General features: G+C 54.1%; 104 protein-coding genes and 13 pseudogenes (1 of these 117 only partly in view). 62 read left to right on the top strand and 55 right to left on the bottom strand.

The annotated features are described in order from the left end of the window. The 4 genes and pseudogenes from J3P96_RS16590 to J3P96_RS16575 all read right to left on the bottom strand — a co-directional run. Positions 1-446 (bottom strand): annotated as a pseudogene (locus J3P96_RS16590) (transposase); its annotated part reaches 171 nt to the left of the window's first position; the annotation flags it as partial. A gap of 45 nt (positions 447-491) precedes the next feature. Continuing rightward, positions 492-1,070 (bottom strand): nuclear transport factor 2 family protein, encoded by a 579-nt coding sequence (locus tag J3P96_RS16585; RefSeq protein ID WP_434652429.1) that lies wholly within the window; start codon positions 1,068-1,070, stop codon positions 492-494. Positions 1,071-1,219: 149 nt separating this feature from the next. Next, a complete protein-coding gene (locus J3P96_RS16580) occupies positions 1,220-2,968 on the bottom strand; it encodes a monovalent cation:proton antiporter-2 (CPA2) family protein (RefSeq protein ID WP_434652427.1) in 1,749 nt (582 codons plus the stop codon). A 201-nt stretch (positions 2,969-3,169) separates the two neighbouring features. Then, positions 3,170-3,811, bottom strand: coding sequence for a hydrolase (locus J3P96_RS16575; RefSeq protein ID WP_434652425.1), 642 nt, complete (start codon positions 3,809-3,811; stop codon positions 3,170-3,172). A 950-nt stretch (positions 3,812-4,761) separates the two neighbouring features. Here J3P96_RS16575 and J3P96_RS16570 point away from each other — a divergent pair. Next, positions 4,762-5,697 carry a LysR family transcriptional regulator gene (locus J3P96_RS16570; RefSeq protein ID WP_434652423.1) on the top strand — a complete coding sequence of 312 codons (936 nt, stop codon included), beginning with the start codon at positions 4,762-4,764 and terminating at the stop codon, positions 5,695-5,697. A 1,109-nt stretch (positions 5,698-6,806) separates the two neighbouring features. Here J3P96_RS16570 and J3P96_RS16565 read toward each other — a convergent pair. Both J3P96_RS16565 and J3P96_RS16560 read right to left on the bottom strand, forming a co-directional pair. Continuing rightward, a complete protein-coding gene (locus J3P96_RS16565) occupies positions 6,807-7,268 on the bottom strand; it encodes a hypothetical protein (protein ID WP_434652421.1) in 462 nt (153 codons plus the stop codon). A 1,118-nt stretch (positions 7,269-8,386) separates the two neighbouring features. Beyond that, entirely contained in the window at positions 8,387-9,355 is a 969-nt protein-coding gene (locus J3P96_RS16560) for a hypothetical protein (protein WP_434652419.1), read from the bottom strand. Between the two features lie 303 nt (positions 9,356-9,658). Between J3P96_RS16560 and J3P96_RS16555 the strand changes: the two genes are divergently transcribed. The 3 genes and pseudogenes from J3P96_RS16555 to J3P96_RS16545 all read left to right on the top strand — a co-directional run. Next, positions 9,659-10,225 (top strand): hypothetical protein, encoded by a 567-nt coding sequence (locus J3P96_RS16555; RefSeq protein ID WP_434652417.1) that lies wholly within the window; start codon positions 9,659-9,661, stop codon positions 10,223-10,225. An 8-nt stretch (positions 10,226-10,233) separates the two neighbouring features. Next, positions 10,234-10,824 (top strand): annotated as a pseudogene (locus tag J3P96_RS16550) (polysaccharide lyase family 7 protein); the annotation flags it as partial. A gap of 69 nt (positions 10,825-10,893) precedes the next feature. Further along, positions 10,894-11,232, top strand: a pseudogene (locus tag J3P96_RS16545) (transposase); the annotation flags it as partial. A 159-nt stretch (positions 11,233-11,391) separates the two neighbouring features. Here the strand turns inward: J3P96_RS16545 and J3P96_RS16540 are convergent. From J3P96_RS16540 to J3P96_RS16480, 13 genes and pseudogenes are all read right to left on the bottom strand, one after another. Continuing rightward, complete coding sequence (locus J3P96_RS16540) at positions 11,392-12,219, bottom strand: ParA family protein (protein ID WP_434652415.1); 828 nt, start codon at positions 12,217-12,219, stop codon at positions 11,392-11,394. Then, on the bottom strand, positions 12,216-12,377 hold the full coding sequence (locus J3P96_RS16535) for a hypothetical protein (RefSeq protein ID WP_434652413.1): 162 nt from the start codon (positions 12,375-12,377) through the stop codon (positions 12,216-12,218). The genes J3P96_RS16540 and J3P96_RS16535 overlap by 4 nt, the downstream gene beginning before the upstream one ends. A gap of 167 nt (positions 12,378-12,544) precedes the next feature. Beyond that, positions 12,545-13,348 (bottom strand): LysR substrate-binding domain-containing protein, encoded by an 804-nt coding sequence (locus tag J3P96_RS16530; RefSeq protein ID WP_434658218.1) that lies wholly within the window; start codon positions 13,346-13,348, stop codon positions 12,545-12,547. Continuing rightward, positions 13,349-13,423 (bottom strand): annotated as a pseudogene (locus J3P96_RS16525) (hypothetical protein); the annotation flags it as partial. A 434-nt stretch (positions 13,424-13,857) separates the two neighbouring features. Next, positions 13,858-15,651 (bottom strand): FAD/NAD(P)-binding protein, encoded by a 1,794-nt coding sequence (locus J3P96_RS16520; RefSeq protein WP_434652411.1) that lies wholly within the window; start codon positions 15,649-15,651, stop codon positions 13,858-13,860. Positions 15,652-15,654: 3 nt separating this feature from the next. Next, positions 15,655-16,671 carry a 2,3-diaminopropionate biosynthesis protein SbnB gene (sbnB, locus tag J3P96_RS16515; RefSeq protein ID WP_434652409.1) on the bottom strand — a complete coding sequence of 339 codons (1,017 nt, stop codon included), beginning with the start codon at positions 16,669-16,671 and terminating at the stop codon, positions 15,655-15,657. Positions 16,672-16,681: 10 nt separating this feature from the next. Continuing rightward, a complete protein-coding gene (sbnA, locus tag J3P96_RS16510) occupies positions 16,682-17,674 on the bottom strand; it encodes a 2,3-diaminopropionate biosynthesis protein SbnA (RefSeq protein WP_434652407.1) in 993 nt (330 codons plus the stop codon). An 18-nt stretch (positions 17,675-17,692) separates the two neighbouring features. After that, entirely contained in the window at positions 17,693-18,952 is a 1,260-nt protein-coding gene (locus tag J3P96_RS16505; protein WP_434652405.1) for a SidA/IucD/PvdA family monooxygenase, read from the bottom strand. A 13-nt stretch (positions 18,953-18,965) separates the two neighbouring features. Further along, complete coding sequence (locus tag J3P96_RS16500) at positions 18,966-19,868, bottom strand: ABC transporter substrate-binding protein (RefSeq protein ID WP_434652403.1); 903 nt, start codon at positions 19,866-19,868, stop codon at positions 18,966-18,968. Between the two features lie 46 nt (positions 19,869-19,914). Continuing rightward, positions 19,915-20,934: an FAD-dependent oxidoreductase gene (locus tag J3P96_RS16495; protein ID WP_434652401.1), complete on the bottom strand. Its 1,020-nt coding sequence runs from the start codon at positions 20,932-20,934 to the stop codon at positions 19,915-19,917. Positions 20,935-20,944: 10 nt separating this feature from the next. Then, positions 20,945-22,453 carry a methionine--tRNA ligase gene (locus J3P96_RS16490; RefSeq protein WP_434652399.1) on the bottom strand — a complete coding sequence of 503 codons (1,509 nt, stop codon included), beginning with the start codon at positions 22,451-22,453 and terminating at the stop codon, positions 20,945-20,947. Continuing rightward, positions 22,446-22,835, bottom strand: coding sequence for a cupin domain-containing protein (locus tag J3P96_RS16485; protein ID WP_434652397.1), 390 nt, complete (start codon positions 22,833-22,835; stop codon positions 22,446-22,448). Before J3P96_RS16485 ends, J3P96_RS16490 begins: the two co-directional genes overlap by 8 nt. A 143-nt stretch (positions 22,836-22,978) precedes the next feature. Beyond that, positions 22,979-24,229: an MFS transporter gene (locus J3P96_RS16480; RefSeq protein ID WP_434652395.1), complete on the bottom strand. Its 1,251-nt coding sequence runs from the start codon at positions 24,227-24,229 to the stop codon at positions 22,979-22,981. Between the two features lie 183 nt (positions 24,230-24,412). Between J3P96_RS16480 and J3P96_RS16475 the strand changes: the two genes are divergently transcribed. Together J3P96_RS16475 and cysE are read left to right on the top strand one after the other, a co-directional pair. After that, positions 24,413-25,630, top strand: coding sequence for an amidohydrolase (locus J3P96_RS16475; RefSeq protein ID WP_434652393.1), 1,218 nt, complete (start codon positions 24,413-24,415; stop codon positions 25,628-25,630). A gap of 49 nt (positions 25,631-25,679) precedes the next feature. After that, on the top strand, positions 25,680-26,441 hold the full coding sequence (cysE, locus tag J3P96_RS16470; protein ID WP_434658216.1) for a serine O-acetyltransferase: 762 nt from the start codon (positions 25,680-25,682) through the stop codon (positions 26,439-26,441). Positions 26,442-26,503: 62 nt separating this feature from the next. Here the strand turns inward: cysE and J3P96_RS16465 are convergent, their stop codons facing one another. From J3P96_RS16465 to J3P96_RS16450, 4 genes are read right to left on the bottom strand one after another with little or no spacing between them, the layout of a single operon-like run. Further along, positions 26,504-27,178, bottom strand: coding sequence for a glutathione S-transferase family protein (locus J3P96_RS16465; RefSeq protein WP_434652391.1), 675 nt, complete (start codon positions 27,176-27,178; stop codon positions 26,504-26,506). After that, positions 27,175-27,699 (bottom strand): GNAT family N-acetyltransferase, encoded by a 525-nt coding sequence (locus J3P96_RS16460; protein WP_434652389.1) that lies wholly within the window; start codon positions 27,697-27,699, stop codon positions 27,175-27,177. Before J3P96_RS16460 ends, J3P96_RS16465 begins: the two co-directional genes overlap by 4 nt. Positions 27,700-27,724: 25 nt before the next feature. Continuing rightward, entirely contained in the window at positions 27,725-29,164 is a 1,440-nt protein-coding gene (locus J3P96_RS16455) for an NAD-dependent succinate-semialdehyde dehydrogenase (RefSeq protein ID WP_434652387.1), read from the bottom strand. A 22-nt stretch (positions 29,165-29,186) separates the two neighbouring features. Then, a complete protein-coding gene (locus tag J3P96_RS16450) occupies positions 29,187-30,371 on the bottom strand; it encodes an iron-containing alcohol dehydrogenase (RefSeq protein WP_434652386.1) in 1,185 nt (394 codons plus the stop codon). A gap of 148 nt (positions 30,372-30,519) precedes the next feature. On the opposite strand from J3P96_RS16450, the gene J3P96_RS16445 reads away from it, so the two are divergent. From J3P96_RS16445 to J3P96_RS16425, 5 genes and pseudogenes are all read left to right on the top strand, one after another. Continuing rightward, a complete protein-coding gene (locus J3P96_RS16445) occupies positions 30,520-31,302 on the top strand; it encodes an alpha/beta fold hydrolase (protein WP_434652385.1) in 783 nt (260 codons plus the stop codon). Positions 31,303-31,853: 551 nt separating this feature from the next. Next, a pseudogene (locus tag J3P96_RS16440) lies at positions 31,854-32,120 on the top strand (Arm DNA-binding domain-containing protein); the annotation flags it as partial. Between the two features lie 335 nt (positions 32,121-32,455). Next, entirely contained in the window at positions 32,456-33,127 is a 672-nt protein-coding gene (locus J3P96_RS16435; RefSeq protein WP_434652384.1) for a hypothetical protein, read from the top strand. Continuing rightward, positions 33,120-33,827, top strand: coding sequence for an RES family NAD+ phosphorylase (locus tag J3P96_RS16430; protein ID WP_434652383.1), 708 nt, complete (start codon positions 33,120-33,122; stop codon positions 33,825-33,827). Before J3P96_RS16435 ends, J3P96_RS16430 begins: the two co-directional genes overlap by 8 nt. A 253-nt stretch (positions 33,828-34,080) precedes the next feature. Beyond that, positions 34,081-34,329, top strand: a complete 249-nt coding sequence (locus J3P96_RS16425; protein ID WP_434652382.1) for a hypothetical protein — start codon at positions 34,081-34,083, stop codon at positions 34,327-34,329. Positions 34,330-34,459: 130 nt separating this feature from the next. Here the strand turns inward: J3P96_RS16425 and J3P96_RS16420 are convergent, their stop codons facing one another. Together J3P96_RS16420 and J3P96_RS16415 are read right to left on the bottom strand one after the other, a co-directional pair. After that, on the bottom strand, positions 34,460-34,672 hold the full coding sequence (locus J3P96_RS16420) for a hypothetical protein (protein ID WP_434652381.1): 213 nt from the start codon (positions 34,670-34,672) through the stop codon (positions 34,460-34,462). A 338-nt stretch (positions 34,673-35,010) separates the two neighbouring features. Next, positions 35,011-35,279: pseudogene (locus J3P96_RS16415) on the bottom strand (type ISP restriction/modification enzyme); the annotation flags it as partial. 272 nt (positions 35,280-35,551) lie between these two features. Between J3P96_RS16415 and J3P96_RS16410 the strand changes: the two are divergent. From J3P96_RS16410 to J3P96_RS16380, 7 genes and pseudogenes are all read left to right on the top strand, one after another. Next, a complete protein-coding gene (locus J3P96_RS16410; protein ID WP_434652380.1) occupies positions 35,552-37,957 on the top strand; it encodes an AAA family ATPase in 2,406 nt (801 codons plus the stop codon). Next, entirely contained in the window at positions 37,954-39,885 is a 1,932-nt protein-coding gene (locus tag J3P96_RS16405) for a UvrD-helicase domain-containing protein (RefSeq protein ID WP_434652379.1), read from the top strand. The genes J3P96_RS16410 and J3P96_RS16405 overlap by 4 nt, the downstream gene beginning before the upstream one ends. Positions 39,886-40,089: 204 nt before the next feature. Then, a pseudogene (locus J3P96_RS16400) lies at positions 40,090-40,711 on the top strand (tyrosine-type recombinase/integrase). Positions 40,712-40,972: 261 nt separating this feature from the next. Further along, positions 40,973-41,935: a hypothetical protein gene (locus tag J3P96_RS16395; protein WP_434652377.1), complete on the top strand. Its 963-nt coding sequence runs from the start codon at positions 40,973-40,975 to the stop codon at positions 41,933-41,935. Between the two features lie 245 nt (positions 41,936-42,180). Continuing rightward, the gene (locus J3P96_RS16390) at positions 42,181-42,681 is read left to right on the top strand and encodes a KilA-N domain-containing protein (RefSeq protein ID WP_434652376.1); all 501 of its coding nucleotides are present in this window, start codon (positions 42,181-42,183) and stop codon (positions 42,679-42,681) included. 272 nt (positions 42,682-42,953) lie between these two features. Then, complete coding sequence (locus J3P96_RS16385) at positions 42,954-43,412, top strand: hypothetical protein (RefSeq protein ID WP_434652374.1); 459 nt, start codon at positions 42,954-42,956, stop codon at positions 43,410-43,412. Between the two features lie 490 nt (positions 43,413-43,902). Further along, a complete protein-coding gene (locus J3P96_RS16380; protein WP_434652372.1) occupies positions 43,903-44,040 on the top strand; it encodes a hypothetical protein in 138 nt (45 codons plus the stop codon). A gap of 230 nt (positions 44,041-44,270) precedes the next feature. On the opposite strand, the gene J3P96_RS16375 is transcribed toward J3P96_RS16380, so the two are convergent. Further along, entirely contained in the window at positions 44,271-44,720 is a 450-nt protein-coding gene (locus J3P96_RS16375; protein WP_434652370.1) for a hypothetical protein, read from the bottom strand. A gap of 76 nt (positions 44,721-44,796) precedes the next feature. Here J3P96_RS16375 and J3P96_RS16370 point away from each other — a divergent pair. From J3P96_RS16370 to J3P96_RS16320, 11 genes and pseudogenes are all read left to right on the top strand, one after another. Beyond that, positions 44,797-45,009 (top strand): annotated as a pseudogene (locus J3P96_RS16370) (hypothetical protein); the annotation flags it as partial. A 770-nt stretch (positions 45,010-45,779) separates the two neighbouring features. After that, entirely contained in the window at positions 45,780-47,540 is a 1,761-nt protein-coding gene (locus tag J3P96_RS16365) for a fatty acyl-AMP ligase (RefSeq protein WP_434652368.1), read from the top strand. After that, positions 47,537-49,336 carry an acyl-CoA dehydrogenase family protein gene (locus J3P96_RS16360; RefSeq protein WP_434652367.1) on the top strand — a complete coding sequence of 600 codons (1,800 nt, stop codon included), beginning with the start codon at positions 47,537-47,539 and terminating at the stop codon, positions 49,334-49,336. Before J3P96_RS16365 ends, J3P96_RS16360 begins: the two co-directional genes overlap by 4 nt. Continuing rightward, positions 49,317-49,592, top strand: a complete 276-nt coding sequence (locus J3P96_RS16355; RefSeq protein ID WP_434652365.1) for an acyl carrier protein — start codon at positions 49,317-49,319, stop codon at positions 49,590-49,592. Before J3P96_RS16360 ends, J3P96_RS16355 begins: the two co-directional genes overlap by 20 nt. Then, positions 49,589-53,542 carry a non-ribosomal peptide synthetase gene (locus J3P96_RS16350; RefSeq protein WP_434652363.1) on the top strand — a complete coding sequence of 1,318 codons (3,954 nt, stop codon included), beginning with the start codon at positions 49,589-49,591 and terminating at the stop codon, positions 53,540-53,542. Before J3P96_RS16355 ends, J3P96_RS16350 begins: the two co-directional genes overlap by 4 nt. Beyond that, positions 53,539-54,006: an SRPBCC family protein gene (locus J3P96_RS16345; RefSeq protein ID WP_434652361.1), complete on the top strand. Its 468-nt coding sequence runs from the start codon at positions 53,539-53,541 to the stop codon at positions 54,004-54,006. Before J3P96_RS16350 ends, J3P96_RS16345 begins: the two co-directional genes overlap by 4 nt. Further along, positions 53,999-57,142, top strand: a complete 3,144-nt coding sequence (locus tag J3P96_RS16340; RefSeq protein ID WP_434652359.1) for an outer membrane lipoprotein-sorting protein — start codon at positions 53,999-54,001, stop codon at positions 57,140-57,142. The genes J3P96_RS16345 and J3P96_RS16340 overlap by 8 nt, the downstream gene beginning before the upstream one ends. Continuing rightward, on the top strand, positions 57,139-58,359 hold the full coding sequence (locus J3P96_RS16335; protein ID WP_434652358.1) for a hypothetical protein: 1,221 nt from the start codon (positions 57,139-57,141) through the stop codon (positions 58,357-58,359). The genes J3P96_RS16340 and J3P96_RS16335 overlap by 4 nt, the downstream gene beginning before the upstream one ends. Before the next feature lie 266 nt (positions 58,360-58,625). Further along, positions 58,626-58,970 carry a transposase gene (locus tag J3P96_RS16330; RefSeq protein WP_434652356.1) on the top strand — a complete coding sequence of 115 codons (345 nt, stop codon included), beginning with the start codon at positions 58,626-58,628 and terminating at the stop codon, positions 58,968-58,970. Continuing rightward, positions 58,904-59,167: pseudogene (locus J3P96_RS16325) on the top strand (IS66 family transposase); the annotation flags it as partial. The gene J3P96_RS16330 and the pseudogene J3P96_RS16325, both read left to right, overlap by 67 nt. Position 59,168: 1 nt before the next feature. Then, positions 59,169-59,732, top strand: coding sequence for an AAA family ATPase (locus J3P96_RS16320; RefSeq protein WP_434652354.1), 564 nt, complete (start codon positions 59,169-59,171; stop codon positions 59,730-59,732). An 11-nt stretch (positions 59,733-59,743) separates the two neighbouring features. Here J3P96_RS16320 and J3P96_RS16315 read toward each other — a convergent pair whose 3' ends face one another. Then, complete coding sequence (locus J3P96_RS16315; protein WP_434652352.1) at positions 59,744-60,136, bottom strand: MerR family transcriptional regulator; 393 nt, start codon at positions 60,134-60,136, stop codon at positions 59,744-59,746. Between the two features lie 77 nt (positions 60,137-60,213). Between J3P96_RS16315 and J3P96_RS16310 the strand changes: the two genes are divergently transcribed. From J3P96_RS16310 to J3P96_RS16295, 4 genes are all read left to right on the top strand, one after another. Continuing rightward, positions 60,214-61,305, top strand: a complete 1,092-nt coding sequence (locus J3P96_RS16310; protein ID WP_434652351.1) for an SDR family oxidoreductase — start codon at positions 60,214-60,216, stop codon at positions 61,303-61,305. 90 nt (positions 61,306-61,395) lie between these two features. Further along, positions 61,396-61,980, top strand: a complete 585-nt coding sequence (locus J3P96_RS16305; protein ID WP_434652349.1) for a TetR/AcrR family transcriptional regulator — start codon at positions 61,396-61,398, stop codon at positions 61,978-61,980. 317 nt (positions 61,981-62,297) lie between these two features. After that, positions 62,298-62,708, top strand: a complete 411-nt coding sequence (locus tag J3P96_RS16300) for an NUDIX domain-containing protein (RefSeq protein WP_434652347.1) — start codon at positions 62,298-62,300, stop codon at positions 62,706-62,708. 296 nt (positions 62,709-63,004) lie between these two features. Beyond that, a complete protein-coding gene (locus tag J3P96_RS16295; protein ID WP_434652345.1) occupies positions 63,005-65,533 on the top strand; it encodes a TIR domain-containing protein in 2,529 nt (842 codons plus the stop codon). Between the two features lie 977 nt (positions 65,534-66,510). Here J3P96_RS16295 and J3P96_RS16290 read toward each other — a convergent pair. The 4 genes and pseudogenes from J3P96_RS16290 to J3P96_RS16275 form a co-directional block, all read right to left on the bottom strand. Then, positions 66,511-67,098 carry a DUF2182 domain-containing protein gene (locus J3P96_RS16290; protein ID WP_434652343.1) on the bottom strand — a complete coding sequence of 196 codons (588 nt, stop codon included), beginning with the start codon at positions 67,096-67,098 and terminating at the stop codon, positions 66,511-66,513. A gap of 396 nt (positions 67,099-67,494) precedes the next feature. Continuing rightward, positions 67,495-67,740, bottom strand: a complete 246-nt coding sequence (locus tag J3P96_RS16285; protein ID WP_434652341.1) for a hypothetical protein — start codon at positions 67,738-67,740, stop codon at positions 67,495-67,497. Positions 67,741-68,039: 299 nt separating this feature from the next. Next, positions 68,040-68,401: pseudogene (locus J3P96_RS16280) on the bottom strand (GABA permease); the annotation flags it as partial. Between the two features lie 4 nt (positions 68,402-68,405). After that, positions 68,406-68,601 (bottom strand): annotated as a pseudogene (locus J3P96_RS16275) (IS5/IS1182 family transposase); the annotation flags it as partial. Positions 68,602-68,840: 239 nt separating this feature from the next. Between J3P96_RS16275 and J3P96_RS16270 the strand changes: the two are divergent. Then, positions 68,841-70,814, top strand: a complete 1,974-nt coding sequence (locus J3P96_RS16270; RefSeq protein WP_434652339.1) for an ATP-binding protein — start codon at positions 68,841-68,843, stop codon at positions 70,812-70,814. A gap of 148 nt (positions 70,815-70,962) precedes the next feature. Here J3P96_RS16270 and J3P96_RS16265 read toward each other — a convergent pair whose 3' ends face one another. After that, positions 70,963-71,451, bottom strand: coding sequence for a WYL domain-containing protein (locus J3P96_RS16265; protein WP_434658214.1), 489 nt, complete (start codon positions 71,449-71,451; stop codon positions 70,963-70,965). Positions 71,452-71,920: 469 nt separating this feature from the next. Here J3P96_RS16265 and J3P96_RS16260 point away from each other — a divergent pair, with 469 nt between their 5' ends. The 5 genes from J3P96_RS16260 (at position 71,921) to J3P96_RS16240 (ending at position 79,051) form a co-directional block, all read left to right on the top strand. After that, positions 71,921-73,327 carry a Wadjet anti-phage system protein JetA family protein gene (locus J3P96_RS16260; RefSeq protein ID WP_434652337.1) on the top strand — a complete coding sequence of 469 codons (1,407 nt, stop codon included), beginning with the start codon at positions 71,921-71,923 and terminating at the stop codon, positions 73,325-73,327. 2 nt (positions 73,328-73,329) lie between these two features. Continuing rightward, positions 73,330-73,929 (top strand): DUF4194 domain-containing protein, encoded by a 600-nt coding sequence (locus J3P96_RS16255; RefSeq protein WP_434652336.1) that lies wholly within the window; start codon positions 73,330-73,332, stop codon positions 73,927-73,929. Further along, positions 73,913-77,332 carry an SbcC/MukB-like Walker B domain-containing protein gene (locus J3P96_RS16250; protein WP_434652334.1) on the top strand — a complete coding sequence of 1,140 codons (3,420 nt, stop codon included), beginning with the start codon at positions 73,913-73,915 and terminating at the stop codon, positions 77,330-77,332. The genes J3P96_RS16255 and J3P96_RS16250 overlap by 17 nt, the downstream gene beginning before the upstream one ends. Then, a complete protein-coding gene (locus tag J3P96_RS16245; protein WP_434652332.1) occupies positions 77,322-78,539 on the top strand; it encodes a Wadjet anti-phage system protein JetD domain-containing protein in 1,218 nt (405 codons plus the stop codon). The genes J3P96_RS16250 and J3P96_RS16245 overlap by 11 nt, the downstream gene beginning before the upstream one ends. Positions 78,540-78,667: 128 nt before the next feature. Then, positions 78,668-79,051, top strand: a complete 384-nt coding sequence (locus J3P96_RS16240) for a hypothetical protein (protein WP_434652331.1) — start codon at positions 78,668-78,670, stop codon at positions 79,049-79,051. 35 nt (positions 79,052-79,086) lie between these two features. On the opposite strand, the gene J3P96_RS16235 is transcribed toward J3P96_RS16240, so the two are convergent. Beyond that, the gene (locus J3P96_RS16235; RefSeq protein WP_434652330.1) at positions 79,087-80,304 is read right to left on the bottom strand and encodes an MFS transporter; all 1,218 of its coding nucleotides are present in this window, start codon (positions 80,302-80,304) and stop codon (positions 79,087-79,089) included. A gap of 123 nt (positions 80,305-80,427) precedes the next feature. Here J3P96_RS16235 and J3P96_RS16230 point away from each other — a divergent pair, with 123 nt between their 5' ends. The 4 genes from J3P96_RS16230 to J3P96_RS16215 all read left to right on the top strand — a co-directional run bounded on the left by J3P96_RS16230 (position 80,428) and on the right by J3P96_RS16215 (position 82,855). Further along, entirely contained in the window at positions 80,428-80,922 is a 495-nt protein-coding gene (locus tag J3P96_RS16230) for a MarR family winged helix-turn-helix transcriptional regulator (protein ID WP_434652329.1), read from the top strand. 63 nt (positions 80,923-80,985) lie between these two features. Then, on the top strand, positions 80,986-81,489 hold the full coding sequence (locus tag J3P96_RS16225; protein ID WP_434652328.1) for an arsinothricin resistance N-acetyltransferase ArsN1 family A: 504 nt from the start codon (positions 80,986-80,988) through the stop codon (positions 81,487-81,489). Between the two features lie 14 nt (positions 81,490-81,503). Continuing rightward, positions 81,504-82,274, top strand: coding sequence for an FAD-dependent oxidoreductase (locus J3P96_RS16220; RefSeq protein WP_434652327.1), 771 nt, complete (start codon positions 81,504-81,506; stop codon positions 82,272-82,274). A 26-nt stretch (positions 82,275-82,300) separates the two neighbouring features. Next, on the top strand, positions 82,301-82,855 hold the full coding sequence (locus tag J3P96_RS16215) for a hypothetical protein (RefSeq protein ID WP_434652326.1): 555 nt from the start codon (positions 82,301-82,303) through the stop codon (positions 82,853-82,855). Between the two features lie 52 nt (positions 82,856-82,907). Here J3P96_RS16215 and J3P96_RS16210 read toward each other — a convergent pair whose 3' ends face one another. Continuing rightward, complete coding sequence (locus J3P96_RS16210) at positions 82,908-83,180, bottom strand: hypothetical protein (RefSeq protein ID WP_053183713.1); 273 nt, start codon at positions 83,178-83,180, stop codon at positions 82,908-82,910. Positions 83,181-83,445: 265 nt separating this feature from the next. Between J3P96_RS16210 and J3P96_RS16205 the strand changes: the two genes are divergently transcribed. The 5 genes from J3P96_RS16205 to arsH are packed head-to-tail and all read left to right on the top strand — an operon-like array spanning position 83,446 to position 86,537. Then, positions 83,446-83,859, top strand: a complete 414-nt coding sequence (locus J3P96_RS16205) for an arsenate reductase ArsC (RefSeq protein ID WP_434652325.1) — start codon at positions 83,446-83,448, stop codon at positions 83,857-83,859. An 8-nt stretch (positions 83,860-83,867) separates the two neighbouring features. Beyond that, positions 83,868-84,239 carry a metalloregulator ArsR/SmtB family transcription factor gene (locus J3P96_RS16200; protein WP_082112043.1) on the top strand — a complete coding sequence of 124 codons (372 nt, stop codon included), beginning with the start codon at positions 83,868-83,870 and terminating at the stop codon, positions 84,237-84,239. 27 nt (positions 84,240-84,266) lie between these two features. Continuing rightward, positions 84,267-84,737 carry an arsenate reductase ArsC gene (locus tag J3P96_RS16195; protein WP_434652324.1) on the top strand — a complete coding sequence of 157 codons (471 nt, stop codon included), beginning with the start codon at positions 84,267-84,269 and terminating at the stop codon, positions 84,735-84,737. A 17-nt stretch (positions 84,738-84,754) separates the two neighbouring features. Next, a complete protein-coding gene (arsB, locus tag J3P96_RS16190; RefSeq protein WP_434652323.1) occupies positions 84,755-85,828 on the top strand; it encodes an ACR3 family arsenite efflux transporter in 1,074 nt (357 codons plus the stop codon). Then, positions 85,821-86,537, top strand: a complete 717-nt coding sequence (gene arsH, locus J3P96_RS16185) for an arsenical resistance protein ArsH (protein ID WP_053183718.1) — start codon at positions 85,821-85,823, stop codon at positions 86,535-86,537. Before arsB ends, arsH begins: the two co-directional genes overlap by 8 nt. Positions 86,538-86,558: 21 nt before the next feature. Here the strand turns inward: arsH and J3P96_RS16180 are convergent, their stop codons facing one another. Then, the gene (locus J3P96_RS16180; RefSeq protein WP_235433055.1) at positions 86,559-86,705 is read right to left on the bottom strand and encodes a DUF4880 domain-containing protein; all 147 of its coding nucleotides are present in this window, start codon (positions 86,703-86,705) and stop codon (positions 86,559-86,561) included. Positions 86,706-87,252: 547 nt separating this feature from the next. Between J3P96_RS16180 and J3P96_RS16175 the strand changes: the two genes are divergently transcribed. From J3P96_RS16175 to arsJ, 3 genes are read left to right on the top strand one after another with little or no spacing between them, the layout of a single operon-like run. Continuing rightward, positions 87,253-87,765, top strand: coding sequence for a cyclin-dependent kinase inhibitor 3 family protein (locus J3P96_RS16175; RefSeq protein WP_434652322.1), 513 nt, complete (start codon positions 87,253-87,255; stop codon positions 87,763-87,765). A gap of 23 nt (positions 87,766-87,788) precedes the next feature. Continuing rightward, positions 87,789-88,793, top strand: a complete 1,005-nt coding sequence (locus tag J3P96_RS16170) for an ArsJ-associated glyceraldehyde-3-phosphate dehydrogenase (protein ID WP_434652321.1) — start codon at positions 87,789-87,791, stop codon at positions 88,791-88,793. Positions 88,794-88,802: 9 nt separating this feature from the next. Continuing rightward, a complete protein-coding gene (gene arsJ / locus J3P96_RS16165) occupies positions 88,803-90,023 on the top strand; it encodes an organoarsenical effux MFS transporter ArsJ (RefSeq protein WP_434652320.1) in 1,221 nt (406 codons plus the stop codon). 377 nt (positions 90,024-90,400) lie between these two features. Here the strand turns inward: arsJ and J3P96_RS16160 are convergent, their stop codons facing one another. The 4 genes from J3P96_RS16160 to J3P96_RS16145 form a co-directional block, all read right to left on the bottom strand. After that, positions 90,401-90,586 (bottom strand): hypothetical protein, encoded by a 186-nt coding sequence (locus tag J3P96_RS16160; RefSeq protein WP_434652319.1) that lies wholly within the window; start codon positions 90,584-90,586, stop codon positions 90,401-90,403. Positions 90,587-90,827: 241 nt separating this feature from the next. Beyond that, positions 90,828-91,277 carry a hypothetical protein gene (locus tag J3P96_RS16155; RefSeq protein WP_434652318.1) on the bottom strand — a complete coding sequence of 150 codons (450 nt, stop codon included), beginning with the start codon at positions 91,275-91,277 and terminating at the stop codon, positions 90,828-90,830. Positions 91,278-91,387: 110 nt separating this feature from the next. After that, positions 91,388-91,783: a DUF6678 family protein gene (locus tag J3P96_RS16150; protein ID WP_434652317.1), complete on the bottom strand. Its 396-nt coding sequence runs from the start codon at positions 91,781-91,783 to the stop codon at positions 91,388-91,390. Further along, positions 91,780-92,247, bottom strand: coding sequence for a hypothetical protein (locus J3P96_RS16145; RefSeq protein ID WP_434652316.1), 468 nt, complete (start codon positions 92,245-92,247; stop codon positions 91,780-91,782). Before J3P96_RS16145 ends, J3P96_RS16150 begins: the two co-directional genes overlap by 4 nt. Before the next feature lie 499 nt (positions 92,248-92,746). Between J3P96_RS16145 and J3P96_RS16140 the strand changes: the two genes are divergently transcribed. Continuing rightward, positions 92,747-93,781, top strand: a complete 1,035-nt coding sequence (locus tag J3P96_RS16140) for an aldo/keto reductase (RefSeq protein WP_434652315.1) — start codon at positions 92,747-92,749, stop codon at positions 93,779-93,781. On the opposite strand, the gene J3P96_RS16135 is transcribed toward J3P96_RS16140, so the two are convergent. Beyond that, entirely contained in the window at positions 93,750-94,055 is a 306-nt protein-coding gene (locus J3P96_RS16135; protein WP_434652314.1) for a winged helix-turn-helix transcriptional regulator, read from the bottom strand. The two genes, J3P96_RS16140 and J3P96_RS16135, sit on opposite strands and share 32 nt — an antisense overlap. On the opposite strand from J3P96_RS16135, the gene J3P96_RS16130 reads away from it, so the two are divergent. From J3P96_RS16130 to J3P96_RS16120, 3 genes are all read left to right on the top strand, one after another. Beyond that, entirely contained in the window at positions 94,054-94,752 is a 699-nt protein-coding gene (locus tag J3P96_RS16130) for a carboxymuconolactone decarboxylase family protein (protein ID WP_434652313.1), read from the top strand. The two genes, J3P96_RS16135 and J3P96_RS16130, sit on opposite strands and share 2 nt — an antisense overlap. A 161-nt stretch (positions 94,753-94,913) precedes the next feature. Next, positions 94,914-95,393, top strand: a complete 480-nt coding sequence (locus tag J3P96_RS16125) for a MerR family transcriptional regulator (RefSeq protein ID WP_434604312.1) — start codon at positions 94,914-94,916, stop codon at positions 95,391-95,393. Positions 95,394-95,501: 108 nt separating this feature from the next. Beyond that, a complete protein-coding gene (locus J3P96_RS16120) occupies positions 95,502-96,734 on the top strand; it encodes an NADH:flavin oxidoreductase/NADH oxidase family protein (protein ID WP_434652312.1) in 1,233 nt (410 codons plus the stop codon). A 143-nt stretch (positions 96,735-96,877) separates the two neighbouring features. Here J3P96_RS16120 and J3P96_RS16115 read toward each other — a convergent pair whose 3' ends face one another. Next, positions 96,878-97,678, bottom strand: coding sequence for a GNAT family N-acetyltransferase (locus tag J3P96_RS16115; RefSeq protein WP_434652310.1), 801 nt, complete (start codon positions 97,676-97,678; stop codon positions 96,878-96,880). Between the two features lie 228 nt (positions 97,679-97,906). Between J3P96_RS16115 and J3P96_RS16110 the strand changes: the two genes are divergently transcribed. The 4 genes from J3P96_RS16110 (at position 97,907) to J3P96_RS16095 (ending at position 100,379) form a co-directional block, all read left to right on the top strand. Next, positions 97,907-98,176: a hypothetical protein gene (locus J3P96_RS16110; RefSeq protein WP_164444941.1), complete on the top strand. Its 270-nt coding sequence runs from the start codon at positions 97,907-97,909 to the stop codon at positions 98,174-98,176. Between the two features lie 167 nt (positions 98,177-98,343). Beyond that, the gene (locus J3P96_RS16105) at positions 98,344-98,790 is read left to right on the top strand and encodes a GNAT family N-acetyltransferase (protein ID WP_434652308.1); all 447 of its coding nucleotides are present in this window, start codon (positions 98,344-98,346) and stop codon (positions 98,788-98,790) included. A 249-nt stretch (positions 98,791-99,039) separates the two neighbouring features. After that, positions 99,040-99,477, top strand: coding sequence for a GNAT family N-acetyltransferase (locus J3P96_RS16100; RefSeq protein ID WP_434652306.1), 438 nt, complete (start codon positions 99,040-99,042; stop codon positions 99,475-99,477). Positions 99,478-99,656: 179 nt separating this feature from the next. After that, the gene (locus J3P96_RS16095) at positions 99,657-100,379 is read left to right on the top strand and encodes a hypothetical protein (protein ID WP_434652305.1); all 723 of its coding nucleotides are present in this window, start codon (positions 99,657-99,659) and stop codon (positions 100,377-100,379) included. A 181-nt stretch (positions 100,380-100,560) separates the two neighbouring features. Here the strand turns inward: J3P96_RS16095 and J3P96_RS16090 are convergent, their stop codons facing one another. The 3 genes and pseudogenes from J3P96_RS16090 to J3P96_RS16080 form a co-directional block, all read right to left on the bottom strand. Next, positions 100,561-100,839 carry a hypothetical protein gene (locus J3P96_RS16090; RefSeq protein WP_434652303.1) on the bottom strand — a complete coding sequence of 93 codons (279 nt, stop codon included), beginning with the start codon at positions 100,837-100,839 and terminating at the stop codon, positions 100,561-100,563. Between the two features lie 197 nt (positions 100,840-101,036). Next, positions 101,037-101,214 (bottom strand): annotated as a pseudogene (locus tag J3P96_RS16085) (glyoxalase superfamily protein); the annotation flags it as partial. A 59-nt stretch (positions 101,215-101,273) separates the two neighbouring features. Continuing rightward, the gene (locus J3P96_RS16080) at positions 101,274-102,080 is read right to left on the bottom strand and encodes a hypothetical protein (RefSeq protein ID WP_434652301.1); all 807 of its coding nucleotides are present in this window, start codon (positions 102,078-102,080) and stop codon (positions 101,274-101,276) included. Positions 102,081-102,781: 701 nt separating this feature from the next. On the opposite strand from J3P96_RS16080, the gene J3P96_RS16075 reads away from it, so the two are divergent. Both J3P96_RS16075 and J3P96_RS16070 read left to right on the top strand, forming a co-directional pair. Next, positions 102,782-102,994 carry a hypothetical protein gene (locus J3P96_RS16075; protein ID WP_434652299.1) on the top strand — a complete coding sequence of 71 codons (213 nt, stop codon included), beginning with the start codon at positions 102,782-102,784 and terminating at the stop codon, positions 102,992-102,994. A gap of 595 nt (positions 102,995-103,589) precedes the next feature. Then, complete coding sequence (locus J3P96_RS16070; RefSeq protein WP_434652297.1) at positions 103,590-103,955, top strand: histone-like nucleoid-structuring protein, MvaT/MvaU family; 366 nt, start codon at positions 103,590-103,592, stop codon at positions 103,953-103,955. A gap of 227 nt (positions 103,956-104,182) precedes the next feature. Here J3P96_RS16070 and J3P96_RS16065 read toward each other — a convergent pair whose 3' ends face one another. The 9 genes from J3P96_RS16065 to J3P96_RS16025 form a co-directional block, all read right to left on the bottom strand. Further along, positions 104,183-104,986, bottom strand: coding sequence for an aspartyl/asparaginyl beta-hydroxylase domain-containing protein (locus J3P96_RS16065; protein WP_434652295.1), 804 nt, complete (start codon positions 104,984-104,986; stop codon positions 104,183-104,185). Between the two features lie 11 nt (positions 104,987-104,997). Then, a complete protein-coding gene (scpA, locus tag J3P96_RS16060; protein ID WP_434652293.1) occupies positions 104,998-107,214 on the bottom strand; it encodes a methylmalonyl-CoA mutase in 2,217 nt (738 codons plus the stop codon). Between the two features lie 60 nt (positions 107,215-107,274). Beyond that, positions 107,275-108,228 carry a 3-oxoacyl-ACP synthase III family protein gene (locus tag J3P96_RS16055; protein WP_434652292.1) on the bottom strand — a complete coding sequence of 318 codons (954 nt, stop codon included), beginning with the start codon at positions 108,226-108,228 and terminating at the stop codon, positions 107,275-107,277. A 41-nt stretch (positions 108,229-108,269) separates the two neighbouring features. Beyond that, complete coding sequence (locus J3P96_RS16050) at positions 108,270-108,521, bottom strand: peptide ligase PGM1-related protein (RefSeq protein ID WP_434658211.1); 252 nt, start codon at positions 108,519-108,521, stop codon at positions 108,270-108,272. Continuing rightward, entirely contained in the window at positions 108,511-109,629 is a 1,119-nt protein-coding gene (locus J3P96_RS16045; protein ID WP_434652290.1) for a hypothetical protein, read from the bottom strand. Before J3P96_RS16045 ends, J3P96_RS16050 begins: the two co-directional genes overlap by 11 nt. Before the next feature lie 35 nt (positions 109,630-109,664). Then, positions 109,665-110,054, bottom strand: a complete 390-nt coding sequence (locus J3P96_RS16040; protein WP_434652288.1) for a thioesterase family protein — start codon at positions 110,052-110,054, stop codon at positions 109,665-109,667. 7 nt (positions 110,055-110,061) lie between these two features. Next, positions 110,062-111,213 (bottom strand): acyl-CoA dehydrogenase family protein, encoded by a 1,152-nt coding sequence (locus J3P96_RS16035; RefSeq protein ID WP_434652286.1) that lies wholly within the window; start codon positions 111,211-111,213, stop codon positions 110,062-110,064. 12 nt (positions 111,214-111,225) lie between these two features. After that, a complete protein-coding gene (locus J3P96_RS16030) occupies positions 111,226-112,554 on the bottom strand; it encodes an aminotransferase class III-fold pyridoxal phosphate-dependent enzyme (RefSeq protein WP_434652285.1) in 1,329 nt (442 codons plus the stop codon). 62 nt (positions 112,555-112,616) lie between these two features. After that, positions 112,617-113,768, bottom strand: a complete 1,152-nt coding sequence (locus J3P96_RS16025) for an MFS transporter (protein ID WP_434652283.1) — start codon at positions 113,766-113,768, stop codon at positions 112,617-112,619. Between the two features lie 187 nt (positions 113,769-113,955). Between J3P96_RS16025 and J3P96_RS16020 the strand changes: the two genes are divergently transcribed. After that, a complete protein-coding gene (locus J3P96_RS16020) occupies positions 113,956-114,510 on the top strand; it encodes a CGNR zinc finger domain-containing protein (protein ID WP_434652281.1) in 555 nt (184 codons plus the stop codon). 322 nt (positions 114,511-114,832) lie between these two features. Here the strand turns inward: J3P96_RS16020 and J3P96_RS16015 are convergent. Continuing rightward, positions 114,833-115,041 (bottom strand): annotated as a pseudogene (locus tag J3P96_RS16015) (hypothetical protein). A gap of 21 nt (positions 115,042-115,062) precedes the next feature. Beyond that, positions 115,063-115,254 carry an antitoxin Xre/MbcA/ParS toxin-binding domain-containing protein gene (locus J3P96_RS16010; RefSeq protein WP_434652279.1) on the bottom strand — a complete coding sequence of 64 codons (192 nt, stop codon included), beginning with the start codon at positions 115,252-115,254 and terminating at the stop codon, positions 115,063-115,065. Positions 115,255-115,343: the final 89 nt, after the last annotated feature.

Here is a 115,343-nt window from a genome sequence, read left to right as displayed (position 1 = left end):
CGTACGCTTGCGGACTCGCATCATCTCCGGCGCGTTGCTCAGCCTGTTCTCCATTTCCTCCAATACGGCTTCATGCTCCCATCGCCGAACTCGCCGTTGCTTGCTAGGTGTGCACTCCGATTCAGCACGCATCCCTGGCAATTAGAACTCCAGTAACGGTGCAACTTCAGGCCTTTTTCAACGCTGGAAAAGCGCCAGATCAACGCCTCCCCAGCGGGACAAATGTATTCGTTTTTTACCGTGTCATAGATGAAGGCATCGTTATTGAAACGCCCGTCTGCCTTGGCTCCAGAGGTCATCGGCTTGGGCACATAGGCGGTGATGCCTGCATCGTGACAAGCTAGGATTTGTTCGCTTTTGAAGTAACCTCGGTCAGCCACTACCGACAACGTATCTGATGCCATCGCCTCGCGGGCCTGCTTGGCCATCGAGCTGAGTAGATCTCTCTGCCAATCCTGCCGGCACGGGCTCAATCCTCGCGATAGGGGTTGTCAATTTGCCCCGACCGTAGCGGAGGCTGCACGCGTTGATGTCTTCACGGTCCACGAACCAGTCTGGCGGAACGAACTGGCAGACGCATAGGTATCTTCCATGAACTGAAAATAAGTCATCTTCCCGTCACGAACCTTGGCGTGGACGGAAAACGGTGATGTAAACACCTTGCCGACCGCCACAGATCGGTAGGTGAACTTACCGAAAATTGCAACATCCTCGCCGGAGGCAATTTTGGTAGAGATTGTGAAGTCTTCGATCTTCCAGTAGTCCGAGACTTGCATGAATAACGAACTAAAGGCATTTGGACCTTTATTTGTGCCGGTCCAAGGCAGGATTTCTTTAAGTTCCGGATTGTCGAAGTTGAGCGAAACATAGGTTGCGTCTGGAGCCGCCAGCCTCTGCGCTGCGGCTTCGACTTTATCGGGCGCAGTATTGGCCAGGAATTCCATGACAACTGAGAGTGAAGCAGCAGACTGCGCTTCGCTAATCGACTGTGCTGCCACAGGGTTAGCAGTCAAAATGCATGCGGCTAGCGTAGTTGCTGCAGATACCAACTTGGATTTGGACATGGTCATGCGCTTTCTCCATTTAACTATCGTTTGAATGCGTTGAGTCGAGCCCCGGCCAACATATGGTGGCGAGCGGATAAAAGAAAAATTGAGAATTAAAGGCAATTTACACCGGTATTATTCTATTTCTGATAGCTCATGTAGCACGAACTAGTTCAGCCTCCGACTTGGATTTTGAGGAGGTCTGCGCCCGCGTAAACTCCTTCCACAAGCTGGCGCTCGAAGCGCTCCTCGTCGCGTTGACGGAAATCAATTATCAAATCTTCAACAGCGAGGTCGGACGTACCCAGTGCCGCTAGCGCACGCTCGCCTAGCTTCACGGCGGACTCAAAGGTTTCGCGAATTTGATAATCCACATCGCGCCCTGCCAGAACGAGGCTGTGGCCGCGGTCGACCGAACGAACCATTAACTTGGCCATTGGAAAATGCTCGCGACAGAAATCGACTATTTTTAACGTCGCTTCGGTGTCATCAACGCAGACGCAAATGAGCTCAGTCCGGCTTGCGCCTGCGGCTTTCAAAATGTCGAGCCTGGTGCCGTCACCGTAATAGATCTTCATGCCATAGCGTTCAGCAGCATTAATGGCTTCGACACGATAATCAATCATCGTTAGGTGTACGCCCCGGATCATAAGGATCTGGGATACGACCTGCCCGAACCGGCCAAAACCGATGACCAAAGCATTACCGGTAGCGGCGGGAAAGTTCGTCGTTTGGCTCGCGGTGGCGGAGGGCTTCGTAAAACGGTTAGCAAGTCCGAACACCAAGGGCGTGAGCGCCAATGAGAAGGTAACTACTGCTATCAGGATCGCTGCAATGTCCGACGGGATGATGAGACTCGCGGCGGCGGCTGCGAAAAGTACGAAGGCGAATTCACCGCCCTGCGACAAGACGGAGCCTATCTTTAGGGCATCTCGCCAGTCCGACCCAGTCAATCGTGCCAGTCCGACTATCAGAACGGTCTTTACAATCATGAGCGTCAGTACTGCGCTCGCAATGACAGCTGTATTAGCGGTCACCAACCTAAGATCGATCCCCATGCCAACGGCTATAAAGAAGAGACCAAGAAGAAGCCCACGGAAAGGCTCGATGTTGGCTTCGAGTTCGTGTCGAAAGCGAGACTCCGCAAGCAAGACGCCAGCAAGGAACGCGCCCATTGCCATCGAGAGTCCCGCAATTTGCATTATTGCCGCGGCACCAAGGACCACTAGCAAGGCGGAGGCGGTCATGATCTCGCCCGACCCCGTTTTCGCCAGCATTTTGAATACTGGATTTAGGGCGTACTTGCCCACTACAACTACTGCCGCTACTGCGGCTACCATGGTGACGCCTGCGAGCCACTCGGACGTGACGCCAGCCTCGGCGGTTACAGGCGAGAGCACAGTGACTAAAGCGAGCAGTGGAACGATCGCCAGATCTTGCAAAAGTAGAATGGAAAACGCACGCTGCCCATAGGATGAAGCCAGTTCGTTGCGATCCTCCATTAGCGGAACCGCAAACGCCGTCGAAGACAAACCCATGCCCGCCCCAGCGATAAGAGCTGCCTGCCAGCTAAGGCCAGCGAGCATGGCGAGCCCGGCCAATACAGCACCACATAAAAGCACCTGGCACAGCCCAAGGCCGGCGATGTCTCGACGCATCGCCCATAACCGGCTGGGCTTCAGTTCGAGGCCGATTATGAAGAGGAGCAGCACGACACCTAATTCGGCCAGCGTCAACACGGAAGCGGGATCTTCGATCAGACCGAGTCCTGATGGCCCTACCGCTATACCGGCCGCCAGGTACCCAATTACGGCTCCCAGATTGAACAAGCGGGAGATCGGAACGGCGAGAACCGCCGCACCCAAGAAAACAAGCGGAGTAGCTAGGCTAAGACCGTGATGCGCGGCTTCCGATTCCATCATTGGTTTTCTCCTCGCCAAACTTAATTCAGGCCATTTGCGCGACAGTCGAAGGCGTCGACCTGTCTCGGCAAATTTCGTCATCCAGGCCCGCGTTGGGGTGGGCCCCAACGTGATGGAAAAAACGTGCCCAGATATCCTCGTCGCTAGGTAGCGGCGGCGGCTCGTGCCGCCGCTACTGTCCATCCGAGCGTAAGACCGTGCTTAGTTGGCGACCTCAGCGGCGGCCTTCTCCGGGTTGAAACCGTCATAGCTTTGGAAAACTTCCATGAAGCCCGGGACGGTTTCCTTACGAGCCCAATCGCGTTGGAATTCGCAGTACAACTGAACGCGGCTGGTCATCTTGCCGCCAGCTTGCTCAATGCGTCGGAGACCAGCCTCGTGGGCCGCGACCGAGGTACCGCCGACTGCGTCCACGGGGACGTATACCTCATAGCCTTCCAGCAGCGCGTCAAGCGCAGGGAACGCTAAGCACACTTCCGTCCACAGGGCGGTAACGATCAGTTTGCGGCGCCCGAGCGCTTTGACCGCCTGTTTGAATTCGACATCTTCCCAGGCATTAACTGTAGTGCGGTCGTAGGTCGGCAGGTGACCGAGGACGTCCTGCAATTGCTGGATCGGTGGCTTGTTAAGGCCGGACGAGACGTTCACCGTCGTATGAATGACCGGAACGCCATAGTTCATTGCAGCCTTTGCAAGGCTTGTGATGTTGAAGACCAGCTCTTCGCGCGGCATCGAGCGAATTGAGGAGACCTGAATCGGCTGATAATCAATTATAAGAAGAGCTGAGTTCTCGGGAGTGATGAGATGGTCGGTATGTGGGTTACGGATCGTTTCGCTTGTCATGGATGCTATCCTGGTTGGTTGAAATGGAAAAACAGCTCGTGCCGAATTTCTTCAGGCGAATTCGGTCCAGATCGACATACACATATCGAACGGCTTAAAGCATATTTGCTCTTTAATCGTCGGGCCGTGTTCGGGCCCGAGCGGCTAAGATGTCGCGATTAGGTAAAATGAGGCATCACACGGCGCCCACTGCTCGGCGTAGCCCCAGGCTCGACAGTGTGAGCCCCAGAGTCCAGAACAGTGGGCCCGCTAGGCCGGGCCACATTGGAACGTAGCCTGGAATTAGCACGTAAAAGATGAAGCCCAAGTCGACCACACTAATGACCACAAGGTTTATCCACCACCCGCGAATGTCGTTACGCCAATTCAGAAAGACTGCGACGATGAGCGCGATGATTGAAAGCCACAGAAGATTCCAAGCGTCCTGCAGTACGCGACCTCTTGGCATTCCTTCAGCCATCGACTGGCCTAGCTGGTAGACAGACCAAGCGGCATGGAGGTGAAGCAGCGCCCAAATAACGTAAGCCACAGCCCCAGCTTGGGCGAGTCGAGAGGCGACGCTCACGGCGACACTTGAATTTGGCATGACATTTCCCTTGAATGAGGCTTGCTTCTCTAGAGGCGACGCTGACTGCGCACTGACGAGCAACCGCTGAATCCTGGCTGTCGTATTTTTCTCCGCGGTCAGCCTCCCCAAAACTGCCGCCAAACTACGTCAGTTTTGGTTCTCGAGACACTACCATCGCGAGCACTCACTGTTCTCTCTTGGAGCACATACCTTATTCGGCGAAGGGCCCGGAAATGAGCTCGAACTGACAGCCGCCGGACTGCTCTTCAAGGGAGCCTCCCTTACGAGCTGCCGTCTGACCCCGCGGCACATGTCACCAGTTATCGGCATCCACACTTACTGTTAGCTTGATTAACGATCAACCGGCCTTCAGAATTCATAAATGGCCGACCGATTTGAAGATATGCGAGCGTTTGTTGCCGTCGTCTCTGCCGGCGGATTTGCTGCGGGCGCGGACCGCCTAGGAGTGGTCAAGTCAGCGGTAAGTCGTCGAGTTCGAGATCTCGAGGACAGACTTGGTGCGAGGCTTTTTGACCGAACGACTCGCCGAGTCGAGCTCACAGAAGCAGGACGTGAGTTCCATGATCGGGCCGTCGAGCTTTTGGCGGGACTCGAAGAAGCAGAGGAAGCGGCATCGAGCGCAAGTAAGGATTTGCGGGGGCGCATTCGCATTGCAGCCCCGGTCTCGTTCACCTCGCATTGCCTAGCCCCAGCAGTAGGTCGATTCCTGGAACGCCATCCTGCCGTCTCGCTCTCTATCGACACCGATGATCGGACGGTCGACCTCATACGCAATGGTTTCGATCTCGCCATCCGCATCGCGCATCTTCCAGACTCCTCGCTTGTGGCGCGGCGGCTCGTTACTGTCCGGCATGTTTGCGTCGCCAGTCCGGCGCTACTTGAGCGTCTCGGCACCCCACAACGGCCTGAAGAGCTTTCTCGCTTTCCAGGGGTAACCTACTCGAACGTCGAGGAAGCTCATTATTGGAAGTTCACCGGCGACGTTGTGCCTTCAGTTACCAGTCGGCTTGATTTCGCTAACGGCGATGCCATTCGGGAAGCGGCCGTCGCAGGCCTCGGTGTGGCGGTACTTCCCACCTTCATTGCCCACGAGGCGGTTCGGCGTGGAGAGCTTTCGGTCGTTCTCGCTCAGCATATGAGACCACCGATGGCAATGTATGCAGTGCATCCATCGAGGCGTAACCAAAGCGCGCGGGCTCGGGCATTCATCGACTTTCTCGTCGAGACGTTTGGAGGTGAGCCGTTTTGGGATCGAGGCCTGATTGGCACTAAAAACGCTGGTCAGACATTTAGATAGCCGCAGCGCCGTCAATGCGACGATCAAGATGGCCGTAGCGCTTCTTCACTCAGATTTAAGTAATAAAGAAACGGTTTCTCATAGTGGCACGACCAGATACGCATCAGTGATGGATATCTTCTCCCGATATCTGCTGTTGTTCCCACCCTCATCGGCACGCGCCGGTTTTTTTAAGGGAATATTCCAGCCATCCATTGATTCCCGTAGCCTAGACGCCTGAAATTATGCTCACGATCCAACGCGACGCGTGAGTCCTGAGCACGCTGAGCGCGAGCAAATGGTTTGCGCGGTGGCCGCGGCTACTTCAGTCTAAATTAACTCTTCATCGCGCATCGCTCGTTGGGCCCCGACATCTGCGAGCATTCGATCATGATGGGCCTTCACCGCGAGCCAGTCGGCCAAACCGCCTGGCCGCACGGTCGATGCCCAGCGAATCATCGGTACCGAACAAGCGTCGATATAGGTTCGGCTGTTTCCAACGATGCACGTTCACCCGAGGAGATGCGCTTCGAGTGAATCGAGACGCTTTCGCACAAGCATGGAACCAGCTGCTCGCACTTATGCGAGTGAGCTCTCATCGTTCGCTTTTTGTAGCGCTGGGGCATGAAAATGGGGAAAAAAGCGGGATGGACATCACCCGTGAGGAACGACGACCAGCGCCCTAGATGGGCCTGTGCGAGCGGCGTCTCGTCGTCAGCCAGTGCCATTAGGTGTGTGCCAAATACGCGAGGATTGCTGAGCATTGCGTCAGCAACGTGCCGTCACCGGCGTCCAAAGCTGGCACTTATCCGGCGGGATTAATCTTTTGGTACTCGCGGGAGCCGTAGTCCACACGAACAGCTCGATAAGGTTCCTTGAGCCATTCAAGCATCATGTGTACCGACAGCGAGCAAGCGCCGGGCGAATAATAGAGCGTTTTCATTGAAGATCTCTGGTTGGCCATAACGGCAGCCAACCTACTAAGCCGAGCTCGTCGCGTCGCCTGGGTTGATGCGAACACATGGTCCTCAGTAGGAGAACATTTCAGCCTGTATAGGGCCTACACCGAGGAATGCACATTAGCCTCCCGGATTCGACTAGGAAGCACCTGAGACTTTCAAAAGAGCCATCTACGGTGATGCTGAGGTGGGGTACTTCGCACCAGATTCACCTAGCCCAGAACTTGGTTTTAGGCAGATCCGAAGTCCACTTTTTTCCGATTGATGACTATCGTGAACGTCACGTTGGGTCGTTTTCTGTCCTTTGCCACAGGCAGAAATCGGCCAGAAGCGGTCATCCAGGTTGGGCGTCATCCGGGTTGATTTTGTCTTCGACGTCAAATCTGCCAACAATGCTGCTCCATCCGAAACACCAAGAATCTGATCAATTGCGGCTATTTTCCGAGTCGCACAGTCGAGTTGAAAGTCAGCATTGCTGTATGTAGCCTCCGCCTCATTGTGGAGTGCACAGGCCATATGGGCCGCAACACGGACGCTCATTGGAGCATCTACATCACTGCCCAGATAATCTGCAAGCAACGTCCTGATCTCTATCAGTGCAAGCGCGAGTAGCCTGGTTTGAGCAGTCTGCATAAAGGTATCCCGGGTATTACAACGAATTTGCGAACGGATTTCGCGAGATTACATAAACTTTCAGACTGTCAAAAGCGAAAGACCGTTTAGGGGTCGAAAGACGTCTTTCGCTAAAGACATCGGAACGTCGCTACGCCCCGTGCGGACCGGGTAGCAGCGTGGAGATGGGAATCGCCTGAGTCGTTGCGCGTTTGATAGGGCATCGTCATTCTGGAAGCGACGATTTTTGAGGAGATTGAAGTGGACATTGACCGTCTTTTAAAAAAGCGGCAACTGAACGTGCAAGAGCAAAATGCTCTTGTGGCCCCACAGACTCATGGTAACCGCCAAAGCTTGGTTGGCAAGAGGGATTCCCCTCGCCTTAAAAAACTATGGCGAGTCGAAAGGCATTAGATGGTCAGAAACCGTCGTAATCGACCTTGAAGTCGACTTTCTCGGAATGCCAAGCCTTTATGGTCTTTTGCTCACTCACACAGAGCGGTTCATAGAGTTTGAAATTGAAACCGATAGCGCTCATAGGTACGTGGAGTCGGTGATTCAATGGGAGGATGTTTCTGCTAATCAAGACTATGCGCCCCGCAAGCGTGGCACTGGAAAGGGCTTCGCAGCAATTGCTCTCCAGATGAGACGCGAAATTCTATGCGGCTTGTAGGTGAGAATCACAGAAGCTGAGATCCCATTGTTGATCTGAAGCCGCTTTGCGCCGACTGCTTCCAGCAACTGGTGTCGGCTTTGGGTCGATTGCACCCTTTCGTACAGGCAGCATTTAGACGGCTGGTCATCGGCTTGGTCGCCTACACCTTTGCACCCATTCGAGCGACACACCATCCTGGCTCCGTTGCTTGAGAGACGATATCTCGCCCTGATCTGACACCATTATCTCTATAACTTGGATCGAACTAGTGACTTGCTGGATGCTTACATCTCACTGACTATCTGAGTAAGGCGATTGAGTCTGTTAACTCAATAATCGAATGAGATCGGGCAGTTACTACTGCCCGATACGTGCAGGACATGTTGCCGCACGCCTACAGGTTTGAGGCGTCAGGCGTTTGCGGTTCATCGCCAAGCATTCGGTTAAGACCCATTAGCCAGGTAAACGTCTGCAAGACTCAATTCTACCGACACATTGCGCCCTCGCAACGCAGCGAATTGAAATCATAGACTGCGGAATGGCCCGGTTGGCCGCTCGGTAGGGGGACGCCCTTGGGTACGTAAAACGTGACCGCGTTGCCGCCGTACAATCCGGCCGGGAAGGTGAAGGCTTTCAATATCACGTAGACCTTGTAAACGCTCGGCGACGGGCGTGTAGCAACTGCTCCGGCTACGGGAGGAACATCGCGCCTGGGGCTACTCGCTACCTTGGCATCAATCCAAGCCTGAGCATCAGCACTTGTGGCAGCCCGTAGCGAGCCGTTTTTCACTGCTACGTCGATGCCCGCCTGGCCGGCCAACGGCGCCTGTTTATCGCGCAGGGACTCGGGGCTCACCGTTGAAGACGTGACGAGCCTCGCGTCCGCGCCTAACGGCAAACCAACCGAAATCTTGCCTGATGGGTCGCCGGGATAAACCATTGTCACGGGCTGACCGAACAATTTTCGGGATAAGGGATTCAGGTATTCGTTAGCTTCTGCGGTCACGTAGGAAGAACCGCATGCTCCTTTGTTGTCGTGGCTGCTGTTGAGAATGGGTATCTTGGAATCGAGTCCGGCCACTGCCTGGCGGTGATAGCCAGACACGTAGACAGCGACGATGTTAGTGCCCTGAGTCCAGCCGATATTCCACACCGTCGGCTCATAGGCGCCGAGTATTAACGCCACAGGTTTGTCAGGGCTGTTGACAGCAATGTCGAACTGGGTGGCCTGATGGCCGCTCTGGTCAATCTGAAAGGGCACCTCACGCCCGGAATAGCCGCCCGCCGCATAGACTGTTAGTCCTGCTGGGGCCTTGAAGCTTTCAAAGCCGCAGCTCGGCTGAGCACTTGCCTGAACAGCCGTTGGTGCGGTGTCGAACTTGAACGACTTCAAATCGTCTGCGTAGACAGCGATCGTGGCACTCATCAATGCCGCAGCAATCCCTACTCTCATATCCTTTCCTTCAGCGAGTGAAAATCCCGCTCACAGTACCCTTGTGAAGACGTAAAACACCATCTGGTCAGCGGAATCGGAGAGTTTTTTTGAGTCACGCGCGGAAGCAGGCCTACATGTTAATTTGGGCCTGGCCGTTCTGGGTGAATCTGTAATGCAGCCCTCACGGCAGGCGGAAAAACGTATATCCGCTCCTGGCCGATTGTAGCCCTTCACGATGGGCCGAAAATCGTTGAGAAACGGCGACAGAGAAACGGGAGCGAAACGAGGACAGACCACGATTATGAGACAGTACGATGACAGGTGAGCCCAAATCGTGATCTGTTCCTGGTTTCCTTCCAGGAGATAAATCCCTTTTTTGTCATCGCTGATCCTCAAAGGAAATATATGACAACCGAACTGCATACCGGGGCGCACGCCGGCTACAGCACTCTCGACTGGAACGATGGATACGACGTTAACCTGGGCGACCTCATCCGCGAGCTTCCTCAGCTCGTACGTGGGCGTTATGTCGCAATTGCTGCATCGGACAGCGGACCCTATTACCTTAGCGCCGTTGAGATCGCTAGCGGGTGGCAACGTGTAGGTGACCTGGCGATCAGTCCTATCATTAGGGATATCACCCAGTTGCCCACGCCGGGCTTTGATGAGTGGTATGTTTTTGAGCGCTTGCCTGATCGGGCGAGGCTCTCCAAATTCAGCAGCGCTATAGCATTTCAACCGTTCGGAGAGAGCGATAAGGTCGACGAGTTCTGGGCACAAATTGAGAATTTACAACCAGTGCATGCTCTGCTTGGCGCCTGTCGCCTCTTACTGATAACTCAAGACGCAGCAATACATGAGGGCGTACTTACACTCTATTCAACCTAAGGGTTGAGGTGTTGTCTGGGGAGGTACGCGACGCCGAGACCTGCGGCCGCGGCAGCCAGGATGGAAATCGCGCAGGCGTGCCCGACTATTTCAAGACCCAGCGCGCGAGCGCTCAACTGTTCAGCACGCAATCTCATTTATCAGGGAGCCCATGCCATGATCGATCTAAGCACTTGGAACCTGACCATCCCGGTCGGCACGCCTGCTCGAGTCATCGAGACGCCGCGCCTGTGGACGGTTACTCGGATGCGTATTTCCGCTCCGGCAATACGCTGTTTTTCTGCGCGCCGGTGACGGGCGGGACTACCTCCAAATCCGAGTTTCCACGTAGCGAACTTCGCGAGACGTACAAGGACGGGGAACTGCGCAATTGGACGTACCCGGAAGCGGATCACCGGATGACGGCCAGCCTGTCCGTCAACCAGGTGCCGTCGGAAGGCAGGGTGGTGATCGGGCAGATTCATACCTACCAGGGCAAGGGCCCGCTGTTGAAGGTCGAGTATGTCTACGACAGGGCCAGGAAGACCGGTAGCGTGATTGCCAACTATCGCCTCAAGCCGGGCAGTACGGACACCAAGGTGGTGATTGTCGAGAATGTCGAGTTGAACAAGCGGTTCACCTACGAGGTTCGTTTGAGCTCGGCGGGCTACCTGCACGTGATATGCCGCATCCCAGTTGAACGGCGCGCTCAGGAGCGGCTGTTTTACTCGTTCAACCTTGAAGATCACATCCCAGCCAATCACCTTCTGCGCAGCATTGATCAGTGCCTCGATCTGAGCGACTTGCGCCATTACCTCGCCGACTTTTACAGCCCGATTGGGCGTCCGTCGATTGATCCCGAACTGATGATTCGCATGCTGATCGTGGGTTATTGCTACGGCATTCGCTCAGAGCGGCGGTTGTGCGAAGAGGCCCATTTGAACCTGGCGTATCGCTGGTTCTGCCGGTTGAGTCTTGAAGATGAAGTCCCTAATCACTCAACCTTTTCCAAGAATCGACACGGACGAAGATTGCTACCGTTCGGCCAAGTATCCTCAAGATTGCCAAAGCTATGTAGATGATCTACCCATATACCGGTGGACAGCAGGGGTCCTATGGTTTTTTATGGGGCGATGTTTTGCCAGGACGGATACCGTCACGGGACTAACTACCGAGACGTCGGCCCGTCAGTAAACACCTTCTGCGAGATCGAGTAGCTTGTTCAATGGGGCGGTTTTTACGCTCTGCATGACATCGAAGCTGTCCATGATCCCGCCACCCAGCAATTTGAGCAGGTGCTCAAACAGCTTGTAGTGGTGGTGCTTCTGATCAAGGTTTTGCCAATCGCTAAGGGCGTCTTGGGGAAGTACGGCACTTGCTGATACAGATTGGGGGATGAAGAAGGGGCAGAACATGTCTGAGGTTACGTCAAAGCCATCAGCGCGCGCCGTACTGGCGAAATCCATGCTCATGAGGGAAGGGCGGTGCAGAAGCTGCACGGGCGCATGAAAAACGTCGCTGTCGACGAAGGCCTTAAGAGACCAGTTGTCCATGCTGCTGCTGAACTCGCCAGGTACTACGTAGATGTCGGGCCGGAACTGCCCCAGAAAACCTGTAGGATTCACCTGAAGCCGATCTTCCGGTTTTTCCGGGGGAAAAAATGAATCGCGGGCGACGCCGTTGCTCACGTCCACGATTACCACCTCGCCAGGAGCTGGCGTGTAGGCCAAAATCTCATCCAGACTGAGTTCCGGGCAACCAATGCGGAGTGCTTCCAGTCGATTTTTAATCGTTCTGCCGGCTCGAACAGATTGAGGATAATCCGCATAGATGTAAGTGCTCTTCAAGCGTAGGAACTTCGCGATGGCGGCGAGGTTTCTAGACACTGTGGTCTTGCCTACGCCGCCTTTCAAGTTGCTCACCGCAATGACTAAGCCGTCGCTGGGGAGCCGCACCCTGACATCATCCCGAGTCATCAGCCTTGAGCGTACCAACTCGGCGATCCACCCCATCAAGAAAGGGTCAACCGGCCTCGTTCCACTGAGCCAGCGACTGATCGTTTCGGGGCCGTGCGTTTGCCGTCTTCCCGAAGCCCGCTGACCTTCTCGGCCAACGCAACGCCGCTGAGATCGAGATATTTCATGGCTCGCTTGAGCAACACCGCATTCATCATGATTGATCCTTGGTCATTTTTATAATTTTAAGAAATGACCATAGATCAGCATTTCGGAAGCTGCCAGTCGGCTATGGCTCCGTCTGCGGATTTCAGGTACAAGAATGCCGGCGATGGGCAGAGGAGAGCGGCTGCGTGTTTAGAGCGGATTTGGGGAAGCTCGCTCCTCAGTCGCACGCGTATTCGGGTTGTCGGGACTGTACGGATTGTTCGTTGACGTCTAGAAACAGGCGGACTTCCGTTTTTATCCAATTGATGAAAATGTCTATTTTCCAATCATCCGTCTGCCCCATAGTGCTGATCAAGTAATAGGCCATCTCGGTGTGGGGTATGGCCGGTAGGACGGGGACGACATGCCCGGCCTCTATGGCGGGCCGTGCGTAGACGTCGCTGACCAGTGCCAGACCTTGACCTGCGGCAGCCGCGTCGATCATCAGATGCTCATCGGTAAAACTGCAACCGCGACGCGAGCGACTGTCTTCGATTCCATGGGTTTTGAGCCAAAGCTTCCAGGTTGAACGGCTCGCGTCCTGGAGTAAGGGATAGTGGAGGCAATCAACGGGCAGTTCTATTGTGCGGCCCTTTTTCAGGAGGGCGGGGTGGCCGATCGGCAGGATTTTTGGCGTCCACAGTTTTTCACTGTGATGCCCAGGGTATACCCCCACTCCCTGTCGGATCGTGATGTTTATCCCATCGCGGCGCAAATCTGGCGGGTAGTGGGAGGTCGACAGATTGATTTCGATGTCGGGCCAGCATTGCTGAAACCGGCTGAGTCGCGGAATCAACCAGGAACTGGCGAATGACGCGGTGGTATTGATCGACAATCTGGCGGATCGGCTCCTGAACGATTCGAAGTCCTCCCAGACGGCTTCGATGTTGTTGAAAGAGACTGCCAATTGGTCCATCAGAATCTTTCCTGCGTTGGTCAGACTGATTTCCCGGTGAGAACGCTCAAACAGCTTGACGGACATTCGGTCTTCAAGGCTTTTTATCTGTTGGCTTATAGCGCCGGGCGTTACGCAGAGTGTGTCAGCCGTCTTTTTCATGCTGTTGTGTTTGCAAACCTCAACAAATATATAGAGCGATGATAATGGCATTGATCGGCTCATCGTTCAGTCCTTGTTGTAATATAGCCCCGGTGTAATTCGTGCTGCTAATCGGTAATGCCGTTATCTCGAGACATGACTTCTCCCTCCGCTTTTCGAACAAGGGATGGGCGAGGTGAATAAGATGGGAAAGGACGATTCTTGCGATCAGGAACTATTGAGTAAATGCAGCATTGATATCTCCTTTTTACACTGCGCATTGCTCTGTTATGGTGCGTCGGCAGCCCGGCAGCAATGATTATCCAATGCGAAACTTCATGATGGGTTCAGCAACGTCGGGTAGCGGTGTTCACCTACGCTAATCGCAAATTGATATCGGCCGCAAGCGCGCAGAAAAAAGTCAGTTGGGCTGGCTGTATGGCCAATACCGTCGTTTAGAATGTTTCGCTGAAGCGGTAGTTGTAATGGTTGACTGCTTTGCTCAGGCACTCGTCAAGAGCCTTCGAGATGCGCGAGGGGGTGTTTGAGGGAACATAGTGATTGTAATAGCTTGAACCTTCCAGCACCGGACCGAATATATAAATTCGTTCGCGCAAATGAGTGTGCACAAATTCCGGATGGTGGGCGCGGCTGAAGTCTCGATAAGCCATCACGGATAATGCGGTTGGATCACTGATGGCGCTTAGCAAGGTCCGCAACCCAAGGTGGCTCTCCTGGACACTGAGATTAGCCTTGATCAGATGATCGAAAATGAATGTCTGGCATTCGGGTTTTTGCAACGTGACTGTAAATCTATGCGTGCCCGGGTCGTAACAGTCGACGCTGCTATAACCCGGCAGAAGGCGGACAGTCCCACTTTGAATCAAGGCGACCAATTCCGCGTGCCGTTCTTTTTGCGGACCGGCGACGAGCCGATTTATGAGCGGGCAGTACTTCGTAAAGAAGGTGCGATGGGCCTCCTCGGTCAGGCCTTGGTGGTCGATGGCGTAACACAACTGATCACGCAGGTCGCGCCAGACCTCTAATGATTTTTTCAGCGGGCTGCGCCGGCAACCTTGGGCACTTTCGCGGACGTCCTCTTGGAGCTGAGTGACGAACCATTGCGGGTAAGTGCCCGTTGTGAGGTGGTCGGGCGGGTCGCATGCCAAGGCATCCTGGGGGCAGTAGGGCCCATATACGTTGGCCAGGTGATCGAGCGTAGCCGGCAACGTCCCGCTGGCCTCGGCCCGTTGAAGTTGGGCCCGGACTTGTTGGTAATGCTCTTGGTAGCGATACGCATCGCTTTCATCCTGAGCGGCGCTGGCACAGTAGTACGCGGCTGCCATCTCCTGATGAAGCAGCGGTAGCAGGTCTTTTTCGAAATCGATTTTTCCTTCCGGTACCCCACGCCTGATCTGTTCAATGACCGCATGCGTCATGACCAAGGGTTGGTGGCGAATGACCGCGTCGTCTACCTCTGGTCTGGTCCGATACGGCATGCCTGAGTTGCTATACAGGCTGATGTTCGGTTCCTGACCTGAGGGTTGGTACTTCAACCCCTTGGCGTCTGGCTCGAAAATCCCGCCGCGCCCCGTGGTCAGTGCTGCCACGACGTCCATCGCGGTCAGCCCAAGACCTTGGATTGCCACGGCAGAACCCCTGGAGATGTGCTCCACGGTAGCGGGGAGCGGGTAGGGCCTGATGATTGGCGCGGCGGGCGTCCCGTTGGCCAGCACCCCGTGTCCGGTACACAGGAGCAATGTGTCGTAGGCACCGTTCACGGCTGGCGAGGCGAGCAGCCTGAAACGTTCATCCGCCTCTTGCTCGATAGAGCGAATCAAACGACATGAAGTCTCGAAGCGCACGTTGATCGGGATATGTTCAAGCAGTTGTGTGAAGTACCACTGCAGGTACAAACCCAGGTACTTTCTTGGCAGGAAGGCGAAGCGGTCCTGTTCTCCGCGGATGGCTTGCGGGTGGAAACGGACGATCCACTCGAAGAGCGTGGGGCGGAACGCTTGGCGGGAGAACAGCGAAAAATCACCGTCCTCGAACAGCGAAAGCTGTCCGGCTACAGTGTTGAGGCGCAAGTAGCTTGCCTGGTCGCAGCGGTGAACGCCCTGGCCCGGGGCCTGGGCATCAAAGGCATGAACGATTACAGACATCGTGGGATGGCGCTTGGCCATGGAGAAAGTCTTGGCCAAGGCTAGCAGGCCTGTGGCGCCCATACCGATAATTGCTATGCGCATGGTTCAGCTCCAGCGAACGGTCGATTCAAAAAAATCAGTCACAGGCACGCTTTTTTGTTGTGCACGGGCGATGTCGAGGATTCTTTTGCCCAGTGCCACGTCGAGGACTCCCAAGCCAAAAGGGGAAAAAATTATCGGTCGCGATGGGTCTACGGTGTGCTCGCCGAGCAGCACTTGCGCGAGGGTGCAGTGGATGAAGTCACGGTGACCTACCTGTTGCTCCGTTACATGCAACGAAGTGTTGGCCTTGAGGCAGTGCTCGGTGTCGTCGGTGACGTTGAATGCACCGAGGATCTGGCTGGGAGCCAGGTCGCGGAGCGAAATGTTGAGCAGTACTGTCCCGGCCTTGAAAATGTAACGCTCATCGATATAAGGCTGTGCAGCATTGGTGGCGAGCACCACAACGTTGCTCTCCACGGTTTGCTCAAGATTGACGACAACACTGCAATCGAACCCAAGTGCCAGGGCATAGGCGCTGAAAGCCTGTGCGGAATCAGCATCGGTGTCGTGGATAAGCACTTTGTCGATGGACCATTGGTTGATCTGGAATTGCTCCAGGATGGTTCGTGAAATCACCCCGGCGCCGACGAACGCCAAGCTTGAAATCTCGCGGCGCTGCTCTAGCAGATATCGGGTTGCCAACACCGCCGAAGCGGCCGTTCGCACGGCACTGATGATCGAAGCTTCGAGCAACGCCATGGGGTAGCCGGTAGACAAGTCATTGAGAATCAACGTGGCTGAGGCACGCTGCAGATTGTGTTGCGTATTGCCTGGAAAACTGGCGATCCATTTTATTCCTGCGACATTGTCCTCACCGTCAACGCAGGCAGCCGGGAGGGCGATGATCCGGTTCGCGGGGTTGTCCTTGAACCGCAGGAAATAACTGTCCGGGTTTTCGGTACGTCCGCGATAGTGCTGCAAATAGGTGTCCCGGACCACGTCCAGAGCGAGAGTCGGAAATTGGCTGAGGATTTCGCGAACGGTGCTGCCGCGAACGATGTGCAGCTCGCGATTGTTCACTGCAAGGGCGTTAGGCATGAGCGTATTCCTTATCTGCGGCGAGGGCTTCGGGGCAGGCGCGGGTGAAGTCATAGTCCGGGAAACGGGCGCGCACCCAGTCGTCGTTATAGATCGTGTCCAGGTAACGTTCGCCGGCATCCGGAGAGATGGCGACCACGGTTGCGTCGGGATGAATCCGGTCTTTCCAGGCCATCACACCCGCCAGGACGGTACCGGTGGAGCCTCCGAACAACAGGCCATTCTCCCGGGCCATGTAGCGGCACATCTGGATGGTGTCGGCTTCTTTGATGCTCTCCATGGCATGCAGGCCGTCGGCGCGGAACAGAGGTGGCATCTGGCTCGAACCCAGTCCCGGAATGTGCCGTTTCCCCCCAGGCCCGCCAAACGTAACGGAGCCCAGGCTGTCGACGGCGATGATCTTGGTGTAAGGGCTGTACTTCTTGAAAAAATCGATGCACCCCATCAACGTGCCCGTGGTACCCGCGCCTACGAACAGGTAGTTGACCCGGGTGAAGCTATTGAAAATCGAACTCGCTGTGGTGCGGGCATGAGTTTCGGGGTTGGCCGGGTTCGAATACTGGTTGAGCCAGAGGCAGTCCGGATCGGCAGCGATTTTCTGCCGGACATAAGCGATGCGGGTGCCCAGGAAGCCGCCGTTGGAGTCCTTGGTGTCCACCTGGACGATGCGGGTGCCCAAGGCCGTCATCAATTTCAGATTGGACTGGGAGATATTCGGGTCGCACACGCAGATGAATCTGTATTTGCGCTCGGCACAGATCATGCTCAGGGCAACTCCCAGGTTGCCGGAGGATGACTCGATCAACGTTGTATTACGGTTGATCAGGCCTTTCTGTTCCAGGCTCAACACCAGGCCCAGCGCAGTTTTCATCTTGATCGAGCCGGCGGCGTTGAAGTAGTCCAGTTTCAAGGCACAACGAATACCCAGGCCTTTTACGGTCAGGAATACGTTGTCAAACACGATATCGGAGGAGGCGTTATACATGTCGACACCTTTGGGCGTTCAGAACAGTGAGTGGGTCAGGATGCCGGCGCGCATGGCCAGCAGAGAAAAGGACTGCCCCTCGCCGATGCCGTGGGAGCGCTCGGAAAGGCCATTGACGAAAATCGCGGGCCGGAATGACGGCGCAGTCGTCAACCTGTAGTTCTGCTCTACCTGTACACCGTTATCACTGCCCAGGCTCAGCCAAGGCTGTAGCTGGGACAAAAGTGGGGGAACGTAGTCTTGCTTGTAGCCTGTCCCCAGAAACACGTAGTCGGCCTCGACGCTACTGCGTTCAAGGGTGTACGGGTCACACGTATGCAGGATGAGCTTGTCCGGGGTTTGCGAAGCGGACTCAATGTGGGTGAAAATTTTCAATGCCAGCCGGGGTTGGTTGCTGACCAGGCCTTCATAGAATAATGAGTACAGCGCCTGGCTTTCGTCGACGTCGATACCGGAGTAATTGGTGGACTTGACCTCCTCGAGGATCATGGCCTTTTCGGCCTGCCCCAACTTGTGGAAATAGGCTACTCGATCCGGATGGAACGCCTGGTTGGGGAACTGGCCCAACTGGGCGATTTTGAAACCGCTGCTGCGGTGGATCGAGGTGACCTGGGCATTAGGGAATCGATTCAATAGATCGATAATGGATTCCCCCGCGCTCTGGCCTGAACCGACGACGGCGAAGGCCCAGGCGGCCTGGCGGTCAAGGCCCTCCAGGCTGCTGAGGTAGCGGGAAGTATGAATCACCCGGGCGCAGTCCATTTGTTCGAACTGGCTCGGGATATTGGGTGTACTGCCGCTGGACAGCACCAGGTTGCGCGTCAGGTACTGCCCCCTGGAGGTCATCACCAGCAGCAGCTGGATTTCGCCATCTTCCGTGACCGGCCGGATCTCCAGGACTTCTTCCTCATAATGCACATGAGAGGCGAAAGCCTTGCCGACCCAGGCGACATAGTCGGACCATTCATTGCGACTGGCCGGACGTCCCAGCAGGCCGAACTGATACAGCCGGCCATGTTCCTTCAGGTACATCGCAAATGAATGCCGGCTTTGCGGATTGCGCGGTGTGACCAGATCACGCAACAGATGGTGATTGATATCGGTGCCATCCAGTAGAAACTCCGGGTGCCAGGCACAGTTCGGGTGTTTATCCAGAAACAGGCACTGTCCCGTTTCCAGCGGTCGATGGGCGGCTTCTTCGAGCGCGCACGCCAGGGCGATGCCGGCGGGGCCGAAGCCGATATTGATCATGTCGTAGTAATCGGGAGTTCCTTGCATGGAGCACCTATGATCAAACGGAAGTGAATGGGATGAAACGTCGATTGCGTATTTTCCAAAGTGCCGCTCGGGCGAAACGGTTCTCGCCGTCACAGAACTGCACCTCACCGATGACGGTGTTGAATGTCCTGGTTTGCAATGCGTCGAGCGGCGGATCGCAATGGCTCAGGGCACTGGCGATTTGCAAGGCCGCCAGGCTTTCCAGGTAATAGGTCTCGCAGGTCGATAGGCCTGGGTCGGTTGCAGCCAGGCCAACGATGCTCAGATTGTCCAAAGGGGCGGCATGCTGGATGAACCAGCTCGAGAGCGCGTCGTCCGTGAGGTAAACGGGCCGGTGGCGATGGGCGCCCGGCAGTGCGTTGACATAGCGGATGCTGTTGTTCAGGCGCCCGCAATAAACCACGACCTCGGCATGGTCAAGTGACGAGACGACGCGCAGGGGAGAGCCGTCTAGAATCCCAGCCAGGCAGCGGGCCAGGGATTCACCGTGTTCGGTCGAGTCATGGGTGATCAGCACACTGGCGGCCGGGTCGTCTTCGAGCAGTTGCCTGGCCAGCAGCCCCATCAAATTGCTATCCGAAGGGCAGAGACGAAACGCATGCGTTATCCCTGTGACCAGATCCTGTTTGGTCGCCGCCGGGAGCAGCACTGCAATGCCTGCCGCCTCGTAGAGAGGCAAAGCTGCTCCCGCGGCGTCCGATGAGAAGTGTCCGACCACAATATCGGCCCCGCGGGCTATCAACTGCCGCGCGGCTCTGCGTCCGCCTTCGGGGCTGGCATCGTCGTCCTCGAAGATGAACCTCAAGCCCATCGTTTCGTGGGTATTTATGAAGCGATTGACCGCCGCCAGGAACGTGCGGGCGTGCACGGTTCTGGAACTGTCGAAAATTGCCGATACACCGATGCAAAAAGGCATGGCTGTCCCTCCCTGGACCTAGGTTCAAGACATGTAATGGTGTGGGTTATCGTTGTCGGGCCAGCATCTCGTAGAGGCGCGTAGCGATCGGGTATGCGTACTTGTATCCAACCCCATTGAGGCCGGTCGCCAACCAGATCCGGGAGTCCGGATATTGCGGACCCAGTCGCGGCAGACCCTGCGGCGTATAGAGGTCGGTCGCCAGATTTGTCGACAGCAGTGAATACTCGTCGGTGTCGCCGAACAGGCCCTGCAGCCGCTGTCGGCAGTCCTCGACCATGCGGTGCAAGTGCGTGGGATCCGCCTCGATCTCTGCCAGGCTCGGCCGGTTCGGTGTGCTGCTTTGCAGCAGCGTGTCGGACAGTGGGAGGGCATAAGTGCCGCCGACGAAATCGATGCACGGTAATGTGGGAACCGACGGCCCCCGGAACTTGAAGTACGGGATGGTGCGTACCTGACTGTCCTCCATGAGGCTGAGCGTCGGGCTGCTGGAGCCTGCCGCATTGATCACCTGGCCGGCCCGATACACGGCTTCAACGCCATGGATCTCAACGTGAGTACCGCGCTCCATCAAGCGCCGGACTTCGCAGCGCTCAATCAGGCAACCGCGCTTGCGAAACGTTGTGCGCAGCTCATTCATGGTCGACTGTACTTCGCTGACCGCGGCTGTGGCCTCGTAATAATACGCACCGCTGCTGGCGACTGGCCGACCCACGAGCTCTTGCGCTTCCTGAAGCGAGATCCACCGCACCGCAGCGTCACCGGTGGGCGGTGAGTCGGCGACCGACAGGCGGTAAAGCGCGCCAGTGACCGTCTCATGCCTGCGCAGGATAGACTCCACTTCGGTCTCGCCAGGCTTCAGGCCAACCACCTTGGCCAGTTGCGCCAGCTGCGCATTGGGTTCGAATGCGCGGCAGATGCCGCCTGTGTGAGCGGTAGCGCCGCCGTAGCCGCAACGCGTCCGCTCCACCAGCAAGGTATCGAAACCGCGCTCTGACAGCAGCGCGGCAATGGTCAACCCGACAATCCCGCCACCGATGACGGCTACTTCGAAGTCGCTGTTCATTGCGTGCTCCCTAGATGGAATAATCGAGGAAGTTGGCGTTCATCAGGTTATCCAGCACTACCGGTTCGTTGATCGAACAGCGCTTGTGTATCTGCCTGGACAAAGTCGGCGTGATCGGAGCACAGATGCATGAAGCCAGCGCCACCAAGTGGTACAGCGGTTGTTCCGCTTCCAGACGGGAATAGGCCATCTCGTAGAGCTCAACCGCCAGCAACGCCAGGTTTCGACTGGAAAAGCTGTCGGCGCCGGTTACCGCCTGCCAGCGGTTGTACACCTCGCACAGCAGCTTATGTTCACTGCGCTTCATTCCATCGAGCCAGAACCGTGGCGATTCCTGCATGGCTGCGACGGTGAGGTTTTCGAGTTTCTGCTGGTAGAACGCCTGGTGCCACTGAACGAATTGCGTTTCGACAAAGTCGCTCTCTTGCTCTTCGGGCGCCAGCAAGGCCATGTACAGGCGTACCGAGTCGGTGTCGTAGTCGCTGACCAAGTCACGGATCCAGATGGCGTGGTTGCGGCTGGTGGAAAGATTCAGGCCGTTGAGTTTCAAGAACATGTTGGTGTAGAGGCGCTGTTTTTTCTTCGCGTATTGAGTGCCCGCCAACAGGATCGGGTAGGCGATACCGTGGCTGTAGAGGCAGTCGTATCCGAGAAAGCTCACCAGTGTCGTTTGATCGTCACGCCAGAAGCTGTCGAACAACTCGGGGGTTTGCCGGCAGGCGGTGAAGTGCTCCCGTGTCGCGGCGATATAGCCCGCCATGCCCATGAACCAGGTGTGTGCCTTGCCCAGGTTGGGTTGGTCGATATCCAGGCCTGCGTCGCCATGGCGGGTAATCTGCCAATCCTGCGGTACAGGGGCCAGCTCACGGTCCACGAACGCCCGTGAATTGAGGCGTACCGCGCTTTCATCAAGCCAGGCCCGCAGCTTATGCACGTTCTTGCCGATGTTCAGATAGGCGTGTTCTTTTTCCACCCATTCGTGCTCGCCGCCGCAGAGTTTGCACTTGAAATTTTTCATGTACAGGTAGTTCGGTGCGCAAGCGCATTCTTCGCACTGGCTGGCATCCGAGTCCTGGCCGCAACTGCTGCACTGGCCCCGGCCGAAGGCTTCGTAGCCCCAGACGTTGCAGGCACGGCAAAATGGCGCCAGAACGGTTTTCTGGTAGATGTTGCGATCGTTGACACCCTGCCGATAGAGCTCCAGCACCACATCGCGAAAGCAGCTGTTATCCAGCGATCTCATCCAGTGATCGATTTCGATACCGGCCATTTGCAAGCTGATGTTGATCTTGGCGGTATTTTCCTCACCGATTACCGAAGGCTCGCGGCCTTGTTCCCGTCCCCGGCGCAGCATGTAGGACTGGTAGTCGTCGGAATAGGAAACCAACACGCATTCATGGCCTTTTTGCCGTTGACACCTGGTGAAAATATCGGCACTCAGAAACGGGCCGGCAAGGTGACCGATGTGCAAATCACCGTTGGGAGTAGGCGGGGTGATAGTGACGATGAATTTAGACATTCCCGGTCTCCAGGTGAGTGATATCAGCTTTCATGTAGTCACCCGCGATGAACTTGTCCCACCAGATCACGTAGAAGTGAAAGTCTTCGTCGCTGTCGTTGATGACATAGTGATTGGTGTGCTTGGGAATGGCGGCGACGTCACCGCTTTCAAACCGGTATTGCGTATCGCCAATGACCAGGCGGCCCGTCCCCTTGAGACCGATGAAGATTTCCTGATCAATCTGCACATGAGGTTCGCTTCGAGTGTGCGGCCTGACAACGCACCAACCCGCGGCAAACGGCATGGGGTAGCCGTCCCATGGCAGCAAGCGCTTTCCGTCCAGGTCGTATTCATGCACCAGCGCGGACCAATCCATTTTCCTGAAAATTTCAAAACCCATGGGCTTACCCTGCGAGTGGAGAAGTTCACTCGATGGTGTTTGCCGGGGGTTTTGTTGACAACGCAGATTTATTCAACGCAGGGTTAAGAAGGACTAAATCCAGGGGGGCGGCCAGGCAGTGCGCTGCCTGGCCGGGGGAGAAGTCAGAAAACGGTTTTCTTGAAGGGGCGGGCAGATACGCCCTGGTAGAACGAAACGATGGCGAGCGCCTGCACGATGACGGCCCCTGCCACTACGGCGGCGATGGCGTGATTCGAATCGGTGAAGGCGGATCGCACCAGGCCGAAAAATGCCGGGGCGAAAGCGTAGGTGGCTTGACTGATCGCGACCATCAGGGCGATCACTCTGGCGGTTTGTTCGCGGCTGAACTCGGTCTGTGCTATCAGCGGCGGCAAGGAGGTGGCATTGCCGATGCCCGAGCCGATCAGCACCACTGCTATCCAGGCTACCGTCGGATGAAGGTCCAGGCCGAGCAGCATCAGCGTGCCCAGCATCTGGATGGCATATCCCAGGCAGGCCAGTTGTCGGCGGTTCATGCCCTGAATCATCAGGCGTGCGGCGACGTATCGCCCGCCCATTGCGCTGGCGGTGGCCAGCCCCATGGCGAACGAGGCGTCATGCGCCCCCATCCGTCCCACCAGGATCGAGTACAGGTGTGCGATCAAGCCAATCTGGGCAAACAGCCCCAAGGACATGCCGGCTGCCAGGGTGCGGAAACTGGCCGACCTGAGTGTCTGCATTGCGGTCCATGGCGCGGCGCTGGGGCTGGTTGGCTCAGGGTCCGGCTGGTCGGCATTGTCGGGATGTTGCCCCAGGCTCCGTGGACTCTTGTTGAACACCAGTAAGGCGAAGGCGCCTATGAGCAGCACGGCGACGACGCTGATCACCAGCGCTGCCGTGGCAAAGCCGAAACGCTCGATCAACAACACCCACAGCGGCGAAAAGATCACGCCACCCATGCTGGCGCCGTTGTAGGCCTTGCCCAGGGCCTTGGGTCTTTCCTTGACGTACCACGGGGCGATCAAGCTGTTGACCGCCGCGGCGCCCAATGTCACCCAGCCAATACCCGAGCAGACGGCGCCGGCATACAGCAGCCATAGCTCGCTGGCCTGGGCCCAGATGTTTACACCGATGCCCAGGACGACGGTGCCCAGCAGCGTAATGGCGGGTATCCCGAAGCGTGCGTAAAGTCGTGGCAGGTTGGCGATGACAATCGTACCGCTTAGAAAATGCAAGGTCACCGCAGTCGAGACTTGGGCGATCGGCCAACCTGTGCGGTCCATGACGGCTTGCATGTAGATCGGCGGTCCATAGAAGCCGATCCCCCAACCGATAATCGCCAGGACGAACGTGCAGGCCAGTACGGTTTTTCCAAAAAAACGGGTGTTTGTCATTGCCATTTCCTCCCTGTTGGCTCATAGATTATGCGCTTGGCCGGTTCCTCACTTCGAGGTGCGTCGAACAATGGATGTCGTGCACCACGCGCTTTGGATTTAGTTTTTTTCACGCCTGGGTTTAATGCAAATCGATTTTCATCGAAGGGGCAGCGCTCATCATAGAGGTCGGAGGACTACACGATGATGCTGAACCAAGACCAACAGCGAGACCTTGAAAGCAGGCTGGCCAAGCTGAGGAAGAGTTTGCACCGGATTCCCGAACTCGCCTATGAGGAGTTGCGCACCGGCGATGTGATCTGCGAACAGTTGCAAGCACTGGGTATACCATTCATACGCGGCCTGGGCAGGACCGGTGTGGTGGGTTTCATCACCAAGGGCCAACAAGGTCCCTGCATCGCATTGCGTGCCGACATGGATGCCTTGCCCATCACGGAACACAATACTTTCGATCACGTATCCCAACATGTCGGCTGTATGCACGCCTGCGGCCATGATGGACATATGGCGATGCTGCTCGGAGGTGCCGAGCTGATCAGTCGTCATGTTGATTTCAACGGCACGGTGTGTTTGATTTTTCAGCCGGCCGAGGAGGGCCACTCGGGTGCGAAAGCCATGCTCGACGACGGGCTGCTCGAGCGTTTTGCGATCCAGGCGATTGCCGGCCTGCATAATTGGCCCTCATTGCCCGCCAACAGTTTTGCTACCCGTTCGGGCGCCATGATGGCGTCGAGCAACAAGTTTGAGATCCATCTTGAGGGCCGTGGCGGTCACGCCGCGCAGCCTCATACTGCGACTAACCCGATCATCGCCGCCGCGCAGCTTTGCTTGGGGTTGCAAACCCTGGTGGCGGTCGAGATCAATGCCTCTGAAAGCGCGGTGTTGACGGTGACCGAACTGCGGGCCGGCAATGGTTTTAATGTGATTCCCGATCACGTGTCCATCCGCGGCACCGTGCGAGCCTTCGACAGCCTGACGGTAGATCGGCTGGCAGAGGCGATCCAGCGGTTGAGCGAGGGGGTGAGCCTGGCTTTCGGTTGCCGATCCAGAGTCGAATTTCGACGCAGTTACCCAGCGCTGATCAACAATCCCTTCATGGTCGACCTGGCCCTAGAAGCAGCCCGGCAGGTTTTCGCACCACAGCACATCAATGCCATGGCCGAGACCACCATGGCGGCTGAGGATTTTGCTTTTTTCAGCGAGCGCGTACCGAGCGTCTTCGCATTTATCGGCTCGGCTCGCCAGGCAAATGAACCGCCACTGCATTCGGATCACTACGATTTCAATGATGCGATTTTGTACCCTGGCGCGACCTGGTTCGCCTCGTTTGCGCGCACGTGTTTTGCGGCCTTGAGTTCGGCCAAGGACCTGGGAGGTCATGCGAATGTTTCTGGTCAATGATAGTGAGTTTCAGAGCAGCCCGACCGAGGCAACCGACGGTGCCGTATTGATGTGGGAAGCATTGAGGGTGCAGGCGATGGCGGCTCTGTTGAATCGTCCGGGGCTTGGTTGCCTGCTCAGCGATCCGGTGTTCGAGTGCCCGGACCTGGGCTCGGGTATGGCCACTCGCATTGCGAGCTTGCTGGTCCCGCACGATGCCCGGGAGCATGATTGGGTGCGCGACGTGCTCCTCGGACTCAGTTCCAGCCGGGATCTTGCGTGTTGCATGGTGGCGGACCTGGAGGCGGTTATTTTGCGTGACCCGGCTTTTCAGAGCGAGCTGGAGGTTTTCCTGTTTGCCAAGGGCTATTCGGCGTTACAGACCTATCGCTTCGCTCATCTGCTGCTGCAGCAAGGATGTCGCCTGGAGGCGTTGTACCTGCAAGCCCGTTGCAATGTCGTCCTGGGAATCGACATCAATCCGGCATGCCGGATTGGCCGTGGTGTGCTGCTGGACCATGGTACCGGCATTGTGATTGGTGAAACGGCAGTCGTGGAAGATAACGTGTCCATATTGCAGGGTGTCACGTTGGGCGGCACTGGAAAGGAAAGTGGCGATCGTCATCCCAAGGTCAGGACCGGTGTGATGATTGGAGCAGGGGCGAAGATCCTTGGCAATATCGAGATCGGCGCCGGCTCCAAGGTGGGAGCCAACAGCGTGGTGCTTAAGGCGGTACCTCCCAGGACCACAGTGGTCGGGGTGCCGGCCAGCGGGGCGGGACAGCCCCGGCACGAACGACCCGCCCAGGAGATGGACCAGTCCATCGGTTAGCTATAAGAAACGGCGAGAAGACTGGCTTCTCGCCGGCGGACTTTCCCCGCGTCAAGGGCCGGTCAACGGGGATCAAATTCTTCCCTGATCATCCCGAAGGTTTCATAGCCAGGATGCTCCGACAGACAGGTGTAGGGGCTTTGCCAACCCTCCAGCCTGGCGATCCTGCCCAGCCACGCGATGACGGTTTCGGGCAGTTCCACCTGGGCCTGATTGCTCCAGAACAGGTAGCCGGCCAGGGAGAAGTCGGCGATCGACAGCTCGTCATCGAGGATGAAGCGCCGCCCATCGCGCAGCTCTTTGTCCAGCCGGCCGATATCTTCCTTGAAACGACCCTCCAGCCACTGCACCGCTCCTGGCGGGTAGTCATCCGGGAAGTAATTTCGGGCCAGCCGCAAATGCGGCAGGCACAGGCCGATCTTGTTGGCTTCCCACATCAGCCATTCCTTGCAAGAGACCGTGCCCCTGCGCCCGCTGCCACCAAACAGCCCCAGGGTATCGGCCAGCTCAATCAGGATGGCATTGGATTGCACGTAGTGCATCTGGCCGATGGTGACCAGCGGTACTTCACCAAAACGCTCCAGGCTGATCGATCTGAAAGGCTCGGGACGCGCGTCCCGCTCAATGAGAATGTCCACTTGTCGATAGGTATATTCCACCTTGGCGACATCCAGCATCAACTTGACCTTATAGCTATGTCCTGATTCCGGGTGGCCGTACAGTGTAATCGCCGTCATGGTTTCTGCTCCTCACGGGTATGGGTCATCCAGTGGACGTCGATCCAGCCGATCGGCGTATCGATTGCTTGGGGCCATAGGCCGATGTCCTTGAACCCCGCTTTTCGGTAGCAATTGATTGCCAGCAGATTCTCCTTCTTGACCCCCAGGTCGACCCGGGCCACGTTGTACCGGGCATACGCCAGTGCCAGAGCCTGGCGCAGGATAGCCTGGCCATGCCCTTTGCCCCGCGAGCCCGGGTCACCAATGAGGATCCGTGCAAAGCGCAGGGACAAGTGAGGCCAGATGTCCGAGAACTCGATGTGACCAATCAATTGTTCAGTATCCTGGTCGACCACGGCATACAGGCTGCGCCATGGGTAGCGCTCGCCGGCCTTGTCCAGATACCGTTGAAGCTGTTCTTTTTCCAAGGGATAGGTAAATGTGGCACCCGCCCAGAGGGACAAGGTCTGCGGACCATCGATCCACGAAATGACCGTGTCGAAGTCGCTTTCCTGGAAGGCTCTCAACGTAATATTCATGGCGATACCTCTGTAGCAACGCAAGTCAGGGACGAGTCATTTCGCTGATCAGGACGGTCGACAGATAACTGTCGTAGGTCTCGGCGCCACCTTCGCTGCCGTAGCCACTGTCCTTGATACCGCCGAACGGCGTTTCCGGCATGCCGAGGCCGTAGTGGTTGATAGAGATCATGCCGGCTTCCAGCCCCTCGGCGAGTTTGGCGCATTCGATTCGGTCCTCGCTGAATCCGTAGGCTGCCAAGCCATAGGGAAGCGCGTTTGCCACGCCGATTACGGTGTCCAGGTCATCGAAAGCAACGACCGGAATGACCGGGCCGAAAGGCTCTTCCTGCATCAATCGGGCGGTCGAGGGCACATTGGCAAGTACCGTTGGTTGAAAATAGTTGCCTGGCCTGTCTATCCGACCGCCGCCCATGACCAGACTCGCGCCACTGGCCAGGCTGTCGTCGACGAGGGCTTGCAGCCGCTCTACCTGGCGTGCGTTGCATAAGGGCCCCATTCGGGTATCGGGGTCCATGCCATCCCCCACCCGGACCTGACGGGTTTTTGCAACGAGGGCGGTCATGAATTCATCGATCACTGATTCGTGGACAAAAAATCTGGAAGGGGAGATGCAGATCTGTCCGGCGTTGCGAAATTTTGCATCCACCAACACGCTGCAAACCTTGTCGAGATCGCTGCTGGCGCAGACGATCACCGCGGCATGTCCGCCCAGTTCCATGCTGACCCTTTTCATCTTCGCCCCTGCCAGGGCCGCGAGCTTTTTCCCGACGGCGATGGAACCGGTGAAAGAGACTTTGGCGACCTTCTCAGAGTTGATCAGATAGTTCGAAATCTGCTCAGGATTACCCCAGACCAAGTTCAGACAGCCGTCAGGTAGCCCGGCTCGTTGAAAGATATCAGCGAGCGCCGCGACGGCCGCAGGCGCTTCTTCAGGCCCCTTGAGAATAAGCGTGCAACCGGCCCCCAAGGCTGCACAGATCTTGCGAATGGCTTGGTTGAAGGGGAAGTTCCAGGGGGTAAATGCACAGCACACACCCACCGGTCGTTTAACCACGGATTGACGAACCTTGGGATTTCGAGCCGGCACCAATCGTCCATACACTCGCTTGCATTCTTCGGCATGCCATTTGGCGTGTTCGGCGCAGAACCGCACTTCAGCCATTGCTTCAGCCAATGGTTTGCCCTGGTCCAGGGTCATCAACGCCGCGATGGATTCCACTTCGCTCAAAATGATGCGATAGGCTTCGTAGAGCACCTTGCTACGCTCTTCGGCGCTGGACGTTTTCCACTGTGCAAATGCTTGTGTGGCGGCGTGCAGGGCACGGTCGAGGTCGTCCTGGTCAGCGCAGGCCAGGCGCCCAAGCGTTTGATGGGTACTGGGGTTGATGATGTCCAGGCATGCCTTGTCCCCTTCGGGGTAGAGCCATTCGCCATCGATGAACAAGCCTATGTCCTTGTACATATGATCTCCTTGCTATGTCTGCTCAGTCCCCGGACCAGGCGTTGTCGATGATGGTCTTGTACTGCTGTACCGAGAGGATCTGCGGGTTTGTCCGGGCGGTGGGGTCCGCGGCTGCCAGGGCGGCCACGAGGTCGGCGTCGAACGGCTGGTGAATGATGTCGCGCAGATGGCGGGGAATACCGAGGTTTGCCAGAAACCCCTTGAGCCACGCCATGAAGGATTCGTAGCCTGGCTGCGCCAGGTTCAGGATTTCACTGAGCCGCACCAGCTTGGCTTCGATGACGGGACGGTTGTAGGCGACCACATAAGGCAATAACACGCCATTGGTAAGGCCGTGGTGGGTGCCATATGCACCGCCGATGGAGTGACTGATGGCGTGGACCGCCCCCAGACCCTTGTGAAAAGCCACGGCCCCCATCAAGGCTGCCGCGCTCAAGTAGCAACGCGCCTGGAGATGATTTGCGTCCCGGACCGCAACGGGCAGCCAGTCCTTGATCAGTCCCATGCTCTGCAGCGCGATGCCGTCTCCCATGGGATGGAAGCTGGTGGCGCAGTAAGCTTCGAAAGCATGGGAAAACGCATCGATGCCCACGGCCGCGGAAATCGCCGCTGGCACCGTCAGGGTCAAGGCGGGATCGACGATAACCAGGCTGGAAAGCATCTTGGGATGGAATAGCAACCGTTTGCGGTTTTCCAGTTTATCCAGTAGCACCGCAGCCCGGCCAACCTCGGCCCCGGTGCCCGCCGTGGTGGGCACGCTGATAATCGGCGGCACGTTGGAGTTGGCGGCTTTCCAGAGATTGGGCAAGCTTTCGAAAGACCAGGTCGGTTTGGTTTGTACGGCCATGAAGGCAATCGCTTTCGCCAGGTCCAGGGCGCTGCCGCCACCGATCCCGACAACCAGATCCCGGGAATGCTCATTGAACGCAGCGATGCCTTGCTCGAGCATTTCGGTATCCGGGTCGGAGCGGAAGTTCGAGAAAATCCTGAGGTCAATGCCCGCCTGCGTGCAGCGCTCCAGGGCACCCAGAACAAGCGGATGCTCCAACAGTATTTGATCGATCACCACCAACGGTCGGTGTTTGCCCAGGAAGACACAGCCATTGACAAGCTCATGGATCCGCTCAACCCCAAACCAGATCGGTGTGGGGTAGCTCCAGTCGGCATTGAATTGCTGCGCATTGAATGTGGGGTTGTTCATCTGCATGGTGTTCCTCCTTTCGACCTTTTTAGGTCGCTCGCTAGGGGGATACAACGCACAAAAGCTGAAGCTTCGGTTTAGAAAAAATGACCTTTGGAGATTAGCGAAACGGCTACGCTCGGATCGGAGTCAGTCCCGGGAAGGTGCGCAAGTGTTGGACTTGGTAGAGTTGAATTCAGAAGGGCAGGCCTGTCTGGTGCTGATTCACGGTACCGCAGGGAGTCCGCTCTCCACGTGGGGAAAATTCGCTGGTTATCTGGACGGTGAATACCGACTCCTGGCTGTTGACCTGTCGCGGTTGGACCAGGGGAGCACGGTTGAAATAACGCTCGAAGAGCTGGGCAAGCTGATCGCCGGGCGGATTCGGGATCGCGTCGTGGAAAGTTTTCATCTGGTCGGCTATTCATTAGGCGCCGCGTTGGCGGTTGAAGTGGCGAGGCTGATGGCGCGGCAGATACATTCGCTGACCTTGATCGCGCCTTTCGCCAATGGCCTTGAGCCGCGAGTGCGCCGGACCTTCGTCTATTGGCAACGGCTGCTCGAGGATCATCCAAGGGAACTGGCGGCCGAAATTGTGATGCGCGGCTTTTCCATTTCCTGGCTGGGAACCCTGTCCGCCATTCAGGTGGCCACTTGCATAAATGACTTTTACCAACGGGTCCATTGGCCGGGGGTCGCCGCCCAGATGAAACTCAATCTCGCATTGGACGTGTCGTCGCAGGCACGGCAGCTCCAGTGTCCGACTGCGGTCATCGTTGGCAGGGATGACCGGTTGATCCCAACGACGGTCAGTATCGCCTTGCACCGGCAGTTGCTCCACGGCTATCTGTATTCGTTGCCTGGTGGGCACCTGATGCCCGCCGAAGATCCCCTTGGCCTGGCGCGGATCGTCCAGCATTTTATCGCCAGGCATACATCCACTGCCCGGTTCCACTAACGAAAGCCGCTGGTCCCGGTTGGTTCAGTGGTTTCAAACCTAATTGCTGTTTCCCCGATATCGATCAGTTCGCGGTAACAACCGTACCGCCTAAGAACCTGTCGCCAGAACGACCACTGCGCCGTGAGTAACTGTCCAGACCGAACGCTTTCCGCCCAACTAGCTATAGGTAGAAGGAAATGGCACAGCCCGGAATCCCGCCTTCTTGGTCCTTGAAACACCCCAAAAACAAGTCCAGAATTAAGTCTTTTCCTGCTTCGGCAAGAAAAGAAACCCTATAAATTTCAATAAGTCGGACACCTGATACGAGTCTCGTTTCCCGCTCCAATTATTTTTCCATAGACTTCCATTGAAGTATGTAGAAACCAAAGAAAGAGGCTTCGGCCTCTTTTTTAGTTCCAGTAAAGTCTATTCTGGTACATCAATATCCACGAATTTTTAGTACATTTTTTAGTACATCAATTCGACGCTTGGTAAATCAGTTTTTAGAGCTGCTTGGCACTCCGAAAACGGTACAACCCTCCTTCATCCATATGAGTGGAGTTAGTACAATGGTCCTTACCAATACGGCGGTCCGACACGCCAGGCCTCGCGCCAAAAACTACAGCCTTCCTGACTTTGATGGCCTTGCGCTTTTCGTGAATACGAAAGGCACCAAGAGCTGGCACTTCCGTTTTTCTTGGGCGGGCAAACAGCCTCGTATTTCGCTCGGTACTTATCCTGAAATAGGTCTACGCGATGCTCGCGCTCTGCGCGATATCGCCAGGGCGCTGGTCGCGAAGGGTCTCGATCCCCGCGATCAGCGACGCCTTGAGCGCAATGCCAAACGATGTGATGCAGATCTTCAGCCCTAGGGGGGATAAGGGCGGCACCGCCCGATCTGACGTCGCGGACTGCTGGGAATTCAAGCAGTGCTGAACTGGGTTGCCAACTCTTTCGGTCTACCATTGCTGGTCTTTAGCTCGCCCGCACACCGGAAAGCCAAGATCGTATCCTTAGACTTTTCGTCCCAGAACCACCGTGCTGATCGACGGCATGGCGTGCTTCCCTCAAACCTACCTATGCATCCAGATGAATGGAGCTTAGGCTCGATCTAGGGTTATCAAGACTATGCTAGGATTAGATAGCTCAGATAACTGGTGAGGAGATTTCCATGAGCGTTACAGAGCAGTTGGGCGTTTCCACCTTGGTCGGTACGCCTAAGGAGGCTCGGGCCAGCTTGAGCCGCTCGCATGCGGACCGAGTGCTGGTCGTGTCTTTCGATCAGGTCAACCTCAATGTATTTGAGGCCTTGGCGGAAAACTTCGCCAATGTGGCCTCCTCAATGTATGAGGTGCTGCAGGAGCGTCAGGACCCGAAGTCGCTGGAGCGACTGGCCGAGGTCTTTGTGACGCGTAAGCCGCCGTCGCCTCGCCTGCTCAAGGAAGCGGCAATGCTGGTCCAAGCCCGTAAAGCGGTATTGGAAAGTGGTGACTGGCTGACCGCCGCGGACATCGCCCAGGTGGCACAGTTGAGTACACGAAACCCGAGTGCCCAGCCCAACAAATGGAAAAAGCAGGGGCAGATCTTTGCCATCAGTCACGGTGGGGTCGATTATTTCCCGGGTTACGGCTTGGATCCGGATGCGTGCTATCGGCCGTTCAAGGCATTAGCCAAAGTTATTGAGGCTTTCGCTGGCCACAAGGACGGCTGGGGTATGGCTTACTGGTTCCGTTCAGATAACAGTTTTCTGGGGGGTAAAAGGCCCCAGGACCTGTTGGCATCGGCGCCTGATCGGGTGATTGCTGCCGCACTGGATGAGATCCAGGGCATTGTCCATGGCTAAGCAGCGTACCGAGTCCAGTGAGGGTAGGGCGACGCCTCCCACGGATTTGGCGGCGTCCGTTACCCCAGTGCCTGCGGCTACGTTGCACGTCACTTTCACCGTGATCGCCAAAGGCGATGTGCTTCATCGTGTGCATCAAGATAAGTATCAGCCAGGTCAATTCAATCCCGGTGTGCACGGCAATGCACGCTTCAGCCCGATCCAGGATGATCAGGGGCGGGCGATTCCCACCTTGTATGGAGGCACGACAGTCGATTGCGCCTTGATGGAGACCGTCTTCCACGACGTTCCCCATACGGCTGGGTTTAAGAGCTTCGACAAAGGCAAGCTGACTGGACAGGTGCATTCTGCCGTCCAGGTTAGCCAACCGCTGCACCTGGTGGATCTGTCCAGCGTGCCCCTGCGGAAACTGGGCATCACGCGCAAACAACTGATCGACACTGAGAAAGACCAGTACCCTGCAACGCGCAAATGGGCCGAGGCAATCCACCGTCAGTGTCCAGATGCCCAAGGGTTGTCTTGGGTGTCGCGACAAGATGATTCGGCACGGGCGGTGGTGCTCTTCGGTGACCGGGTTCCTGACGGCGCACTCCATCCGCAAGGGGCGTCACGCAGCTTGACCGGCGACTCGACTGCGTTCGACACGGTGCTCAATCTGGCAGAGCGGATTGGGGTCGTTATCATTGCGGGAAAAAGCTGAGTCAAAATGACCGAACAGTGGCCCCTGGCATCCGCTCTCTGAGGCTGGAGTTGCCGTTCCTCAGTCATTAGGTCTTGCTGAAGACGGCGGGCTTTGATGGGGGCATTGATGGATTCTTCCGTACAGGCCTGTGTAGCATCGACGGTCAACAAATAGGTCTTCTGTGCGTTCTAGGAGCGGACGGTGCTTGTCCCGGAACACGCAGCAATAACATGATGGCTGGCTCCGTGCTGGCCCAAATGCGGAGTTCGTTATGGACGTCAACCAGATGTTAAATGATGAACTGGTGAGCCGGCTGGAAGAGAAAATTCCAGCCATGGCGAAAGGCGCGATTAAGGCGGCCTATATCAATACGCTGGCGGCCGGACTCAGTGTGATGGAAATCAGGAATGGCATGCTCGTTGAAACAATGGCCGATGGTCAGCACAAGGTTATTCGAGCGGCCAAGCCCAAGCATAAGGTAGCTTCGGACATGATTATCAAGGTGCGTCGCCTTTCATAACGAAAAATTGAGGGCGCCCGTATCTTCACGATGTCGCCGCGCAGCGCGCGGGGAATCTGCACATCCGTCAGGTCAATCTTTATGCTTTGCGCGAAAAATCGCCAAGCTCGCCATCGTATGGGCGGTTAAATCAGTGACCGGTGGCTCTCAGCTTAGCCAAACCCTGTTTGATGTGTCCGGCGTTCTCGCCGATGGTCTGAAGTGCACCTCTGACGTTGGCGCCAATTTCTGTTGCACCTTGGTCTTCTACCTTCAAGGTCAGTTCCATCACCGCCGCCTCCAAGGCGAGCTGATTTTGGTACAGCCGCTCAAGAACATCAGAAAGTGAATATTCGGTGGGCATTGTTTTCGACTCCAATCGAGAACTCAAAAGCGTAGCAGCGGAAGGGGTGGAAACAAAAGGGCGTTGAATAAGCGAGCGATTGCTGTGATTCAGTGGCAGCAATCGGCCGATTCTGTTGAAAAAGTCGGCCTTGTTTTCCGCGGCAGAAAAGTACGCATCTGAGATTGAAATCTTTACTTTTTGCTGAGGCTTCCTGGCTCAGATTTGACGTAGCAGCGTGCAAAAATGGCGTTTTCCCCGGTCAATTTCAGGGCAGTTTAAGCGGAGCAACTTTTTCAACACTATCGGCCAAAAGCAGATGCTCAAAAGCATCTAGGAGGCTTGCATGCGTTATTCAACAGCTCCAGAGGGGACTTAGGTTGCCCATGGTTTCCACGGCCCAATCGTTGGCGTCATTGACGATTCCGCTGGCCTTGTCAGTACGCACCGTTTGGCGCTCCATCACCCAGTCCAATGCGGCCTTGCCGTTGACCAAGTGCCCCCAGGCCGCCTCGGGAATGCGAAGCGATGATACTTTACTTGTTTCAAGGGAACCGGTTGAGTGCATGTGCGAAATTGCACTCGATCTGACCGCCCGCTTGCATAGCTGCGGATCAGTCACTTGCATTCGACCCAGTGATTCCAAGGACTGCGATCCGTGCAGCCAGCCCTCTGATGCATATATGTATGGGTAAGGTCGTCGTTATTTCGGCGTGGATGTGCTGACCGGTTTAGCGTGGCGAGTCAGCATGGCGTGCGCTACATAAGTCTCATCTCGGCATCCGCACATAGATGCTGCTAGATTGAGCAAGTGGGAAAAAGCGCGAGCGCTCAAAGGAAAGCAGCCGGCCTGCGTGCTCAGCACCTAGCTGTCCCGGCAACACTTAGGAAGAGGTGATCATGAAGCTACAGGCATATCGGCTGCAGAACTATCGCCGACTGCGCGACGTCGTCATTGAGCTTGACGACGAGATTTCCATCTTCGTTGGCGCTAACAACAGCGGCAAGACGTCTGCCGTACAAGGCCTGTACTCGATGCTCCGTGGCGAAGCGAAGAAGTTCGAACTCTTCGACTTCAGCGCGGCGCTGTGGTCCGAGATCGACGCCATCGGCAGGACGCCTCTAGGCGATGAGGACGCGCCCAAGCAGTTGCCGTCCATTCTTTTGGATCTCTGGTTCCGCGTCGGTGAAGACGACCTCGCCACTGCAATGTCGCTTCTTCCGAGCACGGAGTGGGACGGCAAGTGCGTCGGGATCCGGGTGGCGTTCGAGCCTCGGGACGCCCATGCGCTCGTCCGAAAGTTCCATGAACTGCATGAAAAAGCCAACAACGCTGCGACCGCACTGGTGGCCAGGCGCAGTGCGGCCATGGAGGCAGGCGCGGAAAATGCGGCGGCGGTGGTGGCGGATCCTGGCGAGTACAAGCCCTGGCCGGAAAGTCTGACGAAGTACCTCGCCAAGGAGCTGACCAAGGAATATATGTTCCGCTACTACGTGCTCGATGAGCGCGCATTTGTCGGCTATCAGGCAAAGGAGGCCGATTATGAGCCGCTGCCCCTAGGTAAGGAGCCGGGTGGCGCGGCCATTCTCAAGTCTCTGGTGAGGGTGGACTTCCTGCGCGCGCAGCGGCACCTCGATGACCCGGATGCTGGCAGCTCCGACCGCGCCGAGAGCTTGTCGCGGCGTCTGAGCCGTTTCTATCACCGCAATCTGGAGAAGCGTGGCGACGATCATGCAGCGCTCAAAGCGCTCGATACCTCGGAGAAAGAACTGAACTTCCACCTAGAGGAAGTCTTCAGCGACACCCTCAAGCGCCTCGCCAAACTTGGCTATCCAGGCGTCAACAACCCCGAGATCGTGATTCGGGCGGCCTTGGATCCGACCACCGTCCTGGCGCAGGATGCCAAGGTTCACTACGTGGTTCCTGGTGCTGTCACCGCGCAACTGCCCGACAGCTACAACGGTCTGGGGTTCAAGAACCTGGTATATATGGTGGTTGAACTCCTCGACCTGCACGAGCAGTGGAAAGCCGAGGAAGACAAACGGGCGCCACTGCATCTGGTCTTCATTGAAGAGCCTGAGGCGCATCTGCACGCGCAGATCCAGCAGGTCTTCATCAGGAACGTTTTGCGCCTGCTTGAGGATGCCAACGATCACGCGACGTTTTTCCACACGCAGCTCGTTGTCACCACGCACTCCCCACACATCCTCTATGAGCGCGGGTTCTCTCCCATCAGGTACTTCCGCCGTGTCAGCGACCAGTTGGACCATAATACCGAGGTAAGGAATCTTTCGCTCTTCAAGACGGGCGCGGCCGACGCTCCAGCGCGCGAATTCTTGCAGCGGTATCTGAAACTGACACACTGCGATCTCTTCTTTTCCGATGCGGTCATCTTGGTGGAGGGCAATGTCGAGCGCCTGCTCTTACCAGCCATGATCGAGTCGGCGGCCAAGCGCCTGCGCTCCTCCGCGCTGACCATCCTTGAGGTCGGTGGCGCGTTCGCGCATAGGTTCCAGGAATTGATCGCCTTCGTTGGACTCACTACGCTGGTTATCACGGATCTGGACAGCGTAGCAGTCAAGACGGATGCCGAGAATGCCGCCGAGCAAGATGCAGGAGCTGGCGGCACCGTCGACAGAGATAACGAGGACGACGACTTGAAGCCCTTCGAGCTCGAAGACGACGACGACGCAGCACCGGGCGGCAAGAAAAAATCCAAGAAGCGTGGCAGCACCTGCCATGCTCACGTGGAGGGTGCCGTCACGTCCAACCAAACCCTTATCAGCTGGATCCCTAAGAAGCGGTCGGTGGCCGAACTCTGGGAAGTCACGGCGGAGCAAAAGACGCAGTCGCTTGCCGAGGGGGCCAGCGCTGAGGTTCGGGTGGCCTATCAAACCAAGGTTTTGGTGACGGTGGGTGCCACGACCTCGCAGCTCTGTGGCCGCACGCTTGAGGAGGCCTTCGGTCTTGAGAACTCCGACTGGTGTCAGGCTGAGGCTAACCGGGCGGTCGGACTCAAGCTGAAGCGCGCACCAAACAGCCCTGAGGAACTGGCTGAGAAGTTGCACGCCAGGGTGATCGGCAAGAACTTCGACAAGACTCGCTTTGCGCTGGAGGTCCTCGCAAGCGGGCCGCTCAACTGCTGGAAGGTCCCCACGTATATCGCCGAGGGCTTAGCCTGGCTCGAAGCTAAAGTGGCCCACGAGATTGAGGCGGACGCGGCTATTGCCACCGAGGTCGCGACAATTGAGCCGACTGCAGCCGGTGTTGTCGCCGTCATTGCAGACGCGGGGCAGACGACATGAGCAGGCGAATTGATAGCCCAGACACCGACGCTGACCGCGAGATCCACTCGTGTATTGCCGCGAACCCCCCGCAGCCGTTCGTGGTCCGCGCCGGCGCAGGCTCCGGCAAGACTACCTCCCTTATCAAGGCGCTGGACTGGGTGATCTCAGAGCACGGCGCCAGCATGCGGGCGAAAAAGCAGAAGGTCGCCTGCATCACATATACCGACCTCGCCGCCAAAGAAATCTTGGCGGATGTTAACGACGACCCGCTGGTTCATGTCTCGACCATCCACAGCTTCTACTGGTCCATTACCAAGACGTTTCAGGCGGACATTAAGGTTTGGCTACAGAACGACATCCGCAGGCGGATCTCCGAGCTGGAAGAAGAGTTCAAGAACTACAGCTCGCGTGTTCGGCAGACCACACGCGACAGGAACAAGGCTGACCAGGAGCGTTATGTCCGAAATCTGGAGGCTATCGCTTGCGTCAAGACTTTCAACTACGGCGTGGGCAGTGACTACGCGAAGGGCATCCTCGGCCACGAGGACATCCTTCAGCTCGCCGACTTCCTGCTGCAAAATCGCCCGCTGTTCCGACGGGTCGTAGCGCTGAACTTCCCGTTTGTGTTCATCGATGAGAGTCAGGACACGTTCCCGAGCGTGGTGAAGTCCTTCAAGGAAGTGGAAGCCCAGATGCGGCGCAAGTTCTGTCTCGGTTTTTTTGGCGACCCGATGCAGGCGATCTTCATGAGAGGGGCGGGAGACATCCCGCTTGAGGACCATTGGCGGGCCATCACGAAACCAGAGAATTTTCGCTGTGCCAAGCAGATCCTTGACGTCGCCAACGCCGTGCGCGCGCAGGGCGACGGCATGGAGCAAGTCCGCGGGCTGCACGAAAGGGTTGATGGAGATCTCAAGCCGGTGGAGGGCTCGGCCCGGATGTTCGTCCTGCCGAACACGCTGAACCGAATTGAGGCCCTGGCAAGAGTCCGGGCGTGGAGTGCGGCGACGAACAACGACGAGGGTTGGACGACCCCAGACATCGCGCTCAAGATTCTTGTCATCGTGCACCGCATGGCCGCAAACCGGCTCGGCTTCGGTGACATCTACTCGGCGCTGAACGATAAGACATCGGAGGGTATGAAGCAGGGGATGCAGGATGGCACCGGCTGGCCGGTTCGACCCTTCCTAAGTTTTGCGCTACCGATCGTTGCCGCCGTGAAGGCCGGCAACGAGTTCGCGGCGATGAGCCTGCTCCGGAAGTTCAGCCCGCGTCTGGCGCCAGGGGCTCTTACCGGCCGACGTGCCGCGGCTGTATTGCGAGAACTGCACGCTGCTATGTCGAGACTTGTCGCCATGCTGGACGAGGCAGGGACCACCATTGGTGACATAGCACTCCATCTCTGTGACACGGGTCTTTTCGAGTTCGACGATCGCTATGCGCGTGTTCTTGGATTTGTCAGGGATGTTGCTGACGCTGCTCAGGAGCCCGAGGCTGCTGATGCAGTTCCGGCCGAAGGACTATCCTCGGACGCGGCAATGGCCAAGTTCTTCAAGTGCTCTGCACAAGAGCTTTGGCCCTATGAGCGCTATGTCTCAGAAGGCTCCCCGTATGCTACACAGCACGGTGTGAAGGGAGCGCAGTTCGAACGCGTCATGGTGGTGATGGACGAGGAAGAAAGCGACTACCGAACGTACAACTACGAGCGTGTCTTCGCGAGTGCTGAGGGCCGCGCTGCAGATCGTGCACGAGCATTGGGCGGTGACGAAAACACTTGGAGCCGAACGCTGCGACTGCTTTACGTCTGCTGCACTCGCGGCCAGCGGGGACTGGTACTAACGTTCTTTGTCTCCGATCCGGCGACCACCTTGGAAAACGTAGTGGCGAGCGGGATCTTGCCGCGAAGCGCAGTCTTTACGCAGGAAGTGTTAGTTGGATGGACATAGACGAACGATTGCCTGACCTATTTGAAGCAAGAGCCGAGCGGGGCGCTCCCGCGGTGCCAAGTGGTAGCTACCGGATGCTAACTCTGAGGATGTGAGCGACTGCAAATGGCCAACGACGGTCGCTTGCCGATGTCCGCTTCTGGCCGGTTAGCGACCGTCGCTCTGATTAGCCATCCTTGTCTTTCCACCCGTGGAGGACTTGTCATGAACATCATCGCTGCCTGCAGCCGTCAGCCCTGGAACAAAGGAAAACTAGTCGGGCAGAAAGCCCCACTCCGACTGAGAGATATCTGGGCCATCCGAGTAAGGCTTCAAATTGCGGAAAGAACCAGGGATCTGGCTCTCTTCGATCTTTGCCATCGACAATAAGCTTCGAGCCTGCGACTTAACCAAGCTCCGCGTGCGCGATGTCGCCCATGGCGAGCATGTATCATCACGAGCCATGGTGATGCAGCAGAAAACGCAGCGGCCAGTGCAGTTTGAGATCACTGAACAAACACGGTCAGCTCTCGTGGCTTGGATACATCAGGCACAACTACGCAGCGAGGATTGCCTTTTTCCTAGCCGGCTGCATACTTCAGACTATCTAGCTACTCGTCAATACGCTCGTATCGTCAAAGGCTGGGTGAAAGCCGTAGGCCTTGATCCAGCCATGTATGGCACTCACACAATGAGACGTACGAAGGCATCACTAATCTATCGCAGAAAGAAGAACCTACGGGTGGTTCAGTTGCTGCTCGGCCATACGAAGCTGGAGAGAACTGTTCGATATGTGGGGATTGAGGTCGATGACGCCCTGGAGATGGCGGAACAGACTGAGGTTTGATCATGCATAGCGACGGTCGAAGTCAGGCCGTCGCTAACCGACCCAAAGCGGACAGTTACGCAGGGTTGGCAGCCCTTCCTAGAAGCTTGAAGGCGTCTACAGAAGCAGGGGTGGTTCAGATTTGTGAGGCTTGGCTTGCAGAGCGGGTTTCTTTCAGCCTCTCCGGATCTATCCCATCTGGCCAAAATCCAGCAGCATCACCATTCAGATGTTCACTAAGGTCAGGTGTTCGTGTCTTACAGTGATTGGGAAAGAACTAGGATGTGGCTGCGTGCCAAGGCCAAAGACGCCAGATCCCTCTCAGCTGGGGAGGAGGCGTATTTAGATCGAGAGCTGGCGATCAAGCTGCGGGAGCGGATGGAGCATGAAGCCTCAATTCGTTGGTGGCAGCTGTTCGGCATCGAAGGTCATAGCTTGGACTGCCTTGAGGCAGAGGCCAAGTTCATCACCCACTTGGACAATATTTTCAAATGCCCGCCCGCCAGCCAATTTCTCGCTCCGAGCGATACGAAGCGACGAAGCCATCATGCCTACCATTTCAGCCGGCAGTGTGTTTACCACGGCGTCGAGTACGTGGCGCCTCCAACGACACGCCTCTTGGAGCTCATGCTGTACGGGTATTTTCCTTACGAGAATACCTGGATCTACCTAGATAGGAGATCTCAGCTGAGTTCAGATGGGTACAAGAAACCCAAGCAATGGCTTGCGCTACCCCCAGGGGAGATCCCCCAGGACAGGCTCGGTATCACCATCGAAATTAGTACGGGGTGGAGGTCCCTGATTCGTTCGCAATCGCCAGCGGCCTTATTCAGCAGCTTGAAGCCATTCGAGAAGGAAAACCTAGCGCGGGAATTTGGTGCGGAAGGGTCTCATCAGCACTGGCTTGAGCATATTGTGGAAGGGCTCTTCTTTGAGCGAGGGCATCGATCCAGAATCAGTATCAGCTACGCAGGTGAGTCAGAAGGGCAACACCTCACCCTTGCTGAATTGATTGCTGAGGAAGGCCGCACTCCAGGAAAAAAAGTGGTCATGCATGACGGGGATTACCTCAACTGTGAGCCAGGCAATCTCATTGTGCGCTCAAACAGAGGTAGGACAATGAGCTGCAAAACCTGCCGTCGCCTTACAACCAAAGACCAATCTGAGATTACAAAGGACTCATTGGGCTCAAGCCTTCGCATCTGCCATTCCTGTCTACGTTGGATGGCCAGAACCTCTGAGTGAACACGGCCTCCTTAGGGGGTTGCCAAAAATGAGCAGTTAATTCAATATAAACCCTATGATGTGGTATCTGCATCAGCAAGACATAGAAGCCGGCTCTTTAGCCGGTTTTTTTGTGTCTTGGATTTTCCTCTCGCCGCGTTCCAGCGGCGGTTTTGTCCCTAAATTTACGTGCACATGGGCTTAGGTCACGAGAGTTTCCTCGTGAGGCCTACGCACGCCTATCGAAAATGGGTGGAGATCCCGATATGAAAAATTCGATCCAGGTTGAGTATCAAAGCAAGACCATCGTTTTCAGCGTGAACGGCTGGTTGAACGCTAGTCACGTAGCAAAGCTTTACTCAGCTTCAGTGAATGACTGGCTGGGATCAATAGAGACACAGCAGTACCTAACCGATGCGGCTGCTGCATTTGGTGTCGAGGGGCCTGAGGATCTCATCCAGATCCATGGCGGCCAGGCTGGCGATATCTGGCTGCACCCGAAGGTGTCGATGGAATTTGTGAGCGAGCTGGATCGAAAGCTTGCCCGCTGGTGTGACCTGGCCATCAACAGAATCTTACGAGAGACCGTTTCAATGAAAAGTCGCTTCGATGCTGCCTGCAAGGTGCTGGATGAAAGCCGGCGTGAGGCAAGCGAGCATGGAAGGGGGCTCCTGGAGTGGCGTATGAAAAAGCGGAAGCTTGAATATCGTGTGGCCCATTTGCAGGATCAACTGCAGCTCACGTTAGGGCTAGATAATCCCAACTGATGAAGACGAACGAAAGCCCGCCTAGTGCGGGCTTCGTCGTTTTTGGAGCAACCGAAATGGCTCAACCGCCCTAGAGCTAGCCCTGCACTGGATCGGAATTCCTAGGTGGCATGGTCTGGTGATCATTACACTCGCCTGGAGAGCCACTCTCAATTTTCAACCAGCTCAGCCGAAAAAACGGTGAGCTATCCGAAACACTAAGGGAGCATATGAAGCGCGTCGAACGGGATTTCATCACGTTGTTTAATTGACTGTGGTACCGGGATTTCCCGGTGTCCGAGGCGCATGCGGTAGCGGGGCGCACCGACTGGACGATCCATCTTGGATTGGTCGTGCGTCAGTGCGCCACGCTTCTTGGCGCTAGAGCCCTGTTTGAGCAGGGAGGGCGCACTGATGCAGTAATCCGCTATAACGACCAAAATACGCTTTCGTTTGTGGAGTGGGAGTGGAAGCGAGCGCACACCGATATCAATGAGTTTTCTAAGCTGCTTCATAAAACAGATGGCGCAGTCTTTCAGACCTTCATCGGCTATAGCAGGGTCGCCGACCTCAAGATCACGATCGAGCAGATCTGCAACCACTGGCAGACCGCGGATAAGCCGCTGATAGCTTTCCTAATCACCTATGAGGTATCCGGAAGTACCCGACGTTTCAAGGAGCTTCAGACCTACATGTTCGCCAAGGGCAAATACAAAAAAATCGCTCTCAACCTGCTTTGCCTTGGGAAGTAAACCGAGCGAAAGCAAACAGTGAATATGAGGAAGTCGCATATCTGCATAACTGGTTGCCATGGCGGCCTCCATCTGGTTGATCCAACAAATTCCGGCTGCACACGATCCTTCCGCTGGTTGCCCTGGGGCGCGGTGTCATGTGCATGCGGTATTGGTCGGGGGAGGGTGCTGGTTACGTCTCCAGCGCGGACTTCACCGCCGTGTTGCTTTCTCCCGGCCGCGGACTCGCAACCCAGTGGAGATTGATGCAGATAGCCGGAGCTGATCCCGGCATGACTATTAGCGGCCTTAGTGACACCGGAGTTTCACCGGGGCGAAGGTTTCAGCCGCTTATTCTTGGACTCGCCGTGGCCATCTGGGCGCTTACTCACTCTACCGGCCACGATTCCCGCGATCCCTCAGGTCTTACACTTGCCCGTCAGCCCGGGGATTCATCTGCGTGTTGCGGTGATGCAGGCGGGCGGTTATCCGCGGCGCCTACGCCGCCGCAATGGAAGAGCGAGACAAGCGCCTGGATGAGCTCACCCGCAAGACCAGCACCGCAGCCGACAAGGCGACCAAGGCCGCAACGACCGCCACCAAAGCAGCAGACAAGGCGATCGAGGCCGTGGACCGGGCAACGCAGTAAAGCGCGACACGTTCGTGCATTAGCAATTGTGTCGCGCCACTTAAGTCGGTACGCCCAACGTAGCTCGTTTAATGCGGTCCCTATGAGACAAAACGTCACAAAGCCCCGACCGGCCTGGATAGCCCATCGCTAGGCAGTTGACTTCGTCGAGGCGGAGGGCTTGCATCAAGGCCAAATCCTACCCTGTTGTTCGGGACATGCAGATAGCGGGACGATCTGTATGGCTTGCCTCACTTCCTAGAGGCAAAGCACGCGCGTAAAGACTCCTGATGCTGTTTCATAATTATCTGGAGGTTCATACGTCTTTCCTCGGTTTCGCCATAGCCGTATGCATTTTCGATTTTGTATTGCAGGCTCGAGATGACGCCCCGAATCGACTCGCATTGGTCGTTCTGCATATCAGCCACTCTTGATTTTGCAACTGAAAGGTCAGCGTTCAGTTTTGTGTACGCGGTGCGCCATTCTTCGTTTGCTTGACGGAGCTCATCGAGTGTTTTTTCCAGTGATTCGTTACGGCTGTTCGCTGCCTTTAGAGAGCTTCTGAGCTCACCGTAGTCGATGCCGCCCATTAACAATTGAGACAGGCCAGCTCCCAACAATCCTGCTATCGGTACGATCAATGCCAGTTTCTTAACATTCGACCAAAACGCATTGTCTGGCGATCTTTGTTGGCTTTCCATGGACTTTCCTTCAATCAAATTGCGCATTCTCAACCACTGCTTAGAGTAATGGCAACTCGGCATTACAGGAGCGGAAATGGACAGGCCAACACCTCCGGTGTCTTTGATCGAGTTGTCTGATTTCTCCGCTTACGGCATCCGGCTAACTCCAGCCCCAGAGGTAGTGCAGTTTGAGATCACTGAGCAAACACGGTCAGCTCTCGTGGCCTGGATACATCAGGCACAACTACGCAGCGAGGACTGCCTTTTTCCTAGTCGGCTAGGCACCACGCCAACCAAAGCAGCTCGTGTCTAAATAATTTATTACGCGTACCGTTTTCAGCAGGAGTCACGCCCATGTGCTTGGTGAGCGCGCTGCGAAAGGTTTCGATATTGGCAAATCCACATATGGCCGCCAGTTGCTTGGGCGCGTCCTTGCTAGCCTCGAGCAAGGCCGTACCGTCGCCGCGGGATGCTTCAACCCACGCAGCCGGGGTGACTCCAACCTCTGCCCAAACAAGCGCGCGAAATGCCAGGAGCTCAGGCCGGAATGGGCAGCCATTGCTTCCACTCTCAGTGGGTGCTCCGGACTCTCCGCAACCAACGCTGCGCTTCCTGCAGTACCGAGCGACCGGAAGGCACTTTCCCTCCCTTACGACTGAAATTTGTCTGTCCGCTAGGACGTTTGAAGATCATCACTAACTTTGATGCCAATCGTTTGAACAGCGGCCTTGTTAATCAGAGGGCACACTCGTTGGTGGGTAGCGCTGCTAGACCAGAACATCATTGGTGTACTTAAGTTGGACAAATCGCGTCAGAGCTATGACCACTAGCCCGCTACCGCGGTCGTTGTTCCGAGGGGTTTGGAATAAGAAATCATGCTTGACCAGTTCTGGAGAACCCTAGGCGGCTACAGCCTTCTGCGTCGGAACTCATTTTGCTGAAAAGTGATGCCTCCGCACATGTGAGGGTTCGCCCCACTTACGCCTAAACAAATCCTACACAAATAGTATGATGCCGGTTTGACATCTACTGACCGGTCTGTATACTCGGCCGACTTTTCACTGGGAGATATTTCACATGGACGTGTTGAGTCCTTCTTCATTTGCTGAGGAGGCACTGTCGTGGGTTCAGCCACAGGCTTTCGAGACATTTGTTCATCTGCTTCGCTGGCGATCGGAGCACACACCTGATCGCATGGCCCTGACCTTCTCCGCTAGTGGCAACGAAGTTCAGAGTTTTACCTATGCAGAGCTCGATCAGGCTGCGCGTGGAGTTGCGACCAGCCTGCAGGCGCAAAACTGTGTAGGCGCTCGCGCCGTCATTCTGCTCCAACCGAGCGCAGACTATGTCTTGGCGCTTTTGGGTTGCTGGTACGCCAGAGTGACTGCAGTTCCTGTGTACTCACCCCGGAAAAACGTATCCAGCCATAGGGTGCGGAGCATCCTTGAGGACGCCGGCGCTCGGGTTGTAATGAGCACCGCGAGTGTTCTCAAGGAACTGGATACTCTGCAATGGGCAGTAGGTGGCTCGGGACCTATGGTGCATGTCCCCGTTGACCAATTGGACTTGCAAAGCGCTGACAGTTGGACCGAATCGAATGTCAACGGCAACACCCTTGCCGTATTGCAGTACACGTCCGGCTCTACGGGCGCTCCCAAGGGCGTGCGACTGCAACATCGTCACCTGATAAAAAACTCCGAGATGATCCACCACGCGATGGATACCAAGGAGTCGGATGTCGCCGTAGTCTGGCTTCCGCCCTACCACGATATGGGACTGATCGGAGGAATCCTGCAACCCTTTTTCGGCGGTTACCCTGTCCACTTAATGGCACCCGCTACATTTCTGCAACGACCGTTGCGCTGGCTGGAAACGATCTCACTCTATAAGGGTACTGTCAGCGCGGCCCCCAACTTCGCTTACGACCTGTGCACCAAGCGCATCAAGCCGGAGCAACTGGCAAAGCTGGATTTGTCTAGTTGGCGCTTGGCCGCCAACGGTGCAGAACCTATTCGTAAAGCCACTCTGGACGCTTTCCAGGCTGCTTTCAGTCCGGCAGGTTTCAGTCCTTCTGCATTCTTTCCCTGCTATGGCATGGCTGAAACAACGCTACTAATCGCTGCTCCAGACCCTCATATACCCTACGTGCATTTGCCCGTGGACCGTCAGGCCCTAAAAAATGGCCGATTAATGACCGGAGGCAACGACACTGTTGATTTGGTAAGCAGCGGCGTACCAGCTCAGGACGTAAGCCTTTGTATCGTCGATCCGAAAACCCGCCAGCCGCTGGCCGACGGTTTCGTTGGTGAAATATGGGTGGCAGGACCGATGGTTGCCGACGGCTATTGGAATAATCCGGAAGCAACTCAAGAAACGTTTTATGCCTACCTGGACAACGGCCTTCAACCCTGGCTGCGCACAGGTGACCTGGGGGCAGTGCTTGAGCGGCAGGTTTACGTCACAGGACGAATCAAAGACCTGATTATTGTTGCCGGTCACAACCATTACCCCAGCGACATCGAGGCGACCGTAATGAATGCCCACCTTGCGGTGCGCGCCCATGGGGTCGCAGCCTTTGCCGTTGAGGCTGAGGGCGAAGAACGCTTGGCGTTGGTCGTCGAACTCGATAAAGGGTGGCGGGACTTGGACCTGTCCATCGTTCGCGAAACCATTGTCGCTCAGGTTTCCCTGCATCATCAGTTGCGGGTTCACGCACTGACGTTCACCTCGATCAATAGCGTTGCCAAAACCTCAAGCGGCAAAATCCAGCGCGGTCAAACCCGTGACTTGCTGGAACGCGGCGTGATTCAGCCTTTGAGTCAGAGGGTTGAGTCATGATTCCTGCCCAATATATTGAAGCTTTGATGATGGAACAGTCTCTGGGCGACCCCTGGCTGGGCAGCAACTCCCTGTCATATGCTCAGGCCCTAGCAATGGACGAGGAAGATGCATTTCCTGAGGTCCAGGTCACTGCGCTTCATACCATAGGGCTGCCCCGAAGCTACGTGCCGACTGCTTACGGCGGCACTTTTCGCAATTGCGAGACGTTTGTAGCAATGGGCCGTGTGCTGGCAAGGCGTAATATGTCGGTTGCCGTGGCGTACAGCACCATGCTGTGGAGCACACTGGGGTGGATAGGCGGCAGTGAAACGCAAAAGCGTGAAATCGCCCGCTGGATCATGGAACACGGCAGTTTCCCGTGCCTGGCGTACTCGGAATCCGAGCACGGCGCAGACCTCAGCTCCAACCAACTGACCGCCACACGCAATCAAGACGGCTCTTACACCCTCAACGGCGAAAAGTGGCCGATCAATCGGGCAATACGCTCTGACTTTCTGGTGCTGCTGGCGCGCACTGATCTGGGTGCGCACATGCGCAATCACTCGCTATTCATCGTGCGCAAAGATCAGCTCAACAGCCAGTGCTATTACCACTTGCCACGCGTCAAGACTCATGGCCTCAAGGGCTGTGACATCAGCGGTATCGGGTTCCGCGATTGTGTGATTCCCGCTTCGTGTCTTGTTGGTGCTGAAGGCCATGGACTGGAACTTGCACTTAAGGGTTTTCAAGTTACGCGTACTTTCTGCACGGCTCTCTCGCTGGGGGTAGGAGACACAGCGCTGCGGTTGGCCGCAGATTACGCCTCACGCAGACGCCTCTATGGCGATGCAATCAATAAGCTGCCTCACACCCAGGACGTGCTGGCGAATGCTTACGTGTCGCAACTTATCGCCGAGTGCGTGTCAATCGTTTCGGCACGCGGCCTTCATGTGTGCCCGGAGCTCTATTCGTCATGGTCCTCGATTGCCAAAGTCGAGGTCTGTCACCTGGTCGACTTTTCATGCAAACAGTTATCCGGCGTGCTGGGCGCGAGGTTCTACATGCGCGACCAGCAAGGCGTCGGGATATTCCAGAAGTTCATACGAGATGGCGCCGTCGTGTCGATCTTCGATGGCAGCAGTGTGGTCTGCCTCGACAGCCTGGCAACTCTGCTGGACACCCTGACACGGGACAACGCCGTCTCACCTGGAGACAGCTGCATCACGCTCCTGTTCGACCTGGAATCCGCGTTGCCAGAACTCGACTACGGACGGTTGAAACTGTTTTCCCGCGAGGGCGACCCGATGATGGGCTCGCTGCCTCGATTAATAGAGCTTCTGGAGCAGATAAGCCCATGTGGTGACTGCGATACGCAAGGGCTTGAGCGACTGAAAGTTGCCGGGCGGCAATTTCTGGTTGCCGTGGAAAGCCTCAAAGCACAGATACGCCAGCCCGTACCGCGCGGTGTGCGCAACAGCGCCCGGCGCATCGCGCAGGCAGAACGGTATTGCGCCGTGTATGGCGTAGCCGCCTGCCTGGGGATGTGGCTTCTCAATCGAGAAAAATTCGGCAGTGCCTTCAAGACCGGCCTCTGGCTGGAAGCTGTGCTTCAGCGTGAGCTATCGGCGGAATTTCGCAATGGATCGTTGGAGCCAGGCCTGGCAAGCGCCTTGTTTGAACAAATGGACAGCCAGCGCAAGCGTGGCGAAATGTATTCAATCATGAGCTGGCCGCTTGCCAAGACAGACCAGGCCGAGCACATCCGCCGCGTTGATTTGCACAAGGAGCATCACGATGAACTGCAACCCATTTGACCTGCAACACTTCCAAAGCAAACTGAGCGTCATGGTCGAGCGCGAAATGCGCCTGGAGCAGGGTTCGGTCGCGACCGACCGCAATCTGGCGGAGTACGGTCTGGACTCGATCGCGGCGCTGACAATCGCTGGCGACCTGGAAGATGAACTCGGTGTCGAGTTGCCGCCCACATTGCTCTGGGATTATCCAAGCATTGATGACCTCGCCCATTACCTGCTGGGCATTGCCAGCGGTATGTTGGGAGAGCTTGCATGAAGCAGTTGGCCGACGCCTGGCCAATCAGCGAAGAGCAGAAAGGACTCTGGTATCTGCATCAGGTCAATCCTGACCTGGGCGCCTATAACCTCTTGTTCAGCTGCACTGTGCGCAAAGTCAACGGCGCATGGCCCGATACACGCTTTTTACAGGACATGATTCGTGATTACCCTGTATTGCGCTCGGCATTCGTCAGCTCCACTGGCGGGGTAGAGCAACGGGTATTCAGTGATCTGCAAGCCAGAGTTCTGAGCACCGATGCACGCCATCTGGATGAGCAGGCGCTGCGCGCATTGGCCCGTGAGGACAGCCGCACGCCGTTTGACCTGAGCGCGCCGGGATTGTGGCGAGTGCATCTTTATTACATGGCACACGACCGCTGTCTGGTGGTGCTGGTCATGCACCATATCGCATTCGACTTCTGGTCCGTCGGCCTTTTGCTGAAGGAAGCAATGGCTCGGGCGCAAGGTACGCCGTCGCTGTTACCCCTTGACGAGGCTAATGGATACGACCTGTATGCCCGCCTGAAGCCTTCAGCGCAACGCATGGCTGAGCTTACGGCGTATTGGACACAGCATCTGCACAACGCCCCTTCGCTACACACTTTGCCTCTGGACCGGCCGAGGCCAGGAAAGCCGCAATTTCAAGGCGCGAGCGTGGCATTCACACTCAGTGCGAGCACCAGCGAAGGCATCAGGACCGCAGCGAAACAGCTGCACGCAACGCCTTACATGGTGATGCTGGCCATCTACGCAGTATTCCTCAGCCATTGGTCCGCCAGCGACGAGGTCGTGATCAGCACGCCTGTGGCCAACCGTGCTGCCCGGCGCTTGCGCAATACCTTGGGTCAGTTCGTCAACACACTATGTCTGCGTGTCACGACGTCTGCATCGGCAAGCTTTGCCCAAGTGTTGAGCCAGGTCAAAGACACGGTGACCGGTGCCATCCGGCATCAGGACATGCCCTTCTACCGGTTGGTAGAGAGCCTCGCCCCCAAGCGCGACAACAGCTACAACGCGATCGCCCAGTTGGGCTTTTCCTGGGAGAAGTTGCCAGTCCTCGCAGACTTTGCGGGCTTCTACAGCCATGGCGAAGGTGACGAAGCGCTCTTGGGCGATAACTTGCAACTGGGCGGTTTTCATGTTCCGCAGCAGGAAGGACAACTCGATCTGATGCTGGAAATGGGCGGGGAAGTCGGCGGCGCCTATGAGGCGATCTTCAAGTACAACCCGCAGCTGTTTGAAGCCACCACGCTTCATCGCATGAGCGGTGCACTTGCAAAGCTCGCTGCACGGCTGGTCGCTGATCCTGAGTTGCCCATCGAGCAATTGCTCCCCGGAGACCCCGTACAGCAGGCACAGTGGGCGTCCCAGGGTAAGGGCGCGCCGCTTGAGATTGAAGGGCGAAGCGTGCTCGGGCAGATTGCCGAGCATGTCCGGACTCGCCCCGATAGTTCGGCGGTCGCCGACGCTTGCTCTGCGTATACCTACCGGCAACTTTGGCAACGCAGCGAACGTGTGGCCCAGACGCTAAAGGCCAGTGGCGTGCGGCATGGCGACCGCGTCGGGTTCAAGCTTGAGCGCAGTGTCGAAATGGTGATGGTCATTCTCGGTATCTGGCGCATTGGCGCCAGCTACGTGCCGCTGGACCCGCATTTTCCTTCTGATCGACTCGCTTACATTGCCGACGATGCGCAGTTGCGCCTTGTGGTGACGACTGCCGAGCTGGATGATTTTCCGTCGAGTCTGGAACGTCTGTACCTCCACACCCTTGACACACAGGTGGCCTTGCCGCTTGCGCCGCTCTCGGGCGATGACGACACGGCTTACATCCTCTATACCTCGGGATCGACGGGCAAGCCCAAGGGCGTTGAGATCGGCCATCATGCCTTGACCAACTTCATGCTCAGCATGCAGGCGAGCCTGGGTTTCGACGCCCAGACGCGCTTGTTGGCCGTGACGACGCCGTCGTTCGACATTTCGGTGCTTGAGCTGTTCTTGCCACTGGTTGCGGGCGGTCATGTTCAGGTCGCGGATTATGAAAGCACGCGTGATGGCGGATTGTTGAGCGGGTTGATTGACCAGCATTCGATAAACGCGATGCAGGCTACTCCGGCGACTTGGCACATGCTGCTGGAGCGCGCCGAGCCGGGCGCCCTCAAGGCATTGAGGGTGCTCTGCGGCGGCGACGTGCTTGCTCAGCCACTCGCTGACCGACTTCTGCTTGAGGCCTTCTCGGTGTGGAATCTCTATGGACCCACCGAGACGACGATCTGGTCTTCGCTGATGGAGCTGCAGCCTGGCGTGCCCTTGAGCCTGGGGAGGCCGATTGCCAATACCGATTTTCTTGTCCTGGATGAACACCAGCGTCTGCTGCCTCTCGGCATGCTTGGCGAGTTATGGATCGCAGGTGCCGGCCTGGCTAAAGGCTATTGGCAGCGCAGTCAGCTGACGCGTGATCAATTCCGCGACGATCTGGGGTTTGATGGCAAACGCTGGTACCGCACGGGTGATCGAGTGCGTTGGAACGGTCGAGGCGAACTCGAACATCACGGTCGCCTGGATTTTCAGGTAAAACTGCGCGGTTTCCGGATCGAGCTGGAAGAAGTGCAGGCTTGCCTGGCAGCAATTGACGGCGTTGACCAGGCCGTGGCCGCCGTTATCGAGAACGAACGGGGAAGCATGCTGGTCGCTTATCTGGTCGTGCGCCCGGATGCTCAGCCAGCCGTCGCCGAGATTAAGCGTCAACTCAAAACAAAGTTGCCTGCTTACATGGTGCCGGGTGATTTTGTATTTCTGGAAAAATTCCCGCTTACTCCTAACAACAAAATTGATCGCAAGCGTCTGCCAGCGCCAAGCCGTCCTCTCGAACGCTTGGATGTTATAGCACCCCGCGATGAGCTTGAGCGCCAATTGATGCTTATCTTCCAGGCCGTACTGCGTACCGATACTGTATGCATTCACGATGACTTCTTCGATATCGGCGGACATTCGCTACTGGCGGTTGAACTGGTTGGACGCGTCCAGAAAGACTTGGAACTGACGCTCAAGGTCGGCGAATTGCTCGATAATCCTTCTATCGCCAGCCTTGCCGAGCGCCTGCGCCGGGGCGAGAGCCTGTATCGGGGCAATCTGATCACGCTGCGCAAAGGTCACGGGCGCCCCGTCTGGCTGTTTCACCCCATTGGCGGAAATGTAATCAGCTATCGCGAGTTGAGTCGCCATCTAGCAGGCACGCGGCCAGTGCTCGCAGTACAGTCTCCGGGACTGGAGAACACCGACGATGTCGAAGTGACCATTGAAGCAATGGCCAGTCGTTATCTGCTGGAAATGCGTGAAGTTCAGCCGACCGGGCCATATCTGGTGGGCGGCTGGTGCTTCGGTGGCGCTATTGCTTACGAAGTCGCAAGACAACTCCAGGAAGAGGGCGAAACGCTGGAAGGCCTCTTCCTTGTGGATACCCGCGCGCCCATCGCAGAAAACGTGCCTGATGATGCCGACGACTCGACATTGCTGTCGTGGTTCGCTCGGGATCTGGCGACGCCCCACGGTATGCAATGGCACATTGATCCTGCTGTATTGCGAGCTAAGGAAGGATCGCAGGCCTTTGCATATGTGCTGACCGAAGCCAAGAAACTGGGCGTGTTGAGTGAACAGGCTGATGGCGCGCAACTGGCGCGGTACTTCGAAACCTATCTTGCGAATGGCATTGCTCTGCAACTGTACTTTCCATCGCCAACCACACTGCCGATGTTGTTGATGCTGGCTCGCGACGAGGTCGCCGATTACGGCCAGCTCCTTGGGTGGGACACGCTGGCCCATGGGGGACTGACTGCAGTCGAGCTGGCTGGCGATCACAACAGCATCATGTATGCGCCCCAGGTAATGGCTGTGGCTGAGCAGATCAACACGCACTACCTTACCGTCTCAGTGCTGGAGCCTCAATCATGATTCGCGCCGAATACAGCCGTGCTTTGAATGTATCAAGAGCAGTGCTGTTCGATTATCTGAGTAATCCCATCAACGACCTTAATTGGCAGGCTTCCTGTGTAGATGCACGTCTGCTAGATGGCAATACTGATGTCGGCAGTCGCTACGTGATTGTCTTCAGCTTTCTGGGCCGGCGCATGAACTTCGAATGCCAGATTACCTGCGTCGAAGCGCCGGCTATATACATGTTCAAGGTGTTGCAGGGCTCATTCCACTACGAGGGCATGTACCGCATGGAAGACATTCCGGACGGGACTCGCCTGAGTTGGCAATTTGATGTGGAGCCGGGCAAGTTTTTCGGAATTTTGCCGGTATCGCTATTAAGAAAAGTGCTGGTTTCTCAGGTGGAGAAGGATTTCTCGCGCCTGGAAGTATTGCTGCAAGAAGCGGCGGCTATCAAGCCCAAGGAATTGATCCATGTATAACTATGCAAACTTCATCATTCGCTATCGGATCTGGGTTATCTCTCTGGTTCTGGTCATCACTGCCGTACTGGGCGCGTTTGGCGCTGGCCTTAAAATCGTAATCGATCCAGCGACCCTTGCACCTCAGGGGCATCCGCTGATCCAGGCAACCAACCATGTCGAAAAGATATTTGGCTCCAAGTACCTGATGATCATTGGCATCACGCCAAAACAGGGCGATATCTATCAACCTTCGGTACTCAAGGCCGTTGCCGACATCACACGTGAACTTGATGCCACGCCGGGTGTGGTGCGTTCGACGCTGTTGAGTCTGGCCAGCCGTCAGGCCAAAGGTATCAAAGGCACCGATGAAGGGTTCGAAGCCCGCCCGTTGCTCGGTGATTTATCTGATGCGGTAGATTATGAGGCGCTCAAGCAAACGCTAAAGGACAACCCCGTTTATCAGAACGCCGTGGTGTCCGCCGATGGCCGCACTGCGGCCATTCTTGTGGAACTCAAAGAGCGTTCCGACGGCTTCACCAACATGGTCGCGCCCATCCACAAGGTGGTCGATGCGCATGTCTCTGATCAGTACACGATCAGTTATGGCGGTAACCCTGTTTATCTGGAAAAAACCGAGCAGTTTGCCAACCGGATCAACATTCTCTTTCCGATTGCCATTCTGATTATCGGTCTGTTGCACTTTGAAGCGTTCCGTACCAAGCAGGGCCTGATCCTGCCACTGGTCACTGCGCTGATGGCCGTCATGTGGGGCACTGGTTTTATGGGCGTCCTGGGCCAGTCGATGGACATCTTCAACTCACCGACACCCATATTGATTCTTGCCGTGGCCGCAGGTCATGCGGTTCAGTTACTCAAGCGGTATTACGAAGAATACGCCCGGTTGCGTCGCACGACCGAGCTGAGCCCTGAGCAGGCCAACCGCCTGGCAGTGATCAACTCCATGGTCGGCGTAGGCCCGGTCATGTTGATCGCAGGCAGTATCGCAGCCATCGGCTTCTTTTCGCTGCTGGTGTTTGATATTGCTACCATCCGCGCCTTCGGGATATTCACCGGCATTGGCATCCTCAGCGCCATGCTGCTGGAAATGACCTTCATTCCCGCCATTCGCTCGCTGCTCAAGCCGCCAAATGAAAAGGCACTGCAAACCGAGCAAAAGGTGCGCATCTGGGATCGCATCCCGGCCGCAGCTGCGAAGTGGGTAATCTGCCGACCGCGTCGCACCGCAATGTTCGTGATCTATGGCGTGGTTACACTCGGTTTGATTGTTGCCATGCAAAGCGTCGTTATCGACAATGCCAGCAAGAACTTCTTCTCAGCGAATCTTGATATCCAGAAAGATGATGCCTTTCTTAATCAACAACTGGGCGGTACCAACAGCCTGTACGTCATGATTGAGGGGCAGCAAGCCGATGCGATGAAGCAACCGGCTGTGCTCAATGCGATCGTTGGTCTGCAGCGTTTTGCTGAGACTCAACCCGAAGTTGGCAAGACGCTTTCGATCATCGACTTCTTGAGCCGCATGCACCAGGCCATGAACAATGACGATAAAGCCTTCAATCGTCTGCCGACCCAAGAGAATCTGGTTTCCCAGTATCTGCTGCTTTACTCGATGTCTGGCGAGCCGGGTGATTTTGATTCCTATGTCGACTATAACTACCAACGTGCCAAAATCACACTCCTGCTCAAGACCGGCAACAACACGGTCGTCAAGGACCTATTGAGCAAGTTGCAGGCTCAGGCAGATGCTACTTTTCCTTCAAACGTGAAAGTGTCATTTGGGGGTGACGTCGCGCAGACCGTTGCTCTGACCGAAACGCTGGTAAACGGTAAGCTGCGCAATATCGCGCAGGTAGCCCTGGCGATTTTCCTGATCTCGGCGCTGGTATTCCGCTCAGCCTTCGCCGGCATTATTGTTCTTGCACCGCTGGCCTTGTCCGTAATCGCTGTGTTCGGCGTCATGGGTCTGTTGAACATTCCACTCAATATTCCCAACTCGCTCATTTCTGCGATGGCTGTTGGTATAGGTGCCGACTACGCTATTTACATGCTTTACAGGCTTCGCGAGCAAGTTCGGGCGGGCGATGATCCTTCGACGGCTGTGCGCAATACATTAGCAACTGCGGGTAAGGCCTCGCTGTTTGTGGCCACCGCTGTGGCCGGTGGTTACGGTGTACTGGCCCTGTCATTTGGTTATAACGTGCATTTGTGGCTATCAATGTTCATCGTTATCGCTATGTTGGTCAGTGTTGGCTCATCGTTGACTTTAGTGCCCGCGTTGGCATTAGCCTTCAAGCCCGGGTTTATCTTCAAGGATAGACAAAACTACTCAGTTCAGTTGAATGCTGGGCTGATATTGATTGGGTCTGCAATGGTTCTGGGTCACGTACCGACTACTGAAGCCGCACAGTTGACTCCGGAACAGGTGATGCAAAACAGCTTCCAGGTCACCAAGGTGGCGGACTCGTCTACGGACGCAACGTTTACGCTGATCAACGCCAATGGCGAAAAACGCGTCCGTAAAACAGAGGGGTACACCAAGCTGCAGGCCGACGCCAGCCAGAATAATATGCGATATGTGAAGTTTGTCTCACCGCCCGATATCAAGGGGACCGCGACATTACTAATCGAGCATGCCGACGCCGATGATGACATGTGGGTTTATCTCCCGGCGCTAAGCAAGGTACGCCGACTTTCAGCGTCCAACAAACGCGACAGCTTTGTGGGAACCGACTTCAGCTACGGCGACATCATTGGCCATAATCCTGCACAGTGGCGCCAGCAACTGCTTCGGATGGAAACATTGAGCGACGGCACGCAGGCTTACCTTATCGAGTCCACTCCAAAAGCAGAAAAAGTCGGTAAGGATACGGCCTATTCGAAAATGCAAAGCTGGGTGCGGGCAGATAATTTTGTCGCGGTTAAAGTCGAATTCTACGATCTGAGTGGTCAGCCTTTGAAGCGCATTGAATCTTCCGACTTGCAGCAGGTAGGTACTCAAGGCAAGTGGCAGCCCATGCAGTCGCAAGCCGAAAATCTGCAGACCGGCCACAAGACGCAAATTGCATTTGAGCATTTCAAGGCTGATCAAGGCGTCTCGGATCAGTACTTCAAAGCGCAGGCCCTTGATCGATGAAGCGTTGGGGTACATTGCTGTTAAGCGCCGCGCCAGCTCTGGCTATGGCCAGCCTCGATGTCGACAACACTTTGTCGCTTCGAGGTGGGGCCTGGAGTGGCGACCGCTCATTGAGCCAACAGACCGATATTTTTACGCCCTCATTGTGGGCGCACACCAGGGTGTTGACAGATACACTGGGCCAAGGCGTATTTGATGGGTGGGTGGGGGGCCAGAGCCGGGGCGAAGCACGTCACGGTTTGGTTCGCGAAGCCTACTGGCGCAACGATGCCGGTGCGATGTCGATCAAGGCAGGGAGGCAAATCATCGTATGGGGTCGTGCTGACGGTCTTAATCCTACGGATAACCTGTCACCACGTGACTTTACGAAACTCACTCCGGAAGACGGTGATCAACGCTACGGAAATACGGCGTTGAATATCAGTTATGAGTGGGACGCGGGAACGCTTACAGCTATTTGGTTCCCCAAAGCGGCAACTCACACTATACCGCTTACCAAGTTGGCGAACGTGGATTATGACGTGCGCAAACCTGATTCATCGCAATGGGCGCTGAAGTGGGATATGACTGGCGATAATGTGGATGGCTCGCTTTCCTACTTCGACGGCTTTGATCCAATGCCCGACCTCGTACCTGGCCTGCTGACCGCCAGCGGGGCCACGGTAAGGGTCGAGTCACAGCGCACTCGCTTTTTTGGGGCGGACATTAGTATGGCTCGCGACGGTACGCTCTGGCATGCCGAAGCAGCTGTATCTGATACTCAAAGCGAAGGAACAAACGATTTCCGCCATAAAAAGCCTCAGCTATGGGCGGTGGGCGGAGGAGAGTGGCGAATTCTCGACAATACCACTCTAGGGCTGCAACTTACGTATACGCATGTGTTCGATTATTCCAACGCTAAGTCTCTGCCTCCAGGCTTTGAACGGCAGGTTGCCATTCGTCAGGCGGCAACCAGTGCACAAACGTCTAAAGACCAGTTGGGCTTCACCTGGCGGCTTGCAGACACCTGGTTCAATGATTTGCTAAGAGTAGAAATAAGCGGCGTCAACGCACAAACCTCCGGAGGCGGGATTGCGCGGCTGAAAACTGATTACGCCGTGACGGATAGAGTCAAGCTCGCAAGCGGTTTCGATTATTATTATGGGGCCGAAGATACTTTCTTTGGCCAACTTAGTGATAACAAAACGGTGTACGTTCAGGTGGAGTACGGCCTGTAGTGTTCTTGTAGGACAATTCCTGTCACGGCAGTAGCTGTCGAGCGTGCTTAGCTCATCCGAAGCTCGCTTGGTCTAGCGAGCTACGCTTTAGAGGGTGAGTGCCCGACTTAGCGCAAAGTTCTCGGTCGAAAGCGTTACGAAAAATTGCCACACCCTAGGGCCGGCAGTAAGCGGCTGGGGAAGTCACCTTCCGAACTCCAGCATTAAGGGCGATGGTGTCCGCGTATTTTTAAGCGGATGCGATCGCCCTTAACGTCAGGATTTCCATGCGCCAACGAAGCTCTTACCCGAAACCCTTCAAGGCCCTGGTTGTTCAGGAATGCCTGCAACCGGGCGCAACCCTATCCAGTATCGCCATCAGCCACGGTATCAACGCCAACGTGATCCGCAAGTGGCTACCACTTTACCGAGATCAGTCACCAGCGGCGCTGCCAGCTTTCGTTCCGTTGAGAGCTACGCCCAAACGGCAGGCGGAAGCATTGGCGATTATCGAGCTGTTGCTTGGCGAGCAATCGATCGCAGTAAAATGGCCAAGCGCTGAGGCGCACTGGTTCGATATCTTGAGGACGGCGCTGTGCCCATCGATAATAACGCGGTCGAAAATCAGATAAGGCCATGGGCGCTTGGACGCTCGAACTGGTTGTTCGCCGGATCGCTACGCAGCGGCAAACGGGCGGCAGCAATCATGAGCTTGATCCAGTCTGCGCGCATGAATGGGCATGATCCGTATGCGTACCTGAAGGACGTTCTTACTCGGCTGCCACATCAGTGGGGCACTGTTAATTTATTGGAGATGGCAACGTTTTAGAGTGGCTGAAAGCGAAATGACAAAAGAGACGGCACGTTACATCTTGATCACAGGCGCTGCAGGTACCGGCACCACGACCTTAGCGGATGCTTTAGCAAAGGAACTGAGCACAACTCACCTGGAAGCAGATGATTTTTTGTGGCTGCCCAGTAACCCGCCATATCAGCATCTGGCAGACAAAACGCAACGAGGAGAGCGCTTGCTACAAGAAATGCGCTCTCATGGCCGTGCAGTGGTTGCCGGATCAGTAATGGGCTGGGGTCAACCGCTTGAGAGCGAATTTGATCTTGTGGTGTTCCTTTATCTTCCTGTTGAACTCAGATTAGAGAGACTAAAACGTCGGGAGGTAAAACGCTTCGGTCAAGCAAAGCCGGAGTTTCTGGCTTGGGCAGCTCAGTATGATGAGGGGGGCGTCCCTGGACGTAGCTTGGCCAGGCATCAGGAATGGCTGTCTGCGCTTACCTGTACTGTCTTAAAGCTTGAGGGGGACATATCCGTTACAGATCGGGTACAGCAAATACTGGATGCAGTCGACGGACTGAACCACACACCGTCAGTCATGTGAACGTGTGTTGGCTATACGCTTACGGCCGGCAGGCTCTGAAGGGAGTGTCCATTGGCAATGGCGCTTGCTTCAAGCTTCTCACGTTCTGCGTCAAGAAAAAGGAACATAGCGTTAAGTTCCGTGATCTTTGTTTGTATTTGCGCCATTTTGTTGGCAACAAGCGCTGCACCATGTGCGCAATTAATCGTCTTTTGTCGTTTGGCGGACAGTATTTGACCAATCTCTGCCAGTGAAAAGCCCATTTCTTGCGCGCTCTGGATAAATCCGAGATCAAGGAGGGTTTGGTCACTGTAGGTCCGGTAATTGTTAGCCTGTCGTTCGGTTGCTATCAAACCCTGCGCTTCGTAATAGCGAAGCGCGTGGCGCCCAATCCCACTCCTGCGCTCTAATTCACCTACCTTCATAAAAATTCTCCTTGACTGTAGAGGGACCTCTATAGTTTAGCCTGTACTCGTCATTAACCCAAGGATTGGTAGCGTGTATGGAATGTTTTGTAACCGGCGGTAGTGGATTTGTAGGTTTGCATTTACTGGCTTATCTTACCGCTAGGGGCCATAAAGCCTGGGTGCTTATGCGTAACCTCAGCAATCTGGAGAGCCTCAAGGTGCAGGTTAGCTCCCTAGGGGGCAACTCTGGTTGTATACATGGCGTCAAGGGGGACCTCAGTACCCCAGGCCTCGGTCTCAGCGATGCTGACCAACGTAACGTCAGCTCGGCGCATGTCATATTCCATTTGGCTGCACAATTCTCGTGGGGTTTGACGATGGAGGAGGCTCGAGCTGTTAACGTGGAAGGGGCGCTTAGGGTGGCCAAGCTTGCAGTCGTGCAGCAGACAAGATTTTTGATGGTAGGTGGGTACATGATAAAAAATGATACACATCTTGCAAAAGTTGGTATTGATACGCAGCACCCTGAAAAAACTGACTGGTTTAAAGTGTACAAGCGAGTTGGTGGTTACGAAGGCAGTAAGCTCGAGGCGCATTTTGTGGTTACTCGATATCTAGAAGAACAATCGGCCGACTACGCTGTCGTCCATCCTGCAACAGTGTACGGCCATAGCGAGAGCGGGCACATTTTGAAAGGCCAGCCGACTGAACAGCTTATTCGGAATCTATCCTCTGGCAAGCTCAAGGCAATTCCAGGTAATTCTGAGCACTGGTTACCATTGGTCAGCGTCGATTACCTTGTGGCGCTGATTATGTATCTAGGCTTTGACTCGTCGGCGGTCAGGCAACAGGTGCTTGCGTTGAATGAAGCGACCCCTAGCCTATTAAATTTGGTTAAACAAATTTCTAATTACCTGGGTGTTAGAGCGCCTAACCGCTACATTCCGAAAGGCCTACTGAGGTTCTTCCTCACAATACCTGGGATGGAAAACCGCTTCGCAACGAGTCGAGAGTCTTTGAACTTTATACAAATAGAGCGTTTCGATATGAGCATCAGTAAATATTTTGAAACTAGATATGAGCTGCATCATCCGGATCTCAGACGTACATTAGAAAAAACTGTTAAATACGTCAAAAATACGTTAGTCGATTCGTCCGAGCATCACTTCTTCTCAAAAACACCATGAGTCAGCCAAATTTTCAGGGTCAAAAAAATGACCATTGTGGCATTCTGGACTCGAGTTTGGTAAAATCAGTCTCTAATCTGAGGCTAACTTATGTCCGCAGCGAAAGAGAAACTGTTAAGTACCGCACTCCAGCTCTTTATTGAAGATGGATTGCATTCTGTTGGAATAGATAAAGTTGTAAAGGTTTCAGGGGTTAGCAAAATGACTCTTTATAAGTATTTTCCCTCAAAAGATTTATTGATTGAAAGTGCTTTAACTCTTTACCATAATCAGTTGCTCTCGGAGTTAAAAGAGGACGTCGCTGGGGGGGGGCCAGGTTTGGAGCAACAGCTCTTTTCGCTACTGGCGTGGTATAAATCCCGTTTTCTGGTTGGGGACGATTCTCGCGGTTGTCTTTTTGTATCTGCTGTGAATATGTATCCAAGTAAAGACCACCCTGTCCATCGTGTGTGCTTGTTGCATAAGAGTACATTGATAGATTTATTCGCTATGTTGTTGGGAAGTTATGGCTATAAAAATTCAACAGCTTTAGCTCTACAGTGCTTGATTCTATTTGAGGGTGCTCAAAACCTTACGGCTATTGGAGTAAAAGGAGGGGCTATTGATACCGCAGTTTCTGTTATCATGGTATTGTTGAAGCTTAACGCCCCTGATCTTAATAGTCATCAAGTATAAATTCTTCGGTATAATAATCTCTTTCAATAATAGTTTTTGGCTGATTATTCTGCCTTAGTCTCGTCAATGATTGATTGCTATCGCACTGGCCTAGCTAGGGCTGGGCGCTGGTTCGATCTGAGCTGAGCTCCGGGCATTTGGGGGTTCCGCGAAGCTCAACGAGGGGGGATTTCGGCTCAAAGCTATCAGTTGCGACTGTCGTTGGTAGCAGATAGGACTTCATGAACGGCAGCTTCTGGCCGATTCTGTTGAAAAAGTAGCTCCCCTGACTGGCCTCCGGCAAAATCACTTCATTGGCCGGAGGGGGATCACACAGCATGATGGGACAGTTGAGCGTTCACACGTCACCAAAGCCAACACCATCATCTTCCGATCAGATCCTATTTGTGCGCAAGGGCAATGCCAAATGGAATCTGCCAGGAGGTCGCGTAGAAAAGGGCGAGACGCCTTTGCAAGCAGCGAGGCGAGAAATGGCTGAGGAAACGGGGCTGATATTTGACCAGCTTTCCTATGTCTCGCAGTACATGGATGACAAGGTCGTTCATTTTCTCCTCGAAGCAACACCGGCCATAAACCAGAAGCCCCGTGCGGCCAATGAAATCGATGACTGTCGCTGGTTTACAATAAAAGAGTTAAGCAAACGTAATGTCCGTGGCGCGATCAGGACATTGCTCAAGTGCTGCGCGTCTGATACGGGGGGCAGGGCAGCGGTCGGTAAAGCCAGTTAAGCTCAGCATCCGTTCTATGGCGAGCCTTCGTAGCGTAACTCGGCTTATGCCTATGTCCGCTCAGCAGGCCCAGAACCGGGAATCAAACTGTTGCAGGCCGGGAGCGGCTAGAACCGTCTGCGTCTCCGCTCCACATTCGCGGCGCAACGGCGGGATCGCGTACTGGTAGGCGTTGATAGCTAATTGATATTGCGCGCAGCGTTGAGCCATGAAATGATTGACCCATTTAGACTCGGCTCCGAAGCGAATTACTCGAGCTAATACCACGCTAACGAATACACACAAGGATGATATCTGTGACCGCCTCAATACGCGCTTTCTTATCTCATAGTAGTAAGGATAAAAGTTTAGTTGGTCCGGTGTTTAATAACTTAACTGCAGCTCATGCACATTATGATGAGGCCACTTTCGAAAAGGGTGAGACAAGCGCGTCGGAAATTTATAAAGCAATTAGCAATTCAGAAGTGTTTGTTTTGTTTTTATCTAAAAATTCGATAAATTCCCCCTGGGTGCAGACAGAGTTGGTGTTGGCCCAGCAGAAAATATATTCTGGAAAAATCAAGAAAATTTTGGTCTTTTTACTCAATGAGTTTGATCATGACGAGATTCCTGAATGGCTACTTGAGTATGTGTATCGAAAAACCTCAAGCCCGGGAATCATAACAACCGCAATACGCTCAGCACTTTTTGATATTGCTCTGGCGGAGAATTCTAATTTATCCATATTCATGGGGCGCGATAATGAAATTAGTATGCTAAAAGAGTCACTTTCAAGCTTATCTGCGGACTCACCCCAAGCAATTTTTCTCGCTGGCAACGATGGTATTGGTAGACGAACACTGGCCAAGCGTGCTCTTCAAGATGTACATCCGCAATTAATAAGGATGCCAATTGAGATAGTTTTACGTGATGCTGACTCGGACATCGAATTTTACCGCTCGCTCCTTAGTCAGGGCGAGCATTTAACAATTCTGCAAAGCATAAATAGAATAGAACAGTTTACTTTGCTGAGCTTAGCTGAGCGTACAGAACTCCTAGTTGAATTAATCGAAAAAATCTCCAGTCAAAGGCAAATTGTTTTTTTGCGCGGGAAGGAATCATTAGTTCGTGAAGATGGTAGCTTTGCAGAGTGGATTAACTTGATTTTGTCTAGTTTGGCGCCATCGCCATGGCCTAAGCTAGCTATAATTGCCCGGCGGATGATTCCCGCCACAAAGAGAAGAAGACATCCCAACGTGGCCTTCTTTCCAATAAACAGTCTAGATGAAAACTCCTCCAAACGACTTTTATCAATTTGGTTAAAACACTATCAGGCGGATATAGACAATACACTTGTAGATGAAATTTCTGAATACGTAACTGGGCATCCTAGAAATATTCAGATTGCTGCTGCACTTGCTGCAGAGTATGGGTCGGCGAGGCTAAAAACTCAAAGGCCCGATTTCTTGGAGGCTATCCGCCAGCAAGCTAGGTCACTAATCGAGGGTATCAGTTTTGACTCTGAACAAGAGAATATTTTAGCGCTATTTCGAGAGTACGAGTACTTGTCGGCGGAGGATATTTTCGTCGCAATCGGAACCGTGGATGAAATGGAGTTATCTAAAACCCTCAGCTATCTTACGGATCATGGGATTCTGGAAAGCGAGGGTCCGTATATTAGAATGGCACCTTATCTCCTTGATACGCTTTCGCGATACAATTGGACTGATGAAACCCGTAAATTTATCATCGAATGCCGAGGTCGGCTTCTAGAACGGGTCAACAATATATCAATTGATGATTATGCAAACATATCTACAATCGATGCATGGGTGCTCTCCTCTTTGAGGCAAGAGATAACCACTGAGAATATTATCCTCGCTCGATGCCTGTTACCTTCACACTTGTTGCGCGTTAGTAGAGAGTTTTACGATCGTAAAGATTTTTTTCGGACTATTGAGCTTGCACAGAAAGCATTGCATGGAAGTAATAAACTTTCATCTGAAGCCCAAGTTGAGTCGCTAAGGTTGATTTGTCTTTCAAGTGTGCGATTGGGACAAGATAAGACATTATACTCTTCTCTTGATAAGCTTACAGCATATGGCCACACATCAGCACTTAGGACTGCTGCTTTTATAAGGGGGTTTAAAGCAAGGTATGATGGGAATATAGATATCGCAGAGCGCGAATATCGACAGGCCTTCGAGTTTGACGGGAAGAAAAATTTTCACATCCTTCGTGAACTTGCACAGATCCTCAAGATTAAAGAAGAGTTTGCGGATGCTGAAGAGTTTTCTAGAGCTGCGCAGAACATCGCAGGGAGAAATCCTTTTATCTTAGATACTTTGCTTGAAATAATTATCGAACGAAACAAGGATAATCAAAAATTCCTGAGAGACGACAAAGAGCTTCATGCATTGTTCGAGGACTTAAAGGAGGCTGCGCATCGAGAACAACGAAGTTTTTATGAAAGCAGACTTGCACACTACTATTCGTGCTTGCATGATCCATCAGAAGCAGAAAAATGGGCAATGGAAGCCGAAAAAATTACTCCATCTCATGTGCCAGTTTTGCTCACTCTTGCAAAGATTCAAATTAATAGCAACAATACCTTTGATGCCGATAAGACTTTAAATAAAGTTCAGAAAATAGTTATTGGTGCTGGTAAAAATGCTGACAGACGAAATGTGGCTGAATTGGATAAGTTGAGGATTTTACTCTTGACACAAAGTGGAGACTTTAGTGGCGCTAGAGCGGCGCTTCAGCGGGCGCGGGCTCTCCCTCAAAAAATCCAAGAAATTCTAATGAAGAAAATTGATATCGCGCAAGCTTATCAAGGTAAATAGATAAGGCCACAGACTCCTCTGAAGCATATGATTGCTTCGGAGGAATTACTGCTTAACGAGGTGCGTCTGGCCTCCACGATCGTCCGCTTGTGGCCGATTGTGTTGAAAAAGTCGGTTTTTCCAGGCTGCCCGCGTACTGACTGCTGAAAACGCTTTTCTTGCGCGGAGTTACGTGAAATCTGAGCCCGTAACCCTTTGCTCAATATAAAGATTTTCAATCTCAGGCGCGTACTTTTCTGCCGTGGATACGATGGTCGACTTTTTCAACACAATCGGCCGATTGTTGCCCGTCGTATAGGGCTCTTATCGACCGATTCTGTTAAAAAGTCGATCCGGCCTGGTTACCCGTGTATTGAGCGGTGAAAGCGCTTTTTTTGCACGTCGCTACGTCAAATCTGAGTCCTAAACCTTCTGCGCTAAAACACAGATTTCAATCTCAGATGCGCACTTTTCTGCAGTGGAACCGAAGCCGCTTTTTTCAACAGAATCGGCCGAAAGCAGTCCTCCGAGTGATCGCTCAGGCGTTGGATGGTAATGCCAGCGAATAGATGACGGTGTGCGGCTTTTTGACCGTCCCATCAGGGTGGCTGGCCTGCTGGCGTGAATAGATGAGGTGATAGCTTGCGAAGGCTCGGTGCAAGCTCATCCCGGTCGTGACTGCTAGCCCTTCTTGGCGTTTCTGGGGCCATCAGGTGGCTGGCCTCTGAGCTCAATTGGCGAGTGCACTTTAATCATCAATACGTCAATCGCGAGACTGATGAGAGATGGTCATGCAGCAGCTTATAAAACGCCTTAAAAACTACCGTTGGAACCACACGGGTAATGCCCGCTCAGGTTTTAATCCGGGGCTGTACAGCAGCAACGGTATCGCTTTGTCGACCCTGCGTCAGGATTTAGTGAATATTTGCGGGAGCGTGGTCGACCACCTCGGTGGGGCAGGGGCCACCGTGCTCACTCCGATTGCCAGACAAAAACGCCTAATCATGGGGCCCCTGCGCATTGTGTTTAGTGAGAAGGGTGTAGAGGTGAGTCGGAAAAAAAAACGGGTGCCAGCACCAACGCGGCGGTTCCGGTGGCGTGAGCCGTTCAGCCAGCATGGTCGCGCCTGTGAACAGCATCATTGGAATGTGCCATGCCCCGCTAACAAGCGGTACGAACATCCAGGCCCAGCACGAAACGATACAAAAGAGGCTATGCGTCATGCCGAATATCAGACAATCCCTGTCGGCAGCCCAGCCGAACATACTGATTCGGCGCAGTTGATGGCAGCGATTGAGTGCAGCACGGTGCCACGGGCTTGCGCTCCATAGCATCGCGATCAGCAGCGCCACGGCCAGGGCGTTTTTTATGACAGCAATCTGTAGCAACAACGCCAGGGCCGCCAGAATGGGGCCAACTGCCATCCACAGCGTACAGTAACCGAGCAGGAACACGACCGACGCTCGTATGCGCCTGCTTGGCAGGCTGGAACGCCAGACATGCACCAGTGGCATCGCCAGAAGGGGCGGCATCATGGCCAAAAGCATCAGGGCCCAACCCGCCAGGATTCGGTGGATGGGGTTCAATGCGAGCTCCGCTTGCAGCACTGTGGGCCAACTCGTGATGATCGATAGCCCTTTCACTGTCACGCAAAACGCGGGACCTTCTGTGTGCACCTCGTTGTAAGCGGAAAGGGCCAGGCCGAGTCCCGCCGCGGCTAAAAGCAATGGCCAGGGATCGTAAGTAAAAATGCGTAGACGTGGGCCTAGCCGCATGACGTCGCACTCAACCCACGGCACCGGTTTGCATCGCGGATCTGCACATACCACGTTGGGTGGGTGACAGGTGCTGGGGTGAAGGTCATTGTCATGCCCGACTCCTTGTCGTCAATAACAAAAAAAACAGTGGAGCCAATCCTGGTCGCCAGCATGCGTCTTGCTCGAAATGCCCTGGCGACCCGGTAGTATCTAGACAAGCAGCGCCTAGGTTGCCTTGACGGTGATGAACGAGGCGACCAGTCCAGCCGGCTCGCCGTTGTGAGGCTTCATGCGGATTACCGACCCGGTGATGGCCGGAACCTGGCTCACGCCGTTGGGCCAGTGCTCCGTCAGCGATCCGTCGTAATTGTAGAAGTAGTCTTGTGTCGAGGTTCCGGGACGCCCGCTGCCCGCAATGTGCACATGGTCTGGACGACCGTGGCCATGGGTGATGACCCCCTTCAAATCCATGACGGCGTTTGCCCCGAAACTGAGTTCGCCGATGAACGTCTCGTTGGCGGTGTCCTCTAAGCAGCCCCGAATTTCCCTCGGTATCTGTTCTGGAATTGTGTTACGAGATGCACTCGCTCGCATACGCCTGGTAGCCACAATCCTTTCTCGCATGGACGAGCTCCCGGCTTGATGGCCGCTCTACGAAATTACGGCGGCGCAAACCAACCCATTTTGGCCTTTGATTGTTGTTGCTGATCGGCGTCCGCACGAGCGAGTTGCGCTCGCCGTTTTTTGCATGACGAGATTGAATCAAATCATCAATCCAGCACCACCGCCCCAAGCCTCTCAAGCTTGCGACAACGCGTCACCAGCAGACCTGCCGCGATCAACAGAACGCTCAGCACGCCGGTCGCCAGGATCTCCACACGATGCGCTTCCTGGAACAGCATGATGGTCAGTATCCGGAGATGAATACGATCACCGCGTAGGTCAGGCCCGGGAACAGCCACCTCTTGTAGGCAATTTTCTCGCCGCCGGCCATGCGCTTCTGGCGCGGGCGCAATTGGGATATGGCGATCACCAGGTACACCAGCAAGGCGATAGCGCCAGAACTTGCGAGCAGGAATTCGTACACCGCAGCCGGGGCCACGTAGTTGGCGAATACCGCGAGGAACGCTGCGGCAGCCCACGTTCAACATGCGAATCATCAGCTCAGAGTCCATCGAAGGTCGCCCAATTGGGCTGTAAAAATCGGCGAGGTAATGGCGCAAGTCGCTCAGATCGAGACACCGATCAATGCTGCGCAGGAGGTGGTTGGCTGGGATGTGATCTTCAAGGTTGAACGAGTCGCTTCTGCCCATTCGATAACGGCCCCATCATGCTGTGTGCTTCCCTGCTGGCCAATGCAGAGATTTTGCCGCAGGCCAGACAGGGGAGCTACTTTTTCAACAGAATCGGCCGATTGCTGCCTGTCGTAGAAAGGCAGCATCTGACCCAGAGCTGCCGTTCATAAAGAGTACTCACGGGTCAGAGGCGGTCGGTCGAGCTTTTAAAGTGGACCAGACTCCCTTTCGCTTAGGAGGTATGCAAAAATCGTCCAAAATATGACAGGGAAGCTTATGAATAACGTTTTCAAGGGCAGTGCCTCCATCGGCAATTCCGGTATCAAGAAGCACTTCAAAACAGCGGAACGTTGGCAACCTCTATTCGAGCTGGCCTGGAATGGCTTCGATGCTGCCGCAAGTACCGTATCCATAACCGTATTTGAGAACGAAATGCACGGCGTTGAGCGTGTAGTTGTGCTGGACGACGGTGACGGCATAGAGTTCGACACCTTGAACGACACGTTCGGAAGCTTCAATGACTCTGCGAAGAAGGTCAACCTCGCGATGAAGGGGGAGCACGGTCGCGGGCGTCTTGCGTTCCATCTGCTTTGTCGCAACGCATCCTGGTTCACTAGGTTCAGCAACGTCGATGCAGTAATAGACGTTGCCGAGCCGACCATCAAAGATTTTGAGGGGCGACTTCTAGAGAGCTCTGAGCAGAGGCTGGAGCTGCTGACCCTAGGAAAGGGCACTCTGGTGGAGCTCACGCATTTTACGGGCGTTCTGCCGGAGTCGGATGAGCTTCGCGAGTTATTTTCCGTCGAGTTCGGTTGGTATCTTGCCGTGCATCCAGAAAAACAGTTAGTACTGAACGGAGTGCCCGTTCTGGTTCCGAAACATGAAGTGGTTCAGAAAGAAATTGCGGCCGAGGATGCTGTCTTTCAGGCCCAGGTGTTTCGCTGGGAGCAACGGCCCACCTCGGAGAGGTCATACCTATATCTGCTCAACTCCAGTGGGACACCTGTCTACAAAGTACTGAGCTCGCTCAATCAGAAGCCGAATTTCTTCACCAGCATATGCGTGACATCCGCATGGGCTGACATCTTCTCGAAAGAGCCGGATCTGCTCACTCCTGAGGAACACACGCCGGCCTCGCCAACTTGGAAGAAGTTCAAGTCACAGTTGGACCGTTTGAGCCAGTCTGTGTATGACGATTTCCTGCGCGTGCGAGCCGAGGAGGTGGTACAGAGTTACGAAGATGAAGGCTACTTCCCGAGCTACGCGGGAATGGATGACACGGAGAAAGAATGGCGGCACCAGTACATCCGCGAGTTGGTGCGTAACATTTACATCGCTGAACCGCGTGTCTTCCACAAAACCAACAAGAAGCAAGCGAAACTGATCATTCGTCTTTTAGACAGGCTCGCCGTCTCAAACGAGAACGACGCCCTGTTCGAGGTGCTTGAAGGTGCGCTCGACCTTGATGAGAAGTCGATGCAAGACCTAGCGAAGCAGCTGCATCGCACCTCGCTCGAAAATATCGTTTCGAGCATCGAGGTGCTGCAACGACGAGCTACCGCAGTACAGCAACTGCGATATGTGATGAACGAACACTACCGCGAGGTTCTCGAAACGCCTGACTTGCAAAAGGTCATCGAGGCCAACACATGGCTGTTCGGGCCACGCTACGAGACCATAGGCGCGGAGGAGGATACCTTCGCCAAGATTGTTCGTCGCATGCGGGATGAGGTCATGAGACGGTCGCCACTGAGCATGGACGACGTAGATGAAGAGGCCGATTTTCCCGGTGCGCAACGACAAGTAGACCTCTTTATGGCTCGAAAATTTCCAGCTTTTGATTCGTTGGGGAATCGGGTCTACAAATGCATTGTGGTGGAGATAAAACGGCCGGCGATATCTCTTAACAAGAAGCACCTTCGGCAGCTTGAGGACTACGCGGAAATCATCGCAAGCGAGCCACAGTTTAAGTCGGAGAAGATGCACTTTGAGCTCATCCTTCTTGGACGTCAGATTTCTTCTGCTGATTCCATCATCACCAACCGGTTGAAAGCTCATGTCTTGCGAAGCGACCCTGGCCTCGTGACGGATGACCCGCGGATGAAACTGTATGTCATGAACTGGTACACGCTGCTCGATGGGTTCGAGCTGACGCACGGCTTCATGCTCGACAACCTCAAGCTAAAGCGAGACGATTACGCCGACGCGACCAAGGAGGGGTTGGTTGCAGAGTTGCAGGTCGAGCACTAAAACTAGGAGCGCTACCCCCGAATGAGCCGCGCTAGATGGCTGAGGGGATGTGGATTTCGCCGGCCATCTCGCAGATACCGGTGGATCAGATCTTCAGCTTCATTGACCGAGCTAAAAGCCGCGTTCGGCTTGTGGAGGAGCACCCCACTCAGGCATTGCATTCCCGCAGCAGCCAGCGTGAGCTCTGAGGCAACGTTTCGGGATGCTGCACCATCAACAGATGTTCCGGCGACTTCTCGCGGACTGGATCAACCGCGGCTCTAAAGGACTGGATTACGTATTGGACTAGCGGTGCTCGTACGCTAAACACAACCGCAGCCGTTCCCCCCATGTATTCCTCCCTTACCATTTGAGCCTGCTCAGCGGACAGACCTATATGGGGGATTAAACGTATCGACGTTATCTGCTGCCACTCCAAGTCTTCATCTTCCCCAGGTAGGCTACTACCGCTTTCTGGGCTAACTGCGGAGATTCTTCCAAGATTCATATCTCGGAATGCTGCAGCTTTTGCACAATAGGCTCGAAGGTGCCAGCGTGGTCCGGCCTGAATAAATGAGTGAGGACGAATCACGCGCTCATGCGGTTCTGGGGTGCTCATTGAGCGGTAAACGATTCGAATGCAAAGACCAAGCCGCATGGCTCGATGTATTTGAGAGAAAAGCGGGTGTCGAATCGCGGTGGCATTGAGCTGTGTGCTTTCGATGGGCACACCTGTCGAGACCAAGTTTAGGCTTCCAAGCGCCCCAGCTAAACGCTGGTATTCGGAGAAGACTCCAAGCGTTAGCGCGGGCTCCAGATTCCGTGAGCCTACGTAGCTCTTAGTCGACATCTCCGGCTCACAGGCCGCGGGATATTGCTCACGGAATCTCGCAATGTCCCGACTGGCCAAAGTCTCGTGGATATCAAATAGATCAAGCAAGCGAGATCTTGAGACTCGCCCCTCCCAGAGAAGGAGTATCTCGATCGCTTCATATCTTTCTTTCGGAGCTGAATTGCGTCGGGGCATAGCTGTAACCATGGAAGAAATTGTTTGAATGGTGACAGCATAGATGCATCAATAGATCTATGCTGCGGTAATATTATTAAATTCACGCCGAGTGTTGGGAATGGACGCTATAACACCACCTCTGTTCGAACGATTGCCGAAAGATTTATTTCGGCCTTTAGCGGCTGAGAACAATCACCGCTACTGGGATGTTCTCAGCCGGCTCATGGCGGAGATGTGGGGCGAAGGCGGCAGGTCTCCTGGGGAAGAGGCTCCGAAGACAACAGTCATTCGGACTATCGAAACATTCCTCGTTGCTGATGATCCATGGGATGAGCTGGGAAGCCCAATCAACATTCGGGCCCATGGCATTTATCAAGTTTTCCTCACTGCAGGCTGGCTAAGCCAGCGCCGGCGTGGGGTGGTTGAGCAGGTGACCGTAAAGCCTGTCATCGCTCGATTCTTCGCCGTTCTCGCTGAGTTTGCACAGAGCAAACCCGAGTTTCTAGCCGGAAAAGTCCGTTCAATTTTCGTTGCGCTGCGTGAAGTGGCATCTGGAAATGCACCAGAGCTATATCACGAGGCGGCAACGCAGGCGAAACGATGCATGGCTCATATCACCAGCACCAGTTGCCGCATTCAGGACCTTATGGATGTATTGGTAACCAAAACTACCGCGAGTGAGTTTGTCCGAGGGTATTTCGAAGAGTATATCGAGAAGCTCTTCATCGCTGACTACAGCGACTTTCGAACAAACAACCACCCCCTGCAGTTCCGTTCACAAATCATCGGCCTGGTCCTGCAGTTTCAGCACGATGCGGACATGCGAGCGACGCTCATCAATTGGTACGCAGACGGTGCCAACGGTCTGGTGCGAGCTGAAGCACTGTATGAGCGAGACACAGCCTTGCTTATGCGACTGCGCGATGTGGAAAAACATTTGCAGCGCTTGGACGAAGAGATTCGTGATGCCCACCAGCGAGCTATGGCTTATTTCGAATATAAACTGAGATCTCCCGGCAACTTCGACAAGTTGATAAGCCGGGCACTGAGTGCTCTCGGCGGCATGGAAGAAGACCATCCATCCCTTCCAGAAATATCGGGCCATTTTCATGCTTCCGAATTTGGCCTGGCCAGACCGCGCGCGGCGCAGCGACCGCATGAGCCAACACACGTTGAGCCATACAATCCGACGGTCGAGGAGCTTGCCATGGAAGCACTTCGGCAGCGAATGAATGCCGAACGCAATGTCACGCCAACCAAGCTAGCCAACTATGTCGCCGCCCATCTGGGACAGAACACGGAAGTCATTTCCGGCGACCTCAGAATCGAATCAATTAGCGATCTGTGCTGCTACCAGCGTCTGCTCTTAATCGCATCGCGTGACAGCTGCCCACCAGCCAAAAGAAAAGATGACCCTCATCTTCAGATGGTTCCGGGCATGCATGTCGTTTTTGTACCCGACGCAGAAACCAAGAACGAATACATGGAACACCAACAATTCGTGATCTATGCGAGGAAGCTATGACAGTGAATTGGGAAAAACTGGCAGAGCAGACGGAAGGAATTTACGTCAGCGCTGATTTTGAGAGAGCTGGGTACCGGCTCATGATGCAGCAGGTCTTGTACGCAAGTGATCGTCTTAGCCGCGGACCGTACCATCTAATCGTCAAATACTTTCCGGCTTATCGGGAGGCATTTTCCAACTTCGGTATGGAGATTCAGCACAACCCGCATCACTCCTACCTAGTCGCCACCCCCAATCACAATGTCGCTGAAAAAATGCTCATGGACGAGACGCGGTTGGCCCTTGTACTTCGCCGTCTCTACGACGACCGGATGCAGCTGGCTGAGATTAGCGATGGAGAGGCCGTCATTTCCTTGGAAGAACTTGAGCGCGCCTACAAGGAATGGCTCAGTCGTGAGCTTCCGGAGCGAAGCACGCTACGCGAGCTCGTTAATGCACTAAAACGGTACGGCTTTCTCAAGGTGCCAGATGCTGAAGATGGACAGCCTTTCAAGATCGTGATTCGCCCAGGAATTGTCGAGTTGCTTGGAGAGACTGCGCTGCACCAACTTGCAGCCCATTCACCGGAGCTGGATGAGGTAACTGATGATGAAACTGCTTGAGAACATCAACCTGGTCCAGTTCTTCCTATACGAAGCAAAGGACGTAGAAACCGGTCTAAACACAGCGTTCCTTGGCCCTAATGGGACTGGGAAATCTGCGCTACTTGATGCGATTCAGGTAGTCATGCTTGCTGCCGATGGCAACAAGACTCACTTCAACGCATCTAGCGAGGGCAAGCACAACGCTCGCACTCTCCGTGATTACTGCCTAGGCTCTTACATTCCTGGAGGGAGCACTTACGCCAGAACGTCCGCTAACACATACGTAGGGCTTGTTTTTCGGGATAGCGAGACCGGGATACCTTTCACAGCAGGTGTGTCCATAAGAGCTTATTTGGATGAGCCAAAAGCTGAGGTAAATGGATATTTTATTCTTCCCGGCGTAGCTCTAACCGCTAAGCAGTACCTTCAGATCGAGGGCCTTCGTGAGACGGTGATGCCTTGGCGCGCCTTCCAGCATATGGCAGTTGACTTGTGTCGGTTGGAATCTACAAGCCCAGTATTCTCGTCCCAAAATCCAAGCGACTTCCTACGGCGCCTTTTGATCGACCACTTGGCCGGGCCCGGTGACAAGCCAAATCCACAGTCCCTTCGTGCAGCGTTTTCTCGCTCACTCAAACTTAACGAAAGGATCGTTAATCTGGATGCGACTCTACGTCAGCATCTGATAGAGCCGATGCCTACAGGGGTGAAGCAATTTAGGGCTAGGTTGGACGACGTTCGGGATCTGCGTGATCTCATCGCGCGGCTGAGAGTCCGTATTGATCGGGCAACTGAAGTGGCTGATAAATACGCGATAGTTAAGCGCGAGCGCACATCAGAAGCGAACCTTATGGTTCTCAAAAATACCTATGCGACCGAGCGTCTGGGTGAAGCTATTGACGCGGGCGAAGCCGAAGCTGAAAAACTGGACGAACAACTGGCGACCGCGACAATAGAGGTGTCCAGAGCTGAGGCGAACATGAAACTGGCAACCGACGCCAGAGATCGTGCTATTGCCGACCTCCACAGCGACCCTGCCTATCAAGAGCAAGCGGGCCGCGCAGAAAGTCTGAAGCAGCTAAGCGAAACGTTGCGAGAAAAGCAGAAGCAACTTGAGTCTGACCTTAATTTAATGGTGGCAGCTCTTAGTTCCGTAAGCGGGTTGCCAGGTATGGACGCGCATCGGCGGCAGCTCGAAAGTACGGCCAACCATGCCCACTCTTTGGAGCAAATGCGCCGTGCCAGAGAGATACCTCCAGCAGTAGCTATCCAAGCCGCAGCTCAATCGATGGGGCAAGCATTCGGAATAATGCGCCGTGAAGCCGCCCAGGCAGAGAATGAGCAGGCCCAGGCGGAAGCGAAGTTGCGTGATGCTCGCCTCGCTCAAGAACGAGCTATAAAAGGCTTGTCCTCCTTGCATGACTCCACCACACACCTGATGGGAGTGCTTTCTGATGCGGGCATTAACACGGTGCCTGTTTGCGACTTGGTTACGGTCTCCGACGCTAGCTGGCAGCCTGCCATTGAAGGCTGGCTAGGTCGGCATGCCGAAGCATTGCTCGTTCAAGAAAGCCAAGAGCTCGACGCTATTAGGGTCTATCGAAGCAAGGCCGGCAGCAACATCTATGGAGCAAAGCTGGCACTCCCCAGCCGAGTCCGCGAGTGGAGTGCTAAGGGCAATGATCAATACGCGGCACAGCTGATTCATGGCCAAAACCTCAATGCTGTTCGGTATCTGCAAGGTGAGCTCGGCCGCACCGCGCTCGCAGAAACCGATGATCAGCTTCGCTCTGGTGTCAAAGCAATTTCCAAGGAAGGCATGGTCAGCTCTGGAGGAGGAATTGAACGGCGACGCCTTCCTGGATCCAGCGAATTGCGCCTCGGGCGTACAGACAGCAGTGCGACGCGTCAGCGTGCCGACTTAGAACTTCAGTCGGCCATAACTCAATTCGAATCAGCGTCTGAAATGGCCCAAAAGTTTCTTTCCGGATTGAAAAAATTAGCGCCGTTCTCGGACCCGGAAGCACTTCAGGCTGATATCGAGGGCCAGTTCATTGCAGTAACGCGGACCGCAGGCGCGGTGGCAGCCTGTCAGGCTGCCTTAGGGAGGACGTTGACCGACTCTCTAGATGTGCTTAATGCGCAGAAAAAGCAGGCGGATGATGACGCAATCAAGGCCAGAGATCTCGAATTGCGTTGGGCCTCAGAATCCACTCGCCTCGCGGAGAAGAAGCTGAACCTAAGCAGCCAAGTCAACACGATAAAAGCCCAGCTAGAGATTGAGTTGGTACAGGAGCGCAAAAGCCGCCTTAATCCTCTCTACAGTGCGAGCGAGGTTGAACGCCATCGAACCCGCTTGGATGAAAAGCATGGAGAGCAGTGGAACGATAAGCTCCTTCATCTCGACAGCTCGATTCAGAGATCGCGCACCACGGCTTCAACCTCGGATCGCGAAGCCTGGAACCTGTTCGCCAACTTCATCAGTGATTACAGCCTCAAAAACAACGATGTTCAAAACCAGGATTGGCTGCGCGCGTATGAGTTTATTTTGGCCGAGCGCAAGCGCATTCAGGACTTTGAATTGGTCGAGCAGGAATACAGAGCGGAAGAGGCCTACTCTGCAGCCGTAAAGGTGTTCCGTTCAGACGTTGCTCAGTCGCTGCTTACCGGATTCGATCAAATCGAAGAGCAAATCACTGGGCTGACCGCTGTGCTCAAGTCTGCACCGCCCTTCACGAACGATGAGCGATACGAGTTCAAGTACAAGGTCGTCGATGAACACCGAAATCTCCATGATTTTCTTCGTCGCGTTCGTACACACGGCGTAGACGACGATCTCTTCGGTGGCCCGGGCGAAATCCCGGAAGAGTTTCGTTTGCTGGTAGAAGGCGACAGCTCTGTGTTACTTGAGGAGACCAGTCCGCTTAACGATCATCGTCGCTTCTTCAGCTACGACGTTGAGATTTTCCAAAGCAACGTGTCCGTCGGCATGCTCAGCAATCGCTTCGGTTCGGCGTCCGGCGGCGAGCATCGCACGCCTGTTTACCTCATCTTCGGTGCGGCTCTGGCAGCGGCCTACGGTAGGTCCAAAGGAAGCCGCAGTGGCGGCGGAATAATGCTGCTGGATGAAGCATTCGAAAAAATGGATCCGCAGAACATCAGAGCTGCTGTTCAGTTTCTCAATAGCCTTGGACTGCAGTTAATCATGGCTGGTCCAGAGTCGGACCAAGGCAAGCTTTCGTCCTTCTTGAGCATTTACTACGATATGGCGCGCTTTGGTACTCGCAATATCCAGATGAAGAAGAACGCTGTCCTTAATCGCGCGCAGGAGCTACTTCAAAGCGACAACTACTTGCTCAACCCAGATATTTTGACGCGAGAAATAACTCGTCTCGCCGAGGAGCAAAGCAATGCTGGGTAATGCAGTCCTTGCTCGGCTGCTGGCTCGGGCAGAGCGCGCTCGGTTGAGCGGAAGTACCCGTACTATCCGAGAGTCATTCAAATCGCACGAGTCCGCTTATTGGAAACAAAGCCTTGATGAGCGCGATCACATGCATGCTCGCATGCAGGCAGCCAAGGTGACTGGTGCCATCGAGCTAGAATGGGCTAAGCAAGGAGGAGATGATCGCCCTTTGGAGGCAATTGTTCTCCGAGATCTAGATAAGCTTTCGCAGTATCTGGGGGTACCAACTGTCGGCACTTCCGTAGCTAAGGCAACTGGCTTGCTAGCCCCATGGAAGCATGGCCCACGGGTAATGGAGCTGCTCAGCAACTGGGGCAGTCTAAAACAGGTGAGATCACTTGGTCCAGATTCGGCAGCCGATTTCGTAGATGCACTACAAGTGCTCGATGCGGTTTCCGGTGCTAAGGAAGACCAGGTCCTGCGCCAGCTCAGCGTCCAGTTGTTCAGAAACTCAAAACGCCTCGAAGCCCTGTGCAAACACATTGATATTTTGACCGCCGAAGCATTCAACTCACCGGCACGGCACTGGAGTGAAGTCTTTGGCTCCATAGGTATATCTAAAGAGCCTCAGCCGTTCCTACTTGCCGGTATCGGAGAACTGCGGCTAATTGGTGGAGCTGAATGTCCCATTGTCCGCCCGTTTCTAGGGGTTGCGAACTCAGCGATTGCTGGCTATCAAGGCGAGCCCGAATGGCTTTTAACAATTGAAAACCTGACAACATTCCACCAAGCAGCACGAGCACTCGGAACAGATTTGAAAGGAGTGGTTATTTACACTGCGGGGATGCCCTCACCAAGCTGGGGAAAGGCCTATGTACGGATTCTTTCGCGGCTTCCCAGTACTTGCTGCGTGTATCACTGGGGAGATCATGATGAGGGTGGATTCAGGATTGCTGCTCGAATAGCGCAGTTTGCCGCCCAACTAGGCCGATCAATCAAACCGTGGTCAATGGAATCGAATGCCTGGGAGGACAGTGGTCAGATGGCCAGCAAAGAGCAGCTTGGCTCGATGGTGAGAAGCGCAATCAAGGCTGGATGGCAAGATTTGGCCGATGAGCTAAGACCGATACTTTTGGAGCAGGAGGGGCAGCCACTCTTACTCCCCCCCACCAGTCTTCCTAAAGCGTTCAACGTGTGCGATGAGAACTGTGCCCGGCGTCGGTAGCCTCGGATTTGGCCATCAGCCGGTCAAATTATGAGCGGGCGAAACTCTGTGCCCTCCGTAAGCGTCCAGTCGACAATGCCGGCGCGCGCCGCGTTGGACATCCGACACTGAAAAGACTCGTTGGCTGAATGATCAAAGTACCCCTGTGCTGGATGACGGCACCTATCGCGGTAAAACAGCGGCTTTTTGATCGCAAGCCGATGTTCACAGAGGTAACGCCAACGGGCGTGATTTGGGCCGATGGGCAGCACACCGAAGTGGACAGTTTGATTTTTGCGACCGGATTTCGCCCGAACCTGAGTTTTCTGGTAGATCTGCACATGGCGGGTAATGAAAGTCTGACTCAACGCAACGGAGAGGCGGAGCATGTGCCGGGTTTGTATTTCGTGGGATTACCGAAGCAGCGCAATTTTGCTTCGGCCACCCTTAGAGGCGTTGGGCCAGATGCTTCTCACATCATCCCCAGTTTGATGCGCTACATCGAAAATGCATCGCCCCCCGTGTTCGCTTGATGCCGGGTATCGGTTTCTCCCGCTCAGCAGTGCGCCTACTTGTCTTTCTGTGTAGTTGGCAGGCTCCAAGTGGCGATGAAGCACAGCAACATAAGCCCGCACATCACGCTTAGCAGAACTGATGCTCCGAAGCTGTCCAGAACGTAAGCGGCGGCGATGGGACCGCAGGCTTGGGCGACTAGGACGGACCTTGCGAGCAGTCCCATTCGTACGCCATATCCTTGAGGCCCGAACAGCGCCAAGGGGAGGGTACCGCGAGCGATGGTGAGGATGCCGTTACCGGCGCCGTAAAGTGCTATCGCCACAAAGGCCAGCCAGGGCAGGCCTGAAATCAGCAAGCCAAGCCCGATCAAGCAAAGCAACACACCTGCTCGTGCGGACCAGGTCGGGTGGAGGTTTCTGCCTATGGAAAACTCTGCCACCCGTGCCAAGACTTGCGCGGGGCCAATCACCATGCCGATGGCCAAGGCCACAGCGGTCGCGATGCCCAGTTGCTGGAGAACATTGAGCAGGTGTACTGAGATACCTGATACGACCAGCGCCAGAACCGTCAGCATTGCGGCAATCAGCAAAAACAATTGGTGGGTGGTCCCAGGGCGAAACTCTGACGCATCGGTTGATTCGACCATTACCGGATGGGGCGGTTGCCTGGTGCTGCCGGGAATCAATAGTGCATGGGTGGGCAATCCGATCAGCAGATGAGCTGCGGCGAGGGTAAGGCAGGCGTTTCGCCAGCCGATCCAACTCTCCAGTCCCGCAATCACCGGCCAACCTAGGGTGCTGGCGAAGCCACCCAATAAGGTCAGCCCGGTGATTGACGTTCGAGCCGACTCGCCGAAAAGTCGGCCCAAGGTTGAGAAGGCGGCGTCGTATAGGCCTGCCGCCATGGCAACGCCGATCAGAGTCCAGGCGACATAGTAGGTGGCAATGTTGTCCGCGAGTCCCATCAATAGCATGCCGAGAGCCAGCAGCAGCGAACTGGCGGCCAGGACAGAACGCCCACCACGGCGGTCAATCTGACGACCAACGGCTGGCGAGGACGCTCCCGCCACCAGTAGCCCCCAGGACAGGCCGCCCACCACACTGGTGATGGACCATCCCGTCTCTTTGGCGATCGGAGACGCAAGCACCGCCGGCAAATAGTAGGTCGAACCCCAGGCGAGAATCTGTGTGAACCCCATGGCCCATACGAGTCTGGAGCGATTGATCAGGGGATGAATCTGCTCTGGAAGTGTCACAGTGGATACGTCCATATTTTCGTTGTTAGTAACAACAAACTAGCGCCTTCCTCTGGCTATCGTCAATCGAGATATCAGTGTTGACGATTTCCAGGAATCAGGTTTACTGTTGTGACTGACAACTAATTTGTGACGATTATGGCAAAGCGTAAAAGTGACCCGCTGACTCAGGATGCCGAGGAATTGTATGAGGCGTTGAACCAGTTGGTACGCGTCTATCAGTTTCGGGATCGGGATCGGATCTGCTGCTACGACGTATCAGTAACCCAATGTTATGCCGTCGAGACGCTGGTCAAGAAGGGCGCTCTGCGCCTTCAGGTGTTGGCAGAAGAAATGTTCCTGGACAAAAGCACGGCAAGCCGTGTGGTCGATACCCTGGAACGCAAAGGCTATGTGTCCCGCGTTGAGGATGATGAGGATCGGCGTGCAGTGCGGATCCAGGTAACGGGTGCTGGACGTGAGCTATACGAGAAAATCAGAGCTGACCTGATTGCCGAGGAGCGAGGGATGATCGAGAACCTCTCGGCTGAAGCCAGGCAAGGAGCGCTGAGTTTGCTCAGGCAGATTACACGGGCCACGGAGATTCGCTGCGGGCTTGCGAGTGACTGCTGCCCAGCCGTGAAGAAGGATTGAAAGGGGAGCGCTTCCCTTTTTTTGCCAATAATGTTGTTACTACCAACTCAATGGGGCTCCCAAATGCGAGTTCGTTCAGCTGAACCCAAAGACACTGTTTCAATTGCGGCCATCTACAACCAGGGAATCGAAGAACGCAGCTCTACGTTCGAAACGACACCTCGAAGCCCGGCAGACATGCTTGAACGCATCAACTCTATTGAGCGTTATCCGGTGGTGGTCATGGTCGATGAGGCGGATCAGGTTGTTGGGTGGGCTGGGCTCAGTAGTTACCGCGCTCGCGCCTGTTACGACGGCATTGCGGACTTTTCCATCTACCTGGATAGCAGTATTCGCGGTCAGGGACTCGGCAAGCAGTTACTTCAGTCATTGTTGAAAGAAGCCGAAACGCACGGATTTTGGAAAGTCCTTTCACGCATTTTTACCTTCAATCACGCCAGCCTCGCTTTGTGCGAAGCCTGCGGTTTCCGCCAGGTGGGGGTGTATGAAAAACACGCCTGCCTCGAAGGTCGCTGGCTCGACTGTGCGATTGTCGAGCGCCTGTTTCCGATCAATCAGCCAGCCTGAAGAAGGACTCGAACATGGAAAACAATCAACTTCCGGTCGCCATCATTGGCGCGGGTCCAGTGGGCCTTGCCGCCGCCGCTCACCTGCTGGCCAGAGGTCACACACCGCTGATTCTGGAAGCTGGCCCGAAAGCCGGGTCCAGTATTGAAGAATGGGCGCACGTGAAGATGTTTTCTCCATGGCAGTTTAACGTGGACAAGGAGGCGGCCAAGCTTTTGCTTGCCAATGGTTGGATTCCACCACCGGAAAACGAGTATCCAACGGGCCGTGAACTGTTGGACCGATTTGTTCGACCGCTCGCGGACCTGGACCAGATCAAGCGTCACTTGCAGCTCAAGACCCGTGTTCTGGCGGTCACGCGCCTCGGTCAGGATGTGATGAAGACCCAGGGCAGATCGGCAGCGCCTTTTTTACTGCGTGTCGCAGGAGCAGCGGGTGAACAAGATGTGCTGGCCCGCGCTGTCATTGATGCCTCGGGCACCTACCTGACACCCAACTGGATGGGCGCCCATGGCATCCCTGCTTTAGGCGAGATTGAGCATGCAGCGCACATTACGTACGGCATTCCGGAGGTGTTGGGGCGAGCCAGGAATCGTTATGCCAACAAAAGAGTGCTGGTGGTAGGTGGTGGTCACTCCGCGTTCAACGCCCTTCAGGATCTGGTGCGACTGACTCAGGAGGCGCCGCAAACCAAAGTGCTCTGGGCGATCCGGGGTAACTCTCTTGAGCGCATTCTGGGTGGCGGTGCACATGACCAATTGAAGAGCGCGGAAAGCTCGGCCTGAAGATTCGCCGGTTATTGGATGACGGCGTGATCGAGCTGTTCAGGAACGTCGCTATCGATCAGATTGCCGGCGATGGCCAGGGAGTGGTCGTGAAGGCGGGAGGGCAGTTACTTCCACCCGCGGACGAGCTGATTGTGGCGACTGGATTCCGCCCTGACATGAGCCTGCTCAGCGAGCTACGTATCGCACTCGATCCTGCGACCCAAAGCCCAGTGGTGCTCGCACCAATGATTGATCCCAACGAGCACAGCTGCGGTACGGTCAGGCCCCATGGCGCGGTAGAGCTGTCGCATCCCGAGGAAAACTTGTTCATTGTGGGAATGAAAAGCTATGGCCGAGCGCCGACGTTTTTGTTGATGACGGGCTATGAGCAGATACGGTCTGTTGTCGCTGCATTGGCCGGCGATTGGGATGCGGCGAAAAGGGTTGAGCTGGTCCTTCCGGAGACTGGCATTTGCAACTCGAACTTCGATGAGGCCAATAATCGATCGGAGGTTTCGCCAGCCCAGCGCTCTTGTTGTGGGGCTGGCGGCCACGCTGAAGTCGCGTCTCGGGCCTCGCCTGGTTGTTGCAAAGGCTAGCATCCAGCTACCGGATCCACCCCTTGTTTCAGGGTGGATGCGGGTAGCTGTTTTATTTCTTGACCCTACTCAAATAGTCTTTGAGCGCTTTCTCGTCACCGGACTTAACGGTCATCCCCTCTGGGCCTGCCCCGACTGCCGTGTACTGCTTCGCCGGCTCGCCGTGCGCCTTGAATTCCTTCAACTGTTCTGAGCCGGAATAGAAGACCCAAAGGCGGCCGTCTTCCACTTTGGTAAAGAATCCGGGCTTGTCGTACTGGCTCGCGAAGCTAATGCCCGTAAACAGGGTGGTCAACAAGGCGATGGTGATTGTCAGTTTTTTCATCTCTCAGGCTCCAGGTTGGTTGGATCGGAGCCGAGGCTACCCCCAAGTGCATGACAGGCTTATTACAAAATTCATATATCCGATTTTCCAGATGCACACGCTGGAGTTATGCTGGGTAATTTTGTGCTATCCCAGTAAATGTGGGGCTTGGCAGTGGAGTGAACGGAGAATATGACTTTTTCAGAGTTTTCTTCGGCCTACGGCTTTACTGCTCATGCACGGAAACGTATATTCGAAAAACCGTATGTTAGCTGAGATCTCCACGATGACCAGCAAAACCCGTGTTCTGTTCATTTGTACCGCCAACGCTGCCCGCTCGCAGTTGGCGCAAGCGCTGCTGCGCCATACCGATTCGGAGCATTTCGAGGCGTTCAGCGCCGGCACCGTTCCCACCCAGGTCGATCCACGTACCTTTGACGCGCTCTCCCACCTTGGGGTGAGTACCGAAGGGCTGCGTAGTAAGTCGATCGACGAGTTTCGAGGTGAGCGTTTCGATTTCGTCATCACGTTGTGCGATAAAGCAGCAGCGGAGTGCCAATCCTTACTGGGTGCTGGCGAAGTATTGGCTTGGAGTTTCGAGGATCCGGTCGCCAGCACCAAGCCCGACGCATTTCGCCACACGCTTCATGAAATTCATGAGCGCATCAAGATGTTTGTCTTGGTGAAAACCAAACGCTGAGAATCCATATGGCTGACCATCTGACACCCACCACTGTTTTTAAATGCCTGGCTGATGAAACCCGTGTCCGCACCATGCTGCTCATCACGCGGGAAGGGGAACTTTGTGTTTGCGAATTGACCTGCGCGTTGAACGAGAGTCAGCCAAAAATCTCCAGACACCTGGCGCAGTTGCGCACGTGTGGTCTGCTTTCGGACCGTCGGCAAGGCCAATGGGTTTATTACCGGCTGCACCCAAATCTCCCCGATTGGGTTCATCAAGTGCTGACGATTACGTTCGAAAGCAACAAGCATTGGTTAAGCCCTGATGCCAAGCGCCTTGATGAAATGGGTGACCGTCCTGAACGTGCAGCCGTGTGCTGTGAAAACAAGGTCGCTTGATTCCGCCCTCGACTATGAGACCGCTCGATGAAAATCCTTTTTCTCTGCACTGCCAACAGCTGCCGCAGCATCCTTTGTGAAGCGGTCTTCAATCATTTGGCGCCTGACGGCATGAAAGCCTACAGCGCGGGTAGTCAACCCAAAGGCGAAGTGCACCCGCTGAGTCTCAAAACGTTGGAAAAGGCCGGTATCTCGACGCTCGGGCTGTCCAGCAAGTCCAGTGATGCCCATATGAACTTGGCACCTGATTTCGTCATCACGGTATGCGACAAGGCTGCCGGGGAGGCATGTCCTGTCTTTTTCGGGCCGGCCACCAAGGCCCACTGGGGGTTGGCTGACCCTTCGGAATACCACGGAACTCAGGAAGAGATAGAGGCGGCGTTTGAAGCCACCCTGGAGCAGATCAAAACCCGTATCCAAGCCTTCCTGGCTTTACCGCTTTCTCAACTGAATGCCGAGCAGCTCAAGGCAGAGCTGGCTCTCATTGGCACGCAGTAACCACAGGAGCAATGATCATGAGTAAAAGCCGCCTTTCATTTCTGGACCGTTACCTCACGCTGTGGATTTTTCTCGCCATGGCTTTGGGCATCGGTCTGGGGAGTCTGTTCGAAGGCTGGCCGCAGTGGCTCAACAGTCTTTCTGTGGGCACAACCAATATCCCCATCGCTATCGGCTTGATCGTGATGATGTATCCGCCTCTGGCCAAGGTTCGTTATGAGGAACTGCCGGAGGTCTTCAAGGACAAGCGCATCCTCGTTTTGTCGTTGGTCCAGAACTGGGTCATCGGCCCGGTGCTGATGTTTGCACTGGCGATCATCTTCCTGCGGGACCAGCCGGAGTACATGACCGGTCTGATCCTCATCGGTTTGGCTCGTTGCATCGCGATGGTCTTGGTCTGGAACCAGATCGCGGGTGGCAACAATCAGTACGTCGCCGGACTCGTGGCCTTCAACAGCATTTTTCAGATCCTGTTTTTCAGTCTGTATGCCTGGGTCTTCTTGGGGCTGTTGCCACCGCTGTTCGGACTGGAAGGCAGCGTGATTGAAACCAGCTTTGTCAGCATTGCCGAGTCGGTGCTGATCTACCTGGGTGTGCCATTCCTGGCAGGATTCCTGACCCGCAAGATCCTCATCGCTCGTAAAGGCGAAGCCTGGTTTCAGGAGCGCTTCATTCCAAAGATTAGCCCGCTGACGCTGGTGGCGCTGCTTTTGACTATCGTGGCCATGTTCAGCCTCAAGGGCGACGTGGTGCTGCAGTTGCCCCTGGATGTGTTGCGCATCGCCATTCCACTGACGATCTACTTCGTGGTGATGTTTTTCATCAGCTTCTGGATGGGCAAATTACTCGAAGCTGACTACCCACGTACCACCGCACTGGCTTTTACAGCCGCCAGCAATAACTTCGAACTGGCGATTGCCTTGGCCATTGCCACCTTCGGCCTGGCTTCCCCGATCGCTTTCGCCACGGTGATTGGACCGTTGGTAGAGGTGCCGGTATTGATTTCCCTGGTCGGTGTGGCCCTCTGGCTGAAACGTCGCTGGTTCGATGAACCCAAGAACACCGTTGCGCAGGACAAAGACTATGTTTGATGACGCTATTCCTCAACTCGATACCGACCTGGCTGATCTTCCCTCGGCAGACAAGCTCGGTATCGAAAAGACCTCCATCCACAAACCGCGCATCTTGCTGCTGTACGGGTCCACTCGTGAGCGCTCCTTCAGTCGTCTGTTGGTGGAGGAGGCCGCTCGACTGCTGGAACACTTCGGCGCCGAGACGCGGATTTTCAATCCGTCTGGTTTACCGCTGCCAGATGACGCCCCCGACGACCATCCACGCGTGAAGGAACTGCGCGAGCTGATGCTGTGGTCCGAGGGGCAGGTCTGGTGCTCTCCAGAGCGTCACGGAAACATGAGCGCAGTGTTTAAGGCGCAGATCGATTGGGTGCCACTGGCCATGGGCGCGGTACGCCCGACCCAAGGTAAAACCCTGGCGGTCATGCAGGTGTGCGGTGGCTCGCAATCGTTCAACGTGGTCAATCAGCTGCGAGTGCTGGGACGTTGGATGCGCATGTTCACCATCCCCAACCAATCCTCCGTGCCGAAGGCCTATATGGAATTCGACGATCAAGGCCGGATGAAACCTTCTGCGTTCTATGACCGTGTCGTGGACGTGATGGAGGAGTTGGTGAAATTCACGCTGCTGCTTCGCGACCGTCAGGACTATCTGGTGGATCGTTATTCTGAGCGCAAGGAGTCCGCAGAGGAACTGATGAAGCGTGTTAACCAGCGGTCGATTTGAAAGGGGGGGCATCGTTTTCGGCTAGAACGAGCTTTGTGCCGCACTTTTCAAGGCATGCCAAAGAGCTTTTGCCTCTGCAAACGCGTGGGCATGCGCAGGACTACGTTGGCACCAAGCATTGAGAGCGTTGGCATCAGTCGTGGTCGCGCGCCCTGAAGTGAGGCGCACGATCCAGTCTTGGGCTTCGCTCTTCAATTGCTCAGCGCATGGAACCGCAGACACGTCGTTCTTGGGAGTTTCATGGTCTGGAGCGTTATTCAAGGCGATGCTTCCGAAGCATCCGGCAGCAAAGGCGAACGCCTGGTGCCGGCAAGCTGTTCACAACTGGCTCCTTCATTTCAGCCTCCTGCTTGAGTGACCGTCAGAGTGAGATTAGCGCCTGCGTAATGACAGGCATATTACAAAATATGCATATATGTATTTTCGAATGAGTCGGGTGCGTTTGCTGGATGACATACTTATCACTTTTAGGATTGGAAGCCATCGTGCCAACGGTTTTCACATCGGTACTCTGAAATATCTCTTGGCCGTCGCTCCGTCAGGATGATGATGAGCCCTGACGTCAAATGTTCTTATATTTGTTTTATCGTATATATTGAAGCCGAATGAATGGCTGCTCCCGTCCTTGGTTTCTCGGCATCTACGTTGTGTTCAGTTGGGCTGCGCAGCTCACGGCACCGTTCAGTTCGGTGCACTTTTTTGAGGATTCTTCATCGTGCAACAGCATCCATACTCCGTTTTGCCCTTGGTGCAGTTCAAAGGCCAGCTGATCTTCACCCCTTGCCCTGGCACAAAGGGCACCCGGCCTTTCGAGGCGCTGCAAACGCTTAAAGACGCTGGTGCCTCGGCATTGCTGACGCTGATGCCAACCGAGGAGCTGCTTCAGAACGAGATCGACCTGCTGCCGGAAGAGTGCCAGATGCTCGACATCGAGTGGTTTCACCTACCGATAGAAGACGATCAAGCACCTGGTGAGGCTTTCAACGCCGCATGGGAGCAGCACGTCCCGCGACTCAAGCAACTGCTGACTGAAGGGAAAACCATCGCCATTCATTGCAAGGGCGGTTCGGGCCGTACCGGTTTGGTCGCCGCTCAATTGTTGATCGAGAGTGGTGTGCCGTTCAGCGATGCCATTCGTGATGTTCAGTCGTTGCGTCCGCGTGCCATTCAGCATCCAGCTCACATTGAATACATCGGCCAGTTCGACACCCAGTCGAACGCTCACTGACAACAGAGACAGAGCACGACAACATGACTATTAAAATTGGCATCAATGGTTTTGGCCGGATCGGTCGCCTTGCTCTACGAGCAGCCTGGAACTGGCCTGAGTTCGAGTTCGTGCAGATCAACGATCCAGCGGGGGATGCAGTAACCCATGCGCACCTGATCAACTTCGACTCGGTGCATGGCCGTTGGAGCAATGAGGCCACCGCCGACGGCGACAACGTCGTCATCGACGGAAAACGGATCAAAGTAACGGGCAACAAATCGATTGCCGAGACAGATTGGTCGGGCTGCGATCTGGTGATTGAGGCCAGCGGCAAGATGAAAACCGTGGCCGTGTTACAGGCCTACCTGGATCTGGGCGTCAAGCGTGTAGTGGTCTGCGCTCCAGTGAAAGAGCAGGGCGCTTTGAACGTCGTCATGGGCGTCAACCAGCACCTGTTCGATCCTGCACTGCACCGCATCGTCACCGCAGCTTCGTGCACCACCAACTGTTTGGCGCCCGTTGTGAAAGTCATCCACGAAAAGCTGGGCATTCGCCACGGCTCGATCACCACTATTCATGACCTGACCAACACCCAAAGCATCCTCGATCAGCCGCACAAGGATCTGCGTCGTGCGCGTGCTTCAGGCATGAGTTTGATTCCGACCAGCACGGGATCGGCCACCGCCATCGCCGAGATCTTCCCGGAGCTGCGTGGACGCCTGAATGGTCACGCCGTGCGCGTGCCGCTGGCCAATGCTTCTCTGACCGATTGTGTCTTTGAAGTCGAACGGGCTACTACTGTCGAAGAGGTCAATCAGCTCCTCAAGGACGCGTCCGAGAATGAATTGAAAGACATCCTCGGTTTCGAAGAGCGCCCCCTGGTGTCCATCGATTACCGTACCGATCCACGCTCATCGATCATCGATGCGCTGTCGACGATGGTTATCAATGGCACCCAGGTCAAACTCTATGCCTGGTACGACAACGAATGGGGTTATGCCAACCGCACCGTCGAATTGGCCAAACTGGTCGGTCTGGCAGTCTAGGGAGCGGTCATGAAAGCTTTGTCAGCCCTCGCTCCGGAAGTTCGGCAGTACCTGCTCGTGACGGGCAACTACTGGGCCTTCACCCTCACGGACGGCGCCCTGCGCATGTTGGTGGTGCTGCACTTTCATGCGTTGGGCTACAGCCCATTGCAAATCGCCGCGTTGTTTTTGTTCTACGAAATCTTTGGCGTGATCACCAACCTCGTAGGTGGTTACCTCGGCGCTCGACTGGGTCTTAACCGGACCATGAACATCGGGCTGGGCATCCAGGTCGCAGCATTGCTGATGCTTACGGTTCCGGTTGCCTGGCTGACCATCCCCTGGGTGATGGGTGCCCAGGCGTTGTCTGGGATTGCCAAGGACCTGAACAAGATGAGCGCCAAGAGCTCGATCAAGCTTCTGGTTCCCGATGGGCAGCAGGGCAAGCTCTACAAGTGGGTGGCGATCCTCACCGGCTCGAAGAATGCACTCAAGGGCGTCGGTTTCTTTCTTGGCGGAGCGTTACTGGCGCTCATCGGCTTCAAAGGCGCTTTGCTGGCCATGGCGGGCGTCCTGGCCGTCATCTGGATCAGCAGCGTGATGTTGTTGAAGAAGGACCTGGGCAAGGCAAAAGCCCAACCCAAGTTTCGTGACATTTTGTCCAAAAGCCGGGCAATCAACATTCTTTCGGCGGCGCGGATGTTCCTGTTCGGCGCCCGGGATGTCTGGTTCGTGGTGGCTTTGCCGGTGTACTTGAGCAGCGTCTTCGGCTGGGATTTCTGGCGGGTGGGCGGCTTCCTGGCGGCCTGGGTGATTGGCTACGGCATCGTGCAATCTTTCGCCCCCAGCATCACCGGCAAGAAGAGTGGGCATGTCCCGGATGGGCGTGCGGCTTTTGTGTGGGCACTTGCCCTGGCGGGGCTGCCAGCCTTGATTGCGCTTGGGCTCAACACCGGGTGGTCTCCACAGACAGTACTGCTGGGCGGCCTCATGGTTTTTGGTGTGCTGTTTGCGGTGAATTCGTCGCTGCACAGCTACCTAATTGTGTCCTACGCCAAGGAAGATGGCGTATCGCTGGACGTGGGCTTCTATTACATGTCGAACGCCATGGGACGACTGATTGGAACCGTGCTTTCCGGCTGGGTTTATCAGCTATATGGTCTGGAGGCGTGTTTGTGGATCTCGAGCGTATTCGTATTGCTGGCCGCCCTGATTTCCATTGGATTACCCAGGCATGCCCAGGCGATTTGAAGCCATTCTGATGTGGTTGGGGCCAGGAAAGCCGTTGGCATACGGTGAGCGCCGAGGAGCGATGGAGCTCTTGGGTAGCGGCGCTCAAGCGATCCCAGGAGAGGGTAAGGAAGTCGGTAGCTCGCCTTGGAATTGCTCTTGATGCACCCGAAAAACAAGTCCAGAATTAAGTCTTTTCCTGCCTCGGCAAGAAAAGAAACCCTTTAGATTTCAATGGGTCGGACGCTAGATACGAGTCTCGTTTCCCGCTCCAAGATTCAGAAAAAGCCACTCAGATGAGTGGCTTTTTTTTGTGCCTGGGAAATGTCTGCAAGCTGCTTTCGGCCAAAAGCTGCCGTTCGAGAAATGCAGCGTCTGACCCAATTACAGACATCGATTCACGGGCCACTGGAATAAATGAGCACAGCTATGAATGCTACGAATGGAGATAGCAAAATCAGTCCACCGACGACAACTGCCCAGCCCCAGGCAAAACCACTCTCACCCTTGAAGCGGCCGCCACTCAGCAAACCCAGCACAAAAACACCAATGCGATGAGCTATCAAATCGATCACGAAGTCCATTGCCCCTTTCTCCTTGTCGGTTTTCTCAGGAACGTCAGAACGTCCTCTTCTGGCCGATAGCCCCATAATGACAGGCAGAGCTCGACCAAAAGAGCGCTAGCCCTCGAAGAAGATTCTAAAGGCTCCAATCGCTTACTCGTTTCCATACGCACATTGCGCAGGCACGGTTTCCAAGTATGACGCGTACAGCGGCTCCGAAAGATAGCCGATCATAATCGAGCAACAGCGGGCGCCGTTTGAGCTAATCACTGCTGCTGCCCATAAGGATCCATCGTTGCTCCAAAGTGTGGATATCGAACGAAAATTCCCAAAACACTGGGTAGGCTGGGTGACCTTTTGCAAGCCAGAATGAGGCTACGTTTTCGGCCTGATTGAGATTCACTGATTGGAACAAGGCTTCGGCTAAAGACAGGATCTCCGAGCGCTTAGTCAACAGATCCAGTGGCCCATAACCGCCATCGCCCGTGTGAAGCAGCAGCTCCAGTACCTGGCTTCTGGCATCCTCCACAGACACTGAGGTCGTATTACCCACCACACAATCTTTGGAAACAGAACTACGAAGGGCCTCTTCGAGAGTTTGGTTTATACCAAGAGGGCCGTAGGTATTTATCCAGACGGTATAGTTGTATCCCTCCAAGAGATGTTCGAGCCTGAGAACATCATCTGGTCTGGTGTCTATCACTATTTTCATGCTGGAACCACAGGGGCGGCCTTGGGTGAGTACGCAGTTTACTGGGACCAATCCGGCGTGTTCGTGGTTGGTCTCTCCTGGGCCGAAAGCCGTCGTTTAAACGTTTGAGTTCAGCACCAAACAGGCTGCATGCCAAGTCTGGTATAGCTCCATACACGAGGCGTTTCGCCTTCGATCGAAAACGGGAGGTTGTGTTTTCTTAGCGTGGACAGCAACCAATCGAGCGAAACCGCTCTGAGTTCGATCCACTCGATTTCCGCTACCGGATGGATGTGGTAATGCCAATCGCCATCCCAGTCTGTGCAATAGCCGCTCGGCGCTAAAACACTGTGCAGTCTGAATTCTGGTTGCATTTGCGGTGAGCGAAGCATTGCCTCGATCAGCTCGGCCCATTTGGTCTTATTCATCACTGACAAAATTGTGCCGGCAGCCAACAGCTTGTGAAGCTTCACTTTAGCAGCATCGTCGGGCTCGGGAAGTTGCTGCTTAAAATTCGTGCCCCTCATTGACTCGGCGGTTCCTTCTGCAGTTTGTCGAACGTCTCCAGCGCTGCGCGGAACTCCTCCAGGGAAAAGCTTACCGGCTGGTTTTCCGCGTTCCAGCGAGTAGAAATACCCACTTCCAGCTTGCCGGAAGCGCTCCAGCCGAAACGCCGCCAATGCACGGTGTCGCCGTCGATAACCTGTTCGACCATCAGCACGGTGCAGTCGAAGTCCATATCATCGCTGCACACCAGCAGTGGTACAAGGGTGGAGCTGCCGTCCTCGCCGGGAATGAAGCGACGCCTGGCGAGGGCATCTTCTTCCTCATCCATCAACCACATTAAGGAAAGCCCAAGCAGGGCGACACTGGCGTCATTCAGGTGGGAGGCCAACCATTGCTCGATGGCCGCATCGTCAATGGTCAACCACGCGCAAATGCTGCGGGAGAAGGCCGCTTGATGGTAAGCGGCGTGGATGCGGTGATGCATGAACGAATCCGTCTGTTAATAGAGGAAGCCTGGCGAGCTATTGTGCCTATTTTTAATGCGCTCATGGGTAGCAATAATTTGGTTTTGAGCAGCCGTTAGTTGCCAGAAGCGTCGGGCCAATCTCGCAGAGAGATCGGGGGCAGACCACGGTTATAAAATTGTGGTCTGCCCCCGATTTTCACAAAGTATTCGACCCAGAGGAACTGACATTATTTTTTACGGCAAAAGACTTTCGGCATTTGCCATGGCTGGACCTTGTTTGACGAGTGACCGCTTAGCATTAGCCTTCTGAGAGGCAGCTTCTGGCCGATTCTGTTGAAAAAGTCGGTCCTTCCAGACTGACGGGCAGCAATCGGCCGAAAGTGGTCGCTGCTAGGGTTCCAACCCAGCCCGGAGGCATCGCAGCAAGTCCTCAATAAGCCGTCTAGACTCCATGCGCACTCATTCACTCTCAACCCAGCGCAGGTCGCCGAAGCCTCCTGCCTTGAAGGAGTCCGCCATGCGATATCGCATTTTCGGCAATACCGGCCTGCGGGTCTCTTCGCTCGCGCTGGGTACTGGCAATTTCGGTAAAGGATGGGGTTACGGGGCCGAGGTGGACGAGGCCCGTAAAATCTACGACGGTTACCGTGAGGCTGGGGGCAATTTCATCGATACGGCCGATCAATACCAATTTGGCCAATCGGAATCCATGCTCGGCGATTTCATGGCGACCGAGCGCGATGAAGTGGTGCTGGCTACCAAGTTCTCGCTGGGTGATTCACCCGGTGCCGGCGTCCTGCGCGCCGGTAACAGCCGCAAAGCCATGCGCAGCTCGGTGGAAGCCAGCCTCAAGCGCCTCAAGACGGATCACATTGATCTTTTGTGGGTGCACATGCCCGATGGCGTAACGCCTATCGACGAAATTGTGCGGGGGCTGGACGACCTGATCCGCTCTGGCAAAGTGCTCTACAGCGGACTGTCGAACTTCCCGGCTTGGCGTGTGGCAACGGCCGCCACCCTGGCCGATCTTCGAGGCTGGTCGGCGATATCGGCGTTGCAATTGGAGCACAGCCTGGTGGAGCGCTCGGCCGAACGCGAACTCCTGCCGATGGCCGCGGCATTCAATCTGGGAACCGTCGGATGGTCGCCGCTAGGCGGTGGTTTGCTGACCGGTAAATACCGCAAAGGAGAAACAGGTCGCGCCCAGGGTTTGGGGGCGGTGATCCACGATGAGGACAGCGAGCGCAAGACCTCGACGGTGGATGCCGTGTTAGCGATCGCCGAAGAGACCGGCCACACGCCGGGCCAGATCGCAATCGCCTGGGTGCTGGCCAAGGGAACACTGCCAATCATTGGCCCACGCACGCCGGAGCAGATGGCCGATAACCTGGCGTCAGTCGAGGTTCAGCTGACGGCGGATCAACTGGCACAGCTGGACGCTGCCAGCGCCATGCCCCTTGGATTCCCGCACGATAAGGTGGCTGCTTCAGCGCCTTCGCTTGCTGGAGGTAAGGCAGAGCTCATTGATGCAACGAACCGGGTTGTTCGATGAGTCGAGTTTCCAGGGAGTCCGCCCATTTGTCCGCAAACCGGTAGAGGGGCATGAATGCTTCCGATAGCTCCAAGCCAAGTGGCGTGAGGCTGTAGCCGCCGTCGACTCGCTCGACAATGCCCGCGTCGCGCAGCTCGTGGATTCTGCTTTGCAGCACGGTGGGAGAGATGTCTCCCGCCGCACTTCTCAGAGCCCTGGAACTCATCGCGCCATGGCGCAGTTCCCACAGGACCCTAAGCGCCCATTTTTGTCCGAGTAAGTCCAGGAGCGCCATGATTGGCCGGCGTCCCCTGAGTATTGATGAAGCGCACCGCTGGTTATCACTCATGGTTATTGCCCTTGTTTGCTACACATTCAGTAGCGACTATCCTTGCTACACATTTGATAGCGGAGGATACGCGATGCCACGAATCAAAGCACTCAATGAACCCTACCCAGCCGATATCAGGGCGGATTTCGACAAGATAATGGGCGTAGGAGTACCGCCACTCGTTCTATTCTCGACCATCGCAAGCAGCGATCGCGCATGGCGGAAATTCAAGGCAGGTTCGCTGCTGGATGGCGCGTTGCTGACACTTCGCCAGAGAGAATTGGTCATCGATAGGGTGTGTGCTCGCACAGGTTGTGAGTACGAGTGGGGGGTGCATGTGATGGCCTTCGCGAAGGCCGCCGGGCTCTCCAGGGAAGAGATTGCCGGCACGTTGGAATATCCGTTTCGCCCAGGGCAGTGGAAGGAGGAAGAGGCCGCGCTATTGACCGCGGTCGATGCGCTTCATGATCGAGCGACTTTAAGCGATGAAGCATTCTTTAACCTCAGAAAACACTTCGACGATGATCAGATCCTGGAGGTTCTGATGCTCGCGGGCTTTTACCGTACGGTTTCCTACATTGCGAATGGCCTCGCATTGCCGCTGGAGCAAAATGCAGCGAGCTTCAGTGAATATCGCAAAGGTGAGACAGCTGGGCATTGATTGCTTCTGGTCGAAGTTTTCCGGTCACTGACGCACCCCTGTGGGAGCGCTCGCGATAGCGGTGGGGCAGTTTGCATACCTCGCATCGCAGCGGCTTGACCTTGAAGTTGGCTTTAGGCTTAAAGTCGACTTCAAGGGCAACGGATTTTTCAGGGGGTGCTATGAGAATAGGCGAACTGGCGAAAATAAGCGGGTTGGCGCCGTCACGCATCCGGTTCTACGAAGCCAGCGGTCTGATCAAGTCCGTCGGACGCAAAGCCAATGGCTATCGGGATTACGCACCTGATACCGAGTGGGTTCTGGAACTCATTACTGGCGCACAGGCGGCCGGTTTCTCATTGGAGGAAATCCGCCAACTGATGCCGATGAATGCCGGCGGTTGGCAACACGATGAGTTGCTCAGTGGACTCAAGCAGAAGGTTGAGGAGATCGGCGTATTGCAGCAACGGCTGGCCCAGAACAAGGCGCAACTTTTGCTCGTCATCAAGGGCATCGAGGGTAAGCCCGAAGGCATGGCGTGTGCGGACAACGCGCAGTTACTGATCAATCGACTGCGTGAAGAAGGCGTTGTCCATTCTGCAGGCAAGCGTGCGACAGCGTCCTCCAAGAGAAAAAATACCCGTCAGGCTTCCGGGGCCTGACGGGCGTAAAAATTTCGATCCCGTCAAAAGCACGCAAAAAGAAAAAGCGATTGACCTTAAAGTGGACTTCAATCTTAAGGTGCCTCATACCCAGCTGAGGACCGCTCCATGAATGTGTTCGACACCCTGATGCTCCCCAACGGTTCGACCATCAAGAACCGAATCGCCAAAGCCGCCATGGAAGAAAACATGGCGGACGCCGACCAGGCGCCCTCCGAAGAACTGATGCGTCTTTACCAGGCGTGGGCCGACGGCGGTGCCGGCCTGCTCATCACCGGCAACGTGATGGTCGACGGCCGCGCCATGACCGGACCGGGTGGCGTGGTGTTGCAGGATGATCAGCCGCTGGACAAGTTCAAGCACTGGGCGCGTATAGGCCGATCCTGCGGTGCGCAGTTCTGGTTGCAGATCAACCACCCAGGTCGACAGATGCAAGCCAACCTCGGGCAAAAAACCTGGGCGCCGTCAGCTGTGCCGTTGGCACTGGGCAACATGTCCAAGCGTTTCGCCACGCCTCACGCCATGCCCCCTGGTTTGATTGAAGAGGTTATCCAGCGCTTCGCGAACACTGCACGCCTTGGCGAACAAGCCGGATTCACTGGCGTGGAAATCCACGCCGCCCATGGTTATTTGTTGAGTCAGTTCCTTTCGCCGCTGACCAATCAAAGGACGGACGAGTGGGGCGGCTCTCTGGAAAACCGGGCGCGGTTGTTGCTCGAAGTCGTCAAGGCGGTCAGGGCTGTGGTTTCGGCGGGATTTGCAGTAGCAGTCAAACTCAATTCCGCCGATTTCCAGCGCGGAGGGTTCACAGCCGATGACGCCAAAAGAGTGGTCGGGCTGCTCAACGACCTGGGGGTGGACCTGGTGGAATTATCTGGCGGCAGTTACGAAGCCCCCGCCATGCAGGGTGAGGCGCGTGATGGGCGTACCTTGGCCCGTGAGGCTTATTTTCTCGAGTTTGCCCGTGAGATCCAGACCGTCGCCAAAATGCCGGTGATGGTTACCGGTGGCATACGTCGACGTCCGGTTGCCGAAAGCGTCGTGCAAAGCGGTGTGGCCATGGTGGGCATCGGTACGGCGTTGGCCATCGATCCTCATCTGCCGCGTGACTGGCTGCAGGGCAAAGACAACGCCCCGCAATTGCCGCCGGTCACTTGGAAAAACAAGACCCTTGCGGCCTTGGCGAACATGGCGGTGGTGAAGTTTCAATTGCACAAACTGAGTCGGGCCAAACAGCCCGATCCGAGCGTGTCACCGTTGCGTGCGCTGATCCTGCAGCAGCTCGCCCTGGCATTTCGCACGCGTCAGTATCGGCGTTGGGTGGAGAAACGTTCGATGTGAGTTGATGTTTATTTAAAGCTTGATGAGCAAAGGTGGGAGGCCACTTTTGCTGGTGAATTGCAATGGGACGATTCTGGCCGGAAGCGTTTAGTCATGAAAGCTCCTATCGGCCCGAAGCGGACGGTCACTCTCAGCCGTATATCTCAGCTGTCTGTCAGGCGGTACAGTGCCTGGGCATGGGATGCCGTTAACCCGGCACGCTCGAGATTTCGGCGGCTCTGGGAGCTGGCCAGCGCGGTCGCAGCGATCCAATGATAGCCATGCTTCTTTGCTTGCTCTATTCGTTGAGAAATCAGCGCTCGGTGGTAGCCGTGGCCCCGGGCATCCTTTCGTGTTGCCGCCGTTCCGAGGTAGGCAACGCCATTGCTGGCCAGATACATCGAAGCCCCTGCTACCACTATCCCTTCCGCTTTCAATACGTAGATTTTCAGACGTCCGTCAGGCACCGGCCCTACAAAGGAAGCCTGATTCAGAAGCCGATGCTCCGGCTTGGTATGAAAGCTACCCGCATGCACTTCTGCGAATAGATCCAGAGTCTTCGACGTGACCTCTTCAATTTCGAATGAGTGACGACTCAAAACCACCTTTTCAATGGCACAAGCTAATTGCAAATGAGTCCAGCCCCTCAAACGCTCAAGCCGTGCTTCGCCCACAACAACGTATTGCTCCAACGCCGAAGATTTCCCAATAAGAGGAATTACAGTCGATCGCTCCGCTGACTCATTGAGCAGATTTAACACTGCCAAGGGATTGCTGGTGATGTCACCATAAATGCGGTTGAACATTGGGCTTGGCGATGCGTTCACCTGAAAACACGGAAAGTCCGCGTTGAAAAAAACACGCGCGCCATAAGGATTTCCGCTTATTTCTGCCAGGTTCTCAACGCGCGAACGTAGATACTCGCTTTCTGCGGCCTCAATCTTGTGAGCAAGCTCAACATCCATGTTCGTCATCCTTTTCTAAAAACTCCAAGAGAGGTGAAGCACGTCGAACAATACGCTTGCGTCCAGGTACGTACCAGTGCCTGGCTCAGTTTCACTGCTGCTTTGGGTCGATTACTGCCCTTCGTGACAGGCTGCAATCGGCCAGAAGCGGGCATTCGATTTCGCTATTCATCAATCTCCCGAGCGTGCGAAATTACTAGCCCTTCAATTTCTCTCAAAGGCAGGCTCATGACCTCCACCCTGGCAGTCTCGGATATTTTAGGTCCATGGAGTGGGGATGCCTCTACAGGACTAATTCAGCGTTGCAGGGAGGCATGGGACACACCTCTAGAGAGTTTGAATGATCTTATGGTCGCTACTTTTTTGAATCAGAACATCGCGACCAAACACCTGCTCATCGAGGCGAAGCGCCGCATGAAAGACCAGGAACGAGATGAAACCGAGTACTTCGACGGCCAGCTTCTCGAAGCTATCGAGCGCTTGCAATCCGGGGAGTAATTCATCCCGACGGTTTGTTGCGTTCGACACGGACTATCTATATTGGGTCGCATTCTGTCTCACGCGACTGGCAGAGAACGGCCAAAAGCGGTCACTCGCAGACCCTTTGGGGTAGTGTGTCGAATTGAACCATTGAAGCTTCACCACCCTTCACTTGAGGATCTCTAATGACAAATCAATCCGCTATTGTCGAGGTGGTTCAAGAAACCGATCCTGTGCTGCTCAGATCTTTGAATGACCTTCTCCCACAGCTTTCCAGAAACGCTCAAGCGATGACAATGGAAGATTTGGAGCAGATTGTGGATTCAGAGTGCTCCGATTTATTGGTAGTGAGAGCAGCAAGTGGAGGAAGCATTTTGGGGGCGCTGACCCTGATTCATTTTCGCATTCCGACAGGTATTCGTGCCTGGATCGAAGACGTCGTAGTAGATGCCAGTGCTCGAGGTCAAGGGGTCGGCAAAGCACTCATACAAGCAGCAATAGAAAAAAGCCGTGACCTCGGCGCGAGAACTCTGGATTTAACCTCCAATCCAGATCGTGAATCTGCCCATCGTTTATATGAGGGGGCCGGATTTTCGGTCCGTACAACAAAGGTCTACCGACATATCAAATGACTGATGGATAGTCCTTCAACGCATGGCGATCACTCTGGCGTGCAGGAGCGTCCGGAATGGCTACTTTCGGCCTGCGGATTTAACCAATCTGTTGCATCGACCGGTTGAATCCACAGCCCAAAAGCAGCCATTGGAATATCATCCCTGCCATGAGACAAAGACCGGGAGCCTTGCGAACCACCCACACAATCAAGGAGAGTTGCACATCATGGACGAAGCCCTTACCGAGCAGCAACGGTACAAGACGCATTGAGCATCTGTGAGTTAGGACAATTGCTTAACGCGGTGCACCACGCTGCCCGCCCCGATATTTACGCGGCTGCCACCCAAGACTTTTCGCGCGATCTTCCTCACTGGTCAGGTCTTTTCGAGAAACCGGGTCAGGTTGTATTCATCGCGAATGTCGGTCACCAGGCCGCAGCCTTCATTACTGCCAGCCTGTCAGCAAGCTCTGGGCCGCTGATGCAACCGCTGAATGTTGTTCGCATTGGATCGGTATGTGTTGCCGAGCAATTTTGGGGGAAAGGTATTGGACGTATGCTTATTCAGCTCGTTAAAAACTGGGCTATCGAAAATGACGCCCAGGACTTGAGGTTGTCCGTCTGGCCGTTCAATGCACGTGCTGCTCGCATGTACACAGAGTTCGGGTTTGAGACTCGTGCTTTCGAGATGGGAATGCGTCTGTAAAGGCGATCCCCCTAAAGGTCAAAAGAGGCTCGAGGGACTTCTGCTGGATCATTCATAACTGACAGCTTTCAGGCCGTTGTTGTCTGTCGCAGATTGACTGCTCACGGCCTAAAACAATTTGTGCAAACTGAAGAAACTCAGGAAAATAGAGTGCAGTCTCTGTCGAAAGGAATGACGAAATGCATAAAAACTGGTCGCAAATAAAAAAAATCTACATTGAAAGTAATCGTATATTTGGCTATGAACGGTTAAAAGTCTGTGGACGTAAGCGATACCTCCTACCGGCGTTGGTGACAATGCTGGTAATGATTACAATATCGACCACTCTTTACTGGTTCAAAAATCCTCTATGGCCGTTTATATGCATGACGGGAATGGCCGTTTCTATGATGGTGTTTTTTAAGTCAGTAGAGACGCTGCTAGCAAAGCTCTACCCTATTGAGTACGAGCAGTACGACATTGCTCAGCAACGATTGTCAGAGCGTACCGACATCTTGGCTTATGCTTTTTTTCTACAAAGAATCAAGCAGGTTAAATACACGCCAATGAAGCTTAAAGCTATCGCCGAATACTCCGAAACCCTAAGCCCGCCGTCTAAGCCTTTCCTGATCAACCAACACTTTATTACAGTAATACTCATATCAGCATTAGTAAGTCTTTTTACCGCATACCTTCAAAAAACTCCAGCTTGGCCCACGCAAGCTCTACTGTACATTCTAGCAATTGGATCTTTGGCCGTTGTGGTGTCCTTAGGACTTGATGGCTTTCGAACTGCTCAAACGCGAGACACCCGAATCCGTCGCTATCTCAAAAGAGCACAGATTGAGCTTGAGCAAGAGGCGAATTCTGAGAACACTGAAGTTTTCATAAATAATAACAGTGAAAAAACCATTATTTCGTAGGATCACCCGGAAGTCCGCTTTTGGCCGTTTACTGCCCGTTACCACCGGCAGCTTCTGGCTGATTGCTGCCTATCACGACCGACTGAAATCGTCCAAGTGGACACTCGCGAATGGGCGAAAACCAGTCGACTTTATTGAAAAAGGCAGTTTAGCCGCGAATCAGGATCGTTCCTGGATGAAGTCAGTTACGGTAGGCTTTTTCCCGCTCGCGATAGTACTCCGCTCTACGCTTGGCATCTTCCCGCTCCATCTCTTCATAATGCTTGCGCTCCTCCCGATCCATTTCTTCATGGAACTTGCGGTGCTCCCTGTCGTCCTCCATCCCTGCTTTATCCATTTCCCGCTGGTGTTCCCAATAGCGCTTGTTTGCCTCTCGATAATCTTTGTCCGGATCATCGGCAAATGCACTCATTGAGATGAAGCACAGCCAGGAGAGTGTAAAAGCGGCAGCCATTTTCATGTGGTCGTTTCTCTAGCGCGGATATGTGCAGGTGAGGCCATTTGTGGCTTCCGGTAGACCGCACAAATGGTCGAAAGTGCTGATTCTATGTGCAGGCTGACGACGCGTTCCAATTACTGAGTGTCCGTTTGTGGCCGATTGTTGCCAGTCACTAGAAGAGCCGTCCAAACGCGGACTGGCTCTTCTCAGCGCAAAGACTAGGATCCACTTTGGCAGAACCTAATTCGGTTGCCGAACGGGTCATGCACTTCCAGAACTTGCCCCAGCCCTGCTGAACATATCCGGGCGTCCGTATCCGTATCGTTTGCTCAGTAATTTGTCCCGGAGCACTTTGATGTTTTGCATCGGGACAAATATCGTCGACCCTGGGCTAGCCTGGCAAGTTAAAGAATAGACTGGCCATGTTCATAGTCAGTAGCGCCCCGTTGGCCGCTCTATTTTATTGCGTTGGAAAAATATTGTTCTAAGCTTGGCATTGCCTTCGCGGCTTCGTTTAGCTGATTGATATTTAACGTCAGTCGACCGCCTCCAGCACGGAATTGAAAAAAAATAAACTCCAGCACGCAATAACTTTTATTCTCTGAAAAATCGATAGACGCTAGCTCTGTCAATGTCATATGCATCATTTGGTCAATTTTGGTCTCGCTAGGTCGACTGACGCTTTTTGATCGTAGCCCGTGACATTCAAATATTCTTTTTGTAGTGCCAGTCATCGCCTTACCCTCATAATTTAGAAGATGCAGCACGTCGCGATTCAATACATCGGGAGGAGGGTGATTCAAATGAAAGCTGTACCCCGGATAATTATCAAGGTTGACCACTAATTTTTCTTCAGGCTTCACCGGTCGACCTTCGGCTGATTTTCTTTGACACTCAGCCAAATCATTGCAATTATTGATATTTCCAAATGCGATTACCACTGTAAAATATTCATGCTTATTTGGTTTTTCATCAATTTTCACGCCATAGGGGTACGCTTGTTTCCCATCCCATATAACTGCCCCTTCAAGATATTGGAGTCTGCATTCATCCTTATCTCGTCCCACAACGGCATGCAGGTTCCCAATGGAACGTTTTTCTATGCTTAGTCCAGATGCAAGTGGCAAGTAACTGAGCTCAGCCAGTTCCTCATTACAGTTTTTCTTTCCTTCCATTTCGCTCGGGTAGACATAGCCAGCAAGAGCCAGAAACCCAGCCACTAACAATGCTCGCGCCGACATTAATATTGACTTATAAAGCATTATGCGTACCTCAGAACGTAGTTATTCTTCAAAGCTATTTATGATAGTGCACCGTCATTAGAAAAAATTAAAAGCATTCGAACCAATGCCAGATATCGGCTCTACCGTAACGGTGCGAAGGGCCCCTTTTGCCGATAGCTGACCCTGGCGGTGGTCGTAATGACCTTCCCTTGCGTCAATACACCTCGCATCAATGCAATCCAACAGGCTTATGAACGCATAAACGCTCAGCCAGCTATGTATGGGATGGAACTCCAGTCTAGCCGGGTACGGGGTGGTGCCGGAAGCTAAAGATTTCGGCGCGTAGCCGGGCTCGCATCCTTCGCGTAGGCATGAAAATGCTTATAGCAGGCATCGCCAAACTGTCGATTCATCGACCATCTGTCGGCCATCCTGATTTATTTCCACCGCCCCCCTTGAAAATTTTTAAACGAGACGGAGTTCTTATATTTGAGAGCAAAAGAAAAGCAGGGTAGTCCTGACATCGCCGGCGGGCAGGCCACCACTGTTATGCTTCTGCTTTTAGCCTGTTGCTCCGCTTGTGATGTTGCTCTTGCTGTACTCGATTCTCGCCTTATGTGAAAGTTACGCGGTGCCCGGGCAGGGAGGTCGGCCTTCGGCGGCAAGGCCGCCGCCTTCTCTTTGGCTACAAATGAAAACTCTGAAGGAAAAAAATTCAGCGCCTAACCGAAGACGATACGATGACGGATAGCTACGGCTGTAATTTGTGTGAGATGGGAATGGATTATCGACTAGAGCGGCAGATCTGGACGCTGGCGCACCAGGGCCTGCCAAATGTTGAGTTCGACGCGCTGATCACGAAAGCGGTTCATAACTACAAACGACGTCCAGGTCTTCATCAGCTCGATCGCGTCTATGCCAAAGACATCGGCCTTAATGGCATGAAGCTTTAGGGGCTGTGCTGACCAACGCTGGGATCAGTGCATGGAGGAGGGGGGATACCTTCGTATCGCTGCGCGCTCCGTTGCGGGAGCACCTCTACGGCTGCTTGCAGCGGTTTCTTCTGAAGTCGACCGGGGCGACAGGAGTCATTGTAGATAATCAGATCGCGCGCGACCTGGGATTGTAAACATCACCTTAGCGCGAAAGCGTCCAGAGCCTGGCTTCTCGTTGGGCATCTGCCCCGCCACATGTTAACTAACTTTCTGACGTGTTAACTGCGCAGGTTTACACATCAGTAAACTGGTTAACAACGATGGGGCACACACAGGCCCGACAGACGATGCTCAAAATATCCTGATGACTGCTTCGGAGCGACACGTCGCCAGCAAGACGGGCAGGACAACCCAATTACCGAGCCGGTGAGGTTGACGTTGACCTCCATTCGCCGCTTTCAGCTAAGGACGAAGGAAATAAGCAGTGAACCTAGGCACGCTTGCTTTCAAAGAGCGAACTACAGCGACGTTTCATTTCACGGGTATCGCTGACCCCTAACCCAATTGTGGGCTTTGGTGTATCTTTAGGCGACTAACCACCTAGAGAATCAACATGTCCAAGCTCGCAGAATTTCGCCAACTCGAAAAACACCTCGCCGAGCAGCTCCAGGCCCTTGAGGCGCTCAAGGGTGATGCAGGCCTAAAGAAAGAAATCGAATTCGAAACGAAGCTGCGTGATTTGCTCGGGAAATACGGCTACAGCCTGAAGGATGTGATCAACCTGTTTGATCCACATGCAGGTCGTCGCGCTCAAGGTGCTGCGCTGAACACTCGTGCCCGGAAAGCTCGTCAGGTGAAGGTCTATAAAAACCCGCACACGGGCGAAATCATCGAAACGAAAGGTGGCAATCACAAAGGCTTGAAGGATTGGAAGGCTGAGCACGGTGCTGACACCGTTGAGTCCTGGCTGACCAAGTGATTTTGTTTGGCGTACAAGAGGGCCCGAAAGGGCCTTTTTATTTCATGATTGAGAAATAGTAAACGTCCGATTCTGGAGGATCGCGTACGCTTTGTTCGCGAGCTTGTTCAGTGATGGGCGCCGACAACGAGACCGTGTAAGCCAAAGTGGTCGTAGTACATCTGCGCATGTCGCCGTGCCAGCCGAATAAAGGTTCTGATGCATGATGTGTTGGCATTTGGCTTGCACTAACGCAACGCTAGGTACTTATTAACATAGCTTATAGCATGCTCTAATGTATAGTAGCCATTGTGATCTTCATCTAATAGCTTAAGCATGGGCTCAAGAGTCATCCGCTCTTCGCCATTTAATTGGGGGTGCCATACATCGACCAATAATATAACCCTCGATTGATCGCTATTGTTCCATACCTCATGCTCAAAGCTATCATCGAATACTAACGTTGAGCCAGGTGTCCAGGTTCTTATTTCATCACCCACGCGAATCTGACACTCTGTTGGAATGGATAAACCCAAATGAACAGTTAGCCTCGTATTCCAAGGGCCGCAGTGGGGAAGAATCTTGCCGCCTGCTTTAACAACTGAGAACATCGCCGTTTCTGCAGAATCCGAATCACTTAAAAGATCAGCCGTTTTAGGGTAGATTTGACATTGATCAGACTTAAAATCCCAGCTCTTTAGCAATGCTGCGCGCCATTCGGTACCGGTGATGAAGTCAACTCCATTTTGAACGTATGGTGATTCAGGGTCTGAGTTGGTTATCCCAAAGTATTCAGCCGCGATTTTCTGCGCGTTTTCTTCGAGCTTCGCGCAAAAGGGAACAGTCGTAGGATCGTGCCACGCGTTGTCAGACAGTCCAGGGAAATAATGCCGAGGACGCTGATAGGAATGCACTGATTGTAGTTGATTTCCAGAGATCAGCATGCCCAGCCATTCAAGTGGGCGATCGATATTAAGCTCGTTTGCAGATTGCTTAAGATAATTTTTGAATGCGATCAGGTTCTGAATTACGCATGGTTTAACTGTAGTCATATTGAATCTCCTTAAAGAGGGATGTTCATAGGTGGAATGGAAGGGCATTTAATGAATTGAGACTTTAGTTTAACTTTCGTGAAACGGTGCAGGATTTTTTGAATTATATCCAAAGCGCACGCAGCCACCGTTGATCCTGGGGTATAAATACCGCTAACTCCCGCGCTGAGCAATTCATCGTGGTCTGCGTGAGGAATGATGCCCCCTAAAAATACTATAGGGTGCATTTCTATAAGCTTAAGGTTTATGAAAAGATCTTGAATCAAACGTTTATGACCGCCTGCGAGCGAAGAAACGCCAATTGCATCTACATTCTCAAGTTTTGAAAAATGGGCAACCTCTTCAGGTGTTTTGAATAACGGCATTACAGTTATATGGAAGCCTAGATCGCTAAAAGCGGCCGAAAGCATTCTCATCCCACGGTCGTGGCCATCCTGACCCAGTTTAGTCATTAGAACATGGGGGGGGCGATTATGCCGTGATTGGAAAGAACTAATTTGCTGTTTGATATTCTGCCAGTCCGCATTTTGAGGGTGAGATGAGGCGTAAACACCTTCTGCTAAGTTGGGGGTGGCTTCATGACGCCCAAATATAGATGCTAGAGTTTCCGATACCTCCCCAACGGTGGCACGGGCACGCATGGCATCGATAGTCAGCGAAAGAAGGTTAGCGTCTGGCTCCTTAGCAGCTTCTCTTAAATTTAATAAGGCTTGGTTGACAGAAGTCGTATTGCGACGTAGTTTTATCTGCGCAAGAGAGTCAATTTGAGCTGCTAGCACATATCTAGAGCATACTTCACGATAAGGTGTTGAACTGTCAGAGTTTGTTTGATATTTATTGACGCCTACAAGGGTTTTTCTACCCGTATCGATATCGGCCTGCCTATGAGCCGCACATTTATCGATCTCTGTTCTTGCCCAGCCGCTGGCCACTGCTGCGGTCATGCCTCCATGATTTCTAACCTCGGAAATTATTTCTTTTGCTTTTTCTATTAACTCTTGTGTGAGACTTTCCATTAAGTAAGAGCCAGCCCAAGGATCTATCACATCGGGTATGCCTGTTTCTTCTTGGAGGATAAGTTGTGTGTTGCGCGCAATCCGCGAAGATTCGTCCGTTGGCAGTCCTATAGCTTCATCAAATGAGTTGGTGTGCAGAGACTGGGTGCCACCAAATACGGCGGACATAGCTTCGATTGTAGTACGAATTATATTGTTTAAAGGATCTTGGACGGTGAGCGAGACGCCTGATGTTTGCGTATGGACTCGCATTGCTCGAGATTTGTCCGTGCGCGCACCGAATTCCCCCATGATTTCGTACCACAAAACGCGAGCTGCTCTTAATTTCGCCACCTCCAGATAGAAGTCCATACCTGCTGCGAAGAAGAAAGAAATACGAGTTCCAAGAAGGTCGATATCGATGTTCTGGGTCTTGCATAACTCTAGATATTCGATGCCATCCGCAATGGTAAACGCTAACTCCATTGCTACCGATGCACCTGCCTCGTGCATATGGTAACCAGAAATGGAAATAGAATTAAACTTTGGCATATTTGCCGAGGTGTAGGACAAAATGTCGCGTACAACTCTCATAGAGGGTTCTGGCGGGTAAATATACGTATTTCTTACCAAGAACTCTTTTAAAATGTCATTTTGAATAGTTCCGCGGATATCATATAAGGATAAGCCTTGTTCTTGAGCGGCTACGATAAACGACGCGAGTATTGGTAGCACTGCTCCATTCATAGTCATCGACACAGAGATATTTTTGAGATCTATTCCGTTAAAAAGTAATTTCATGTCCTCAACAGTATCAATCGCTACTCCAGCTTTGCCCACATCGCCAGCAACTCGTGGATTGTCTGAGTCATATCCACGATGAGTAGCCAGGTCAAATGCTACGGAGATCCCTTGTTGGCCACCTTTTAATGCAGCCTTAAAAAAATTATTAGATTCGATCGCTGTTGAGAAGCCAGCATACTGACGGATCGTCCAAGGCTTCGATGCATACATAGTTGGGATGACGCCCCGCAAAAAGGGAGCAAATCCGGGAAGAGTTTTTAAATAGGGTATTCCCTTTAGATCCAGTGGGGTATATAGCGGCTTGACTTTAATTCCATCATACCTTTCCTTTTCCCCGCCGGATAAAGCGTGCTCTGAAATGTATTTTCTGGCAGCGGCTGACCATTCGTTAACCAAATCTTCATTGCAAGTCTTTAAGTCAGTGCTCATAAAGTTACCTTCGGCTATCGATGAGTAAATTTACTTATCCTGTCTCAGGCCATTTCAAATCTACGCCCAAGTCATTACCGCCGCTGCCGCAATCATCCCGGCTCCAGCTGACAAAAAAAGCACAGTATCTCCACTATTTATTTTTTCTTTTGCTGTGGCGTCACACAGAGCAATCGGAACTGTTCCAGAGACTGTGTTCGCGACGGATTCCATATTTGTATGGAATTTACTAAAAGGTATCCCCGCACTTATTGCGATCGATTGCAGCAGCTTTATTGATGGTTGGTGAGGGATCACAATATCTATATCTGATGGGTGCAGGCCGGCATTTTTTAGTACCCGTTCAATTGCAGAGGGTACTAAAGAAGACGCTGACTTGAATACTTGTTTCCCGTCCATTTCAAAAAAACTTGAGTTCTTAGGTATTTCGAAATGCGCTACACCAGTGACGTCTGATAACATACTTGACTCGAACACAGATGCCTCATCCCAGCTCGCTTCCAGAAGAACTGCTCCGGCTCCATCACCAAAGAACACACTGTCTTTTCGGTTCCAATCTGTAGACTTGCTGAAGCAATCTGCACCGACAACCAGTACACAATCATACATTCCAGATTTAATATATTGAGCTCCGGTTATCAGGCCGACCACAAAGCCTGAGCATACTGCAGCGATATCAAAAGATGGTATTCCGTTAGCCTCAAGCTTGCTAAGTGTTATCGTAGCAGTTGACGGTGCTTGCTGGTCTGGTGAGGAAGTTGCTAGAATTAGGAGATCCACGCTTGATAGCAATGTATCGCTCTTATTTTGGAACATGTTCTTTATACACGCCGCCGCCATATCGGACGCTAACTCATTAGGCGCGCTAATGTGGCGAGACTTTATTCCGAGATTATCGAACGCCCATTCTGGATGTTGTTTGTTTTTTTTGGATAACTCCATATTTGATACTGTGCGTGAAGGTAAATATGAGCTGAATTTTGTGATTTTTACGCCTCGACCCTTATATTTCATGATTGCTTCGCCTCGAATGCTCATAGGACTTTACAGCTGAATTAGTGTGTTAGGGCGGAAGTTGTGCTTTTTGCTACGTCACTTACAAGATGGTCTTCAAACTCTGATTCAAGCTGTTCTGCAGAAATGCGGTCTTTCGAAATGCACAAAAACTCAATGACACCCGACCGCTCGGTGTCATCAACTGTAATGATAATGCCGGATTTGCTGTCCGCGCTAAATGCAAGTCCATACTTCTTTAGCAGTTGTAACGCGCGCTCTAGGCTGGTTGCTGGGATTTTGTTATGCGCCATAATCACATGACGGTCGCCGTAACGGTGTCCAAGTAAATGCTCGCAAATTACATGTAAAATGCGAACATCCCCCTGCCCGAGCATTAATTTCATTGAAGATAATTTCCCCGTCTGTTGTGACGATACCGTCGACATCTAGCAGTCCTTGGAAACCCATATCTAAGCACATTCTTGCTAGCTCAGTTGCTCCGCTTGAGAACGTAGCAGCTTGGTACCCAGGTAACTCAGGTGGTATGACGAAACCTCTAAACAGCGGTTCCATCCGTTGTTCGCCCCAATTTAGAAATACTGGCTTTCTAAGTCTTTGATCAGCGTAGAACTCCATGTAAAGAATTTTTTCTACTTCGTAATAAGCCTCGACAATCAACGTAGCCGCCTCGGCGTATGACAGTCGGCACCAAGTTCTATTCGCGGCCTCTTTAATGTCGGAGTGGTCAATTATTTCACAGACTGATGAACCTTGTGTTGATTGCAGCGGCTTTATGCTCACTATCACATTTCCATCTGCGCTGGAGTTCTTATCCTGCTTTATAATCAGCGCTCCGGTCACTTCAATTAGCTGGCTAAATGCTGCCGTTAGCTGAGCTAGGCTGCCACATCGCTGGCCAAGGGCTAGATTTGTTCCTCTATTTGCTGCCATTGCGCGAAATAGCGCCTTATCGTTTAGGATTTCACCTCCACCCTCGGCCAGATAACCTATGCTAGAGTCTCCTTCTGATATGGACAACTCTCGCGCAAGTGCTGTAATAGTTCTATCAAACATGTAAGGTAGTAATGTCCAGTCTGCATTTTTGACCATCGCTTTTTTAATTTCGGTGATCATTGCTTTAGACAGTAATATTTCCTCAGTTAACGGCGTGAATTCCTGATCGCCCCATTGAGGCTGTATGAAGGTTATCGAGTTCGCACGCCGTCCTTTGATAAGATCCATGTATTCCTGCATTTCTGTATTCGGAATGAGGGGAAGAATAATAATATCGCCTTCCTCCGCAATCCACGCCAGACGCGACGCAGCCATTGCGGTACCGCATTTAAAGTCGTACGAAAGAAATGATCGGTCGCCGAGCATGCTTTCGTTATCAACGTTTCCAATGATAATTTTTGGCACTGTAAGAACTCGTGTAATGGTTTAAGTTTAAAAGCTCATGTGTTGAGAATTTTTTGAATGAATAGTTCTCGCTGGACTACAGCTCTTTTGTGAAAACCCTTAAACACTACGGTGTTGTTTTTGGTATCCTTAACTTCAGCTGAAAAGGTCAGCATTTTTTCGTCTGCCTCTACAAGCTTTACTATTATTTCTATCGCTCGACCGGTTGGTGTAGGCGCGAGATGCAGAAAATCGAATTTTACGCCTACTGTGGTTTCTTTTGCTTCAAGTTGATCGCAGATTAATTCTGCGCATAACATCTCAACGCTGCCAATTAACGCGGGGCTAGATAGAACGTGAAAGCTCCCGCCCCATGCTTCGTCTGTTTGCTCGTTTGTCACAATGATTGTTTTTTTTTGCTCGGCGCCGATCAATAGATGCATCATGTTGCCCTCAAGCGGTTTTATGAAGGGAAATCAGTTGGTTGAATATATTAACTTTCTGAATTTCGCTCGTGCCGCCTGCGATACGTGTTGCAATTGTATCTTTTATGACGTTGGTGATTTCCTCGGTTACGTAGCCGTAATGCCCATGGAGCTGAAGGAATTCATATGCCGACGTCCATAGACTCTCGCAGCCTACGTATTTGGCTGCGGAGGCCATGAGATTTGCTTCGGGATGGTTTTTGAGCATTCTGTCGAGCGCAGCATAGGCAAGAAGGCGAGAGTTCTCCATTGCAAGTTTTATATGAACAATTTTTTCTTGGACGTACTGATGCTCTTGCATTGGCCGCTTGAAGGATTGTCGTCCAGTTATTCGAGTAATGGCCGATGAGAGGATAGGTTCGAGGTAGCCCGCGCTGACCAATGAATAGAGAAGACGGTCTAACGTGAGCATACTGTATAGTTGTTGAAGGCCCTCCCCTGGAGGAGTGATGATGTTTTTGGAATCGATTACGACATTGTGGATCAAAATATCCCCGGTGGGGCTAGTCTCATTTCCGAACATCACTTCTGCTGGTGCGGTAGTGAGGCCTGAACTACTTCTATCCAGAATAAACAAAGTCATATCCCGTTTTTCGGGCAGCGAGGCAAGTCGACCTACGATGACAAAGATGTCCGCTATTGGAGCATTGGTGATATGCTTCTTAATGCCTTCGAGTGTGAGTTCATTTCCTTTTTCTGTTGCTTTGGTTTGAATGCGAGAAACGTCTGATCCTCCGCTTTCCTCTGTCGCTGCTGTAGCCGCAATCGTGCCCGCTGCGAGACGCGGCAAGTATGTCTGTTTTTGCTCCTCAGAGCCTTTTTCGGCTATGATCCTTATTGCTCCCATATGAGCAATAATGCTTAGCAAAAAACCAAGGTCGCCAGCCGTTGTAGATAGTCCCTCGAAGGCAGCTGCAAAGTCCCACCATCCGTTACCAGTGCCTCCATATTTTTTTGGCACTGCTAGCTTAAAGAAGCTTGTCGAGGCTAGTTCATCCCACGAGATATGATCGAATTGTCGCTCTCTTCTTGAGTTCGAAGCGCGGTCTGCTATGCGGTACCCAAAAGTTGCAAAATCAGCACGAATAGAAGCTTGATTTTCATTCCACGTAGTATCCATTTCGATTTCCTTTCAGTTGGATTTAGCTTCATGTATCTGCGATATTGTTTCATATAGTCTTGATGCTAAGTTGGCAAGTTCAGCGTCAGTAGTATTGAGAGGTGGGGCCACTATAATGGCATCGCCAAAAGTGGCATTTACTAGGCCGCGGCATGGATAAACAATAAGTCCATTCCTCTGTGCGGTTTTTATAATGAGATCGGTCAAGCCAGCGTCTTTGGGATAGGGTGTTCGATGGGGGGTTGGTTGGTTAAATTCAATTCCCCACAACATTCCTATTCCACGAATGTCACCCACCATGTCGAACTGGCTTCCTATTTCCTTCAAGGTTTTGCCGAGCTCCGCCCCCTTGATTCTTGATCGCTCTACAAGGTTATTTTTCTCGATTTCCTCTACCACTGCCAAAGCAATTGCCGTCGATAATGGATTCCCACTGTGTGTATGTCCGAATGAAACCTGTCTCGAGCCTGCTCTAATAGCTTCATGTACTCGTTCATTCAGCAGAATAGCTGAAAGGGGAGTAAAGCCAGCATTTAAACCCTTTCCCAGAATCGTGATGTCAGAACTTTGCTGCCAGTGATGCATTGCGAACCATTCGCCCGTTCGCCCTAGACCTGTAATGACTTCATCAACGATAAGTAATATATTGTATTTATCACAGATCTCCCTGATTCTTGCCATATATAGTTGATGAGGCACGATCGCACCGCCGCTCGCACCTATGATGGGTTCAGTGATGAAGGCCGCCACATTATCGGGCCCTGTTTGTAATATCGATTCTTCCAGAAGGTCGGCGCAGTCTACGTTGCAAGTGTTAGGGTTCAAGCCTTTCGGGCATCGATAGCAATAGCATGGCGGTACCGTAGGCTCAAATGCGGTTATGTCCAAAATAGCGTGCCTACGCGCATCGGCCGAGAGCGATAGTGCGCCCAACGTGTTGCCGTGATAGCTAATCTTTCTGGATAATATTTTCCGTTTTGTTGGAAGACCAACCTCCCGCCAATATTGGAGAGTTAATCTTACGGCTGCCTCTGTGGCTTCTGACCCTGAGCTGAGAAAAAATACCTTGGATTTATCTTTCGCAAGTGTAATCAATTTATCCGCTAAAGCTTCTGCTGGTGCGTTGGTAAACTGAGTTCGGTACGTATAGGCGATTTTCCTAATTTGGTTGCTGGCGGCTTCGGCGATCGTGTTATTGCCATGGCCTAAATTGGCAACCATGGCTCCGGAACTGCCATCGATATAGTTTTTCCCTTCTTCATCGAACAACGTGGCACCGTTGCCATGTGAAATTTCAGGTGGTATGACGTTATAATTTGAGCGCAGCAGTGATCCGTCCATGATAAGCCTCAATATTGGAATTAAGCTGGGTTTTTAGCCTTGCCAGATGCGGGCTCAGGCTTTTATTTAGGCTGCGCGAACTCGTTGCTTGATAGCAGTGCACGCTTAAAGTGATTTGACAATGCGAATCCGATGCCGGATATCACGCTTAATGTTAACCATGTGAAGAGGGCGGAGCTATTCATCACTAACCAGCTACCTACATAATATCCCACAGCGCCAACTATGGCGGATGCAGCGCTAACTATTCCGAAATAGGTGCTCTGGCTTTGGATCGGAGCTATTTCAGCGACAAGAGTTTCATTCATGGGTAGCATTAGCGTCTCAATCGCAGTGTAGAGGACTACAAAAACTAGAAACCATATAGGCAGTTGAGTCGCGGGAACCAAAGCATAGAAAACTGCAGCGACTGCGTACAAAATAGGTAGTGAGGTTGCTGGGCGAAGCTTATGGATGAACGCCATTGAAGCAAACATAAAAGCTATTCCTGCAATACCATTGACCAGGAAAATTGTTGGGGCTGAATTTTGGCCAGCGATTTCAGCGTAATAAAGCGGGAACGATACATAGAGTTGCGCGAAGAGGAAGTACCAAGGCGAACAAGTTATTATCAACCTTATCATTCGCGGGTCGCAAGCCGCCTTTTTCAAGTCCCGTACAATATTGCCGGCGGTGGATAGCGCTTTGCTCTCGACTTTTATTGCGCAGCTCGCCAAGGCTAGAGCCAGGAATAAAGCTGCACTGCAGATGAATGACAATCTGATGTCAATGTGGGCCGCAATAGCAGCTATAAGCGGCCCTACTATCACCCCCGCGTTCAGCATCTGATTATTTACGAGAAAAATTTGAGTACGCGATTCTTTGTTCTGTCGACCAAAGATAGCGTAAAGCCCCGAATCGTATAAAGCGACCCCCGTTCCCATGATGGTCGCTGCTAGCATTAGCATTCGCCAATCGCTTACGTATGCGAACACGATCAGACCAAAGCTCCGCATAGCTAATCCGCCGATGAGAAAACGTTTAGCATTGAAACGATCGGCGAGTGTGCCAGTAATGATTGGTAACACTTGGGCAGACAGTAGATTCGCCGCCATGACGGAGCCGACCTGAAAGGATGTCAGCGCCATGGTACTTGCCAAATAGACAGCCAGGAGCGGAACGACCATGAAATGCGACGCATTCATGACGAACTGAATTCCAAGGATGGGCCACATGTCTCTTGGCACCTTCCGGTAGTTCGAGGAGAGGCTTGCTATCATGTCGGTGGAACACTCCGCTTCGGCGCCAAATTTGGCGGGTGGGGCGCCTGTCATCGTTGCGTAACCGGCTAAGCCGACTAGGAGGTTAGCTTGGTCTCATTTTTTTGCAAAAATATTTCATTCGCAAGCTATCGGAAAAAAAATGACCACTGAGCTCGAAATTCTCAGGGCTGTAGCCAATACGTTCTCGATCTCTCATGAAACCCGTGAGTTTTATGACGAGCTTCCGGAGCTTTTGCTGTCTGACGACGCTTGGTCTAAGCGATTCGGGCGGTTTTCCAAGCTAAAGCGCAACGCTTCTATAGGAAATGAACTGACCCAAGTGCGAGATTCGTTGCGTTGTTTTATTTTGCGAGAGGAGGGGGCCGACGGCCGGCTAACCGAGCTACTCGTAGAGAAAGGGCTTCACATCGGCGTGATGTTCCATGGCTCTTCGGTAACGGCGGAGGCCATGGTGTCAAATGAGGGTGACGTTGCCGGTTATCTACTATGTGTAGCAGCGAACCTCATCATCAAAGGTGAGATTGTTAAGTTAAAAATTTGTCCGGATTGTCGTTGCGCATTTATTGATAAAACTCGTAACTCAAGCAAGCGCTGGTGTGGGATGACCAAAGGGGGCCCGCATGGTCGAGCTTGCGGAACGATCGCGAAAGTTAAGGCTTTCCGCAGCAGAAAAGCAGCGGCTAAACAGGCTTAGAGGCGGGTTATTACAGAATTGAGATGACAACCAACCGGAAATAGCTCACATCCGGTTTCGTCGTTCACGACTTGGACACGCATCATCAGTCATGGGCATCGGGTCTTTTCCAATTGTAAAGCCATTCGTCGCGCTGCGATGCAGGTTCGCATTAACGCTGAATCTCTGACATCGATTTTTGCCAGGCGTAACCCCACGCTGCTTTGCGGCTGGCGTCTTGGAGTCCTCCTGGACTGCTGGACTCGAACAGGTGACTTGCCCTAAGTGGGCCACTGTGGCTCTGGAAAACTGGGCGAGAGCACTAATTTCAGATCGAATCTGGTCACTCCGGAGTCATGAGCACTGCAAGGGTCATGTTGATGAATTCTTCATTCTTGCTGATGGTATCCAAAGCGCCCCGAACGTTGACAGCAACCTCCGCTGAACCGTGTCGTTCGACCCACAGCGTAAGCTCCATGATTGCCGCTTCGAGCGCTAGCTGGTTCTGATTGATCTTGTACAGAAGGGAAGGAGTAGGTCTGAGTTGGACATCGTGATTCCTCCGTGGGACAGTCAACAGGCGAATCCATGACTGAGTTTTTCAAGCTCAGCCTTTAGCAGCTTGTATCCCTCTTCAGTGTGAGCGAGCTCCAATGGTGTGCTGCCACCGAAGGTTTTTTTCGGTTGGGTCAGCCAATTGTCGGCTTTTGCTTTGTTGCCAAAGACGGCCTCGGCTTGGCGCTGAACCAATTCAACGTAGTTCATTTCTGGCTCTCACATTTGCAGGTGCGGGCATTGTGGCTATTGCTTGCATGGTTGCTTTTTCCCGCATGAGATTAGTGGCATAAAAATAC

It is taken from the genome of Pseudomonas sp. R3-56 (genome assembly GCF_051132075.1).
GTDB lineage: Bacteria > Pseudomonadota > Gammaproteobacteria > Pseudomonadales > Pseudomonadaceae > Aquipseudomonas.
This window is presented reverse-complemented; position numbering and strand designations above follow the sequence as displayed.

Coding starts and splice junctions, on each gene's coding strand:
- J3P96_RS16245 (WP_434652332.1), top strand. CDS start 77,322: ATGCTGGGTAATGCAGTCCTTGCTCGGCTGCTGGCTCGGGCAGAGCGC.
- J3P96_RS16080 (WP_434652301.1), bottom strand. CDS start 102,080: ATGCTTTATAAGTCAATATTAATGTCGGCGCGAGCATTGTTAGTGGCT.
- J3P96_RS16380 (WP_434652372.1), top strand. CDS start 43,903: ATGGAAGAGCGAGACAAGCGCCTGGATGAGCTCACCCGCAAGACCAGC.
- J3P96_RS16300 (WP_434652347.1), top strand. CDS start 62,298: ATGATGGGACAGTTGAGCGTTCACACGTCACCAAAGCCAACACCATCA.
- J3P96_RS16475 (WP_434652393.1), top strand. CDS start 24,413: ATGATGCTGAACCAAGACCAACAGCGAGACCTTGAAAGCAGGCTGGCC.
- J3P96_RS16285 (WP_434652341.1), bottom strand. CDS start 67,740: ATGGATTTGAAGGGGGTCATCACCCATGGCCACGGTCGTCCAGACCAT.
- J3P96_RS16115 (WP_434652310.1), bottom strand. CDS start 97,678: ATGGATGTTGAGCTTGCTCACAAGATTGAGGCCGCAGAAAGCGAGTAT.
- J3P96_RS16230 (WP_434652329.1), top strand. CDS start 80,428: ATGGCAAAGCGTAAAAGTGACCCGCTGACTCAGGATGCCGAGGAATTG.
- J3P96_RS16335 (WP_434652358.1), top strand. CDS start 57,139: ATGAAGCGTTGGGGTACATTGCTGTTAAGCGCCGCGCCAGCTCTGGCT.
- J3P96_RS16405 (WP_434652379.1), top strand. CDS start 37,954: ATGAGCAGGCGAATTGATAGCCCAGACACCGACGCTGACCGCGAGATC.
- J3P96_RS16395 (WP_434652377.1), top strand. CDS start 40,973: ATGTGGCTGCGTGCCAAGGCCAAAGACGCCAGATCCCTCTCAGCTGGG.
- J3P96_RS16270 (WP_434652339.1), top strand. CDS start 68,841: ATGAATAACGTTTTCAAGGGCAGTGCCTCCATCGGCAATTCCGGTATC.
- J3P96_RS16490 (WP_434652399.1), bottom strand. CDS start 22,453: ATGTCTAAATTCATCGTCACTATCACCCCGCCTACTCCCAACGGTGAT.
- J3P96_RS16205 (WP_434652325.1), top strand. CDS start 83,446: ATGACCAGCAAAACCCGTGTTCTGTTCATTTGTACCGCCAACGCTGCC.
- J3P96_RS16535 (WP_434652413.1), bottom strand. CDS start 12,377: ATGATGAATGCGGTGTTGCTCAAGCGAGCCATGAAATATCTCGATCTC.
- J3P96_RS16465 (WP_434652391.1), bottom strand. CDS start 27,178: ATGACGGCGATTACACTGTACGGCCACCCGGAATCAGGACATAGCTAT.
- J3P96_RS16480 (WP_434652395.1), bottom strand. CDS start 24,229: ATGACAAACACCCGTTTTTTTGGAAAAACCGTACTGGCCTGCACGTTC.
- J3P96_RS16500 (WP_434652403.1), bottom strand. CDS start 19,868: ATGCCTTTTTGCATCGGTGTATCGGCAATTTTCGACAGTTCCAGAACC.
- J3P96_RS16345 (WP_434652361.1), top strand. CDS start 53,539: ATGATTCGCGCCGAATACAGCCGTGCTTTGAATGTATCAAGAGCAGTG.
- J3P96_RS16580 (WP_434652427.1), bottom strand. CDS start 2,968: ATGATGGAATCGGAAGCCGCGCATCACGGTCTTAGCCTAGCTACTCCG.
- arsJ (WP_434652320.1), top strand. CDS start 88,803: ATGAAAGCTTTGTCAGCCCTCGCTCCGGAAGTTCGGCAGTACCTGCTC.
- J3P96_RS16560 (WP_434652419.1), bottom strand. CDS start 9,355: ATGAGAGTAGGGATTGCTGCGGCATTGATGAGTGCCACGATCGCTGTC.
- J3P96_RS16050 (WP_434658211.1), bottom strand. CDS start 108,521: ATGGCGCATAACAAAATCCCAGCAACCAGCCTAGAGCGCGCGTTACAA.
- J3P96_RS16565 (WP_434652421.1), bottom strand. CDS start 7,268: ATGCAGACTGCTCAAACCAGGCTACTCGCGCTTGCACTGATAGAGATC.
- J3P96_RS16070 (WP_434652297.1), top strand. CDS start 103,590: ATGTCCAAGCTCGCAGAATTTCGCCAACTCGAAAAACACCTCGCCGAG.
- J3P96_RS16170 (WP_434652321.1), top strand. CDS start 87,789: ATGACTATTAAAATTGGCATCAATGGTTTTGGCCGGATCGGTCGCCTT.
- scpA (WP_434652293.1), bottom strand. CDS start 107,214: ATGAGCACTGACTTAAAGACTTGCAATGAAGATTTGGTTAACGAATGG.
- J3P96_RS16155 (WP_434652318.1), bottom strand. CDS start 91,277: ATGAAAATAGTGATAGACACCAGACCAGATGATGTTCTCAGGCTCGAA.
- J3P96_RS16410 (WP_434652380.1), top strand. CDS start 35,552: ATGAAGCTACAGGCATATCGGCTGCAGAACTATCGCCGACTGCGCGAC.
- arsH (WP_053183718.1), top strand. CDS start 85,821: ATGTTTGATGACGCTATTCCTCAACTCGATACCGACCTGGCTGATCTT.
- J3P96_RS16570 (WP_434652423.1), top strand. CDS start 4,762: ATGGCCGACCGATTTGAAGATATGCGAGCGTTTGTTGCCGTCGTCTCT.
- J3P96_RS16585 (WP_434652429.1), bottom strand. CDS start 1,070: ATGACCATGTCCAAATCCAAGTTGGTATCTGCAGCAACTACGCTAGCC.
- J3P96_RS16135 (WP_434652314.1), bottom strand. CDS start 94,055: ATGGCGCTCCTGGACTTACTCGGACAAAAATGGGCGCTTAGGGTCCTG.
- J3P96_RS16330 (WP_434652356.1), top strand. CDS start 58,626: ATGCGCCAACGAAGCTCTTACCCGAAACCCTTCAAGGCCCTGGTTGTT.
- J3P96_RS16420 (WP_434652381.1), bottom strand. CDS start 34,672: ATGCCCACCGAATATTCACTTTCTGATGTTCTTGAGCGGCTGTACCAA.
- J3P96_RS16105 (WP_434652308.1), top strand. CDS start 98,344: ATGACAAATCAATCCGCTATTGTCGAGGTGGTTCAAGAAACCGATCCT.
- J3P96_RS16360 (WP_434652367.1), top strand. CDS start 47,537: ATGATTCCTGCCCAATATATTGAAGCTTTGATGATGGAACAGTCTCTG.
- J3P96_RS16160 (WP_434652319.1), bottom strand. CDS start 90,586: ATGGACTTCGTGATCGATTTGATAGCTCATCGCATTGGTGTTTTTGTG.
- J3P96_RS16035 (WP_434652286.1), bottom strand. CDS start 111,213: ATGGATACTACGTGGAATGAAAATCAAGCTTCTATTCGTGCTGATTTT.
- arsB (WP_434652323.1), top strand. CDS start 84,755: ATGAGTAAAAGCCGCCTTTCATTTCTGGACCGTTACCTCACGCTGTGG.
- J3P96_RS16055 (WP_434652292.1), bottom strand. CDS start 108,228: ATGAAATATAAGGGTCGAGGCGTAAAAATCACAAAATTCAGCTCATAT.
- J3P96_RS16305 (WP_434652349.1), top strand. CDS start 61,396: ATGTCCGCAGCGAAAGAGAAACTGTTAAGTACCGCACTCCAGCTCTTT.
- J3P96_RS16195 (WP_434652324.1), top strand. CDS start 84,267: ATGAAAATCCTTTTTCTCTGCACTGCCAACAGCTGCCGCAGCATCCTT.
- cysE (WP_434658216.1), top strand. CDS start 25,680: ATGTGGGAAGCATTGAGGGTGCAGGCGATGGCGGCTCTGTTGAATCGT.
- J3P96_RS16210 (WP_053183713.1), bottom strand. CDS start 83,180: ATGAAAAAACTGACAATCACCATCGCCTTGTTGACCACCCTGTTTACG.
- J3P96_RS16435 (WP_434652384.1), top strand. CDS start 32,456: ATGAGCGTTACAGAGCAGTTGGGCGTTTCCACCTTGGTCGGTACGCCT.
- J3P96_RS16220 (WP_434652327.1), top strand. CDS start 81,504: ATGGAAAACAATCAACTTCCGGTCGCCATCATTGGCGCGGGTCCAGTG.
- J3P96_RS16430 (WP_434652383.1), top strand. CDS start 33,120: ATGGCTAAGCAGCGTACCGAGTCCAGTGAGGGTAGGGCGACGCCTCCC.
- J3P96_RS16150 (WP_434652317.1), bottom strand. CDS start 91,783: ATGAGGGGCACGAATTTTAAGCAGCAACTTCCCGAGCCCGACGATGCT.
- J3P96_RS16355 (WP_434652365.1), top strand. CDS start 49,317: ATGAACTGCAACCCATTTGACCTGCAACACTTCCAAAGCAAACTGAGC.
- J3P96_RS16010 (WP_434652279.1), bottom strand. CDS start 115,254: ATGAACTACGTTGAATTGGTTCAGCGCCAAGCCGAGGCCGTCTTTGGC.
- J3P96_RS16225 (WP_434652328.1), top strand. CDS start 80,986: ATGCGAGTTCGTTCAGCTGAACCCAAAGACACTGTTTCAATTGCGGCC.
- J3P96_RS16485 (WP_434652397.1), bottom strand. CDS start 22,835: ATGGGTTTTGAAATTTTCAGGAAAATGGATTGGTCCGCGCTGGTGCAT.
- J3P96_RS16140 (WP_434652315.1), top strand. CDS start 92,747: ATGCGATATCGCATTTTCGGCAATACCGGCCTGCGGGTCTCTTCGCTC.
- J3P96_RS16125 (WP_434604312.1), top strand. CDS start 94,914: ATGAGAATAGGCGAACTGGCGAAAATAAGCGGGTTGGCGCCGTCACGC.
- J3P96_RS16390 (WP_434652376.1), top strand. CDS start 42,181: ATGAAAAATTCGATCCAGGTTGAGTATCAAAGCAAGACCATCGTTTTC.
- J3P96_RS16505 (WP_434652405.1), bottom strand. CDS start 18,952: ATGCAAGGAACTCCCGATTACTACGACATGATCAATATCGGCTTCGGC.
- J3P96_RS16200 (WP_082112043.1), top strand. CDS start 83,868: ATGGCTGACCATCTGACACCCACCACTGTTTTTAAATGCCTGGCTGAT.
- sbnA (WP_434652407.1), bottom strand. CDS start 17,674: ATGTATAACGCCTCCTCCGATATCGTGTTTGACAACGTATTCCTGACC.
- J3P96_RS16350 (WP_434652363.1), top strand. CDS start 49,589: ATGAAGCAGTTGGCCGACGCCTGGCCAATCAGCGAAGAGCAGAAAGGA.
- J3P96_RS16065 (WP_434652295.1), bottom strand. CDS start 104,986: ATGACTACAGTTAAACCATGCGTAATTCAGAACCTGATCGCATTCAAA.
- J3P96_RS16575 (WP_434652425.1), bottom strand. CDS start 3,811: ATGACAAGCGAAACGATCCGTAACCCACATACCGACCATCTCATCACT.
- J3P96_RS16340 (WP_434652359.1), top strand. CDS start 53,999: ATGTATAACTATGCAAACTTCATCATTCGCTATCGGATCTGGGTTATC.
- J3P96_RS16310 (WP_434652351.1), top strand. CDS start 60,214: ATGGAATGTTTTGTAACCGGCGGTAGTGGATTTGTAGGTTTGCATTTA.
- J3P96_RS16460 (WP_434652389.1), bottom strand. CDS start 27,699: ATGAATATTACGTTGAGAGCCTTCCAGGAAAGCGACTTCGACACGGTC.
- J3P96_RS16260 (WP_434652337.1), top strand. CDS start 71,921: ATGGACGCTATAACACCACCTCTGTTCGAACGATTGCCGAAAGATTTA.
- J3P96_RS16110 (WP_164444941.1), top strand. CDS start 97,907: ATGACCTCCACCCTGGCAGTCTCGGATATTTTAGGTCCATGGAGTGGG.
- J3P96_RS16495 (WP_434652401.1), bottom strand. CDS start 20,934: ATGAACAGCGACTTCGAAGTAGCCGTCATCGGTGGCGGGATTGTCGGG.
- J3P96_RS16520 (WP_434652411.1), bottom strand. CDS start 15,651: ATGCGCATAGCAATTATCGGTATGGGCGCCACAGGCCTGCTAGCCTTG.
- J3P96_RS16235 (WP_434652330.1), bottom strand. CDS start 80,304: ATGGACGTATCCACTGTGACACTTCCAGAGCAGATTCATCCCCTGATC.
- J3P96_RS16450 (WP_434652386.1), bottom strand. CDS start 30,371: ATGCAGATGAACAACCCCACATTCAATGCGCAGCAATTCAATGCCGAC.
- J3P96_RS16315 (WP_434652352.1), bottom strand. CDS start 60,136: ATGAAGGTAGGTGAATTAGAGCGCAGGAGTGGGATTGGGCGCCACGCG.
- J3P96_RS16030 (WP_434652285.1), bottom strand. CDS start 112,554: ATGGACGGATCACTGCTGCGCTCAAATTATAACGTCATACCACCTGAA.
- J3P96_RS16425 (WP_434652382.1), top strand. CDS start 34,081: ATGGACGTCAACCAGATGTTAAATGATGAACTGGTGAGCCGGCTGGAA.
- J3P96_RS16145 (WP_434652316.1), bottom strand. CDS start 92,247: ATGCATCACCGCATCCACGCCGCTTACCATCAAGCGGCCTTCTCCCGC.
- J3P96_RS16375 (WP_434652370.1), bottom strand. CDS start 44,720: ATGGAAAGCCAACAAAGATCGCCAGACAATGCGTTTTGGTCGAATGTT.
- J3P96_RS16530 (WP_434658218.1), bottom strand. CDS start 13,348: ATGTCCGTCAAGCTGTTTGAGCGTTCTCACCGGGAAATCAGTCTGACC.
- J3P96_RS16020 (WP_434652281.1), top strand. CDS start 113,956: ATGACCACTGAGCTCGAAATTCTCAGGGCTGTAGCCAATACGTTCTCG.
- J3P96_RS16130 (WP_434652313.1), top strand. CDS start 94,054: ATGATTGGCCGGCGTCCCCTGAGTATTGATGAAGCGCACCGCTGGTTA.
- J3P96_RS16040 (WP_434652288.1), bottom strand. CDS start 110,054: ATGATGCATCTATTGATCGGCGCCGAGCAAAAAAAAACAATCATTGTG.
- J3P96_RS16240 (WP_434652331.1), top strand. CDS start 78,668: ATGATCAAAGTACCCCTGTGCTGGATGACGGCACCTATCGCGGTAAAA.
- J3P96_RS16095 (WP_434652305.1), top strand. CDS start 99,657: ATGCATAAAAACTGGTCGCAAATAAAAAAAATCTACATTGAAAGTAAT.
- J3P96_RS16365 (WP_434652368.1), top strand. CDS start 45,780: ATGGACGTGTTGAGTCCTTCTTCATTTGCTGAGGAGGCACTGTCGTGG.
- J3P96_RS16090 (WP_434652303.1), bottom strand. CDS start 100,839: ATGAAAATGGCTGCCGCTTTTACACTCTCCTGGCTGTGCTTCATCTCA.
- J3P96_RS16455 (WP_434652387.1), bottom strand. CDS start 29,164: ATGTACAAGGACATAGGCTTGTTCATCGATGGCGAATGGCTCTACCCC.
- J3P96_RS16265 (WP_434658214.1), bottom strand. CDS start 71,451: ATGCGGCTTGGTCTTTGCATTCGAATCGTTTACCGCTCAATGAGCACC.
- J3P96_RS16250 (WP_434652334.1), top strand. CDS start 73,913: ATGATGAAACTGCTTGAGAACATCAACCTGGTCCAGTTCTTCCTATAC.
- J3P96_RS16120 (WP_434652312.1), top strand. CDS start 95,502: ATGAATGTGTTCGACACCCTGATGCTCCCCAACGGTTCGACCATCAAG.
- J3P96_RS16075 (WP_434652299.1), top strand. CDS start 102,782: ATGACGGATAGCTACGGCTGTAATTTGTGTGAGATGGGAATGGATTAT.
- J3P96_RS16025 (WP_434652283.1), bottom strand. CDS start 113,768: ATGTGGCCCATCCTTGGAATTCAGTTCGTCATGAATGCGTCGCATTTC.